Source organism: Pseudomonas sp. LA5, assembly GCF_028640825.1.
Taxonomy (GTDB): domain Bacteria; phylum Pseudomonadota; class Gammaproteobacteria; order Pseudomonadales; family Pseudomonadaceae; genus Chryseomonas; species Chryseomonas aestiva.
Genome location: NZ_JAQYZY010000025.1, coordinates 168,207 through 281,166 on the forward strand (window position 1 = coordinate 168,207; position 112,960 = coordinate 281,166).

Here is a 112,960-nt window from a genome sequence, read left to right on the forward strand (position 1 = left end):
TGCGGCGTTCGCCGGTGGCGGTGCTGAGATCGGCGGTCCAGGCGTCCAGCGGCACTTCCTGGGTCAGCCACCACCCCGTCGGTACCACCACCGCCAGGCCCAGCAACTGCCGCAGGGCGGTACGTCGGCCGCGATCGGCCGGTTGCAGACTGGCCATGGCCAGGCGCGACGGCACCGCGGCGAAGCGTTGCTGCAGCGTCAGGGCCGCCTGCCAGGCGCGCTCGTGCTCGGCATGGGCCTGGCGCCAGGCCTGCAGCTGCTGGTGTTCGCGCTCGCCAGCCGCACCGGATTCCAGCAACGCCAGCCAGCCCGCGGCCTCGCGGATCGCGGTCCGCCGCCGGTCCTGGGCGCCGCTCAGCACAGCTCCGCCAGCAGGCAATGTTCATAGGCCTGCGCCATGTATCTCTTGATGGTGCGCTCGGAGACCTGCAAGCGCTCGGCGATCTCGCGGTAGGTGAGGTCTTCGAGCTGGCTGAGGAGGAAGGCATGGCGCACCGTGGCGGGCAGGCCGTCGAGCAGCTCATCGAGGGCCTGCAGGGTTTCCAGCAGGACCCAGCGTTGCTCGGGCGATGGCGCGCAGGCTTCGGGCAGCTCGGCCAGGGCGTCGAGATAGGCCTGCTCCAGGCTACGCCGGCGCTGGAAATTGATCAGCAGGCGCTTGCCGATGGTCACCAGGTACGCCCGCGGCTCCTGCAGTTCGCCCAGCACCTCGGGGTTGCGCACCAGCCGCAGAAAGGCCTCCTGGCTGAGATCGGCCGCATCCCATTCGCTGCCCAGCCGCCGCCGCAACCAGGCCTGTAGCCAGCCGCTGTGATCGCAATAGAGCCGATGAAGATGACGTGAGGATGCGAGAGCCATATCACTCATAACGGGTGCTGCCTGCTCGATGATGCTTAGATGATATTGATTCTACTTTACATCACGCATCGGCGACCAGCCCGGAGCCGTCTATCCCTGCCCTTTCGCCCGGAAGATGGGTAACTGCCAGCACGGTGTTCAGCCTGCCGGGTTTTCCGCCGGCACCGGCGACAGATCGACACTCCGGCAATAGTCCATGAACAGCCGCGTCGCCTTGGTCGGCTCGTTGTTGCGCAGGTAGGCCATGATGAAGGTCGAGGCCGGCATGTCGTCGTGGATGTTGACCTGGGCCAGACGCTTGCCGTCGTAGGTCAGGTTGGTGGTCGGCCGGGTGACCAGCACGGAAAAGCCCAGCCCCTGCCCCACCATGCAGCGCACCATCTCGATGGAGGGGGAGCTGTAGGCCACCGTGGGGTGGTAGCCCTTCTCCTTGAAGATGTCGATGAAGTAGTTACGGCTGGGCACCACGTCCAGCAGGATCATGGGCTCGCGACTCAGCTCCTTGAGCGTCACCGCCTTCTTGCCCGCCAGGGGGTGGGCAATAGGCAACAGGGCATAGGGCTTGTGCGGCGCATTGAGCTTCTCCTTGGTGATGGAATCACCCAGCTCCAGATCGTAGAGAAACACCAGGTCGAAGCGTCCCCGATGCACGCCGTGCATGAGTTCGTGCTGCTCGCCGTCGTGCAGCTGGATGGTGATTTCCGGATAGAGCCGCTTGAAGCCGGCGACCAGCTTGGGCAGGTAGAGCGGCGCGGCGGACTCGAAGCAACCGATGGCCACGGTCCCCGAGACCATCTCGTTTTCCGCCTTGGCGTTCTGTTCCAGCTCGTGGGACAGCCGCAACAGTTCCTTGGCCTTGTCGTAGAGTCGGCGCCCACTGGCGGTGAGGGAAACGCCCTGGGCGTGATGGCGGATAAACAGCTTCTGCTCGAAACTTTCTTCGAGATTCTTGATGGCGACGGAAATCGACGGCTGGGATATGTGCAGTTGTCGCGCTGCCTCGACGATGCTGTCTTCCTCGACCACCGCGACGAAATAACGAAGTTGCCTGAGCGTAAAGTGGGTCACGGATTACCTATAGGAAAAAACTGTGCAGAGCTCGTTTTTGCATAGCCTCTACCCCCGAAGCGAAAGCTGTGCCAGGCAGGCTGCGCCTGTCTTCAACGCCCATCAAACCTTTGAAAATCCAGTGGATCTCCGCCGCGTCTTATCATCCCAGTGCACCAAAACCCTGCATCGAAGCCTTTAATGGCGGCACTTTGCTCCTTATGAGGGCATAGAGGAAAAGTTCTCCAGCAGCCGTTTTCTCTGTATAGCAAAGTCCTATACAGAGGCCCGTAATTTGTTAATTGACGATAAGTCCGCCGATTGCCAATTCTGTAATTGCAGCGACCGGACAGCCCTCTTCGGAGGTGTCCTTCCAATGAATGGCGACAGGTTTTAACGATGACTTTCGACTGGAACTACATGTTCGGCCTTATCGGCGACACTCAATTCTGGCTGGCAACCTGGACCGTCATCAAACTCAGCACCCTCACCTGGGTCATCAGCATCGCCCTGGGCTTCTTCATCGCCCTGGCCAAGCAGTCCCGGCATCCCGCGCTCAACCTGCCGGCCCGCGCCTACATCTGGTTCTTTCGCAGCGTGCCGCTGCTGGTGCTGCTGATCTTCATGTACAACCTGCCGCAGGCGCTGCCGGGCACCTCGGTGGTGCTGGCCGATCCCTTCTGGGCCGGCCTGATCGGCCTGGTCATCAGCGAGACGGCCTATGTCGCCGAGATCCACCGCGGCGGCCTGCTGTCGATTCCCAAGGGCCAGGGCGAGGCGGCGCGAGCGCTGGGGCTGCGCTTTCTCGGCACCCAGTGGCGCATCGTCATTCCCCAGGCCCTGCGCGTGGCCCTGCCGTCGCTGGCCAACGAATACATCTCCATCGTCAAGCTCAGCTCCCTGGTATCGGTGATCTCCCTCACCGAGATCCTGATGGTCGGCCAGCGTCTCTATTCGCAGAATTTCCTGGTCATGGAGACCATGGTGGCGGTGGCCTTCTACTACGTGCTGATCGTCACCCTCTTCGACTTCCTGCTCAAACGCCTGGAGCGCTTCCTCGACGTTACCCAGCGCAAGGTGGTGCGGACCCCCGATGAGCAGGTGCTGGCCCTGGCCACCCAGGCCTCCACCGCCAGCGCCAGGCCGCAGTGGGACGCCGCCACCCCGGCGCTACAGGCCGCCCGCCTGCACAAGGCCTACAACGACGTCGAGGTGCTGGGCTCGGTCAACCTGCGCATCCAGCCCGGCGAGGTGGTCTCGGTGATCGGCCCGTCCGGCTCGGGCAAGACCACCCTGATCCGCCTGCTCAACGGCCTGGAGCAACTGGACAACGGCGAGATCCGCATCAACGGCCAGCCCTTCATCCACCTGCACAAGGACGGCGCCCAGAAGCCGCGCTTCATCGAGCACAGCGAGCATCGCCTGGACATCGGCATGGTGTTCCAGAGCTTCAATCTCTTCCCCCACCTCACGGTGCTGGACAACCTGCTGCTCGCGCCGCGCTATCACCGCCTGGATACCCCCGCGGCGCTCAGGCAGCAGGCCTATGCCCTGCTGCACAAGGTCGGGATGCTCGATCACACCTGGAAGTATCCGCACCAGCTGTCCGGCGGCCAGCAGCAGCGGGTGGCCATCGCCCGGGCGCTGATGATGCGACCGCAGATCATGCTGTTCGACGAGCCCACCTCGGCGCTCGACCCGGAAAAGGTCAACGAGGTGCTGCAGGTGATCGAGGCCCTGGCCCAGGAGGGCATCACCATGGTGATCGTCACCCACGAGATGAACTTCGCCTTCAAGGTCTCGGACCGCATCGTGTTCATGGAAAAGGGCCGTGTGGTCTGCGACGACGCGCCCCAGGTACTGCGCAACGGCCAGCATCCCCGCGTCGAGGCTTTCCTCAAGGACGTGTCCCTGGCTTGACCCCCACCCTTGGCTTCTGGAGAACCCCTATGATCGAGCAAGCGCAACTGGAGAGTTTCCACAAGAACGGCTACCTGGTGGTCGAGAACCTGCTGACGGCCGCGGAGATCGCCGCCCTGCAGGCCGATTTCGATGATTGGGTCGAAGACAGTCGCAGCCACGCCGAGGCCTGGGGCGAGACCCAGGACGGCCGCGCCCGCTTCGATGTCGAACTGGATCACCGGCCCGACCACCCCTCCCTGCGCCGGGTCAGTTCGCCGACCGAGATCTCCGCGGCCTATCGCCAGGTCGCCTTCACCTCGCGGATGGCCCAGGTCGCGGCTCAGCTCATCGGTGGCAGCGGCACGCGATTCCACCACAGCAAGATCAATTCGAAGCTGCCGCGCACCGCCACCCAGGTGAAGTGGCACCAGGACTTCCTCTTCACGCCCCACAGCAACGATGACGTGGTCACCGCGCTGCTGATGGTGAGCGAGGTGACCCCGGAGAACGGCCCCCTCACCGTCATCCCCGGCAGCCACAGGGGCCCGCTGTGGTCGCACTGGCAGGACGGCCGTTTCACCGGCGCGGTCGACGACAGCGTGGTGGCCGAGCACTGCGGCGAGCCCGTGGCCTGCTTCGGCCCGGCCGGCTCGGTGTGCTTCATGCACACCCGGCTGCTGCACGCCTCCAGCCCCAACCAGACCGAGTTGCCGCGCACCCTGTTCATCAGCGTCTATGCCGCCGAGGATGCCCTGCCCTTTGGCGAGAATCCGCTGCCCAGCGAGCACGCCGGGGTGCTGGTGGCCGGCCAGGAAAGCGGGCTGGTGCGCAGCGTGGCCAACAGCGTGCGGCTGCCGCAGAAACCACGCGGCGCGTCGTTCTTCGTCCAGCAGGCCGGGCTCGACCAGGCTGCCGTTTGATCTTTCCTACCCTCCAAGGAGCACCGCCATGCAAAGAGTCAGCAGCGCCTCGATTCGAATCCTCTCCACCGCCGTACTGGGCGCCGGCCTGGCGCTGGTCTCCAGCCTGGCCTCGGCCGACTTCCTGCAGCCAGGCAAACTCGTCGCCGGTTCCGACCTGACCTTCTTCCCCTACGAATACGTGCAGGACAACAAGCCGGCAGGCTTCGACATCGAATTCGTCGAGGGGCTGGGCAAGCTCATGGGGCGCTCCGTGGAAACGCTGGACACCCGTTTTCCCAACCTCATCACCGGGCTGCAGGGCGGGCGCTTCGACATCACCAACTCCTCGATGTACATCACCGCGGACCGCCTCAAGGTGATCGACATGATCCCCTACCTGAAGAGCGGTGAGTCGATCATCGCGCTCAAGGGCAGCAGCTATCAGCCCAAGAAGCCGGAAGATTTCTGCGGCCACAAGATCGGCTCCATGGGCGCCACCTCCTGGCTGCAGCAACTGCACAAGCTCTCCGACGAGTATTGCGTGAAGAACGGTCTGCAGCCGATCGTCGTGAGCGAATACGGCACCGATCCCCAGACCACCCAGGCGCTGCTGTCCAAGGCCGTGGAGGCGCAGATCACCGACGCCGCCGTGGCCCGCGGCCTGGTGGAAAAGCTCGGCAATCGCGTGGTGATCTCCTCGGACACCCTGATTTACCCAGTGCTCAACGGCTTTGGCGTGAAGAAGGGCAACGATGCGGTCAAGACCGCCCTGGTGGAGGCGCTCAAGCAATACAGCGCCACCCCGGAGTACGCCGCGCTGCTGAAGAAATACAACTTCCAGGCGCCCACCGAGGCGGACATCGCCGCCCTGATGCCCAAGCCCTGAGCTTTACGGAGTCACGACCATGGCACTTTCTCCCGAGGAACGGCTGCGCATCGATCTGGCGGCGACCTTTCGCGTCATCGCCCACCTCGACATGCACGAAGCCGTCGCCAACCACTTCAGCGCCGCCGTCTCCACCGACGGCAAGCAGTTCCTGATCAACCCCAAGTGGAAGCACTTCTCGCGCATCCGCGCCAGTGATCTGCTGCTGCTCGACGCGGACGATCCCCGAGGCGCCGAGCGGCCCGACGTGGACAGCACCGCCTGGTCGATCCACGGGCAGATCCATCGCCGGCTGCCGGAGGCCCGGGTGGTGCTGCACCTGCACCCGGTCTACACCACGGCGGTGGCCTGCCTGGCCAAGCCCGAGGTGCCGCCCATCGACCAGAACACGGCGCGCTACTTCAATCGCCTGGCGGTGGACGAACTCTATGGCGGCATGGCCGATACCGAGGCCGAGGGTGCGCGCCTGGCCGGGTTGCTGGATGGCAAGCAGCGCCTGCTGATGGGCAACCACGGCGTCATGGTGATCGCCCCCACCGTCGGCCAGGCCTTCGACGATATCTGGACCCTGGAGCGTGCCTGCCAGATTCTGGTCACCGCCTGGTCCACCGGCCAGCCGCTCAAGGTGCTCTCCGCCGAGGTCGCCGAGAAGACCGCCCGCGCCTGGGAAGGCATCACCGACTTCTCCGAGCAGCACTTCGCCGAGATGAAAGAACTGATGATCCAGCAGGACCCTTCCGTGCTGGATTGATCGCCGCGGAGCCTGCGCGCTCCGCCTTCCTACTGCTTAGATGACGGCCGCACCCCGCCGCGCGGCCTAAGGGTACCCTCATGTCCACATTACCGACCACGATCGACACCCTGGTGATAGGCGCTGGCCAAGCCGGCGTCGCCATGAGCGAGCACCTGGGACGCCTCGGCATCGAGCACCTGGTGCTGGAAAAGAACCGCATCGCCGAAGCCTGGCGCACCGGTCGCTGGGATTCCCTGGTGGCCAACGGTCCGGCCTGGCACGACCGCTTCCCCGGACTGGAATTCCAGACGGCGCCGGACGGCTTTCCCGGCAAGGACGAGATCGCCGCCTACTTCGAGACCTATGCCCGGCAGATCGGCGCACCCATCCGCACCGGCGTCGCCGTCACCCGGGTGACCCGCCAGGCCGGCCAGGCGGGCTTTCTGGTGGAAACCTCGGCGGGCAGCCTGAACGCCCAGCGCGTGGTGGTGGCCACCGGTCCCTTCCAGAAGCCGGTGATCCCGGCCATCGCACCAACGGACGAGGGCCTCTACCAGATCCATTCCGCCCATTATTTCAATCCACAGCAACTGCCCGAAGGCGCGGTGCTGGTGGTGGGCGCTGGCTCCTCCGGCGTGCAGATCGCCGAGGAATTGCTGCGCGCCGGCAAGCGCGTCTATCTCTCCGTCGGCCCCCATGACCGGCCGCCGCGGGCCTATCGCAGCCGCGACTTCTGCTGGTGGCTGGGCGTGCTCGGCCTGTGGGACACCGAGACCATGCAGCCGGGCCGCGAGCACGTGACCATCGCCGTGAGCGGCGCCCGCGGTGGCCATACCGTGGACTTTCGCCGCCTGGCCCAGGCCGGCATGACCCTGGTGGGCCTTACCGACAGCTTCGTCGACGGGGTGGTGCGCTTCCGTCCGGACCTCAACCAGAACCTCGACGCCGGCGACGCCAACTACCTGGCCCTGCTCGACGCCGCCGACGCCTATGCCGCCCGCCACAGCCTCGACCTGCCCGAAGAGCCCTCAGCCCGCGAACGGGTGGCGGACGCCGACTGCATCCGTGAACCGCTCAAGGAACTGGACCTGAAGGCCGCGGGCGTCAGCTCGGTGATCTGGGCCACCGGCTATGCCACCGACTTCAGCTGGCTGCAGGTGGATACCTTTGGCGACAACGGCAAGCCCAGGCACCAGCGCGGGGTCGGTGCCGAGCCGGGCATATATTTCGTCGGGCTGCCCTGGCTCAGCCGCCGCGGCTCGGCCTTCATCTGGGGCTGCTGGCACGACGCCCGCCACGTGGCCGACCAGATCGCCATCCAGCGCCGCTACCAAGACTACCGTCCCAGCATCCAGTCGGCCGCCCACCCCCAGCAGTCGCGTAGCGCCTGACGCCCTTATCGAGACCCGGAGATCCCGCATGGCCACCCCGACCCACACCCGTATCCGCATGTTCAACACCAAGGACACCTACCCCAACCAGACCCTGGACAACGACCTCTGCCAGGCCGTGCGCGCCGGCAACACCGTCTATGTCCGTGGTCAGGTCGGCACCGATTTCGACGGCAGGCTGGTCGGGCTGGGTGATCCCCGTGCCCAGGCCGAACAGGCGATGAAGAACGTCAAGCAACTGCTGGAGGAAGCCGGCAGCGACCTCAGCCACATCGTCAAGACCACCACCTACCTGATCGATCCGCGCTATCGCGAGCCGGTGTACCAGGAGGTCGGCAAGTGGCTCAAGGGCGTCTTTCCCATCTCCACCGGCCTGGTGGTCGCGGCCCTGGGCCAGCCCCAGTGGCTGATGGAGATCGACGTCATCGCCGTGATCCCCGACTGAGGCCGCCCCATGACCTTTTCCCTCACCGCCCGCTGCGCCGAGACCGGTCAATTCGGCATCGCCATCAGTTCGTCGAGCATCGCCGTGGGCGCCCGCTGTCCCTGGCTGCAACCCGGGATCGGCGCGGTCAGCTCGCAGAACATCACCCTGCCCGCCCTGGGGCCGCGCACCCTGGAGCGACTGGCTGCGGGACAGGCTCCCAGCGCGGCCCTGGCCGAGAGCCTGGCCGGCGACGGCTACGCCGAGTATCGCCAGGTGACCGTCATCGACGCCCAGGGCCGCAGTGCCCATCACAGCGGTGCCCATACCCTGGGCGTGCACCAGGCGCGCAGCGGCCGGGACTGCGTGGGCGCTGGCAACATGCTGGCGAGCCCCGCGGTGGTGGAGGCGCTGGTGGAGAGCTTCGAAGCCAGCCAGGGCGCTCTTGCCGAGCGCCTGCTGCGGGCCATGCAGGCGGCCATGGCCGCCGGTGGCGAGGCCGGACCGGTGCACTCGGCGGCGCTGCTGGTGGTGGGCGACGCCAGCTGGCCCATCGTCAATCTGCGGGTCGACTGGGCCGAGACGGACCCCATCGGCGAGCTGGCGGCGCTGTGGCGCGCCTATGAACCCCAGTTGCAGGACTATCTCGACCGGGCGGTGCGCCCGGATCTCGCCCCCGGCTACGGCGTCCCGGGAGACGACCGATGAGCGCCAGCGGTGAACTGCTGGCGCGGCTGGTGGCCTTCGACACCACCAGCCGCGAAACTAACCTCGCGCTGATCGACTTTGTCGCCGGCTACCTGGAGGGCTTCGGCGTACCCTACGAGCTGATCCACAACGGCGAAGGCACCAAGGCCAACCTGTTCGCCACCCTGGGGCCGGCGGACGTGCCCGGTATCGTGCTCTCGGGACATACCGACGTGGTGCCGGTAGACGGCCAGGCCTGGACCCGTCCCCCCTTTGCCCTCAGCGAAAGCGCCGGCAAGCTCTACGGTCGCGGTACCGCCGACATGAAGGGCTTTCTGGCCTGCCTGCTGGCACTGGTGCCCGGGGCCAGCCGTGCGGCCCTGCGCCGCCCGCTGCACCTGGCGCTGTCCTACGACGAGGAAGTCGGCTGCCTCGGCGTGCGCAGCCTGCTCGACCAGTTGGCCCAGCGTCCGGTCAGGCCGCTGCTGTGCCTGATCGGCGAGCCCACGGAGCTGAAACCCGTGCTAGGCCACAAGGGCAAGGTAGCCATGCGCTGCCAGGTGCATGGCGCGGCCTGTCATTCGGCCTATGCGCCTCAGGGCGTCAACGCCGTCGAATACGCCGCGCGCCTGGTCGTGGAACTCGGCCGGCTCGGTGAGGCGCTCAGGACAGCGGAACGCCAGGACCCCCGCTTCGATCCGCCCTTCTCCACGGTGCAGACCGGCCTCATTGGTGGCGGCCAGGCACTGAACATCGTGCCCCAGGACTGCACCTTCGATTTCGAGATCCGCGCCCTGCCCGCCCAGGACCCCTACCAGGTGATCCATCAGCTGCAGGCCCATGCCGAGGCGACCCTGCTGCCGGCCATGCGCGCCATCAGCGGCCAGAGCGCCATCCGCTTCACCGAGCTGTCGAGCTATCCCGGCCTGGATACCGCCGTCGAAAGCGAGGCGGCCGACTGGATCGCGCAGTTCTGCGGCTCCCGCGACTTCGGCACCGTGGCCTTCGGCACCGAAGGGGGTCTGTTCGCGGCGGCCGGCATTCCCACCGTGGTCTGCGGCCCCGGCAGCATGGCCCAGGGGCACAAGCCCGACGAATTCGTCACCCAGGCGCAACTGGACGGCTGCGATGCCATGTTGGGTCGGGTGTTGGCCTTCGCTTGTCGCTAGCCCGATCATTCCATTTTGCGGAATGCTGAACTGACCAGAAAGCCCATTCCCTCGAAAGCGCCCTGATCCCAAGCTGGTAGCACCTATCGGGCCCCCTCGGCCCGCTGCCTGCCAGGAGTCGGATCATGAAGCTCTATCACACCCCGCTGTCCGGTCATGCCCATCGCGCCGTGCTCTTCGCCTCGCTGCTGGGGATCGAGGTCGAGCTGATCGACATCGATATTCCGGCCGGCGCCAATCGCACGCCGGAATTCCTCGCCCTCAATCCCTTCGGCCAGGTGCCGGTGCTGGAGGACGCTGGCGTGGTCGTCGCCGACTCCAACGCCATCCTCGTCTACCTGGCGAAGAAACTGGGCCGTACCGATTGGCTACCGGAAGACCCCGCTGGCGCGGCCGCGGTGCAGCGCTGGCTGTCGGTGGCTGCAGGCGAACTGGCCTATGGCCCGGCAGCGGCGCGCCTGATCACGGTATTCGGCGCCCGCCTGAATCCGGAAGAAGTCATCGCCCGCGCCCATGTCTTGCTCGAACGCCTGGAGGCGCACCTGACCACGGGCAAGTGGTTGGCTGCCGATCACCCGACCATCGCCGACATTGCCCTCTACAGCTACCTGGCCGGAGCGCCGGAAGGCAATGTGCAGCTGGCGCCCTATACGGCGGTGCGCGCCTTCCTGCAGCGGGTGGAGGCCCTGCCCGGCTTCGTGCCCTTTCCCGAGACCGCGGCCGGCCTCCGGGCCTGATCGCGTCGTCACGCTACTGGAGGCCAAGGCCATGCGCGAGCCCCTACCCATCTGGCACGCCGGGGAAACCTTCATCCAGGAACGGCTGGGCGTTCGTGAACGCCTGGAAGCGCTGGGGCCGCGGGTGATCCGGCCGTTCATGCCCGAGCAGCATCGGCAGTTCTTCGCTCAGCTGCCCTTCGTGGTACTGGGCAGCGTGGATGCCGCGGGCGACGCCTGGGCGACGATCCTGGAAGGCCAGCCGGGCTTTATCGCCTCGCCCACGTCCACCACCCTGGATATCGCCGCCCGCCCTGCCAGCGAGGATCCAGCAGCGCCCGGACTGGGCGCAGACGCGGCCGTGGGCCTCCTGGGCATCGAGTGGCATACCCGCCGCCGCAATCGCATGAACGGCATCCTCAGCCCCACAGCCCAGGGACTGCGCGTGACGGTGGACCAGAGCTTTGGCAACTGCCCGCGCTATATCCAGCTGCGCGACCTGAGCTTCGCTCACGAACCGGGCGCCGCCCCGCCCACGCCCGGGGAGCAGCTCGCCAGCCTGGATGTGGCGGCCCGCGCGCTCATCACCAGTGCCGATACCTTTTTCGTCGCCTCCTACGCCGACCAGCAGGACCAGCGAAGGGTCGATGTCTCGCACCGCGGTGGCAAGCCGGGCTTCGTCCGGGTAGACGCCGAGGGCCTGCTGACCATTCCCGACTTCAACGGCAATCTATTCTTCAACACCCTGGGCAATGTCGTCGCCAATGGCCGCGCCGGATTGCTGTTCGCGGACTTGGAGCGCGGCGATCTGCTGCAGCTGAGCGGTATCGCCGAGGTGCTGTTCGACTCGCCCGAGATCGCCGCCTTCGAGGGCGCCGAACGCCTCTGGACCTTTCGCCCCCAGCGTATCGTCCGTCGCCGTGGTGCCCTGGCGTGGCGCTGGCAGGCGCAGCCCGGCGGCGAGTCGGACAGCAGTCGGCTGACCGGCAGTTGGGCGGAAGCCGAGTTGCGCCTGCGGGCCAGGGCCCAGGACCGGCACTGGCGTCCGCTGCGCATCATCCGGATCGTTCAGGAGAGCGCCACCATCCGCTCCTTCCACCTCGAATCGGTGGACGGTTCAGCCCTGCCCCCCTACCAGGCCGGTCAATTCCTGCCGATCCGGGTGACACCCGAGACAGGGCAACCCTCCCTGGTGCGAACCTATACCCTGACCTCCCTCCCCGCTGACGGCCATTACCGCATCAGCGTCAAGCGCGACGGCCTGGTCTCGCGGCTGCTGCACGACCAGCTGCGCGAAGGCGACCTGATCGAGGCCCGGGCACCCGCCGGCGACTTCACCCTGGCGGTCTCGGCGGAGCGCCCCCTGGTGTTCCTCGCCGCCGGGATCGGTATCACTCCGTTGCTGGCCATGCTGCGCCAGGCGGTCCATCAGGGTCGGCGGCCAGTCACGCTGTTCTATGGCGCGCGGACCCAGGCGGAACGGGCCTTCGACCGGGAGCTGAGCGAGCTGATGGCCAGGGCTCCGGAAACGCTACGGGTGATCAGGGTGCTGAGCGATCCCGCTGCTGCCCTCCCCGGGGTGGACTATGACGTCGCCGGGCGCATCGACATGGCACTGCTGGGCCGCCAGCTGCCCTTCGGTGACTATGACTTCTACCTCTGCGGTCCCGCGGCCTTTACCCAGGGCCTCTATGACGGCTTGCGCGGTTTTGGTATCGAGGATGCCCGTATCCATGCCGAAGCCTTCGGTCCGGCCGGCCTGGTGCGCAGCGGTGCGGCGACGGCGGCGACGGTACGGCCTGCCGCGGCCACCGAGGCCGTCCGGGTGCGCTTCGCGGCGTCCGGCCAGCAAGCGCAGTGGACGCCCGCCTCCGGCAGCCTGCTGGAGCTGGCCGAAGCCCAGGGCCTGGAGCCCGCCTTCAGCTGTCGCGAGGGGCACTGTGGCAGCTGTCGCACGGGACTGCTCCAGGGCGCGGTCACCTATGCCGAGGAACCCGCCGCGGCGGTCGCCGCCGACCAGGTCCTGCTCTGTTGCGCGCGGCCCGCCGCCGGGTCCGCGCCACTGGAACTCGATCTCTAGGCTGGCCTGCCTGGCCGGGTCGACTACCATGGACGTCTTGCCGGGCCGCTCCGGCGCCCCTGAGAAGACCCCGCAGATGGATCGTTGGCAGGCGATGCGCGTATTCGTGAAGGTGGCCGAGACCGAGAGTTTCGCCCGCGCCGCCCGGGATCTGCACCTGAGCGCCCCGGCGGTGACCCGCCTGGTGGCGGGCCTGGAAGCGCTGGTCGGCGCCCGCTTGCTGGTGCGCACCACCCGTTCGGTAAAACCCACCGAGGCCGGCGTTCGCTATCTGCAGGATTGCCGGCGCATCCTCGGCGAGATCGCCGAGGCGGAACTGGCCGCGGCCGGGCACTACGTCAAGCCGGTCGGCACCCTGGCGATCACCGCGCCGCTGCTCCTCGGCCAACTGCACGTATTGCCGCTGGTGCTGGACTACCTCGAGCGTTATCCGGACGTGCGCGCCCGGACCTTCTTCGTCGACAGGCCGGTGAACATCGTCGACGAGGGCATGGACATCGCCCTGCGCATCGGCCAGTTGGCCGACTCCGGCCTCACCGCCATTCAGGTCGGCTGCATGCGGCGGGTGGTCTGCGCCGCGCCCAGCTACCTGGCGACCCGTGGCATCCCGCGGACGCCCGCCGCGCTGCGCGATCACCGCGTCCTGGTGTCCCACAGCGCCTGGTCGTCGCTGGAATGGCGTTTCGCCGGGGGACAACGGGTGGTGGTCGAGCCTTTGCTGCACAGCAACACCAATGCCGCCGCGATCAGCGCGGCCGAGAGCGGTCTGGGCCTCACCCGCGTGCCCCACTATCAGATCGCCCAGGCCCTGGCGGACGGCGTGCTGCAACTGGTACTCGAAGACCACGAGGAAGCGCCGCTGCCGGTCAATCTGATCTATCCCGAGGGCCGCCAGGCACCGGCCAAGGTCCGGGCGTTCATCGACCTGGCGGTAGCGGGATTGCGGAGCAATCCGCTGTTCAACCCGCGTCAGTGACCGAGGATCGCCTTGGTCTCCAGGTATTCCTCCAGGCCGTGGACGCCATATTCGCGCCCGTTGCCGGAGCCCTTGTAGCCGCCGAAGGGTGCCCAGGGGTTCCAGGCCGGATAGTTGAGATGTACCTGCCCGGCATGAAGACGGGCCGCCACCGCGGCGACCTGGTCGGGATCCCGGCCCTGGACGTGGGCACTGAGGCCATAGCGGCTGTCGTTGGCGATGGCGATGGCTTCCTCCACGGAACCGTAGGGAAGCAGGCAGAGCACCGGCCCGAAGATCTCTTCCTGGGCGATGCGCATGCCGGTGGTGACCGCCGAGAAGACCGTGGGCCGCGCATAGAAGCCTACCGGCTGATCCTCCGGGCGCCCCGGTCCGCCGCAGACCAGCCTGGCGCCCTCCGCCAGGCCGCTCTCGATCAGTTCCTGCACCCGGGCGAACTGGGCGCCATTGGCCAGGGGACCATGGGTCGTCGCGGGCGCCAGGGGATCGCCGACCACGAGGCTGGCCACGGTGGCCGCCGCCAGGCGCTCCACCTCCGCCAACTGGGCCTGGGGCACCAGCATCCGCGTCGGCGCGCTGCAGGATTGGCCGCTGTTACGGAAGGCGGCCAGCACGCCCTTGGCCACGGCCGTCTCGAGGTCGGCATCGGGTAGCAGCAGGTTCGGCGACTTGCCACCCAGCTCCTGGGTCACTCGCTTCACGGTGGCGGCGGCGGCCCGGGCCACCTGCACCCCGGCGCGATTGGAGCCGGTGATGGAGATCATGTCGACCTCGGGATGCTCGGCCAGCGCGGCGCCAACGGTGGGGCCGTCACCGTTGATCAGGTTGAACACCCCGGCCGGTATCCCCGCGTCATGGACCGCCTGGGCGAACAGCAAGGCGCTCAATGGCGCCAGTTCGCTGGGCTTGAGCACTACCGTGCAGCCAGCGGCCAGCGCCGGCGCGACCTTGGCGGTGATCTGGTACAGCGGCCAGTTCCAGGGGGTGATGAGGGCGCAGACGCCGATGGCCTCGCGGCGGATGCGCAGCGTACCCTCGCTGTGCTCGAAGGCGTAGTCGAGCGCGACCTCGCGCGCGACGCGCAGATGTTCCAGGGCCAGGGGCACCTGCAGGGCGCGCGCCGCGGCCAGAGGCGCGCCCATCTCCCGGGAGATGACCTGGGCGAAGATTTCGCTGCGCTGCGTCAGCAGGCCATGGAGTCGCTCCAGCAGCCGGGCCCGGGCGGCCGGGGTACGACCGGACCAGTCGCTGAAGGCCGCGCGGGCGGCCTGTACGGCCCGATCCACCTCGGCGGCGCTGCCCAGGGCCACGTCGGCCAGGGGACGTTCATTCGCCGGGTTGATCACCCTGACCCGTTCCGGGCCAGCGGCGGGCACCCAGCGACCGTCGAGATAGAAGTGGCTGGTGGTCCGGGAATCGAGCAGGTCGTGCAGCGTGGCGTCCAGCATGGCGGTGTCTCCTGAAGATTGAACGCGACTCAGCCCAGCGCCTGGGTCACCAAGGCGAAGGATCGGACACTCCCAGACGATCGTGGCGGCGTGCCTCTGGCCATGCGCGGGGCGCGATCCACGCAGGCCAGGCCGGCGGCTACCAGCCAGTCGGCCAGGCCGCAAGCGGCGAGGATGTCGATGCGCACGAATTCACCCTGGGTCGCCTCCAACAGCGGTGCGATCAGGGCCTTGGCCGCCTCGGCATCCGGCGCTACCACAGGGCCTATCACCAGGCCCCGGCCGAAGTGTCTGAGCAGGGCCAGCCCCTGCAATTCACCCGCCCGCTCCAGCCCCAGCACCTGCAACGCCTCGGGCAGCAGCTCATCCAGCAGCCGAGTACGCTGCAGACCGCTGGCGGCGTTGGCCAGGGCGATTGCCTGCGGATAGTCGGCCGGCGCCAGGCGGCGGCAGCGCGACTCGGCGAGCACCGGCGCGGCGGGCGCACTGGCCAGGCAGCCCTGGTGCTGCTGGATATGGTCGAAGGTCGCGAAACCCAGGCTAGCGTACAGCGGGGCGCCCGCCTCGGTGGCATTGAGGATGGGCGTGCGCGGCGCCGTGGCGTCCAGGCACAGCTGCATCAAGCGCCGGCCGATCCCCTTGCCCTGCTGCTCATCGCTGACGATCACCAGGCCGATGGACGAAAAGTCGCCCTGGTGGCAGGCGAAGGCGATGCCCACCAGTTGCCCCTCGTGTTCGGCGACGAACCCGTCGGCGGTGCGCTGGACCAGGGCCCAATCGGCTTCCCGATGCGGCCAGCGCAGCCGTTGCGACAGCGCATGGGCGGCCGGCAGGTCCCGGGCGGTGGCGGGGCGATAGCTGTAGGTCGAGGCGTTCATGAGCTCTCCTGGTGGGATGTCCGGGATCAGCAGGCGCGGGCCAGCGCCTCGATCTCGACGAGATAACCATGGTGCAGGTGCGGCACGGGCACCACCGCCCGCGCCGGGCGATGGTCGCCCAGGTACCCGGCATAGAGGCGGTCGAAGGTGGGCCAATGCTCGACACCCACCACATAGACGGTCACCTTGAGCAGATCCTGCGGCCCACGCCCGGCGGCGGTCAGGATGGCGCAGAGGTTGTCCAGGGCGATGCACGCCTGATCGGCGAAGCTCGCCGCCATGCTGTGACTGCCATCGGGCCGCACCGGCAGTTGCCCGGAGACATACAGCAGCCCCTGGTAGGCCACCGCCTGGCTGTAATGCCCACCAGGTGGCGCGGCGGTGGCGGTCTGGATGAATTCGGGATCAACGGCCATGCAGACGGCTCCAGGCAGTGAGGGCGCCGGTGGCGTCCACGGCGTGATAATGATCGAACTGGCCACCGGTGGCGCAGGCGTGATTGGGCAGGACGCGGAGGCGACTGCCCACGGGGAAGCGCTGCTCCAGATCGGCGGGCGCCCCTCCCGCGAAGCTGATCATGCCGTGCTCCTGATTGGCGCCGGACAGGAGCGCGCCTTCGAGCCAGGTCCCGTCCAGGTCGCAGACCTGGCCGTAACCGAAATCGCGTTGCTGTCGCTGGGTACCGCGGTCGCGACTCAGCGCCATCCAGCCGGCGTCCACCAGTACCCAGCCCTTTTCCGGCTGGTGGCCGATCACCGTGGTGAGGACACTCAGCGCCAGGTCGTCGGCGCGGCAGATGCCGACGTTGAGCATCACCAGGTCCTGGAAGACATAGACCCCGGCACGCACCTCGGTGACGCCGGTCAGGTCCAGGGCCGACAGCGCCGTGGGTGTCGAGCCGATACTCACCTGCGGACAGGCGAAGCCCTGGGCCCGCAGCCGCTCGGCGGCCGCCACGCAGAGGGCGCGCTCCTGCTCGGCCAGCGCCTGCAAGGCCGTGGGCTCGTGCAACTCGTAGCTGGAGCCGGCGTGGGTGAGCACGCCCACGAGAGTCATACCGCCGGCCCGCAGCACCTCGGCGACCTGCAGCAGTTTGGGATCGTCCGGCTGCAGGCCGGCGCGATGACCGTCGCAGTCGATCTCCAGCCAGACGTCGAAGGCTTCGGCATGGCGCTGTCCGGCTTCGACGATGGCGCGCGCCCCCGCCAGGCTGTCGGTGAGAATGCCGAGCCGGCAGCCCCGCCGCCGCAGCGCCCGCACCTGCTCCAGCCGCGCCGGGGCGATGGCCACGGCATAGAGCACGTCGGTGATGCCCAGGGCGAAGCAGGCCTCGGCCTCCTGCAGCGTGGAAACGGTCACGCCCTGGGCGCCCGCGTCCAGTTGCCGGCGCATGACCGCCTCGCTCTTGCTGGTTTTCACATGGGGCCGCAGGCGTACGCCGAGGGCGTCCATGCGTGCTTGCATGAGCTGGATGTTGCGGGTCATCCGCGTCTCGTCGATGAGTGCGGCGGGGGTATCGAGGGTGAGCAGGGACGGGGTCATGGCAGGGACTCGACCAATGGACGATGGCTCGACTGTACCCAGCAAGCCTAAACCTGTGCTTCAATTCAAATGACTCATTCCTTCAGCTCAGATTAATGATCGCCATCGAAGACCTGCGCCTGATGGTGCTGCTGGCCCGTTCCGATTCCTTGAGCGCGGCGGCGCGCGCCCTGAACGTCTCGCCGCCCGCCCTCTCCACTCGGCTGCGCAGGCTGGAGACGCGGCTCGGCGTGGCCCTGGCCAATCGCGATGCTCGGCGGCTGAGCCTCACCCCCGATGGCGAACGCCTGGCCCAGGAATGCGCCGAGCTGCTCGAACGCCTGGACGCCCTGCCCGAGGCGTTCGCCCGCCACGACCAGCCATTGGTGGGTACCCTGCGCCTGGCGGCACCCTTCGGCTATGGTCGCCAGCGCATCGCTCCGCTGCTGGCCCGCTTCGCCAGCCTGCATCCAGGCGTGCGCCTGCAACTGGACCTGCGCGAGACGCCCTGGCCCGATCGACACGACAGCGACGCGGTCATCCATATCGGCGCCATCGAGGACAGCTCCTGGATCGCCAAGCCCCTGGCGCACAACGAGCGCTGGCTGTGCGCCAGTCCCGCCTACCTGGCCGAGCACGGCGTGCCCCGGGAGCCGCAGGACCTGCTGCGGCACCGTTGCATCTGCATCCGCGAGAACGACGAGGACGTGACGCTCTGGCAGCTCCGCCACGCTGAGGAGCGCCGGACACTGCGCATCGAACCTGCGCTGCTGACCAACGACGGCAGCGTGGCCCGACGCTGGGCGGAACAGGGCCAGGGCATCGTGCTGCGCTCCGAATGGGACGTGGCCGACGCCATCGCCCGCGGCGCACTGGTCCGGTTGCTGCCGGACTGGCGTTTCGATCGTGCGCCCATCACCCTGCTGGTCCCCGCGCGCAAGCAGCGCAGCGCCCGGCTCCAGGCGCTGGCGCGCTTTCTCGACCGGGCGGTGAAGGGGCTGGAGGCGGACACCGACGCGCAATAAAGGCAGCGCCCGAGGGCCGCCGCAGAAACTGCGGCGAGGCGGTGAGGAACACCGCGGGCACCGCTCAGGCACCCTGCATTTCGGCATTCGCCACCGTGGCCGCTCCCTAGACTCAGGGACTGACCTGCCACTGGGAGCGCCACCATGCCACTGCACCCCGATCTGCGAGACCCACGCCTGTTCAAGGAATCCGCCTATGTCGACGGTCGCTGGATAGCCGCCGACAACGGCGCCACCTTCGCCGTGGAAAATCCTGCCACCGGCGCCGTCATCGCCCAGGTGGCGGCACTGGAGGCGACGGAAACCGCCCGCGCCATCGCCGCCGCGGAAGCGGCCTGGCCGGCCTGGCGCGAGCGTCCGGCAGCCGAGCGCGCGGTCCTGCTGGAGCGCTGGCACGCGCTGATGCTGGAGCATCAGGAAGACCTGGCCCTGCTGATGACCCTGGAACAGGGCAAGCCCCTGGCCGAGGCGCGCGGCGAGATCGCCTATGGCGCCAGCTTCGTCAAATGGTTCGCCGAGGAAGCCCGGCGCAGCTTTGGCGACATCCTGCCCGCCCCCGCCCGGGATCGCCGGGTGCTGGTGCTGCGGCAACCGGTGGGAGTCGCCGCCGCCATCACCCCCTGGAATTTCCCCAACGCCATGATCACCCGCAAGGCCGCGCCGGCGCTGGCCGCCGGTTGCCCGGTGGTGATCAAGCCCTCGGACCTCACCCCGCTGTCGGCCCTGGCGCTGGCCGAACTGGCCGAGCGCGCCGGCTTTCCGCCCGGCGTATTCAACGTGCTCACCGGGATGCCCGCCGGCATCGGCGGCGAACTGACCGGCAACCCCGCGGTGCGCAAGCTGTCCTTTACCGGCTCCACGCGCATCGGTCAGCTGCTGCTGGCCCAGTGCGCGGCCACGGTGAAGCGCACCAGCATGGAACTGGGCGGCAATGCGCCCTTCATCGTCTTCGACGACGCCGATCTGGACCTGGCCATCGCCGGGGTGCTGCAGAGCAAATTCCGCAACGCCGGCCAGACCTGCGTCTGCGCCAACCGCATCCTGGTGCAGGACGGCATCCACGACCGCTTTGCCGAGCGGCTGGCCGCCGAGGTGGCCAAATTCAAGGTGGGCAACGGCCTGGAGGCCGGCGTGACCTTGGGTCCGCTGATCAATCGCCTGGCGGTGGACAAGGTGGCGCGCCATGTCGACGACGCCCTGACGCAGGGCGCCAAGGCACTGTTCGGCGGACCGCCCAGCGGCCGCGACCAGTTCGTCGCCCCCACGGTCCTGACCGACGCCACGGCGGACATGCTGCTGGCCCGCGAGGAGACCTTCGGCCCGGTGGCACCGCTGTTCCGCTTCCGCGACGAAGCCGAGGCCCTGGCGCTGGCCAATGCCACGCCCTACGGCCTGGGCGCCTACTACTACACCCAGGACCTGCGCCGCGCCTGGCGCGTCGGCGAACAGCTGGAATTCGGCATGGTGGCCCTCAACACCGGCACCCTGTCGATGGAGGTCGCCCCCTTTGGCGGCGTGAAGCAATCCGGCCTGGGCCGCGAGGGCTCGCACCTGGGGCTGGACGAGTACCTGGAGGTCAAGGCCTGGCACCTCGGCGGCCTCGCCTAGGCTTAGCTGAAAACTGCCTGCGCTCGGCCATGCTGCGTTGAAAATCAGCTGGGTCGCCAGTCCGATCGGGATGCTCATTTACCACTCGTAAACTCCGCTTCCTCACTGATTTTCGCCTTGCCTGACCTTCCCTCGGCAACTTTTCAGAAAAGCCTATGAACGCTTTTGGCGGCAGGCAACCGAAAATGCCGCCGCCCCCAAGCAAAACAGCCGATCACGATGCCGGGGCCGGCAACTTCAGCGTTACCGACCCTGCGGCCTGCGTAGGCTGGAACTCTCGCCCCTGCCTGGAGTATCGCTGCATGAATTCCGCTGCCAAAGCCACCGACCGCCTGCTGGGTCTTCGCGAACAAGGCGTGCCCCGCGGCATCATCACCGCCCATCCCGTCGTGGTGGCCCGCGCCCGGGGCAGCGAAGTCTGGGACGTGGACGGGCGTCGCTACCTCGATTTCGTCGGCGGCATCGGCGTGCTCAACGTCGGTCACAACCATCCACGGGTGGTGGAGGCCGTACGCCGCCAGGTCGGAGAGATCTCCCATGCCAGCTTCCAGGTGATGGCCTACGAGCCCTACCTGGAGCTGGCCAGCCGGCTCAATACCCTCATCGGCGACGGCGAAGCCTACAAGACGCTGCTGCTGACCTCCGGCGCCGAAGCCGTGGAGAACGCCATCAAGATCGCCCGCGCCCACACCCGGCGCCCCGGGGTGATCGCCTTTCGCGGCGGCTTCCATGGCCGCACCCTGCTCGGCGTGACCCTCACCGGCTTCGCCCAGCCCTACAAGCAGAACTTCGGCCCCTTCCCCGGCGACATCTACCACGCGCCCTACCCCGATGCCTTCCGCGGGGTGGATAGCCAGCAGGCCCTGGCCGGCTTGCGCGAAGTCTTCGCCACCCAGATCGCGCCCGACCAGGTGGCTGCCCTCCTGATCGAACCGGTGCAGGGCGACGGCGGCTTCCGCCCGGCGCCGGTGGAATTCCTCCAGGCGCTACGCGCCCTCTGCGACCAGCACGGCATCGTGCTGATCGCCGACGAGATCCAGACCGGTTTCGGCCGGACCGGCAGCCTCTTCGCCTTCCAGCAGACCGGCGTCCAGCCCGACCTGGTGACGGTGGCCAAGAGCCTGGCCGGTGGCCTGCCGCTCTCCGGGGTGGTCGGTCGCGCCGCCATCATGGATGCGCCCCTGCCCGGCGGCCTCGGCGGTACCTACGGCGGCAACGCCCTGGCCTGCGCCGCGGCCCTGGCGGTGCTGGACGTGTTCGCGGAAGAGGACCTGGTGGCCCGTGGCGTCGCCCTCGGCGAGCAGCTGCGCAACGGTCTGCTCGAGCTGCAGCGGCGGCATCCACGCATCGGCGAGGTGCGCGGCCGCGGCTTCATGCTGGCGGTGGAAATGGTCGGCGCCGATGGCCAAAGCCCGGACGCCGCCCTCGCCCAGCAGGTCATCGACGGCGCCCGCCAGGCGGGCCTGCTGGTGATCAAGTGCGGTGTCGAACGCAACGTCATCCGCTTCCTGGCACCGCTGGTGACCACCGAGGCACAACTGGCCGAAGCCTTGCACATGTTCGGCCAAGCCCTCGCCCAGGCCGGTGCCTGAGGTCGAACGTAACGCCGCCTGATATCGGCAGAGCGGCGCCAAGGGGAAACCGACCATGAGAATCACGCGTTACCAGGCCATAGGCTTTTCCTGCTACGGCACCCTCGTCGACCGCGAAGGGGGCATCCTCGAAGCCCTGCGCCCCCTTGTGGCGCAGGCGGGCCTCAGCACCCATCCCGACTGGCTGCTCGGCAGCTATCACCGCCTGGCCCGCGAGCTGCGCCAGGCCGCGCCCAACGCCAGCCAGACCAGCCTGCACCTGCGTATCCACCAGCGTCTGGCGCAAGAGTTGCAGCAGGAAGACGATCTGGATGCCAGCGTGGCCTTTGGAAACGCCACGACGTGCTGGCCGGTGTTCGAGGATGCGCCGGGCGCGCTGCAGTACCTGAGCAAGTTCTATCGATTGGTGTTGCTGGCCTCGCCCGATGACGGCGATGCCGCGGCGGTCACGGCACGCTTGCCCGAGGTGTTCGCCGCCGTGATCCCCAACCGCGGCGGCGATCTGCGCCTGGCGCTGGACAACACCCTGGAAGAGCTTGGCCTGGCGCGCGGGGATCTGCTGCCGGTAAGGGGCAGCGAACCGGACGACCCCTGGAACCCCCTGGTGGATTTTCCGCTGTGTACCTTGCGCCGTGATCGCTCGCGGCCCTGGAACCTTTCACGGCAGGCCCTGGATGGCACGCGGTGCGAGTACGCGAGTCTCGCCGACCTGGTGCATGCGCATCAGACCGCCCTGCGTGCCTAGCCTGACGTTCACGACTGCGAGGAACGACGATGGACGCCGCAACAAAACTGGACCGCATCGACATCAACATCCTGGTGCAACTGCAGAAGGATGGCCGGATGACCAATGTCAGTCTCGCCGAAGCCGTGGGCCTCTCGCCCAGCCCCTGCCTGCAGCGCGTCAAGCGCCTGGAGGCGGCCGGCTACATCAGTGGCTACGAAGCCCACGTCAACCTCGCCAAGATCGCCAACTCGGTGACGGTCTTCACCGAGGTCACCCTTTCCGACCACAAGCGCGCCGACTTCGTGAAGTTCGAATCCTTCATCCGCGGGGTCGACGAGATCCTCGAATGTCACCTCATCAGCGGCGGGTACGACTACCTGCTGCGGTTCATGTGCAGCAGCATCGGCCACTACCAGGAGCTGATGGAATCCATCCTCGACCGCAACGTCGGCATCGAGAAGTACTTCAGCTACATCGTCATCAAGTCGCCGGTGGTCAAGAACGCCCTGCCGCTGCGCAGCCTGATCAAGGCCGGCTGACCACCCTCGCCGCGACGCTCCACCAGCATCCCGCTGCCGGAGCGTCCTCTTCTCAGCGCAGGATGCAATACAGCTTGCGCACGCTCTCCCGGCTGTCCCAGGCCATGGGCGTTTCCGCCGGTACCAGCACCGCCTCGCCCGCGTTGACCGTGCAGGGTGCTTCGCCCTCAACCGCCAGGGTCACGGCGCCAGCATAGAGCAGCATCAGCTCGCAGTGGGGATTGCTCACCGCCTTACGCGTATAGGCCGTGCACTCCCACATCCCGATCCGTAGGGCCCCGCCAACGCTTTCGAACAGGTCGCAGCCGGTGGCCGTGGGCTCAGGACTGAGCAGGACGCTGGCCGCCGGTGGTGGCGAGGGTTCGCGCGGAGCCGACGGATCCAGCAGCACGGGTCCCTGCGGCATGGGCCCCTCGCTGGCCCGGCCGGGAAAGGCCATGAACAGGCGCCGCAACTCGCCGCTGTGACGCCAGCGACAAGTCAGACCCCGCGGCAGGATGAAGGCATCGCCGGCCTCCAGCTGCAGGACCTTTCCGTCCCAATCCAGCTGTAGCGCTCCGGCCTCGATGAGGCTGACTTCCACCCAGGGGTAGTCGTCCAGCTGGCAGTCGGCGGAATGAGCAACGGCGCTGCCCATCACATAGCCCAGGCGGCTATCGTGTAGGTGCGGTTCCCGGCCGGCGGCCAGGGGATCAGCGTGCAGCGGTTGCAGCGCGCGCGGCAGCTGGCGGTCATTGGGCGGTTGGCAGTAGTGCAGCAAGGGCATGGCGAATCCTCAGGACCAGAGGCGCGGCGGGCGTGCCGCGGACCGGGCCAGTATCGACCGCCAAGGCGCCTGGGTTATGGCGTTTGCGCCTCGGACCAGCACAGAAGCTACCGTTTTTCCCAGAAGCGGCGCAGTTTCCACCGCACCACCGATCATGACGGCGATGCCGGGGATTTCAGGACAAACTACCGCCCCGTTGCGCCATCCTTGGGCTTTGCCGGAGACCTTTCCCATGACGCTGCTCTACAAGGCCGACCCCGAACGCGGCCAGGCCTGGCGACACCTGTTCCAGGCGCGGGCGCCCGATATCGAATTCCGCCAATGGCCGGAGGTGGGCAACGCCGACGAGGTCCGCTACCTGGCCTGCTGGCAACCACCAGAAGACCTCGCCAGCCGCTTTCCCAACCTGGAGGTGCTGTTCGCCACCTCGGCCGGGGTCGATCAGTTCGACCTGAGCCTGTTGCCTGCCGACCTGCCGGTGGTGCGCATGCTGGACCCCGGCATCGTCGCCGGCATGGTCGAGTACGCCACCCTTATGGTGCTGGCGCTGCATCGCCAGTTGCCGCGCTACCTCGACCAGCAGGCCGCAGGACGCTGGCAGGAGCATGCCCTGGTGACGGCAGAGAACCGACGCGTGGGGGTGCTGGGTCTCGGCCAGATCGGCCAGGCAGTGCTGGAGCGGCTCGCCACCTTTGGTTTCCAGCTTTCGGGCTGGTCGCGCTCGGCCCATGAGCTGCCGGGGGTGCGCTGCCATGCGGGCATCGAGCAGCTGCCGGCGTTCCTGGCCGACTGCGAGATTCTCATCTGCCTGCTGCCCCTGACCCGGGAGACGCGTGGAATTCTCGCTGCCGAACTCTTCGCCGCCCTGCCTCGCGGCGCCAGCCTGATCAACCTGGGGCGTGGTGCCCAGCTGGTGGAAGCCGAGCTGCTGGCGGCCCTGGACAGCGGTCAGCTAAGCCAGGCGGTGCTGGACGTGGTGGAGCCGGAACCGCCGGCAGCCGACCATCCCTTCTGGCAGCATCCACGGATCTGGCTGACGCCCCACGTGGGCGCCATGACGGTGCCGGAAACGGCCTTCACCGTGCTGCTGGACAACATCCGCCGCCACCAGCGCGGTGAGCCGCTGCGGGGGCTGGTCGATCGGCAGCGAGGCTACTAGCCGAGGCTCGGGGTGGCCTCAGCCCAGGGCCACCCGTAACCGTCCCAGCAAGGCATCGCAGGCAGCGAGCTGGCTCAATTCGACATACTCGTCCGGCTTGTGCGCCTGCTCGATGCTGCCGGGGCCGCAAACCACCACCGGGGTGTCCAGGCGACTGGCGAAAAGTCCGCCCTCGGTGCCGAAGGCCACCTTGAGCTGGGTAGTGCCGGGTTCGACCAGGGTTTGCAGGAAGCGTACGGCTTCGACGCTGGGATGGGTGTCCAGGCCCGGATAGGCATTGACCGTCTCGATCTCGATGGCGGCCTTGGCTGAGGTCTGTAGTGCCTCCCTGACCAGGCTGTCCGCCGTTTCCTGCAGCGCGGCGACCAGGCTGGCGGGATCGTCCGCCGGCAGATGGCGAATCTCGAAGTCCAGGGTGCAGAGGTTGGGCACGATGTTCAGCGCCTTGCCGCCGTCGATCCGCCCGACATGCAGGGTGGTATAGGGAATATCGTAGGCCGCGTCGTGCGCGCCCTCTTCCGCCAGCCGCCGCTGGCTGGCGCGCAGGGCGCCGACCAGGTCGCTGGCCAGGTGGATGGCGTTGACGTGCCGCGGCGCCAGGGAGGAATGACCTTCCTGGCCATGGCAGTGGGCGCGCAACGCGGCCTTGCCCTTGTGGCCGAGGGCGACCTGCATGTTCGTGGGTTCGCCGACGATGCAGAGGAAAGGTCGCACGGGTGCCATTTCCAGCACATCCAGCAGTCGCCGTACACCGACGCAGCCGATCTCCTCGTCGTGGGAGAGCGCGAGCTGCAAGGGTCGTTTCAGCGGTTCACCGCGAGCGGCGTCCAGCAGCGCCACCACCGCACAGGCGACGAAGCCCTTCATGTCGCAGGCGCCGCGGCCATGGATCCGACCATCCTTGAGGGTCCCCTCGAATGGCGGCAGCGTCCAGGCCTGGCCGGCCACGGGCACCACGTCCGTATGCCCGGAGAGCAGCACGCCGGGCACGTCGCCTGGGCCGACGCTGGCGAAGAGATTGGCCTTGCGCCCGCTCTCGTCGAGCACCAGGCGGCAGGCGATACCGGCGCCTTCCAGCAGGCCCTGCACATACTGTATCAGCGCCAGGTTGGAGTCGGCGGAGACGGTGGGAAAGCCGATCAGGGTGCGCAGCAGGTCCTGGCTGTTCATCCGGCGAGGCTCTCGCTGCGCGGTTGCGCGAAGCGGCCGATGTCGAAGGCCGCCAGGGGCGTCTCGGTACGCCCGGTGGCGATCAGCTCGGCCATGGTATCGCCCACGCCCGGGCCGAGCTGGAAGCCGGCGCCACAGAAGCCGAAGGCGTAGTAGAGGCCGTCCACCTGACTGCTGGGCCCCATGATCGGCAGGTCATCGACGATATAGCCCTCGACCCCGCTCCAGGTACGGATCACGTTGATCCGCCCCAGCGCCGGCGCCAGGCGGCGCAGCTGGGCCAGTTGGTTGAGCATGCCATGGGGCTCGGCCCGGGCCAGGCGGGTATCCAGGTCCGGTCGGGTGCGGAAGCAGCCGCCAAAGATGACGTTGCCCCGGGGGATCTGGCGGAAATAGATGGTCTCGCTCACCAGCGGCGAAGACACGCCCACGGTCTCGCGGAAGACATAGGGCAAGGGCTCGGTGACCCCCATCTGCGGGCCGTGGGTCTCGATGGGCACCGGCTCGCCGAACTGGCTCGACAACCGGCTGCCCCAGGCACCGGCGGTGATCAGCAGCCGTGGCGCCTGATAGCGCCGGCCATCGGCGGCCTGCACCAGGAAGTCACCGCCCGGCTTTGTGACCTGGGTGATCTCGACCCCTTCCTGGAGATCGACGCCTTCGCGCACCGCGGCGCGGGCGAATGCCGGGGCGGCCAGGCGCGGATTGGCGTGGCCATCGTGGGGCGCATAGGAGCCGGCCACCACCTCGGGGCCCAGATAGGGAAACTTCTCGTGCAGCGCCGCGCCTTCAAGTACCTGAAGTTCCAGGGCGGCGGTCTCCGGCGCCCGTGCATACTCGTGCAGCATGGCGATGCGCGCCGGATCGTAGACCACCCGCAGATGACCGCCTGGAATGAATTCCAGATCGTCACCGATAAGCTCCGGCAGGCGACCCCAGATCCCCCGCGACCGCGTGGCCAGCGCGACCTGACTCAGGTAGCGGCCCTGACGGCGGACATTGCCGAAATTGGTGCCACTGGCGAAGCGCCCGACCTGGTCACGTTCCAGCAGGAGCACCGACAAGCCCCGGCGACGCAGGAAAAACGCGCTGGCGCTGCCCATGATGCCGGCGCCGACGATGATGACATCGGCCCGGTTGGCGGCCTGTTGACTCATGATGAAACCTCCTCTTCGCTGGTCACGATGCCCAGCGGCAATGGCCGGATCGGCGCCTGGCCACGCAGGCGGCCGACGGTTTCCACCGGCACCCCCGATTCGGCGGCGATGATCTCGGCCCCGGCCTGGGCGCAATAGCGACCCTGGCACCGGCCCATGCCGACCCGGCTGAAGGCCTTGGCGCGGTTGGCTTCACGGGCGCCCTTTTCACGCACCACGGCGCGCAGTTCACCGGCGGTGATGCCTTCGCAACGGCAGACCACCGCGGTGTCCGGCAGACTGGCCATCTGCCTGGCCGGCCAGGGAAAGGCCTCGGCCAGGCCCAGGCGAAAGCGCTCCTGCACCGCCAGCGCCTCGCGGCAGCGCTCGGCGAGGCCGCCGGGCGCCGTGCGGCCGAGATCGGTCAGGACCGCGCAGGCGGCCAGTCGCCCGGCCAACTCGGCGCCGTCGGCGCCCCGTACCCGCGCCCCATCCCCGGCGGCATAGACGCCGGGCGTGGAGGTGCGGCCGTCGCCGTCCAGTTGCAGCACCCACTGGCCGGTCGCCTGCTCGAATTCGAAGGCGCAGCGGGCCAGGTCGCCCAGCTGGGTTTCCGGGCGCAGGTGATACCCCAGGCCCACGGCGTCACCTGCTACCTCCTGGCGCAAGCCACGGGCATCGGCGAAGGCCACATCGGCAACCCCCTGCTCGGCATCGCCGAGGATTTCCAGCGGGGTGACGCCGAAATGCAGCGGCACACCCGCGCGCTTGAGCGCGGCCATGAGCTGCACGCCCTTCCAGGCCACCCCCGGGCGGGCCAGCAGCTTGGGCGTCGCCAGGGCACGCAGGCGCAGCGGCGCGGTGTCGAGTACCGCCGCCACCGTGGCGCCGGCCTGCTGGTACTGGGCGGCGACGAGATAGAGCAAGGGCCCGCTGCCCATGAAGATCACCCGGCGGCCGATGGACACCGCCTGGGCCTTGAGGGCGATCTGGGCGCCACCCAGGGTATAGGTGCCGGCCAGATTCCAGCCCGGCACCGGCAGCAGCCGATCGCCGGCACCGGTACAGAGTACCAGGGCGTCGAACTCCAGGGTGCGCTGGCGATTGCCCTGCGCCGTATAGAGAGTGCGCTCGTGCAGGTGCCAGGCCAGGGTATCCGGGCGGTAGTCGAGGCGCCCACGCAGGCTGTCGAAGGTGCGGTGCAAGGCCTCGGCCTTGCCTGCCTCGCTGCCATAGAGGGTGGCGTAGGGCCGCTGGAAACCCTCGGGCTGACGTCGATAGATCTGGCCGCCATCGCGGCGATTCTCGTCGATCACCACCGGGGCGATACCCGCGGAAAGCAGGGTTTCCGCACAGCGCACGCCAGCCGGACCCGCGCCGACGATGACCACCCGCGGCGGGTTCGCGCCCTGTTGAACTAGGCCAGATTCCATACGGCCTCCGGTTGCGTGGTCAGGATCTGCAGGCCTTCGCGTACCTCGGTGCCGCAGGCGCGCAGGCGTTCGCCCTCGGCCGTCCAGACCCAGCAATCCTGGCAGGCGCCCATCAGGCAGAAGCCGGCGCGACGTTCGTCGCCGAATTCGGAGCGGCGCAGCGCCGGGCCGTTGGTGAGCAAGGCGACCATCAGGGTGTCGCCGGCCAGGGCGGTGACCGGCAGGCCATCGACACTGAGGCTGACCTGCGGTCGGCCGGTTTCGCCGAGACGCTGGAAGCGGGTAGTCATGCGCGAACTCCTTGGGTGTGCAGCACGGTACCGCCCTGCAGTCGTTGCAGGGCGTCACCGTCGTGATGACAGAGGATGCGATTGCCACCGGCCAGCATCCGAGGCTGCGGCGGTACCCGGTCGCAGCGCCCGTCAATGCGTACCGGGCAACGTTGCAGGAAGCTGCAGAGTCGGCCACTGGCGGCTGCTGACGGGACCCAGGGCAGCGGCGTACGGATCGGCTGTTCTTCCAGCCAGCCCTGACGCAGCTCGGGCACCGAGGCGGTGAGCAGGTCGGTGTAGGGATGCAGCGGCGGATGCTGCAAGGTGGCCGGCGTGCCCACTTCCACCGGCTGTCCGGCATAGAGCACCAGCACCTCGTCGCACAGGCTGCGCACCGTGGAGATGTCATGGCTGATGAACAGATAGGCCAGCCCCAGTTCGCGGCGCAGTTCGGCGAGCAGGTCGAGGATGGCGGCGCCGACCACGGTATCCAGCGCCGAGGTGACCTCGTCGCAGAGGATCAGCTCGGGTTCGGCCGCCAGTGCCCGGGCCAGGTTGACCCGCTGCTTCTGACCACCGGACAGTTCGCCCGGACGCCGACTGGCGAGGCTGGCCGGCAGCTGCACGCGGTCGAGCAATTCGCGGACCTTGCGCTGGCGGGTCGCCTTGTCAAAGGCGTGATAGGTCTCCAGCGGGCGCATGAGGATGCGTTCCACGCTGTGGGACGGGTTGAGCGCCGTGTCGGCGTTCTGATAGACCAGTTGCACCCGGCGGAACTGCTCACGGGTGCGACCTTCCAGGCCTGGCGGCAACAGTTCGCCGCCCAGGCGCACGCTGCCCTGGGCCGGCGGCAGCAGGCCGGCGATCACCCGCGCCAGGGTCGACTTGCCCGAACCGGATTCGCCGATCACACCCAGGGCTTGGCCCTTGGCGATGCTCAGGTCGATGCCTTCCAGCACCCGGTAGTGCGGCAGGCCATCGGCGCCGAGGGAACCATAGCCCGCCACCAGATCCCTGACCTCCAGGATCGGTGCCGTGGTCTCCACGGTGGGCAGGCCACGTTCCGCCAGGGGTTCCGGCCGGGCCGCGGCCAGCAGGCTGCGGGTATAGGGATGCCGGGCACTCGCCAGCAGCCGCTCGGTGCGGCGATTCTCATAGACTTCGCCACCATTGAGCACCAGGATGCGATCAGCCATCTGGGCCACCACCGCCAGGTCGTGGGAGACGTAGATGGCGGTCACGCCACGCTCGCGCACCACCTGCTTGAACACCCGCAGCACCTCGATCTGGGTGGTGACGTCCAAGGCCGTGGTGGGTTCATCGAGGATCACCAGGGTCGGATCGGTGATCAGCGCCATGGCGGCCATCAACCGCTGCAACTGACCGCCCGAGACCTGGTGCGGATAGCGCTGGCCGATGTGCTCGGGGTCCGGCAGCGCCAGCTCCTTGAACAGTTGTAACGCCCGCGCCTCGGCTTCCCGGCGGTTCAACACGCCATGGATCAGCGCGCTCTCGATGATCTGCTCCATGAGCCGCCGCGCCGGATTGAAGGCCGCCGCCGCGCTCTGGGCAATGTAGGCGACGGTGCGACCGCGCAGGCGCCGCAGGCCAGCGGCGTCCAGCTCCAGCACCTGGGTGTCGCCGACGCGGATCGAGCCACCGGCCAACCGACAGCCCGCCCGGGCATAGCCGAGCAACGACAGGGCGATGGTGGTCTTGCCCGAGCCCGACTCGCCGATCAGCGCCAGCACCTCGCCCTTGGCCAGGCTGAAGCCGACGTCCTTGACGATGGTGGTTTCACTGCCGTCGTCGCCCTGGGCGACCACCCGCAGGTCCTTGACCTCTACCAGCAATTCCATCTCAGCGCCCTCCCCGGCGTCGCGCGCCGAACCGGTCGATGAGCAGGTTGACACCCACGGTCAGGGTGCCGATGGCCAGCGCCGGCATCAGCACCGCCGGGGCCCCGTCGGCCAGACCGCCGATGTTTTCCCGGACCAGGGAGCCCAGGTCGGCATTCGGCGGTTGCACGCCGAGACCGAGAAAGCTCATGCCGCTGAGCAGCAGCACGATATAGACGAATCTAAGCCCCAGATCGGTGAGCAGCGGCAGGCGCATGTTGGGCAGCATCTCCCGCAGGGCGATGTAGAACCGGCCCTCGCCGCGGGTGCGGGCGACCTGGACGTACTCCAGCTCGGTGAGGTTCATCGCCAGGCTGCGGGCGATGCGATAGCAGCCGGGGGCATAGCCCACCACCGCCATGACGATCAGCAGCGGCACCGAGGAGCCGAAGGCCGAGACCATGACCAGCGCCAGCATCTTGCTCGGCAGCGAGATCAGCGCATCGATCAGCCGTGACAGCGGCTCGTCCACCCAGCGGCCGGACAGCGCCGCCAGTAGACCGAGCCCGGTGCCCAGCACGCAGGAGAGCACGGCGGCGACCAGCGCCAGGCCGACGGTGAATCGGGCGCCGTCGAGGATGCGACTGAGGACATCGCGTCCCAGGTAGTCGGTGCCCAGCAGGTGCGCCTGACTGTAACCGGCCAGCACCGCGCTATCGCCCAGGGCGCCCGGGTCATAGGGGGTCAGCCAGGCGCCGAACATGGCGATGAACAGCCAGAAGGCCACCAGCACGCCGCCGCAAATGCCGGTCAGCGACCAGCGGGCCCGCCGCCGGGTACGGGGGGGTGACAACTGGGCGTCGAGGGTCTTGCCATCCACCGGCAGGACGGACGCGGCACGTACGGGAGTCACGGGTCGGGTCATAGCGTTCTCAGCCTCGGATTGGACAGGATGGCGCAGAGATCCGCCAGGGTCATGAGGACCAGGTAGGCGCAGCAGAACAGCATGGCGCAGGCCTGGATCAGCGGCAGGTCGCGACTGGCGACGCCGTCCACCATCAGCTGGGCGATGCCCGGGTAGTTGAAGATGGTCTCGACGATCACCACCCCGCCCATCAGGTAGGAAAGACTCAGGGCAATGGAGTTGGCGATGGGCCCCACGGCATTGGGCAAGGCATGGCGCAGCACGGCGCGGACCGGACCGACGCCCTTGAGCCGCGCCATCTCCACATAGGAACTCTGCAACTGCTCCACCAGGGCTGCGCGGGTCATCCGCGCCATCTGCGCCACGATCACGCAGCACAGGGTGCCCACCGGCAGCGCATAGGCGCGGAGGAAATCCAGGGGGCCGTCGATGTCATGGGCGAAGGTCAGCGCCGAGGTCCACTGCAGGTGCACGGCGAAGACCAGCACCGCCAGGGTCGCCACCAGGAATTCCGGTACCGCGACGATGCCCAGGGTAAAGACGTTGAGGGCCCGGTCCAGGCGGCCGCCGGCATTCATCGCCGAGACGATGCCCAGGCCCAGCGCCAGAGGCACCGACACCAGGGCGGTGACCCCGGCCAGCATCAGCGAGCTGCCGAGCCGATCGCCGATCATGCTGGTGATGGGCATCTGGCTCGCCAGCGACTGGCCGAGATCGCCGTGCAGGAGACCGCTCAGCCAGTGGACGTAGCGCAGCAACGCGGGCTGGTCGAGACCCATCTGGGCACGCAGGGCCGCGACCTGCTCGGGCAGCGCGAACTGGCCCAGCGCCTGCTGGGCGGCATCGCCCGGCAACAGCGCGGAGACGAAGAACACCAGCAACGAGACGATGAGCAGGGTCAGCAACCCGCCCCCGAGGCGTCTGGCGATGAGCGTGAAAACGGAAAGGTCCAAAGCCACCTCCTGCTTGAGCGTGGAGCGGCGAGCCGGGCCCCTGCGGACAGACTCGCCGGCAGGCACCGGGCGTCAGGCCTCCAGCCAGACGTGCTCGGCGAACATGTAGCCCATGAAGCCGCCGATGGGGATGATCCCGTAGCCACCGAGCTTGGGCGAATGGGCATCGATGGAGCTGGTGAAGATCGGCAGGCCGATGCCGCAATGCTGGTGGATCAGCAGCTGCATGTCGGCGTACATCTGCTTGCGCTTGGCGATGTCCGTCTCGCCACGGGAGGTCACCAGCAACTGGTCGAACTGCTCGTTCTTCCAGCCCGACTCGTTGAAGGGCGCATCGGACTTGAAGAATTGCGACAGCAGGATATTGGCCGTGGGCCGGGCGTTGATGTTGCCGAAACCCAGCGGGTCCTTCATCCAGTGGCTGTTCCAGTAGCCATCGGCACTGACCCGATTGACCATCAGGTTGAGCCCCGCCTGGCGCGCCGACTGCTGCAGCACCAGGGCCATCTCGTTGGCGTTGTCGGCGGCGGTTGAGGTCACCAGGGGCAGCTTCGCCCCGGCGATGCCAGCCTTCTGGAACAGGAACTTGGCCTTGTCCGGATCATAGGGCCGCTGGGGCAGGTCCGCGGCATAATAGGGTGTCCCGGGCATGATCGGCTGGTCGTTGCCGATGACGCCGTAGCCAAGGAATACCGACTTGAGAATCTGCTCGCGGTCGAACAGCAGCTTCATGCCCTCCACCACGTTGGGATCGTTGAAGGGACGATTGGGGATTCTCATGATGAGATCGGTGTAGCTACCGGAATTGTTGGCGACGATCTTGAGCTTGCCGCCCTGCTTGAGCCGATCCGCCGAACGGGGATCCACCGACACGGTGAGCTGGACGTCCCCGGCCAGCAGGGCATTGACCCGCGAAGGCTCGTCGCCGATGCCGATCAGCTCGATCTCGTCCAGATAGGGCTTGCCGGACTTCCAGTAGTTTTCGTTGCGCACGCCCACGGTGCGCACGCCCGGCTTGAATTCCTTGACCTTGAAGGGCCCGGTACCGTTGGCGGTGGAGAAATCCTTGGTGCCGTCGGCGATGATCAGGAACGGTGAGATGGCCAGCACCGCGGGCAGCTCGGAGTTCGGCGACACCAGGCGGATGCGCACCTCGTCGGGCGCCACCGCGGTGACTTCGGCGAACTGATCGGCCAGGGCCTTGACCTTGGAACCCACCGCCGGGTCCTTGTGGCGCAGCAGCGAGTAGACGACATCGGCGCTGTCCAAGGTCTTGCCATTGTGGAATTGCACGCCCTGGCGCAGCTTGATCGTCCAGGTCAGGGCATCCTGGGTCTCCACGCTGGTGGCCAGGGCCATCTGGGGTTCCAGATGGCTGTCGAAGACGGTCAGGCCGTTGTAGAAGAAGTACTGGCGGGCATAGTCGCCCGAGAAAGAGCCCTTGGCCGGATCGAGGGTATCGGCGGTGGAGGAACCCGCCGCTGCGGCACGCACCCGACCGCCGCGACGCGGGGTGCCAGTGACCGCATCTTCTGCGGCGAAGGCCTGGCCATCCCGACCGAGCAGACTGCCCACCCCGGTCGCCAGCAATCCGGCGGCGCCCAGCAGGCGCAGCGCATCGCGCCGCGACACCCCCCGATGCAGGGCCTCGAAGGCCCGAACGCTTTCAGCAGCTCCTATCAGGGGACTTCCAGTCTTTTTCTCGGTCATGTCGGCTCGCTCGTTGGGGACTCGGTCGCCAGTCCGCGCACCCCTCCCCGGGCGCACGAAGCTGTCCTCTTGGCCGCCTTGTCGTGCGGCCAGGTTCATTACAGCACCCGCCCCTCGTCGATTACCGTCGAATTGCCCCCGCGGCGAGACAGAAAAGACCGTTTTGACCGAGCCGCTCAGCATTGTTTGCGGTGTGCGTCGCGACGGCGCGTCGGGGCCCGTCATGCCCGCCTTTGGCGCGCTGGTGCGGCGTTTCGCTTGGCTTGACGGAGCGCGGTGCGGACCGCGACGGGAGGCTGGACGATCGCAAAAAGCCCGCAGCGACAGCAGGTTCTGCGCAGCGGTGCCGGTCAGCGCTGCGACAGGCTGCGGAAACGAAAAAACCGCCAAGCCGGGCGCTGCGTGGCAGGGCCTGGACTGGCGGTGGCGGTGGCGGGATCGGGGCTAGTGCAGGCGATCCTGAACGCGGTAGTAGAGTCCTACCAGTGGCAGGAACCAGGGCTTGCCGAAATGCCCGGGAATCGCCGGCCAGTCCAGCACCCGCCAGGGATTGGCCTGGCCGCGACCTTCCAGCACCTCGGCCATCACCCGGCCCATGTGCACCGACATCTGCACGCCATGGCCGCTGTAGCCCATGGCGTAGAACAGGCCGTCCTGCTCGCCGGCGCGGGGCAGGCGATCGGCGGTCATGTCCACCAGGCCGCCCCAGCAATAGTCGATGGGCGTCTGGACCAGGCTGGGAAAGAGTTGACCCAGCGCGGCGCGCAGCACGGCGCCGCTCTTGGCGTCCTGGCGTGGATCGGACAGCGCGAAACGCGCCCGTCCGCCGAAGATCAGCCGGTGATCCGGGGTGGTGCGGAAATAATTGCCGATGATGCGGCTGGTGACATAGGTGCGCCGATTGGGCAGCAGACCGTCCAGCTGCGCCTTGGGCAGGGGCGCGGTGGCGATGATGAAGCTGCCCACCGAGGCGATGCGCCGGCGAAACCACTGGAAGGGGCCGACGCTGGCGTTGCCCGTGGCCACCAGCACCTGGCGGGCGCGCACCTCGCCCCGGGCGCTGATCACGCGAAAGCTGCCATCGGGCAGTCGCTGCAGATCGCTGACCGCCGCGCCCTCGTACACCTGGGCGCCCCTCCGCACGGCCGCCTCCGCCAGCCCGACGCCGAAGCGCCCCATGTGCATCTGGGCACCGTTGTGCTGCAGCAGACCGCCATGGAAATCGTCGGACGCCACCTCAGCCCGCACCTGGGCGGCGTTGAGCAGCTCGACCTGTGGGTCCACCTCCTGGCGGATCAGTTCGCAGGTGCGCGCGAGGTTGTCATAGTGCTGTGGCTTGGCCGCCAGCTTGAGCTTGCCGGCCTTGTGGAAGTCGCAGGCGATGCCCTCTTCGGCGATCACCGCCTCGACGCTGGCCACCGCATCGGCATAGGCCTGGTAGAACGCCCGGGCCTTTTCCGCGCCCAGGCTGGCGTGCAAAGCCGCGTAATCCTGGGCGACCCCGGTGTTGCAGTGTCCGCCGTTGCGTCCGGAGGCTTCGCCGATCACCCGGCCAGCCTCCAGCACCGCCACGCTGGCGCCCCGCTGACGCAACGCCACGGCCGCGGAGAGCCCGGTGAAGCCGCCGCCGATGACGGCGACATCCACCTCGCCCGCCACCGGCCCGGGGGTAGCCCCGGTAAAGCCCGGCGCGGTCGCGAGCCAGTAGGAATCGGACGATGCTGGGCCAAGACTCATGGGCGGGCGCTCCGGCAGCTCAGGGGGTTATTCGAGACCGACCACCGCGGCCAGGCCGCCGATGTCCTTGATCTCGGTGTTGGTATAGAACGGCGTACTCGGCTCATGGCCGCGATTCACGAACACCTTGTTCTTGATGTTCATGTAGTCGGCGGGAATGAGGTCGTAGCGAAAGCTCGACGATACATGCAGCACGTCTTCCGGACCGCAGCCGAGGGTGTCCAGCATGTATTCGAAGGCCTGCAGGCGCGGCTTGTAGGCCTGACCCTGCTCGGCGGTGAAGACCCGGTGGAAGGGCACGCCCAGCTTGTCGACGTTGGACATGATCTGCTCGTCGGCGGCGTTGGAATAGATCACCAGCGGGATCTTGTCGGCGATCTTGGCCAGGCCCGCGGTCACGTCCGGATGCGGCCCCCAGCTCGGCACCGCCTCGTAGTAGGCATTGGCCTCGGCGTCGGTGAAGGAGATGCCCCAGCGCTTGCAGGTGCGCTCCACCGCCGCGTACAGCACCTCCGAATAGGGCTTCCAGGCGCCGAGCACCTCGTCGAAGCGATAGCCGTTGAAGTCCTTGCAGAACTGGTCCATCGCCTCGGCGGGAATGCGGTCGGCGAACATCTCGCGGGCCATGTCGGACATGCGGAAACGGGTCAGGGTGCCGTAGCAGTCGAAGGTGATGTACTTGGGCCGAAAGGCGGTCATGGCAAGGGTCCTTTGACAGGGGTCATGAGTGAGAGGCCGGGACGCCGGTGGCGTCCCTGGCAAGCATTACAGCATCGGCGAGCCTGACAGTTGTCCGCTTTCAGGCACCGCGGGAGACAGAAAAAACCGTTTTAGCGGTAGGGCCCAGCATTGTTTGCGGCGACCTCAGGCTTTGGCTGAAAAGTGCCTGCGCTCGGCCATGCTGCGTTAAAAATCATCTCGGAATGCTCATTTACCCTTAGTAAACTCGAGCGCGAGTCCGATCCGCTTCCTCGCTGATTTTTGCCTTGCCTGACCATCGCTCAGCGACTTTTCAGCCAAGCCTCAGGAGTGTTCCAGGTCGATCAGCACGCTCTTGCTGCGCAGGGTCGCCTCATAGGCGGCGCGGCCCAGGTCCTTGCCGATGCCGGACCTCTTGTAGCCGCCAGTGGGAATGATCCAGTCGTGGCTGCGGCCATAGCGATTGACCCAGACGGTACCGGCTTCCAGCGCCCGGGTCAGCCGCAATGCCCGGCCAAGGTCGGCGGTGTGCACCCCGGCGGCCAGGCCATAGGTGGGGTGGTCGGCCAGGGCCAGGGCCTCGGCTTCGTCGTCGAACACCTGCACGGTCAACACCGGGCCAAAGATCTCTTCGTGCACCGCGGGGTTGGCCGCGTCGACCCCGGTAATCAGCGTCGGCTGATAGTAGGCACCACCCATGCCCTCCTCCAGGGCGCCACCGACCAGGATCTCCGCGCCGGCTGCCCGGCTGCGGGAGACGATGTCCTGGATGCGCTGCCCCTGGCGGTGGGAAATGATCGGCGCCAGGGTAGCCTCCGCCGCCCAGGTCGGCCCCGGGCGCAAGGCGGCGAAGGCCGCGCGGATGCCTTCCAGCATCGGCTCCAGAGCGGCGCGCTGGACCAGCAGTCGCGAACCCGAGACGCACACCTGGCCGGCGTTGCCGGTGATGGCGGCCGCCACGCTGCGGGCGGTACGGGCCAGATCCGGAGCGTCGGCGAACACCAGTTGCGGACTCTTGCCGCCCAGCTCCAGGGTCACCGGCTTGGGCCCGCTCTCGGCGCAGGCGACCATGATGGCGGTGCCGGTCCCGGTGGAGCCGGTAAAGGTGACCTTGCCGATGCGCGGATGGCGACACAGAGCGTCGCCGGTGGTCCGACCATCGCCCTGGACCACGCTGAGGATGCCGGCCGGCAGTCCCGCCAGCACGGCCAGTTCCGCCAGGCGCAGGATGGAAAAGGGCGTCAGCTCCGAAGGCTTGATGACCACCGCATTGCCGGCGGCGAGCGCCGGCGCCATCTTCCAGCCGGCCATGCTCAGGGGGAAATTCCAGGGGGCGATGGCGCCCACCACGCCATAGGGCTCGGTGATCTGCAGGCCCAGGTGGCTGGTGGCGGTGGCCGCCACCTCGCCGCCGTGCTTGTCGGCGAATTCGGCGAAGAAGCGAATGCCCTCGGCGACATAGGGAATGTCCCAGGCCAGCACCTCGCGCAGCGGACGGGTCGAACCCACCGCCTCCAACGGACCGAGGATCTCGCCATCGGCCTCCACCAGATCGGCCCAGCGGCGCATCACCCGCGCGCGTTCGCGCGGCGGCCGACTGGCCCAGTCGCTGGCCTTCCAGGCGCGCCAGGTGCCCTCCACCACCTCGTCCACCAGATCCGACGAGGCGCACGGCAGGCCGCTCTGGAAGCCACCATCGGACGGCCGAAACACCTCCAGTTCGGCGCGGGCATCGCAGGTGCGACCGCCGATGAAGTGGGCACAACGAACCGCTATTGCTCTGGGGTCGAACGAGGCCATGGCGCGCTCCGCTAGGGCTGTGGGCTTGGCCCCAATGCTAGGCCGCCGGGCCGCCATCTTTTGCCGAACTGGAAGGGGCCTTCGGTGCCTCGCAGTGGCGCATCCACCCACCGGCAACCGAATCTGCCGTCGCGGCTTGCTAGGCTGACGCCTGAATCAGCCAGACCCGAACCGGAGCCCTGCCGTGTCCCACGCCACCTTGAGACCCCTGCGCGAAACCGACCTCGCCACCGCCCACCAGCTGTCCCAGGCGCTGCACTGGCCCCATCGCCTGGAAGACTGGCAGTGCCTGTTCCACACTGGCGAAGGCCTGGTGCTGGAAGACGACCAGGGCGTGTTTGGCACCGGCTTCTGCGTGCCCCAGGGCGACTACGCCACCATCGGCCTGGTGATCGTCGCCGACAGCCACCAGGGCCAGGGCCATGGCCGCCGGCTCATGGACGGCCTGCTGCAACTGGCCGGCAACCGCACGCCGCTGCTGGTCGCAACGGTGCGCGGTGCCCCTCTCTACCGCAGCCAGGGCTTCGAATCCTATGAGCGCATCTATCAGCACCAGGTGGCGCGTCTGCCGGCCATGGGGGAACGCCATCCGCTGGAAGGCCAGGTCCGCGCGTTGAATCCGGCAGCGGCGCCGCAGCTGGAGGCCCTCGCCCAGGCGGCTACCGGCCTGGACCGCAGCGCCCTGCTCCGCGAACTGGTGCCCCAGGCCGAGCGTATCGTCGGCTTGGAGCTGGAAGGCCAGCTACACGGCTTCGCCCTGCTACGCCCCTATGGTCGCGGCCTGTCGGTCGGCCCGGTGATCGCTGAATCCACCGACCAGGCCAAGGCCCTGGTGCTCGCCCTGCTGCGCCACGCCGAAGGGCGCTACCTGAGATTCGACGTGACGGCCCGCAGCGGTCTCAATCCCTGGCTGATTGAAATCGGCGTCCCCCAGGTCGATGAAGTCGAGCAGATGGCCAGGGGCGCGGCGCCGCGGTCCCGCGAAGGGGTGGATCAGTTCGCGCTGCTGACCCAGGCGCTAGGTTGAACAGGCAATCGGATATCAACTCGAATTGGGCGTCACGGCTGAGCCGAATAAACCGGCCGATCAGCTCATGTAGTGAGCCGATCGGCCGGTTCACCTAACGCCACTCGCACCCCGCCACGCGGTTGCAGCTGGTGCGGGCGCGGTCGCCCTGGGACGTGGAGAAGCGACTGATGACGTTCCAGCCCAACTGGCGGGTGCGGCCCAGCCAGAGGGTGCCGTCGCTGGTCAGGCCGCTGAAGAACTGCAGCCGTCCCAGCCGCGTACTGGTCTGGGCCCAGGAGCGGCCCGATACCGGATCATAGCCACGCATCAGGGTATCGTTGCCCTGCACCGCCACCCCGTACCAACCGCCCTGCCCGTCCTGACAGCGCAGCACGAAGGCGCTGCGCACGCAGGTGTCGGCCGGTTTGAGACTGGGAATGGCCGCCTGGACGGCGGGCACAGTCAGCAGCAGGGCCGCGGTAAGCAGGCCGGTACGCAGGATCGCAGACGAGGTCATCGCGGCAGTCGGTTGGCAGCGGGACGCCCAGCATGAGGCAAATCCCCGCGGCTCGCCAGCCAGGCAGGCTCTGGCGTCAGCCTTTCGCCGTCCGCCACAGCCGCCCGATATCGCGAGCGGTCCGCTCCAGCAATACCTCGGCCTGAGCCAGGGCTTCTTCCAGACTCAGCGGACCCGGCACCAGGCTGAAGGCGGCGGCGAGACCCTGCTCATAGAGGGCGTCATAGCCCTCGCCCAGCGAACCGGCCACGGCCACCACCGGCACGCCGTGGCGCCGGGCCAGGCGCAATACACCCGCCGGGGTCTTGCCCCTCAGGGTCTGGCCGTCCAGCCGCCCTTCGCCGGTCACTGCCAGATCGGCGTCGATCAGGGCGTCGTCCAGACCGACCAGTTCCGCCACCACCTCGATGCCGGGGCGGAAGGTCGCCTGGAGAAAGGCCAGGGCCGCAAAGCCGACGCCACCGGCGGCGCCGGCACCCGGTTGCTCCCGGACATCACGACCCAGGGTCGCGGCGGTAACGGTGGCGAAATGCGCGAGGGCCGCGTCGAGCTGGCGAACCTGCTCGGGCGAAGCGCCCTTTTGCGGACCGAAGATCTGGCTGGCGCCCTGGGGACCACAGAGCGGATTATCGACGTCGGCGGCAATGACCACCTCCACCTCCGCCAGCCGTGGGTGCAGCGCGGTCACGTCCAGGCTGGCCAACATCGCCAGGGCTGCCCCGCCCGGCCCCAGCGCCTGACCCTGCCTGTCCAAAAGGCGCACACCCAGCGCTTGCAGCAGCCCTGCGCCGCCGTCATTGGTGGCACTGCCGCCGATGGCCAGCACCAGGCGCTCGGCGCCGGCGTCCAGCGCGGCGTGCAGGAGCTCGCCCGTACCGCGGGAGGTGGCGACCAGCACGTCGCGCCGGCTCCTGGGGACCAGCTCCAGACCGCTGGCGCTGGCCATCTCGACGAAGGCGGTGCGCTGCTCGGCCAGCCAGCCCCAGCGGGCGGTCACCGGCTCGCCCAGCGGACCGGTCACCCGCGCCTCGCGCACCTCGCCGCCGGTTGCGGCCAGTACGGCATCCAGGGTGCCCTCGCCGCCATCGCCCAGGGGGCACTCGATGATCTCGGCCGCGGGCAGGGCCTGATGCAGGCCACGGGCCAGGGCGCGGGCGACACCGGCAGCGGACAGGCTTTCCTTGAAGGAGTCAGGGGCGACGACGATTTTCATGGGCGATTCTCCGTTGTTATGCACCGAGTGTTTCCCGGTTCGGCCGGCGCTACAACAGGACAAAAGCCCAACATAGTGAAGTCAGGACTGTGAATTCGCCCAGTCCTGATCCAGCAGCAGCAGCGCGCAGTACAAGTCGGCGGCCTCGGCGAAACGCCGCGGATCCCGTCCGGTCAGCGCCTGGATCCGCTCCAGCCGATGCCGCAGGCCATTGCGATGCAGCCCCAGCGCCTCGGCGCAGGCCTGGGGGCTGGCGTCCTGGGCGAACCAGCTGCGCAGCGTCGCCAGCAGTTGGCCGTCCCGGTCGGCCTGGCGCAAGCGCAGCAACGGCTCCAGCAACCAGGCGCCGTGCGAGCGCTCGGCCTGACCCTGGAGCCAGGTGGGCAAGGCCAGGTCGTCCTGCGCCACCCGGACGAGGTCAGGTCGCAGGCGCCTGGCCACCGTCAGCAGATCCAGGGCCCGCTGAGTCGTCTCGGCCAACCCCGACCAGGGTCGGGCCTCCGGGATCCAGGCACTGCGCTGCAATGACCAGCCCTGCCCCGGCAGCTCCCCCAGCAGCGCCTCAGGCGCTTGCGCGCCGGGTCGATACCAGAGCCACTGCCCCTCTTTGCGCGGCAGGCACCAGCTGTGCGTCAGCCGCTGCTGGGCCCAGTCGCCAAAGCCCGGTGCAGGCACGGCGAATTCGAGCAGCAGCACGTCACGCGGCAGCTCCGGCCGCAAGCCGAGCAGACTGGCATGGCGACCCACTTCGGGCGCCGCACCCGGTGTAAGCAGCTGACGCAGCAGGGGGGCGGTCATGCGGCTGGTTACGGGCGGTTGCCCGGCGGCCTGCTCGATGAGCATTTCCGCGGTAAGGCGCAGGAGCTCGGCGGGCAGGCGCAAGTGCTCGGCGTCAGCCCCGGACACGCCAAGGACCCCGACCAGCTCGCCCGCGCGATACAACGGCAGGTTGATACCTGCCTGGGCGCCAGCCAGCCGTGCGGCGGCGACGGCATCCAGCGCCACCGCACGGCCTTCGGCGATGACCTGGCGCGCGCCGGCATGGCGGGTGAACAGTCGCGCCGGATCGCCCGAGCCGATGATCAGCCCGGACGCATCCATGACATTGACGTTGCCCGGCAGGATGCGCATGGCGCGTTCGACAATTTCCTGCGCCAGGGTCTGGCTCAGCTCCATGGCCACCTCCAAGGTTGGCGCGCGTCCTTGCGACGCGCCGTCACCTTAGAGGCGTCGCCTGCCGCCGGGCAAGCCTCCAGGAGGCCGGAGGCCGTTACGCCGAGGTGCTCAGCACTCCACGCCGCACCTGGTCGCGCTCGATGGATTCGAATAGCGCCTTGAAGTTGCCCTCGCCGAAACCGGTGTCGCCCTTGCGCTGGATGAATTCGAAGAACACCGGTCCCAGCAGGGTCTGGGAGAAGATCTGCAGCAGCAGGCGGCGCTCGCCACCTTCGGAGTTACCGTCGAGGAGGATGCCGCGGGCTTTCAGCTGCTCCACCGGTTCGCCATGGTTGGGCACCCGCCCTTCGAGCATCTCGTAGTAGGTCTCCGGCGGCGCGGTCATGAAACGCGTGCCGTAGGCCTTGAGCCGATCCCAGGTGGCGATCAGATCGTCGGTGAGAAAGGCCACGTGCTGGATGCCCTCGCCGTTGAACTGCATGAGGAATTCCTCGATCTGCCCAGCCCCCTTGGAGGACTCCTCGTTGAGCGGGATGCGCACCAGGCCGTCCGGCGCCGCCATGGCCTTGGAAGTCAGACCGGTGTACTCGCCCTTGATGTCGAAGTAGCGCAGCTCGCGGAAGTTGAACAGCCGCTCGTAGAAGTCGGCCCAGTAGGCCATGCGCCCGCGATAGACGTTGTGGGTCAGGTGGTCGATGACCTTGAGGCCGGCGCCCACCGGCTTGCGCTCGACTCCCTCAAGAAACACGAAATCGATGTCGTAGATCGAGCTGCCCTCCTCGTAGCGATCGATGAGGTACAGCGGCGCACCGCCGATGCCCCTGATCGCCGGCAGCCGCAGTTCCATCGGGCCGGTAGGCATGTCCACCGCCTGGGCGCCCAGCTCCAGCGCCTTGGCGTAGGCGTGGTGGGAGTCGCGGCAACGAAAGGCCATGCCGCAGACCGAAGGTCCGTGCTCGGCGGCGAAATAGGCCGCATGGCCGGTCTTCTCGCGATTGACGATGGCGTTGATGTCGCCCTGGCGGAACAGCACCACGTCCTTGGATCGGTGGTTGGCGACGTGGCTGAAGCCAAGGCTTTCCAGTACGGGTTCGATGACGTTGGGCGTAGGCGAAGCGAATTCGATGAACTCGAAACCCATGAGGCCCATGGGATTTTCAAACAGATCGGCCATGACTGGCTCCTTGACGGGTAACGTGACGGACGTTGTCGGTAACGCGGGCTAGCGCCCCGTCAGGGGCGGCGCGCAGGAAATGCCGCGCACGCTGCGGGCGAGGAAATCGCCCAGGAGAAGCTGACAGCCCAGGCGCCTCACGAGGCCACCTGTGCCGGGGTATCCGGCTGAACCTCGGGGCGCGCCTGCTGGAACGCCGGATGCGCGGCGGCCAGGGCCTCCACCCGCAGGAGGCGCGGATAGGGCGACAGATCCACCTGGAAACGCCGCGCCGCATAGAGCTGGGGCAGCAGATAGACGTCCGCCAGCCCTACGTCGCCGAAACAGAAACCACTGGACCCGATCTGCGCCTCCACCGCCGCCAGGCCCTCGTCGATCCAGTGCGAAATCCAGTCGAGGATGGCCGGTTCTTCCAGGCCCAGACCGCGCAGGCGGTTGAGCACCGAGACGTTGTGCAGCGGATGGACATCGCAGGCGATCAGGGCGGCGACCCCCCGATGCCGGGCGCGCAGCAGCGGCTCGGCCGGCAGTAAGGGCACCGCTGGATAGCGCTCTTCCAGGTATTCGAGGATGGCGGGCGACTGGATCAGCACCTCGCCGCTGTCGAGGCGCAGGCTGGGCAGTCGGCCCTGGGCATTGAGCGTGCGATAGACCGGCTGGCGCTGCTCGCCGGCCAGCAGATTGACCGGCACGGCCTGGTAGTCCAATCCCTTCAGCGCCAGGGCCAGACGGACCCGATAGGCCGAGGTCGAACGGTAATAGGTGAAGAGGTCCATCGACACTACCCCGCGATTGCCTGCCGGCTTCTTATTATGCGTAAGTTCATTACGTTAAAAGGAATCTGCGCCTGCCCGGAGGCCTTGTCAACGGCACTCGGGTCGTTGGCCAATCCGCGCTGCCCTACCCCGCGGCCAGCACCTGGCCGCGACATTCGCCGAAGCCGATCGTGGGCAGTCCAGGCCGCTGACAGCGCGCCCTGAGGATGACCTCGTCACCGTCTTCCAGAAAGGTACGGGTCTCGCCGCCTGGCAGTTGCAGCGGCTGCTTGCCGCCCTGGGTGAGCTCCAGCAGACTGCCGCAACTGCCGGCATCCGGCCCGGACAGGGTGCCCGAACCAAAGAAGTCGCCGGGTTGGAGGGCACAGCCATTGACGGTGTGATGGGTCACCATCTGCGCCACCGTCCAGTACATGTTCAGGGTATTGCTCAGGGCGATCCGCTGGGCGGGCAACCCCTGCTCCAGCATGTGCGGCGTGCGCAGCAGCACTTCCAGTTCGATGTCCAGCGCGCCCTGGGCCTGGTCCCGCTCGTCGTACAGATAGGCCAGGGGCTGGGGATCCCCGGCGGGCCGCGCTGGCTGCGCCTGGCGATAGGGTGCCAGGGCTTCCGCGGTCACTACCCAGGGCGACAGGGTGCTGGCGAAACTCTTCGACAGGAAGGGGCCCAGCGGCTGGTATTCCCAGGCCTGGATGTCCCGCGCCGACCAGTCGTTGAGCAGGCAGAAACCGGCGATGTGCTCCGCCGCGTTGCCGATGGCGATGGACTCGCCCTGGGCATTGCCCGGGCCGATCCAGATCCCCAGCTCCAGCTCGTAGTCCAGCCGGCGGCAAGGCCCGAATACGGGCGCCTCCTGCCCGGGCGGGAGCGTCTGACCCTTGGGTCGCTTGAACGCCTCGCCAGAGACCCCGAGGGTCGAGGCGCGGCCGTGATAGGCGATGGGCACGTGCTTGTAGTTGGGCAGCAGCGGATTGTCCGAGCGGAATAGCCGACCGATCTGGGTGGCATGGTGGATGCCGACATAGAAGTCGGTGTAGTCGCCGACCCGCGCCGGCAGGTGCATCCGGCAGGCGCTCTGGGGTACCAGCAGATACTCGGCCAGCTCCTCGAGTTGCTCGCGCTGCGGATGATCGGCACGCAGCAGCGCCTGCAGGGCCTGGCGCAAGGCGACCCGCGCCGGCCCGCCGGCGGCGAAGAAGGCATTGAGCGTTTCCTGAGCGGCCAGTTCGGCGGCGCGCTGGGCCGCGCCGCGGAACAGACCCGCTTCGAGAGCGAAGCCCAGATCGAGGATGAAGTCACCCACCGCCACGCCCCCGCGGGGCCTCTCCTCGACGCGGCTGAACACGCCCAGGGGCAGGTTGTGCAGGGAAAAATCCGCATGGCCATTGGCCGAGGCGACCCAGCTGTGCAATTCGTCGGTCATGCCGATGCTCCTGCGCCAGGCGCGACAAAGGTCTTGGTGAGGCCCGCCCAGCAGGCATCGTAGTCGGGCTGCAGCAGCGGCGACGCCAGGGCGTGACGGGTCGGCCGCAGGACGCGCCCGGTTTCGAACATGAAGGCCATGGTGTTCTCGATCCGGTGCGGCCGCAGGTCGGCGGCGATGGCATTCTGGGTGGAAACCTGATCCGGGCCGTGGGCGCTCATGCAGCCGTGCAGGGAGGCCCCACCCGGCGCGAAGCCATCGGCCTTGGCGTCGTAGGCGCCCTGGATCAGACCCATGAATTCGTTCATCAGATTGCGGTGGAACCAGGGTGGTCTGAAGGTGTTTTCCGCGACCATCCAGCGGGGCGGAAAGATCACGAAGTCGATGTTGGCCACCCCTTCGCTGGTTCCGGGTGCGGTCAGCACGGTGAAGATCGATGGATCCGGATGATCGAAACTCACGGTGCCCAGGGTATTGAAGCGACGCAGGTCGTATTTGTAGGGCACGTTGTTGCCATGCCAGGCGACCACATCCAGCGGCGAGTGATCCAGCTCGGTCTCCCAGAGTTCGCCGAGGAATTTCTGCACCAGCCGGGTGGGCGCCTCCCGATCCTCGAAGCGGGCCACGGGCGCCTGGAAATCCCGCGGATTGGCCAGGCCGTTGCTGCCGATCGGGCCCAGCTCGGGCAGCCGCAGGGAGCGCCCGTGGTTTTCGCAGACGTAACCCCGTACCGCCTCGCCCTCCACCACCTCTACCCGGAATTTCATGCCGCGTGGAATCACCGCGATCTCCAGCGGCTCGATGCGCAGCAGACCTAGCTCGGTAACCAGGTCCAGCCGCCCCCGCTCCGGCACGATCAGCAATTCTCCGTCGGCGTCGTAGAAGACGCCGGTCATGCTGGCATTGGCGGCATAGCGATAGAGGCTGACGCCCTCGGCCTGGTCACCCGGGTCGGTGGCGACGAGCCGTTCCAGCCCGGCGAGGAAATCGGTGGCGGCGGCCGGCATCGGCAAGGGATTCCAGCGCAGGCGATTGGGTGTGGGCGCGCCCAGCTCCGCGCCGGTCAACTGCAGCGCGCAGCGCTGAAAGCGGCCATGGGCGGCCGAAGGCCTGAGCCGATACAGCCAGGAGCGCCGAGTCTCGTGGCGAGTGACGGTAAAGGCCGTCCCGGAGAGTTGCTCGGCATAGAGGCCGAAGGGCGCGCGTTGCGGCGAGTTCTGCCCGATCGGCAAGGCACCCGGCAGGGCCTCGGCGCTGAAGTGATTGCCAAAGCCGGATTGGTAGGTCACTGGCGTTGTTGCTTGTTCTTGTCTGTCCACCTGGGCCACCCATTATGCGTAATAGGTTTACGCAAAAAGTAAATTGAACCCAGGAGAGCGTCAAGCTATAACGCTGCCTTTACCCACGCGATCGAAGCGATGACGAACACCCCCGAAGCAGCACCCCCACGACGCCAGAAGGTGCAGGCGGCCGAGGTCGGCACCGACATCCTCAAGGCCCTCGCCGAGCTGGCGCCGTCGACGTCCTTGTCGCGCCTGGCCAGCCACCTGGACATGCCCGCCAGCAAGGTGCACCGCTACCTGCAGGCGCTGATCGCCAGCGGATTCGCCGAGCAGGACCCGCGGACCAATCACTACGGACTCGGTCAGGCCGCCCTCTTCGTTGGCCTGGCGGTCCTGGGTCGGCTGGATGTGGTGAAGCTGGCGGCGCCGGTGCTGGCCGATCTGCGCGACGAGGTCGGCGAAACCAGCTTCCTGGCGGTCTGGGGCAACAAGGGGCCGACCGTGGTGCTGGTGGAACAGGCGCTGCGCGCCGTCACCCTGGTGACCCAGGTCGGCTCGGTGCTGCCGCTGCTGGGCTCGTCTACGGGCCTGGTGTTCAATACCTTCCTGCCGGAGGTCGAGACGGCGGCATTGCGCGCGGAAGAATTGCACCGGCCGGACGCGCCCAGCGTGGCGGAGCTGGCGGAAGGTGCACGCCAGCTGCGGGAGACCCATATCCAACCGGTGCATGGCTTGCTGATGGCGGGCGTCAATGCGCTGTCCGCACCGCTGTTTGGAGCCGGTGGCCGGCTGGCCGGGGTGCTGACCCTGGTCGGCGCCGCGCCAGGCTTCCAGGCCGAGGTCGGAGGCGCCGCGGCGAGCCGTCTGCACACCGCCGCCCAGGCCATCAGCAGGCGGCTGGGCGGATAGCGCGGACGAATCCGGGCACAGCATCGCAGTCGGGAGCGCCGATGGTCGCGGCAGCGCTCCACTCGATCCGTTCCAGCCTCCATTCGGCTAAAGGATCACCCGGACTGGCCGTTTGCCATTAAGCTTACTGTTAGCGCGTTTATCATTGGCGCACTGCTTTCTGGTGACCTCTTCATGACTGCTCTTTCCTATCGTGATCGCAACCAGGCTCTCAACGACTCCCTGGGCAAATTCTGGCAAGTCGCCAAACCCGTGGTTCAGGCGGCCATGGCCATTCATGTGGCGCTGCTGGTCATTTTCGTCCTGCTCGACCAGATCCTGATGGCCTGGGCCAACGTGCTCAGCATCGCGGCCTACTTGGGCTGCCTGGCCGCCCTGCGCCAGCGCCGTTATCGCATCGCCAGCCTGACCATGAGTTGCGAGATCGTCGCCCACGCCTGGATCGCCACCTGGCAACTCGGTTGGGACAGCAACTTCCACTACTACGTGCTGTGCATCCTGCCGATCGTCATCTACAACTACCGCACCGCGCCGATCCGTCATCTGGTGCTGGTCACCGGCATCCTGGTGACCCTGGCGGGCGGCTATCTGTTGCACCCACCCGCTACCCTCGCGCCCCTGGCGATGAAGCTGTTCGGCACGATCAATATCATCAGCGCCCTGGGGTTGCTGCTCTACGGCACCGGCGCCTCCTTCCACCACAGCACCAAGATGCAGCTGGACCTGCTGCATTCCGCCAGCCACGACAGCCTCACCAACCTCTACAACCGCCGGCGGATTCTCGACCAGGCCGACCAGCACAGTGGCGTGACCGGCAGCCTCATCCTCTTCGACGTGGATCACTTCAAGCATATCAACGATCGCTTCGGCCACGATTGCGGCGATCTGGTGCTGCAGGGCATCGCCGACGTCATCCGCCGCGAGGTGCGCCATTCGGATCTGGCGGCGCGCTGGGGCGGCGAGGAATTCCTGGTGCTGCTGCCCCAGGCGCGGACCGAAGTGGCCTGGGGCGTGGCGGAACGCATCCGCCAGCGCCTGACCGATGTCACCCAGTCCCTCGAACGTGGTCCCGCGCGGGTCACGGCGACCCTGGCGGTGTGCGAGATTCGCGATTGCGAAGCCTTCGCCAGCGCCTTGGAGCGCGCCGACCAGGCGCTCTACCGTGGCAAGCAGGAAGGTCGCGATCGGGTGATGCTGGCGGCCTGAGATCCCGCCCGTCCTAGACCACGAAGCGCTGCAGGGCGCCGTGCAGATCGGCGGCCAGGGCGGAAAGCTGCTGGCTGCTGGCACTGGTCTGCTGGGCGCCGGCGGCGGTCTGGGTCGCCGCGTCGCGGATCAGCGTCAGGTTGCGATCGACCGCCGCCGTGGTGGCCGTCTGCTCTTCGGTGGCCGCGGCGATGGCGTCGTTGCGCTGGCCGATGGCGGTGATGGCCTGGGTGATGCCTTCCAGCACCTGCCAGGTCGCCTGGGCTTGGTCGCGGGTATGGCTGGCCTGGAGTCGACTCTGATCCAGGGCAGTCACCGTCTTCTCGCTGACCTGCTGCATGCCATCGATCAGGCCTTCGATCTCACGGGTGGAGTCGCCCGTGCGGCGGGCCAGGCCCCGCACCTCGTCGGCCACCACGGCGAAGCCGCGTCCGGCATCCCCGGCACGGGCTGCCTCGATGGCGGCGTTGAGCGCCAGCAGGTTGGTCTGCTCGGCGACGTTGCGGATGACATCGAGCATCTTGCCGATGCCCTTGGATTGCTCGGCCAGCTGGCCAGCCTGGTTGGCCGCCTCGTCCACGTTGCCCACCAGCTGGGTGATGGCGGCCAGCGTCTGGCGGACCTGCGTCTGCCCCTGCTTGGCCTGATCGACGCAGCGCTGCGATTCGGCGGAGGTGGAAGTCGCGTGCTCGCATACCGCCTGGACCGCCTGATTGAGCTGGGTGACGGCATTGGCCGCATGCTGGATATCGGTCGTCTGCTGCTCCAGATTGCGGCAGCTTTCATCCATCACGGCACTCACCTGGGTCGAGGCCGAGGCCAGTTGCTCCGAGGCATTGCCGGTATGGGCCAGCACCTCGCGCAGATTGCCCTGCATACGCTCCAGCGCCAGCAGCAGCATGGCTGCCTCGTCGCGCCCCTGGGGCTGGATGTTCTGCCGCAGATCACCCGCGGCGATGCCGCCGGAGATGTCCAGCGCCTGGCGCAGCGGCTGCACCACGCTACGGGTTAGTCGCCAGGCCAGGAGCAGCAGCAGCAGAATGGCGCCGCCAATGACCGACCAGACGATGGCGCGGGCCTGCAGGAACTGGACGTTCGCCACCTCCTTGGCCTGGGCCGCGCCCTGCTTGTTCAATTCGCGCAGCAGTTGCACCTGCATGTCCATCAGATCGCCCTTGAGGCCCACCACGGTATCCAGTTGCATCCGCGCAGCCGGGATCTGCTGCTGCTCGATCAGGCGCACCTCTTCGCGCAGGCCTTCCACGAAAGGCAGATACGCCTCGTGCAGGGCCTTGATCGAATCCCCTTCGGTCGCATCGGTGACGACCGGCGCATAGTCCCGGAACAGCTGATCGGTCTCGTTGACCAGTTGCTCCAGGGTGACCCGGCTCATGGCCACGGCGCCCGGATCCTCGGCATTGAGCAGCACCACCGAGGCCTGGTTGCGCAACTTGCCGAGGTTGATCGCCAGGGAATCGGCGATGGCGATACTGGGTAACCAGTCCTGCTCCATGCTCAGGGCCTGACGGCGCAGCTGCTGCATCTCCCATAGCGAAAAACTGCCCAATCCGGCGAGCAGCACGGCGGCGAAGGTAAAGGAGAACAGCATCCGCGGGCCGGTCTTGAGAGCTCTCAACCAGGAACGGCGGGAAAGGCGGCGAAGGGGCGCGAGGATCCGAAGCATGGAGGCGTCACTGCAGGAAGACGGTCAAGCACAGCAGCCTAGGCAAGCCAGATGTCGAGCTGATTACAAAATGCCATTGTCCGAAAAAATCAGACGATTGCGGCGAAAGGAAACTGGGGCTAAGGTCCGCCCCTTCTATTCGCCATCCTGTCCGACGCTGTCATGACTACCCCTGTCGCCAAGGCTTCGCCTTTACAGATCCTGCTGCTCGGCATCGCCCAGATCCTCGTCTGGGGTGGCTCCTTTTTCATTCTCGCGGTGCTGGCCGATCCGGTGGTACAGGAGACCGGCTGGTCCCGGCAATGGGTCTATGGCGGTCTTTCGCTCGGCGTCCTGGTCTCCGGCCTGCTCGCACCGGCGTGTGGCCGCCTGATCGCCCGCCAGGGCGGCCGCACGCTGCTGTCGCTGAGCGGTCTGGGGGTGGCCGCCGGGCTGACCCTGATGGCCAGCGCCCAGCATCTGCCGCTGTTCCTGCTCGCCTGGGTGGTGATGGGAATCGGCATGGCCGCGGGTCTGTACGATGCATTGTTCGCGACCCTGGGCACCTGCTACGGCAGCCAGGCCCGCTCGGCGATCAGCGGCATCACCCTGGTCTCCGGCTTCTGCACCGCCATTACCTGGCCCGTCGCCGCCTTCATGGTGAGTCATCTGGGCTGGCGCGGTGCCTGCCTGGTCTATGCGGCCGTCCTGTTGCTGACGATCTGGCCCCTGTATCGACGCGCCCTGCCCGCGCCGGTCCTCGCCACCCAAGCGCCGCGGCCCAACCAGACGGCACCGGCAGTACCGGTTGATCGCGCCCTGTACATCGTACTCACTGTCCTCTTCACCCTGGGCGCGGTGCTGATGACAGCCATCTCCATCCAGCTGATCACCCTGCTGCAGGGGATCGGCTACAGCCTGGCCAGCGCCGTGGCGATGAGCGCCTGCCTGGGGCCAAGTCAGGTCGCCTCACGGATCATCGACCTGCTCAACCGCAACGGCCATCCGCTGTGGACGGCCCTGGCCTCGGTGGTCTGCACGGCCGCCGGCCTGCTGCTGGTCACCCTGGCGCCGGGCCTGGTCTGGGTGACGGTCGTGGGTCTGGTGATCTTCGGCGCAGGCAATGGCCTGAGGGCCATCATTCGTGGCGCCCTGCCGCTGGCGCTCTGGAGTCCGGCGGAATACGCCACCATCCTCGGCCGCATGGCGCGCCCGGCATTGCTCGGCCAGGCCGCCACGCCTCTGCTCTGTGGCTATGTCCTGGAACACCATGGCACCCAGGCGGTGCTGGGTCTGCTCTGCCTGCTGGCGCTGATCAACGTGGCACTGGTCGCCTGGTTGTTCAGGGCGATCCTCAGCCGTCGCGACGCCTAATCGCAGGCAATTTCCAGGGGTACCAGGCGCAACCTGATGCCGGTGCGACGCAGGGTAAGGATATCGCCCTCACGCTGCCCGACCTCGTCGCCCAGGGTGCTGCGCAGCGTTTTTTCGTCGAGCAACTGGGCATAGGTCCGGGGATCTTCCCCCTGGCAGCTTTCGGCGATATGCAATTCGCCCTGCAGCAGCTTGCCCGCAGTGCGCCCGCTGGTGAGATCCACGAGCAGATAATCCTGGTCAGGCTGGTACTTGAAGGTCATGCGAATTCCCCGGCGACTGTAGCCATGGGAACCGCTCGTACCCGGTTGGTTCAGGACGTCGGGTTGCCTTCCTCGTCCAGACGAGTGCGCAGCATGACCAGGGTCTCGCGCAGATCATCCAGGCCCGCATCGCCCAGGGCGCAGACCTGCCGCACCCGGCTGTTGACCCCATTGGCCTGATCGCGCAGCGCGCGACCCGCGGGCGTCAGTTCTATCGACAGGTTGCGCTCGTCTTCGGCACTGCGACGGCGCGTGACCAGCCCGGCGGCCTCGAGGCGCTTGACCACGGGGGTCAGGGCACCGGAATCCTGCCGCAGCCGATTGGACAATTCCTTGAGCGTGAGGCCGTCATGCTCCCAGAGCACCAGCATGATCAGGTACTGCGGGAAGGTCAGGCCCATGCTCTCCAGCAGGGGCTTGTAGAGTTGCGTCATCGCCAGCGAAGCCGAGTACAGGGAAAAGCAGAGTTGCTGGTCGAGGAGCAGTGGATCTTTGGCTGTCATGGGATCTGCCATTACAAAAAGCGTGAAAAGAGTGGAAGGTGCGAGCTATCCCCAGCCAGGTCAAGCACCCGGGTGACGTGGGGTCGGTTGCCGGAAACATCCGGTAACTGGCACTGGATTCCGATACCACAGGATGCCACAGTGAGCGGCTGGACATAAATAATAAGGGTAATACCTGCATGGCCGTTTCCTCTGCCACGCCAGCCGTTCCTGGCGAAAATTCCCCCGCCGCCCTGGTCGGCGCCTCGCCGATGGTCACGGGGATCCTGGCCTCCTGTGCGCTGGCCCACCTCATCAACGACCTGATCCAATCCGTCCTGCCCTCGATCTATCCAATGCTCAAGGACAGTTATGGTCTTACTTTTACCCAGATCGGCCTGATCACCCTGGCTTTCCAGATCACCGCCTCCCTGCTGCAACCCTGGATCGGCTTCCATACCGACCGCCATCCTAAACCCTATCTGCTGCCCGCCGGCATGGTCTGTACCCTGATTGGCGTACTGCTACTCGCCTTTGTCGGCAGTTTTCCCGCGATCCTGGCCGCTTCGGCGCTGATCGGCGTCGGTTCCTCGACCTTTCACCCGGAAACCTCGCGGGTAGCCCGCCTGGCGTCGGGGGGACGCTTCGGCCTGGCGCAATCCACCTTCCAGGTCGGCGGCAACGCCGGCACCGCCATCGGCCCCCTGCTGGCGGCAGCCATCGTCATTCCCTATGGTCAGACTCATGTCGCCTGGTTCGCGCTCTTCGCGCTGTTCGCCATCGGCGTGCAGTACGGACTGTCGCGCTGGTATCGCAACCACCTGCGTAGCGCCAAGGGTCGCAAGGCCACCGCAGTCAGCCACGGCCTGTCGCGCGGCCAGGTGACCTTCGCGCTGATCGTGCTGGCGCTGCTGGTGTTCTCCAAGTACATCTACATGGCCAGCATCACCAGCTACTTCACCTTCTATCTCATCGAGCGTTTCGGCCTCTCGGTGGCCAGCTCCCAGCTGCACCTCTTTCTCTTCCTGGGTGCGGTCGCGGCCGGAACCTTCTTCGGTGGCCCCATCGGCGATCGCATCGGCCGCAAGGCGGTCATCTGGTTCTCGATCCTGGGCGCGGCGCCCTTCACCCTCGCCCTGCCCTATGTCGACCTGTTCTGGACCAGTGTGCTCAGCGTCATCATCGGCTTCATCCTGGCCTCGGCCTTCTCGGCCATCGTGGTCTATGCCCAGGAACTGGTACCAGGCAACGTGGGCATGATCGCCGGGATCTTCTTCGGCCTGATGTTCGGCGTCAGCGCCATCGCCGCCGCGGGGCTGGGCAATCTCGCTGACCATCGCGGCATCGAATACGTCTACCAGCTGTGCTCCTACATGCCGCTGCTGGGTGTCCTGACCATCCTGCTGCCCTCCACTTGCCGCAAGGCGGCCTGAGGTCCGCGCCACGGGAGCATGAGGCTCCCGTGGCGAAGCGCTTCGCCACCCGCTACGCTGGCCGCCCCTGAGCCTTTCGCCGAGTCGCGATGAAGAGTCCGCTGCACTACCTAGTCCGTTACCCCTCCGCCAACCTGCTGTTCATCCAGTTGCTCGGGCTGCTGCTCTACCCCTTCGTGGAGCAGGAAGAACATGGGCGCGCCATCATCGGTGCCTTCGGCATCATCGTCCTCGCCACCGCCCTGCGCATGGTGCGCCGGAGCCCGACCATCCAGTGGCTGGGGTTCATTCTCGCCGGCTGCATCCTGGTGCTCACGGTACTGGTGGAGTGGCAGGGCAATCGCCACCTGGTGGTATCCCTGGCCATCCTCGATGCGATCTTCTACTTCTATGCCGCGGGCAGTCTCATCGCCTACATGATGGAAGACCAGCGAGCGACCACCGATGAACTCTTCGCCGTGGGTGCGACCTTCACCCTGCTGGCCTGGGCCTTCGCCCATGCCTACTCGGCCTGTCAGATCCTGCAGCCCAACAGCTTCACCGCCGCCAACGATCCCCTGGCCGCACGCACCTGGACCGAGCTGCTCTACGTCAGCTTCGCCATCCTCTCCGGCGTCGGCCTGAGCGATATCTACCCGATCAAGCCGATGGCGCGCTCGCTGGTCATGCTCGGCCAGTTCTCCGGTGTCATGTACATCGCCCTGGTAGTGACCCGGCTGGTCACCCTGACGGTGCGCAGCCGCTAGCCGAATCGCGCCAGGCTGAAGCTGCCGAGATCGATGTCGCTGCGCCCGGTGGTCACGCGCTGGGCGAGCGCCTCGCCCAGCGCGGCCGAATGCTTGAAGCCATGTCCCGAACAGGCACTCACTACGGTCACGCCCGGCAGCGCCGGATGCTCGTCGACGATGAAGCCGAAGTCGGACGTCACGGTGTAAGCGCAGACCGCGCTGCGTACCGCCCGGTCTGAAAGACCGTCAACCCACCTTCCCACCTGATCACTGAACAGCCTGCTCGATTCTTCAGGATGAAGGGATCTCTCGATCCCATTAGGGGTGGTATTATTCTGGTATTGTTCCGTGGCGACCTTCACGGCATTTTCCCCAGGCAGAGGAGGAAAGCCGTAGAAGAGATCGCTGTCGCCACTGCCATGGGCGAGGATGAAGCTCGGTGAATCCGCCGGAAACAGTTCGGGCCTGGCGACTTCAAACCAGTGCAGGGTCTGACGGCAGACGCGCAGCAGCCGGTCGAACGGTGCGCCCAGCAATTCAGCGCTCCACATGCCGGCAGCGACGATGACCCGCTTCGCCCGCCAGCGGCCCTCTGCCGAATGCAGCAGTACGCCCTGCTCGTCCGTCTCCAGCCGTTCGATGACGGTATCGGTATGGATCCGGGCACCCCGCTCGCGTGCGCCGTCCAGTTGCGCCTGGATACAGGCTTCCGGATAGAGGTAACCCCCACCTGGTTCGAAATAGCCCAGCGCGTCTTCCGCTACCTGGAATTGCGGAAACCGCTGGCGAATGGCGGCGCCATCCCAGGCCTCATGAAGGATCCCGTACTGGCGCGCCAGCTCCAGGGTGGCCTGGGTGAAATCCGGGCGACCGTGATGAGAGGTTGCCGTCGCGGTGGCCGTCATGATCAGCACGCCGCACTGTTCGAACAGGCTGACACCCTGCTCCGCCTCCAGCTCGCGCCAGAGTTGCTGCGAGCGGATCGCCAAGGGCACGTAGGCTGCGCCCTCGCCCACCGCCTGGCGAGTAATGCGCGTCGCGCCGTGGCTGGAGCCCAGCTCATGGGGCGGTGCATAGCGATCGATGCCTGCGACCTTCACGCCACGCCTGGCCAGTTGGTAAAGCGTGGCCGCGCCCATGGCGCCCAGGCCCAGGACAATGACGTCATGAGTTGCGTTGGTCATCTTATCTCCCTGCCTTCTTCGCCTATTGAGCAGCGAACGCTAGCAAAACGAGCGGCCCAGGACCAAGCGCGGAGTCAGAGATGGGCGGTTTTCGTCTCCATGACATGTTCGTGCAAGAGGAATCGAAGGGTGGCAGCTCGGTTTTTAAAGGGGTGGTATTAAACGGGGTTCAATTCAGGGGCCACATAGCGACAACGACGGTCTTGGCCGATCGCTCCGTACATGGCGCCGCCTCAACCACTGGGTGAAGAGTCCGATCGCAAGTCGTTGGACGCTTCACCCAGTCACCCTCCTCTGCCTCAGGTCATGCCCAACCAATTCGGCAAGGCCAGGGACAGATAAGGCACGTAGGTCACCAGGATGAGGAAGGCGAGCATCACCAGCAGCCAGGGGGAAACGGCCTTGATGGTGGTGGTCAGCGGCATCCCGGTGACTGCTGAAGTGACGAACAGATTGAGTCCTGTCGGCGGTGTGATCAGTCCGATCTCCATGTTGACCACCATGATGATCCCCAGATGAATCGGATCTATCCCGAGCTGCACGGCGATTGGGAAGAGGATAGGTGCGAGAATCAGGATGATCGCCGAAGGCTCCATGAAGGTGCCCGCGATCAGCAACACGATGTTCACCACGATCAGGAACTCCACCGGCGAGAACCCCTGGGCCACGACCCAACCCGTGATCGACTGGGGAATCTGCTCGGTGGTCAGTACATGAGCGAACAGCATGGCGTTGGCGATGATGAACATCAGCACCACGGTCAACTTGCCCGCATCGATCAGCACGCGGTGGCACTCTCTCAGCTTCATGTCCTTGTGCACGAAGACCGCGACGATGGCTGCATAGATCGCCGATACTGCCGCCGCTTCCGTGGGGGTGAACATGCCCGAGTAGATGCCGCCGAGGATGATCACGATGAGCATGAGGCCCCAGATGGCACGGCGACCGGTGCGCAACACCTCCTTGAAGGACGCGCGTGGCAGTGCCGGGATATTCTTGATCCGGGCGATGACGTAGATGGTCACCATCAGCACCAGCCCCAGCAGCAACCCCGGTACCACCCCCGCCATGAACAGCTTGCCCACCGAGGATTCGGTGGCCGTCGCATAGACCACCATGACGATGGAGGGCGGAATCAGGATGCCCAGGGTGCCGGCATTGCAGACGATGCCGGCCGCGAATTCGCGCTTGTAGCCCGAGCGGACCATGCCGGCGATGACGATGGAGCCTACCGCGGCAACGGTGGCTGGCGACGATCCGCAGAGGGCGGCGAACAGCATGCAGGCCAGGATCGCCGCGATGGCCAATCCACCCCTGATATGGCCGACGCAGGCGTTGGCGAACTCGATCAGCCGATGAGCCACCCCACCCGTGGTCATGAAGGCTCCGGCCAGCAGAAAGAACGGAATGGCCATCAGGGTGTAGTGCTCGCTGGTCTCGAACAGCTTGATGGCCAGCGAGCGCACCGAGTCGTTGCTGAACAGCAGGATGGTGAGCGCGCCGGAAAGCCCCAGGGAAATGGCAACCGGAATGCCGATGAACATCAGGACGAAAAGCGCCAGGAACAGAAAGGTGATAGTCATGGCTGGCGCTCCGTGCCCTGGTGTCCATCGACGAGCTTGAGAGCATCCTCGGCTTCACTGTGTCCACCGAACCCGCTCTGCTCGTTGCGCAGGATGCGCAGGAACACCTCGACGAAGCGGATAAGCATGAGACCGAAGCCGATTGGCACGATCATGACGATATGCCACTGACGCAGACCGAAGCGGTCGAGATCCTCGGCACCGATGTTAGCGTTCATAAGCGCCGCTACCCATTGCTGACTGGAATAGGTCATCAGTCCGCAATAGAAAATACAGATACCGACCGCCAGCAAGGCAACCGACCTGCGCAGCGCGGGCGGAAAGGTCTTGACCAGCAGATCGACCCCCAGGTGAGCGCCGAGGCGCACGCCCCAGGCCAGACCGATGAAGATCAGCCAGCCGAATACGGCCTTGGCCAGGGCAACGCTCCAGGTCATTTCCTGGGAGACGAAGAGAATGCCATCGCCGATGGCGAAGAGGGGTTTTTCCAGAAAGGGAAGGAGATCGGCGAAATAATAGAAAACGGCGTAAACGTTGTTGACCACCACGTAGAAGAAGGTGATCAGGGTCATGACCGCCAGCAGGAAGGCGACGAGCGCCTCCTCCAGCCGGCACCAGAGACGAGTCACGGCGGGCATAAGAACCTCCGACAACAGCTGACAGGGGGCGAAGGAAAGAAGCGCTCGTGGCTTTTTTAGCTAGCCCTGTTGGCGTCGACGGCCGCTTTGATCACCTCGCTGCCAATCTCTCCCTCGAACTGCTTCCATACCGGCTGCATGGCCTTGCGCCAGTCTTCGCGTTGCGCGGGAGTCAGCTCGATGATTTCGCTGGTACCGGCCTTGGCGATGGCGCTACGCGCCTCGTCGTTGAGGGCCTGAGCCTGGCGGTTCACCTCGACAGAGACCTCGGCCATCACCTTGCTCAGCTCGCTGCGAACATCCTCCGGCAGCCCCTGCCAGAACTTGGTATTGGTGATCACCATGTAGTCGATCAGGCCGTGATTGGTCTCGGTGAAGTAAGGCTGAACCTCATAGACCTTCTGGCTGTAGTAGTTGGACCAGGTGTTCTCGGTACCGTTGACGACCCCGGTCTGCAAGCCCTGATACACCTCGGCGAAGCTCATCTTGCGCGGCACGGCACGCAGTGCCTTGAATTGCTCATCGAGGACCGCCGAGGCCTGGACGCGGAATTTCAGGCCGCGGGCATCCTTGGGTTCACGCAGCGGCTTGTTCGCTGACAGCACCTTTAGCCCGTTGTGCCAGTAGGCCAGCCCGGTGATGCCCTTGCCTTCCATGCTGGCCAGCAATGCCTTGCCCTGGGGGCCGGCCTGGAAGCGATCGACCGCGGCCATGTTGTCGAACAGGAAGGGCAGATCGAAGACCTGCACCGCCTTGGCGTAGTGCTCGAACTTGGCCAGCGAGGGCGCCAGCATCTGGACATCGCCCAACAAGAGAGCCTCCATCTCCTTGCCATCGCCAAACAACGACGAGTTGGGATAGACCTCGACCTTCACCCGGCCGGGCAGGCGCTCTTCCGCCAGCTTCTTGAACAGCACCGCGCCCTGCCCTTTGGGCGTGTGCTCGGCGACCACATGGGCAAACTTGATGGTGATGGGAGCTTCATCTGCCGCGTAAAGCGAACCGACGAAGGAAAACACGGCGGCACAGAACAGCGTCTTGATAGTCAACGTGGGCATGGCGACACCTCATCTTGTTTTTGTAATCAGGTCGGTTTTATTAAACGCGCCCCCTCCGTGGGGTGGAATTCATCATTGCCCAACAGGGCCTTCAGCTCTGCCTAACACCGGAGCACCTGTTTGCAGACGCCTCAGCAGTCGCTGGGCCCGCCCGATGACGGGTGCATCGATCATTTTCCCGTCGACGACGAAGACCCCCACGTCGCCCTGACTCGCCGCGATCACCTGCCGTGCCCAATCGATTTCCGCTGGCGTCGGCCGCAGGCTGTCGTGCACCACGGCGACCTGGCGGGGATGGATGCACAACAGGCCGCCGAAGCCCTGGTCACGCGCACTGGCGGTGGCTGTCGCCAGACCGGCCAGGTCATCGATGGCTGGAAAGACGCTGTCCAGCGGTGCGGGCAGCCCGGCCAGTCGGCCTTCCAGCAGGAGTAGAAAGCGAGCCTGATCCAGCAGCCGTTCGGCTGCCGCCGTACCGCTTTCCAGACCGAGATCCAGGCCCAGATCCAGACCACCGAGCACCAGGCGCTCCACCCCGGCAGCCCCGGCGACCTCCTTGAGTCGATCCAGCCCCCGGGCGCTCTCGATGATCGGCCAGACGGGCTTGCCCGTCTCGGCATGGACGCGCTCGACCTGGGCGGCGCTTTCCGCCTTGGGCAGGACGACCCCGAGCACCTGCCCCAGGCGTTGGCACAGCGCCAGGTCGTCGCCGTGCGCCGAGTGAGCGGCGGCGTTGATCCGTATCCAGACCCGTAACGCAGGCGCGGCGAGCAACGCCTGTTCGAGGGCGCCGCGTGCTGCGGTCTTGGCGGCTTCAGCGACCGCATCCTCCAGGTCCACGATCACCACATCGGCACCGCTGGCCACGGCCTTGGCGATTCGCTCCGGACGAGTCGCCGGGACGAACAGGGCCGAGCGAGGATCAGCAGCCATCCTGCTGGCGGTAGGGGTCATAGCGCACCTCGCTGGCGCAGCGCCTCCAGCGCGGCGTGGTCATAGCCCAACTCCTGCAATACCGCTTCGGTGTGCTCGCCCAGCGCCGGGACCGGATCCATCCGCGGCTCGAAGGCACTGTTGCTCGCCGGTGGCAACAAGGCGGGCAAGGGACCGGCCGGACTGCCGACCTCACGCCAGCGATCACGCTCGCGTAACTGGGGATGCGCCCAGACGGCCGCCATGTCATTCACCTGGGCATTGGCGATCTGCGCCCGCTCCAAGCGGGCGATGACCTCTTCGGTCTTGAGCTCGGCGAACGCCTCGACGATCAGGTCGCGCAGCACGCCGCGATTCGCCGAACGTTTGAAGTTGGCGGAAAATCGCGGATCGGTAACCAGTTCCGGCTGCAACAGCACCTGCTCACAGAAGAGCTGCCACTCCCGCTCATTCTGCAGGCCCAGCATCACCGTGCCGCCATCGCCTGCGGGAAAGGGTCCGTAGGGGTAGATGGTGGAGTGGGCGGCGCCGGCACGCGCGGGGGCCGGCATGCCGGCGTAGGCGTAATACAGCGGATAGCCCATCCACTCCACAAGGCTCTCCAGCATGCTGACCTCAACGCGACTGCCCTCCCCGGTCCGCTCCCGCAACAGCAGCGCCGACAGGATGCCACTGTAGGCATACATCCCCGCGGCGATATCAGCGATCGAGCAGCCCGCCTTGGCCAGCTGGTCATCGTCTGGTCCACCCGTCACCGAGAGAAAACCCGCCTCGCTCTGAATCAGCAGATCATAGGCCTTCTTGCGCTCGTAGCTACCTCCTGCGCCATAGCCGGACACATCGCAGACGATCAGCCGGGGAAAGCGCTCGTGCAGCGCCTCGAAGCCCAGCCCCAGCCGACTCGCCGCGCCCGGCGCCAGGTTCTGCAACAGGACGTCCGCCCCGGCGAGCAGCTTGTCCAGCACGGCCAGGGCATCATCCTGCTTGAGATCCAGAGCCACGCTCTCCTTGGAACGATTGGTCCAGACGAAGTGGGAGGCGAGTCCGGCGACACGTTCGTCGTAGCCCCGAGCGAAATCGCCACTGCCTGGCCGCTCGATCTTGATCACCCGGGCGCCCAGGTCGGCCAGCTGCCGGGAGCAGAACGGGGCCGCGATCGCGTGTTCGAGACTCACGACCGTGATGCCATCCAGGGGACGAGGTTTTTCGACAGCCATCTTGGTTCACTCCGGGTCAGGTGAAGCAATAGAGATCCACGCACTCGTGCAGCCGCCAGGCCTGGGCGATCAGGGCCTCGGCCTCGGCGGGTGGGCGTTTGCCGGCGAAGGCGACCAGCCGGCGGAACTTGTCTTCCAATTCGGCCCTGTCGAGGGTATTGCCGGGATCACCCTTGGGCTCGTCGATACGTCCCTGCAGAACGGCGCCCTGGCGGGTTGTCACCTCGACCCTTCCCAGCCAACGCTGGGGATAGGCGGCATCGACCTCGGGGTCCAGCCGCATGCCGACGCGCGCGCGGAAGGCCGCGACCGCGGGATCGTTCAGCGCGGAATTCGCAAATTCGCCCAGTTGCGCCTTGCCATGGACGGCGATCAGACCCAGCACCGTGCCCATGGAAAACTTCGCCTGATGCACGGTCCGCGGCACGTCCACGCGCCCGAGCACGTCCAGGGCGCCCTGGTGAACTCGTGCTGTTACCCGGGCAATGTCGTCGGGCGCCAGGCACTCGCGCTGCATCAGGTCCAACAGGGCATCGGCAGCAGGATGGGTATGCCGACAGGACGCATGGAACTTGAAGGAGGTTTCCAGCAAGGCCCAGCGCTGCCCCAGGCGATCGCTCAGGCGGCGGGCGTCGGCGTCACTGGAAAGGCCGGCAGCCATCCCCTGCTCGCCTTCCAGGATGTTGCGCGCACCGGTCAGCCCTTGCGCCGTGAGATAGGCTGCGAGCAGTCCATCCCCCGCTGCCTTGGCGGTATGCAGCTGCTTGGAATCCGCCGCGTCACGCAGGAACTCCCAGAGCCCCGCCGCCTGGGTGCCCGCGTTGCCAAGCACCTGGATGAACTGCTCCCGGTCGAAGCCCAGCAACTTGCCCACCGCCACCGCCGCGGCCAGGGTGCCAGCGGTGGCCGTGGTGTGGAAGATCCGATAGTGCGAGCGCCCGAGAAATTCACCGATGCGGATGCCTGCCTCATAGCCGGCGACCGCGGCGACGATCAGCTCCTGTCCGCTCTTTCCCAGGTCCTGGGCGGCGGCCAGTGCGGCGGAAAAGACCACCGTCGCCGGATGCAGCACCGAGCTGTTGTGCAGATCATCCTGCTCCACCAGATGAGAGGCGGCGCCATTGACCAGCGCGGCAAAGTAGGGCGAGGTGCCGTAGGGCGCGACGAGTACCCGGGCCCGCCCCTCGCGCGGGCCCATGGTCTGCGCATAGGCATGGAACAGCGGTGTGGGATGGCTGCCATCGCTGGCCAGTGCGGAGCCCAGCCAGTCGAGAAACAGCTCTTCGGTCCGAGAGACGACGCTGGCTGGCAGGTCCGCATAGGCCAGCTCGCCAAGATAGGCCGCCAGACGTTCGGTATGGGTCATGGCAGTCACCCTAGAACGAGCGCGGCAATTCGAGCAGGTGCTCGGCCACGTAGGAAAGAATGAGGTTGGTGGAGATGGGCGCCACCTGGTACAGGCGCGTCTCGCGAAACTTGCGCTCGACGTCGTACTCGGTGGCAAAGCCAAAGCCACCGTGCGTCTGCAGACAGGCGTTGGCCGCCTCCCAGCTGGCCTTGGCCGCCAGGTACTTGGCCATGTTGGCCGCCGCGCCGGCGTTTTCGCCGCGGTCGTACAGATCGCAGGCGTGCCAGCGCATCAGATCGGCGGCCTCGATCTCGATATGGGCCTCGGCGATGGGAAACTGCACGCCCTGGTTCTGCCCGATGGGGCGACCGAATACCACCCGGTCGCGGGCATAGTGACTGGCCTTCTCGACGAACCAGCGGCCGTCGCCAATGCATTCCGCGGCGATCAGGGTGCGTTCGGCATTGAGCCCATCGAGGATGTAGCGGAAACCCTTGCCCTCCTCCCCGATGAGGTTGCTGGCGGGAATTTCCAGCTCGTCGAAGAACAGCTCGTTGGTCTCGTGATTGACCATGTTGGGGATGGGCCGAACCGTGAGCCCCTTGCCAATGGCCTCACGCAGATCCACCAGAAAGATCGACATACCTTCGGATTTGCGCTGGACGGCCTCCAGGGGTGTGGTCCGCGCCAGCAGGATCATCAGATCGGAATGCTGCACCCGGGAGATCCACACCTTCTGCCCATTGATCACATAGCGATCGCCCTTGCGCACCGCCGTGGTCTTGATCTTGGTGGTGTCGGTGCCGGTGGTAGGCTCGGTGACGCCCATGGACTGCAGCCGCAGCTCGCCGCTGGCCAGCCGTGGCAGATAGCTGTTCTTCTGCTCTTCGCTGCCATTCCGCAGCAGGGTGAACATGTTGTACATCTGCCCATGGATGGTGCCGGAGTTGCCCCCGCAGCGGTTCACCTCCTCCAGGATGATGGACGCCTCGGCCAGGCCCAGCCCCGAGCCACCATAGGCTTCCGGAATCATCGCGGACAGCCAGCCTGCCTCGGTCATCGCCTGGACGAAGTCCTGGGGAAAACCCTTCTGCTCATCGATTCGGCGCCAGTATTCGGCCGGAAAGCCCGCGCAGAGGCCACGGACGCCATCGCGAATGGCGGCGAATTCTTCTTGTCGTTCGTCCAGCATGGGGGGTTCTCTCTTGTCGTTATAGGGGCACCGCTGTCACTCGAAATGCAACTGAGCCATCTGGGCGACACCGTCGCCATTTCCGGCCCACAGCTCCGCCTCGCCGGGCGCGATGACCTGACCACTGAGCGTGAAGGGAGCGGGTGCGATCAGCGGACGAACGCCGCGATAACTGAATTGCCGTATCCGCGCGGTGGGATGGGCGCGACGAAAGCTGCGCAGCAACAGGGTCGCGATGAGCGGGCCATGGACGACCAGACCGGCATAGCCTTCCTGTTGGGTCGCGTAGGGCCAGTCGTAGTGGATGCGATGACCGTTGAAGGTCACCGCCGAATAGCGAAACAGCAACGTAGGCTCGGGCACCACCGACTCCGCCCAGCCACCGAGAGCGATGGCTTCGCCGCTGCCGGCCTTGGGCGCTCCGGGCTCGCGATAGACCAGGTCCTGCTCTTCGCGCAGTACCAGTTCGTCGCGCTGGAAATAGCGATGCTCGACGGTCACGAACAGCAGGCTGCCGCTGCGGCCCGCCTTCTCCTCGACGCGTAGCAGGGTCGAAAGGCAACGAGCCTGCTCGTCAACGCGCAGTTCGCCGAGAAACTCCAGGCGTCCGCCTGCCCACATGCGATTACGCCCTTCCGCCGGCGGCAGGAAGGTGCCCCGCGCCGCGTGACCATCGGGCCCGAGCTGGGCACCTGCCACGGGATTATCGAAGAAGGCCCAGTGCCAGAGCGGCGGCAGCGCCTCGCCTGCAGCCAACGGCGATTCGTCGAAGGTATGGGCGATACGCGCGACTTGGCGTTGACCCAGGAACTCGTGGGTTTCGAGCGTTCGCCCCACCCAGGCTTCGGCCGGCGTAGTGTTCATGTCTGGCTCCCGTCATTAGGCTCTCAACCAGCTTGAGGGGAGTTGTTTCGTTCTGTGAATTTACATTTGCGTAAGCCGGCATTCGGCTAGGCTGAACGCCGAAAGACGTACCGAGTACAAGAGCATGCATTTCGACCTGCCTGACCTGCGGCTTTTCATCCATATCGCCGAATCGCCCAGCCTGACCCAGGGCGCACGCCGGGCCGCACTCTCTCCGGCAGCTGCCAGCGCCCGGATAAAGGCCCTCGAAAGCCAATTCGGCATCCGCTTGCTATACCGTGACAGCCGCGGCGTAGAGCTCACGCCAGCGGGTCAGCGTCTACTGCAACATGCCCGCCTGGTTATGCGCCAAGTCGACTTTCTCAAAGGTGAATTCACCGAGTACCGCAGCGATGCCAGCGGGCATATCCGTATCTTCGCCAACACCACAGCGGTTACCGAGTTCCTCCCGGGGCTGCTGGCCGGCTATCTCGCCGATCGCCCCGGCGTGACGGTGGATCTGCAGGAGCGCCTCAATCGTGACATTGTCAGGGGGGTCATCGACGGGGCAGCGGATCTGGGCATCACCGCCGGGCTGATCGAGGCCAGCAATCTGCAGATCCTGCCCTACAGCATGGACCGCCTGACGCTGGTAGTACCGACCGATCATGCCTTGGCGAGCGAGCCCCAGGTCACCTTGCGTGAAACCCTGGACTACCAGCACATCTGTCTGCGCGAGGGCACCAGCCTGCTGAATTTCCTGCGGGATCAGGTGGAGCGTCTCGGTGCCACCCTGAATCTGCGTATCCAGCTTTCCAGTTTCGAGGCCGTGTGCCGCATGGTCGAAGCCAAGGTGGGCATCGGCATCCTGCCCGAATCCGCCGCCCAGCATCACGGCAAAAGCATGGCCATCAAGACGGTACGGCTCGAAGAGCCCTGGGCCCTGCGCGAGCGAAATATCCTGGTCAGGGATCTGGAGGCGCTGCCGGAAAGCGTCCGTGCCTTGGTCAGGCTGTTGCAGCAATCAGCCAAAGGCGAAGTAAACCGGGAACACGCCTGACGAGGCGATCCCGGAAGTCATCCTTTCGACTACACCCCTGTCTAGTGAAACCGGAGCGCTCCCAATTTGCGCATCACTTCGTCTGCAGTCCAACGCCGGTATTCGGTTCGATCATGACGACCATGGCGTCTCGATCGTGGCTGGTCCCTTCGCCGTTGAGTGCTGCAGCAGAGGAGTCGAAGGAGACTGATCAGCTCTTTACAGGGGTGGTATTATTTAGTGATAAGAACTATGGCAAATGGCCGTCTGCCAGCCGGCGTACCCGCTGCTTGCGCTTGAGGATGCAGTGGCGCATCCACGGGTCGCCAGGCGAAACGCCAGCCCAAGTCGCGATAGCCGGAAAACAGGAAACCACCACTGCGAACCTGGTAGGCACGGCGCCTGGCTCGATAGACCCGCGGAATGAAATACCAGGGCAAGCCCGGCAGATCGTGGTGAACCAGGTGCAGGGTGTTGTTGAGAAATAGCCAGCGCAGCGCCCCACCGCTTTCGTTGAGTACGCATCTTTGCGCAGGGTCCAGCGCCGGACGATGCTCGTAGAAAGATCGGATCAGCGCCACGGCCAGCGCCGGCCAGGCTACCCCCAGCACATAGACCTCCAGGGGCATGCCAGATAGCCAGTGAATCGCCAGGAGCAAGCCTGCACACAGCGCCAGATGAATCAGCCAGACGCGCAGCACGCCCCGCTCCCCGCGCCACCCGCGGCGTACTTCGAGATCGAGCATGCCGTGAAGCGACAGGATCGGGCCAACCAGGAGCCGACCGATCAGGGTCTTGTCCATCCAGAGCAACGCACGCCCGACCTGCCCTCGCCGCTCCCAGAGTTCGCCATCGACATAACGGCTCTCGGGATCGAGGGTCGGATCGGTGAGGTTCTCGCGCCAATGGTGCGCCAGGTGGCTGTCACGATAGAGCGGAAAGGGAAACCAGAGGCCGAGGGGCGGATAGGCGAGCAAGGCATTCACCCCGGGCCAGCGAGTTGGATGTCCATGAATCAACTCGTGTTGCAGGGACTGATGCAGCACCACCAGGATCGTCAGCGGCGGCAGGATCCAGAAACCCAGTAGCGGCCACGCCCAGACCAGCGTCAGCCAGCCGGCGTAGACACCGACGATCAGCCCCCAGGTTGGCCATTCACTTCGACCGGTGGCGGTATGCAGGAGCAGCTTGATCAGGCGGCGGTGCCGCGCATCGAGATAGACAGTCACCGCAGGGTCCTGATAACGAGAAATCAACGCTGACCCTAAGGAAAAACAAGAGGGAAGCCAAATATCGTTAAGGCATTACCTCATGAAAAGACGTTATTCGACCACCTCGCTGCTTGTAACTTCGCCTGATTGAACGCCTTGTTTAAGCAATCTCTTACGTCTTACCTTACATAGCATAATGCTCAAAAAATCATAAGCTTATAAGCAAAAACCGATCAGGCAGCTCAACTGTTTCGTGAGCAACACCTGCATTTAAAAATCAGTTAAAGACATATCCTTAGCAGCTTTGAAGATTGGCGGCGCTCTTGAACGCCCATCTAGACTTCCGCCAACTTTCACGAACTTCAAAGTTTGCCATGCCGCTGTCTGATAAAACTCTTCTACCTGCTGCGCCTGCGCGAACTGCAAGGGTGAATTTCGTTGCCGAGCTGGCAGCCTGCGACGTGTCCAGCCCCCCTCCGCTGCGTCGGCTGCCGACCCTGAATCGAGCCGAAGCGGCAACGCGCATCCGATACCGTGCGACAGCGCGGGTATCCCTCGTCGGCACCCTCGGCCGTCGACTGGTAGCGGCGATGGTGCTGATCGGCTGCACCCGAGCCGCCCATACCGAGCTGGCTCGTCTTGGGCTCGCGCTTCCCCACTCTCTGCTGACACGACCAGAAGGATTTTCTTTTCCATGAGCATCATTTCCGCAGGCTGGGGCGCCGGCCCTTCCGCGCGTCACGCCGAACTCTCGGCCCGCTTTCAGCCGCTGTTCCAGCGTATTCGCGCGGGCGCCATAGAACGCGAGGTGCAGCGGCGACTGCCGGTCGAAGAATTGGCCTGGCTGAAGGCGGCCGGTTTCACCGCCTTGCGGTTGCCGGTCGAGCATGGCGGTGCGGGCGTCACCCTGCCGGAATTGTTTGCCCTGCTCATCGAACTGGGCGAGGCCGATTCCAATCTGGTGCAGGCGTTGCGCGGTCACATGGGCTTTGTCGAGGGCTTGCTCAACAGCGATGACCAGGCACGCCGCAGCCGCTGGTTCGCCCGTATCGCCGCGGGTGAAACCCTGGGTCCGGCCTCCAGCGAGGTCGGCGATGCCCGGCGGGCCGAATTCAGTACCCGCGTGCGTCGGGAGGGTGACGCCCTGCTGCTTTCGGGCACCAAGTTCTATACCACGGGTTCGCTCTATGCGGACTGGATCGACGTGGGCGCCACCGATGACGCCGGCAATCGCGTCATGGCGACCATCCGCCGCGACGCTCCCGGCGTGGCGGTGGTGGATGACTGGAATGGCTTCGGCCAGACGCTGACCGCCAGCGGCACGGCCACCTTTACCAACGTGCGGGTAGCGCCTGGGGACGTGGTCACGGTAGGCGAGCGCTTCCGCTATTCGCCGGGCTTCTTCCAAGTCTTCCACCTCGCCAACCTGGCGGGCATGGGGCGGGCCATGAGCAGCGAGGTGGCGGCTGCGGTCGCCGCTCGCACCCGCACCTTCACCATTGGTAATGCCGACCGGGTCAGCCAGGATCCACAGGTATTGGCAGTGGTAGGCCAGGTGCGCAGCGCCGCCTACTGCGCCGGGGTGATCGCCCTGAAGAATGCCGAAGCGCTGCAGCGCGTGCATGACCTCAGGCAGGCGGATGACCAGGCGGCCGAGGATCGCGCGGTGGAACTGGCCGAACTGGAGGTCTGCCAGTCGCTCAATGTGGTTACGGACCTGATCATCGATGCCTCCGGACGCCTCTTCGACGCTCTGGGCGCCTCGGCCACGCTGAGACCGCAGGGACTGGATCGCTTCTGGCGCAATGCCCGTACCCTCGCCTCCCATAATCCGCGCATCTACAAGGATCGCATCGTCGGCGACTTCGCGGTCAACGGCACGCCGCCCCCACCGCAGTGGAAGATCGGCGTCGCCTAGGGGCCGAAGCCGCCGGAAATGCCGACGAGAGCCGCCCTGCCCCGCTGTTCGCCGCCCCCGGCGATGCTTTAAGCTCGCCGGCTTTCCTCCTGGAGCGGTGTCATGGAAAGGTCGCGCAGCAATCGTCAGGCCGTATGGAAGGCTATCAAGGATCCGCGCTTCATCCCCGTTGCCGTGGCGGCGGTGTGCATCGTGCTGTTCTTCGTCCTGGGGTTGGTCGACGTCCTGGGCAACTGATCGCCACGCTGAGACGCTGGCCTATCCCTGCCACGGGATGGGCCATCACAGCGCGGGGCGCGGCCCGTGGGGGCTATTACCTGGATGCTTTTCCCGGGCCAGAGGCCTTGCGCCAGGTTGGCGAGCCGGGAAGCCAGGTGAAGGTATGAACTGCAAAAAGCGCGAAAAGCGGCCTGGAACCAGGCCGCGGAGGACAGCAATCAGCCTTTGCGCTGATTGAGGAAGCGGAAGCAGCCGGCCAGCAGATCATCGAAGCGCCACGGCTTGGGCAGATAGTAGATATCCGGTGCGCGTTCAGGCTGGAGTTCTTCGAAATAACCCGAGGAGACGATGATGGGCAGACCCGGCAGCTGCTGCTTGACGCGACGCGCCAGCTCCAGACCGTCGATGGCACCCGGCATGCGGACATCGGTGATCAGCAGATCCGGCGTCGGACGCGCACTCGACAGGTATTCCCAGGCTTGGTCCGCGGTACCGAAGGTGTGCACCTGAAAGCCTTCGCCTTCGAGCACCTCTTCCATCAGCCCGAGCAACATGTTCTCGTCTTCGACAACCACTACCACTGGCTTCATAAATCCGTCTCGATCTCCGCAGGTCCGCCATCTGACTGGACGTATCTCGTTGGGGCGCGAATTCTACTCCTATCCTGCGTCCGCTGCGCACTCTCCTCTAAGCTTAGACGCGAGGTGCGACATCCTGCCCCACTGATCGACAGAAAAGCCTGCCGGGAGCGGAACAGGTTTTTTCCTACAGGGGTGGTATTAATTGGCAGGGTATTTTGCCGCTTCCTCGGGGAACCGTGGCGAAGCCCCTCAGTCGGAAAACAGGTATCTCGAAAGGCTTCCCGCGATTCCTCCGCGTCAGCTTTTCAGGATCCCGGGAAGCCGTCTGCTTGAGGAAATGCGTATGACGGCCATCGACTGGACAGGTTGGCTCAACGCCCCCTGGATCACCACGCTGATCGCGGCGGGGGTCGCCCTGCTGATCAGCAGCATCCTCCTGATAGTGGCGTTTGCGGCCATCCGCCGGCTGGCCAATCCCTTTTTGCTGGCGCGCAACCTGGTGAAGCACGCCGAGAAGCCAGCGCGGCTGGCGGTCCCTCTGGTGGTGTTGCAAGGTGTCTGGAATTCCGCACCCGATGCCCTGCCGCTGTTGCGTGCGGTACAGCATCTCACCGGCCTGCTGAGCATCGCTGCCTTCACCTGGCTGGGTCTCAGGGCGGTCAAGGCCGTCGGAGCCACCATCGCCCTGCGCAATCCCGTGGATGTGGTGGACAACCTGCGGGCACGGCGAATCCAGACGCAGAATCGGGTGCTGGTACGCAGCCTCAGCTTCGTCGTGCTGCTGGTAGGTATCGCCCTGATGCTGATGACTTTTCCCGCGGTTCGCCAGGTGGGCGCGAGCCTGCTCGCCTCCGCTGGTGTCGCCGGCCTGGTCGCGGGTATCGCCGCACGCCCGGTACTGGGCAATCTCATCGCCGGTCTGCAGATCGCCGTGACGCAGCCGATCCGGCTCGACGACGTGGTCATCGTCGAAGGGGAATGGGGCCGGGTGGAAGAGATCACCGGCACCTATGTGGTGGTCCGCATCTGGGACGACCGTCGCCTGGTGGTTCCCCTGCAGTACTTCATCGAGACCCCCTTCCAGAACTGGACGCGCTCCTCCTCCAGCCTGATCGGATCAGTCTTCATATGGGTTGACTATTCCCTGCCCCTGGCGCCGATCCGCACCGAATTGGAACGCGCCTGTGCCGAGGTGCCCCATTTATGGGACGAGCGTGTCTGTGTGCTGCAGGTGACCGATGCGTCCCATGATTCGATCCAGATCCGGGTGCTGGTGAGCTCCGGCGATTCCTCGAAGAACTGGGACCTGCGCTGCTTCGTGCGGGAACGGCTGATCACCTACATCAATCGTGAGTTCCCCCTCTGCCTGCCCAAGCTGCGAACCGAACTGGGACGTCGCGATGTGCTTCCCACACCACAATCCGACGAAAGGCACGAACCGGTCGTACGCCAGCCAGAAGTATGATTTATCGGCTAATTGTCTCGATCAGGCAGCCATTAAGCGGTTCACCTGCAGCTTATTTCTTAGCGCACCAAGAGTGAGCGCCAGCTTTCGGGCATGTATTTGGCAATACGAAGCAGGACCGCAACATTCGAGCAGGAAACTTGTGACGTTGTCCGAGAGTCAGTGCGAGAGCAATCTGGAATTCCGCGAAGCAGTTCTCGCCCAAATCCAGACATCTCAGAAGAGATGACCGGCAAAAAGGCTGTAGCAGCTCGGCTGTAGGCGTTTTTGAACCAGGAGCATCGAGCTTCAGGAAGAAGCAATCAGGTAAACCTCAGTCTCGAACTTGCTGCATTGGGAGCGCACCATGGCAAATGCCGTCGTGGGGAAATTTGGGGCTCTGGAGCCCGTTGAAACTGCCACTCTTTCCACCAGATCCAGCTCTCCTCGCAAGCGCACGGATGAGCCTCAGCTGACGCTGAGCTCCGTCGTCGAAAGCCGCAAACGTATCCTCTTCGTGACCCCGGAAATTTCCGACTTCGTCAAGGCCGGTGGCCTGGGCGAGGTTTCGGGCGCCCTGCCGCGCGCCCTCGCCGCCTCCCATGACGTCCGGGTGCTGATCCCCGGCTACCGTCAGGTGATGGCCGCGATCAAGGACCGTGTGCAGATGGTCGGCCGCATCGCCGCCCGTGCCGCCATGCCCGCCTGTGACATCGGTCGCGTCAATCTGGACGACGGGCTGGTCGTCTATGTATTGATCTGTCCCGAGCTGTACGAGCGCTCGGGCAATCCCTACGGCGACCTGAACGGCGCCGACTGGGCCGACAACCACATCCGTTTCGGTCGTCTGGCCAGCGCCGCGGCCGACTTCGCCCTGGGCGACGCCTCGATTCGCTGGGTGCCGGACCTGCTGCACCTCAACGACTGGCAGACCGGCCTCGCTGCTGGCTACCTGCGTTGGAAGGGTGCCAGCACCCCTTGCCTTACCACCATCCACAACCTGGCCTACCAGGGCCTGTTTCCCGCCTCGGTCATGGCCGACCTGGATATCCCCCCCCATGCCTTCCAGATGGAAGGCCTCGAGTTCTGGGGCAAGGTTTCCTTTCTCAAGGCGGGCCTGGTCTATGCCGACCACATCACCACGGTCAGCCACACCTATGCCCACGAGATCACCACGCCCGAATTCGGCTGCGGCCTGGAAGGGCTGCTGCAGGTCAAGGCGCGGGAAGGCAAGCTGACCGGTCTGCTCAATGGCATCGACGATGGCTGGAGCGCCTGCAGCGATCCGCATCTGTGCCAGCAGTTCCACGAATCCGACTGGGACGGCAAGGCGGTCAACGCGGCTCGCATCCGCGAGGAATTCGGTCTCGAGCCGTCCAATGGCCCGCTGTTCGCCGTGGTCTCGCGGCTGGTCCAGCAGAAAGGCATCGATCTGACCATCCAGGCCGCCGATCACATCGTCGCCCGTGGCGGCCAGCTGATGATAATAGGTTGCGGCGAGCCGCACATCGAGCGTCAGGTGCGGGCCCTGGCCCTGCGCTACCCTGGCCGCGTCAGTGCCCACATCGGCTTCTGCGAGACGGAAGCCCGACGCATGTATGCCGGCAGCGACTTCCTGCTGATGCCCTCGCGCTTCGAGCCTTGCGGCCTGAGCCAGATGTACGCCCAGCGCTTCGCCTCCCTGCCGATCGCCACCCGCACCGGCGGTCTGGCCGACAGTATCGAGGACGGCACCACCGGCTTCCTGTTCGCCCCGCTGTCGCTGGAGAACTACATCAGCGCCATCGACCGCGCCCTGGGTGTGTTCGAACGTCAGGACCTGCTGCTGGCCATGCGGCACCGGGCCATGCAGGGCCCATTCTTCTGGTCCGAATGCGCCAAGCCGTACGCCTCGCTGTACCTCGATCTGCTCCAGGCCACCGCGCATCAGGAGCGTCACGTCGGCGCCTGATGCCCGACGTGGCTACCAAGCGCTTTTCCTTCGCCAAAAGGCCGACGAAAAGCGCTATCCCCGCCCAACTTTGAGCAACTCTCACCGGTCATAACAGCAACTGCGGCCAACTGGGCCGCAGTGTCTTTTCTGCCGTCCGGCTTCGGGAGTTCTCTATCCATGACTGATATTTCGCGCGACGCAGCCGCGGTGACCGGGGGCTATGCCTGGCAAACCCGTGCCGGTGCCACCCTGGTGGGCAAGGACCGCACCTTCTTCCACTTCTGGGCACCCAGCGCCGATGCCGTTTCGGTGGTCCTGGAAGGCGGCATGACCCTTGCCATGGAGGCCGAGCAAGACGGCTGGTTCGCGGTCGAGGCCCAGTGCGGCGCCGGTACCCGTTATCGCTATCAGATCGAGGACCTGCTGGTCCCGGATCCTGCGTCCCGCGCCCAGGCCGGCGACGTGCACGAGCCAAGCATCGTCATCGACCCCACCACCTATCACTGGCAAAGCGTCGAGTGGCAGGGTCGCCCCTGGCACGAAAGCGTCATCTACGAATTGCATGTCGGCACCCTGGGTGGCTTTTCCGGTGTCGAGAAGCTGGTACCCCGCCTGGCCGCGCTGGGCGTCACCGCCATCGAACTGATGCCGCTGTCGGAATTTCCCGGCGATCGCAACTGGGGCTATGACGGCGTCCTGCCCTATGCGGTGGAAGCCTCCTACGGCACCCCGGACGATCTCAAGTCGCTGATCGACACCGCCCACGGCCATGGCGTCATGGTCTACCTGGACGTGGTCTACAACCACTTCGGGCCGGACGGCAACTACCTGCACGCCTACGCCGAGCGCTTCTTTCGCGAAGACATCCATACACCCTGGGGCGCCGCCATCGATTTCCGTCAGGACGCCGTGCGCCGCTACTTCATCGACAACGCCTTGATGTGGCTGATGGAGTACCGCTTCGATGGCCTGAGATTCGATGCGGTCCATGCCATCAACGACAAGGGCTTCCTCGAAGAGATGGCCGAGGAGATCCGCAGCACCGTCGAGCCGGGTCGCCACATCCACCTGATGCTGGAAAACGAAGACAACACCGCCACCCTGCTGGGCGGCAAGCACTACGACGCGCAGTGGGCGGACGACTGGCACAACGTCATCCATCCCATGCTGACCGACGAGAACGAAGGCTACTACCAGGACTTCACCGAGGACGCCACGGCCAAGCTGGTGCGCTGCCTGGGCGAAGGCTTCATTTACCAGGGCGAGCAGACCCGCCACGGCAAGGCCCGCGGTGAACCCAGCAAGGACCTGCCGGCCTCGGCCTTCGTCATCTTCCTGCAGAACCACGACCAGGTCGGCAACCGCGCCTTCGGTGAACGCCTGACCCGTCTGGCACCGGAGCCGGCGCTGAAGGCCGCCACGGCGCTCTTGCTGCTCAGTCCGATGATTCCGCTGCTGTTCATTGGCGAGGAATGGGGCAGCCGTCAGCCCTTCCTGTTCTTCACCAGTCACAACGATGAGCTGGCCGAACTGGTCCGCGATGGTCGCCGTAACGAGTTCAAGGACTTCGATTTCTTCACCAGTGAAGAGCATCGCCAGCAGATCCCCGATCCGAACGCGCCCAAGACCTTCGAGGACTCCAAGCCCAATTTCGGCGAAGCCGATCAGCCCGATCACGCTGCCTGGCTGGGGCTGTACCGCGAGCTGCTGGAGATCCGCCACCGCGAACTCTTCCCGCGTCTGGAAGGGGCGCGTCCCGCAGGCGCCGAAGCCCTGGCCGACCGCGCCGTGCGCGCGCGCTGGAGCCTCGCCGACGGCAGCCGCCTGACCATCGAACTCAATCTGAGCGACAAGGCCGTACAGCTGGACGAGGCGCCTCAGGGCGAGTTGCTGCACAGCAGCGACGCTGCAGCAACGCCTGCCCGTCAGGACGGCACGCTGAGCGCGCATTCGGCACTGGTCTGGCTGGAGAAAAAGGCATGAGTGGCGATCGTCTGGAACAACTGGCCGAGGCCGCCGGCATCGCCATCGAATGGACCGCCTACGACGGCCAGCGCCAACGCGTAAGCCCGGAGGCGCTGCGCAATCTGCTCAAGGCCATCGAATTGCCGGCGGACAGTGACGCCGATATCGACGCCAGCCTGCGCAAGCTGGCCGAGGTGGGTGACAAGCACCACTTGCCGCCGCTCATCACCGCAGTGGTCGATAAACCGGTCGGTGCCCCGGACCAGTTCAAGCGCGGTGTCCGCTACCAGGTACAGCTGGAAGGCGGCGAGCGTCTGGACGGCCAGGTCGACGACCGCGGACAGCTGGCGCCGATCAGCGCCGCCGGTTATCACCAGGCCGAGGTCGATGGCGAAGCCCTGACCCTGGCCGTCGCGCCGGAACGCTGCTTCACCATCGCCGACGCCACCGGCAATGAACAGGCCCGTCTCTGGGGTCTGGCCGTGCAGCTCTACAGCCTCAGACGCGAAGGGGGCAGCGGCGCCGGCGATCTCCAGGGCCTGGTGCACTTCGCCAAGGCCGCCGGCGACAAAGGCGCCGACGCCCTGGCCATCAGCCCCTTGCACGCTATGTTCAGCGCCGATGGCAGCCGCTACAGCCCCTACTCGCCATCGAGTCGGGTGTTCTTCAATGTGCTCTATGCCGCGCCGGAGCTGGTCCTGGGTGCCGAGTCCGTACGCCAGGCCATGCAGCGCGCCGGTCTGCAGGCGGAAGCCGAGCGCCTGGAGCAGCTGGAGCTGATCGATTGGCCGGCGCTGGCCAAGCTGCGCCTGCGCCTGTTGCGCACCCTGCACCTGGATTTCCGCACCGCCGGCGGCGAGCTGCGGGAGCGTTTCGAGGCCTTCCGCCGCGACGGTGGCGAGGCGCTGGAAAACCATTGTCGCTTCGAAGCCCTGCATGCCTCCTTCACCCAGGGCGCTGCCTCGCCGAGCTGGCAGCATTGGCCGCAGCAGTATCGCGACCCCAGGAACCCGGCCGTGGCCGAATTCGCCGAACGCCATGCCCAGGACGTGGAGTTCTACGCCTTCACCCAATGGCTGGCCAGCGAAGGACTGTCCGCGGCCCAGGCACAGTGCCGCGACGCGGGCATGAAGATCGGCCTGATCGCCGATATCGCCGTGGGCGCGGATGGTGGTGGCAGCCAGGCCTGGAGTCGGCAGGAAGAGTTGCTGGCCTCGGTCACCGTGGGTTGCCCACCGGACCTGCTCAACCAGAAAGGCCAGGGCTGGGGCATTTCCGCCTTCTCGCCCACCGGCATGGTCAAGCATGGCTTCCGCGCCTTCATCGAGATGCTCAGGGCTAACTTCGCCCATGCCGGCGGTGTGCGCATCGACCACGTAATGGGCCTGCAACGCCTCTGGCTGGTGCCCGAGGGCGCTTCGCCGGCCGACGGTGCCTATCTCTCCTACCCCATCGACGACCTGCTGCGACTGGTCGCCCTGGAATCCTGGCGTCATCGCTGCGTGGTCATGGGTGAAGACCTGGGGACGGTGCCCGAAGGCTTCCGCGAACGCCTGGCCGAGCGCGCCATCATGGGCATGCAGGTGCTGCTGTTCGAGCGAGATGGCAAGGCCTTCAAGCCCGCTGCGCAATGGTCGGACACAGCCATGGGCATGCCCACCACCCATGACCTGCCGACCCTTACCGGTTGGTGGCAGGGCCGCGATGCCGACTGGCAGGAGGAGCTGGGGCTGCTGCCCGATGGCACCTCGCGCCAGGACCGGCTCGACGAGCGGGCCGAGGATCGCCAATACCTGGCCAAGGTGCTGGAACTGGACGACCCCCGGGAAAGCAATGTCGAACAGGCGGTCGATGCCGCCATCGCCTTCATCGGCCGCACCCCGGCACCGCTGATCATCCTGCCGGTGGAAGACGCCCTGGGCCAGCTGGAGCAGGCCAACCTGCCCGGCACCACCAACGAACACCCCAATTGGCTGCGCCGCTGGGACGACCCGGCCGAGCGCCTGCTGAACGCTGCTACCCCTAAACGACGCCTGAGCGTGCTGAGCACTGCGCGTAATAATCCGGAGAACACTCGATGAGTCGCTTGCGCGCTACCGTACGCCTGCAGTTCCACAAGGACTTCACCTTCGACGATGCCCTGCCCCTGGTGGACTACTACGCCAAGCTGGGTATCAGCCACGTCTACGCCTCGCCCATCACCACCGCTCGCGCCGGCTCCGTGCACGGCTACGACGTGGTGGATCCGACCCGGGTCAACCCGGAGCTGGGCGGCGAAGACGCGCTGCGGCGCCTGGTCGCCCGCCTGCGTGAGCACGGCATGGGGCTGATCGCCGACTTCGTGCCCAACCACACCAATGTGGGCGGTTCGGAAAATGCCTGGTGGCTGGATATTCTCGAATGGGGTCGTCAGAGCCGCTATGCCGGCTTCTACGACATCAACTGGTACGGCCCGGACCCGGATCTGCAGGGCCAGGTGCTGCTGCCCTTCCTCGGTGACGCCTATGGCAACGTGCTGCAGGCCGGCGACCTCAAGCTGGTGTTCGACGCCGAGCAAGGCGCCTTCCGCGTGGAGTACTACGCCCACCACTTCCCCATCAACCCAGGCACCTATGGCCAGATCCTGCGCGAGAGCGACCTGCCCCAACTGAGCCTCTTCGCGGATGCCTTCTCGGCACGTGCCAAGGATCTGGACGAAGCCCGCGGCGCCCAGCGCCAGCTGGCGGATGCCGCCAGGGATCCCGCTGTGGCAGCGGCCATCGAGAAGGCGGTCGCCGCCTTCGATGGCAGCCAGCCGGCCAACCAGGAACGCCTGCATGCCCTGCTGGAGAGTCAGCATTATCGCCTGGCCAGCTGGCGCACCGCATCGGACGACATCAACTGGCGGCGCTTCTTCGACATCACCGAACTCGGCGGCCTGCGCATGGAGCGCCACGAGGTGTTCGAGGAGACCCATTCGCTGATCTTCCGCCTGATCAGCGAAGGCCTGCTCGACGGCCTGCGCCTGGATCACATCGACGGCCTGGCCAATCCCCGTGCCTATTGCCGCAAGCTGCGCCGTCGGGTGGACGACCTTTGCGCCAGCCGCACCGGTGGCGCGCCGGAAGATGGCTTCCCCATCTATATCGAGAAGATCCTGGCGGATGGCGAGCAGTTGCGCGAAGGCTGGGGCATCGATGGCACGACCGGCTACGAGTTCATGAACGAGGTCTCGGCGGTGCAGCATGCGGCCAGCGGCGAAGCACCGCTCCGCCGGTTCTGGGCCGAGCGGACCGGTCGTACCGAGGACTTCCTCGAAGAGGTACGGGAAGCACGGCGTCTGGTTCTCACCGGCGCGCTGTCCAGCGAATTCGAATCCGCCGTGCACACCCTGCACCTGCTCGCCCAACAGGACTGGCGTACCCGCGACACCAGTCAGGGCGCCATCCGCCGGGTGCTGCTGGAGCTGATCGTGCAGTTCAAGGTCTATCGCACCTATGCCGGCGCGGCGGGTTTCGTCGGTGCCGATGCCCAGTGGTTCGATACCGCGCTGGAGGCCGCCCGCCCCCATGTCAGCGAAGCAGAACAGCCGCTACTGGAGCAACTGCGCGCCTGGCTGGGTGGTGATGCCCCGCGGCACAAGCCCGTGGGCAGCGTGGCACGTCGCGAACAGCGCCGGGCGATCACCAAGTTCCAGCAGCTCACTTCGCCCATTGCTGCCAAGGCCGTGGAAGATACCGCCTGCTATCGCTCCGCACCGCTGCTGTCGCGCAATGACGTGGGTTTCGATCCGCAGCATTTCGCCCAGCCGGTCAGTGCCTTCCACCAGGCCAGCGGTTGGCGCGCTGAACACTTCCCGCGCAACATGCTCACCACCGCGACCCACGACCACAAGCGTGGCGAGGACACCCGCGCTCGCCTGGCGGTGGTCTCGGAACGTCCGGATGCCTACATCGCCCAGGCCACCCGCTGGATGCAGCAGGCCGCCCCGCTGCGCGGCCAGTGGAACGACGCCCCGGCGCCGACGCCGGGCGATGAACTCATGCTCTACCAGACCCTGCTCGCCAGCTGGCCACTGCATCTGCAGGCCGATGACCGGCAGGGTCTGGAGGCCTATCTGGAGCGTCTGCTGCAGTGGCAGGAAAAGGCCCTGCGCGAGGAGAAGCTGGAGTCCGACTGGTGGGCTCCGAACGGGGACTACGAAGCGGCCTGCAAGGCCTTTCTGGAAGGTCTGCTCACCGACGATCAGTACCGCGGCCTGCGCAGCGAGATCGTCACTGCGGTACAGGAACTGGCGCCAGCAGGTGGCCTGAACGGCCTGGTGCAGATGCTACTGCGCAATACCGCGCCCGGCGTGCCCGACCTCTACCAGGGTGGTGAATTCTGGGACTTCAGCCTGGTGGAGCCCGACAACCGTCGCGCCGTGGACTACGCCCCGCGGCAGCAGGCGCTGACCAGGCACGCCTCGGTCGATGCTGCTCTGGATGCCTGGCAGAACGGCGAGATCAAGCAGCAGGTACTGGCTGCCGTATTGCAACTGCGCAAGCAGCGGCCGCAACTGTTCACCGAAGGTGACTATCTGCCCCTGAGCGTAGTGGGTGCCCACGCCGATCAGGTGCTGGCCTTTGCCCGTACCTGGGAACAACAGGCAGTGATCGTCATCGTGCCGGTGCATGCCTCCGAACTGCTGGAGAACAACGGAAAACTGCAATTTTCTGCGGAGGCTTGGCAGGACACCCGGATAAAACTTCCCGAAACCTTGTCCATGTACCGTTTTGGGGAAACTTTTGCCCCGGCATCTGTCCATGACCAGAAGAAAGAGCTTTCTGTCGGCGAGGTTCTGGCACGTTTTCCGCTTGGATTGCTCAGCACACAAGACATCACTCAAGGAGCCGCACCGCAATGACCCAAAAAGACGAACGCATCCAGCAGCTCGCCTATCAGATCTGGGAGTCCGAAGGACGGCCGGCTCACGAACATGATCGCCACTGGGAGATGGCGACCCGACTGTACGAAGCCGAACAGGAAGGCGTGGCCAAGAAGACCGCGGCCAAGAAGCCTCGGGCGACCAAGGCTGCAGCCATCGCGGAAAAGCCTGTTACTAGCAAGGCCGGCACCACCGGCAAGACCAAGAGTGGCAGCGAGAAGGCCGCTACCGAAGACGCGGCTGCCGGTGAGTCCGTGACCGAGAAGGTCGAGTCGGCCGCCAAGAAGGTTGCCAGCAAGGTCAAGCAGGCGGTCAAGCCCAGTGCAGGCAAGACCGGTGCGAGCAAGGCCCCGGCCAGCAAGGCAAAGGCTGACGCCAACGTCGAGGCCACCGGCGTAGGTGTGGCACCAGCCACGCCCAAGAAGCCGCGCGCTTCCCGTGCCAAGGCGGCCACGGCCAAGCCTGCCGCCACCGAGTGATGTGATGTTCCGGCCTGGCCGTTCGGCCAGGCCTTCCCCTGCCGCCTCGCTGCGGCGTTCGCGTTACCGCTGTTCTCCTGATTTTTCCAGAAAAAACAACGCTTTGTCGGTTCGCCATCAGGGCCCGGAACTGCGCTGCGTCGGGCCTTTCATATACAGGTAGCCGGATCTGTATCGATTCAGCCACCGGCAGGTATTGAGAGCCGAGTCAGAGCTACTTCCTTCCTAGCTATCCCCGAGAGCGTCGAAATGACATCAACCGATTCCAACAAGCCCTTAACCGAAGCGACCGCGTTCATCAGCAAGTCCAAGTCTCGTGTTCGTGAAGGCCTGCCCTATCCCCTGGGCGCTACCTGGGACGGCTCCGGCGTGAACTTCGCCATCTTTTCCGCCAACGCCACCAAGATAGAACTCTGTCTCTTCGACGACGAAGGCAAGGAAGAAATCGAACGCATTGAGCTGCCGGAATTCACCAACGAGATCTGGCACGGCTACCTGCCCGATGCCCGTCCCGGCACGCTCTACGGTTACCGCGTACACGGCCCCTATGAGCCGCAGAATGGCCATCGCTTCAACCACAACAAGCTGCTGATCGATCCCTACGCCAAGCAGATCGTCGGTGAGCTGGAGTGGAACGATGCCCTGTTCGGCTACACCATCGGCCATGCCGATGGCGACCTGTCTTTCGACGAGCGCGACAGCGCCCCCTTCATGCCGCGCTGCCGGGTGATCGACCCGGCCTTCACCTGGGGCAACACCACCCATCCGCGTGTCCCGCGTGACCGCACCGTGTTCTACGAGACCCATGTCCGCGGCTACACCATGCAGCACCCGGCAGTGCCCGAGAACGCCCGGGGCACCTTCTCCGGCCTGCAGGAAAGCGAAGTCATCGATTACATCAAGTCGCTCGGCGTGACCTCCGTCGAGCTGATGCCGATCCACTACTTCCTCGATGACAACCACCTGCTGGAAAAGGGCCTGAGAAACTTCTGGGGCTACAACACCCTGGCCTTCTTCGCCCCGCACTCGCGCTACATGGCCAGCCAGTCCATCGGCGAATTCAAGGTGATGGTCGCGCGCATGCACAATGCCGGCCTCGAGGTCATCCTCGACGTGGTCTACAACCACACCGCCGAAGGCAACGAGATGGGCCCGACCCTCTCGCTGAAGGGCATCGACAACGCCAATTACTACCGCCTGATGCCCGATGATGCGCGTTACTACATCAACGATACCGGTACCGGCAACACCCTGAACATGAGCCACCCCTGCGTGCTGCAGATGGTCACCGACTCGCTGCGCTACTGGGCGACCGAGATGGGCGTGGACGGCTTCCGCTTCGACCTGGCCACCATCCTGGGCCGCGAGCCGGACGGCTTCGACGAAGGCGGCGGTTTCCTGCATGCCTGCCGTCAGGATCCCATCCTGGCCGAGACCAAGCTCATCGCCGAACCCTGGGACTGCGGCCCCGGCGGCTATCAGGTCGGCAACTTCCCACCCGGCTGGATGGAGTGGAACGATACCTTCCGCGACACCGCGCGTGCCTTCTGGAAGGGTGACGAAGACAAGATCGGCGATTTCGCGAAGATCCTGCTGGGCTCCGGCGACAAGTTCAACCGTCGCGGTCGCAAGCCCTACTCGTCCGTGAACTTCGTGACCGCCCACGATGGCTTCACCCTGGCCGATACCGTGTCGTACAACGACAAGCACAACGAGGCCAATGGCGAAGGCAACAACGACGGCCACTCCCATAACCTGTCGTGGAACTGCGGTGTCGAGGGTGAGACCGACGATCCGGAGATCATCGAACTGCGCTATCGGCAGATGCGCAACCTGCTGGCGACCCTCTTCCTCTCCCAAGGCACGCCCATGCTGCTGGCCGGGGACGAGTTCGCGCGTACCCAGGGCGGCAACAACAACGGCTACTGCCAGGACAGCGAGATCGGCTGGGTCAACTGGGAGATCAGCGAAAAGAGTGCCGAACTGCAGGAGTACGTGCGCAACCTGATCGACCTGCGTCGCCGCTATCCGCTGCTGCGTCGTAGCCGCTTCTTCACCGGTGCCTACAACGAAGAACTGGGCGTCAAGGATGTCACCTGGCTGCAGCCCGGCGGCACCGAGATGGGCGACGAGCAATGGCAGGACGGCAGCAACAAGTGCATGGGCATCCTGCTCGATGGCCGTGCCCAGCCGACCGGCATTCGTCGCAAGGGCGCGGATACCTCGCTGCTGATTCTGGTCAATGCTCATTATGACGTGGTGGATTTCACCCTGCCGGAAGTCCCCATGGGCGAGCATTGGTCCCTGCAGCTGGATACCAATCAGCCTGACCTGGATGCCGGCGACGTCTTCAATTTCGGAGACACCTATCAGGTCACCGGACGCTCGGTATTGCTGTTCGAGCTGACCCAGACCAAGCGGAGGAAGCGCCAGGCATGACGAACGCGCAACAGGGTTTTTCGTTCAAGGTCCTGACCATCAACACGCACAAGGGCTTCACGTCCTTCAACCGCAAGTTCATCTTGCCGGAATTGCGCGAGGCGGTGCGGACGGTGTCAGCGGACATTGTCTTCTTGCAGGAGGTATTGGGTACCCACGAAAAGCACCCGTTGCGCTTCGAGAACTGGCCGGCGGCGCCGCAGTACGAGTTCCTGGCCGATTCGATGTGGACCGACTTCGCCTACGGGCGAAATGCGGTCTACCCGGACGGCCATCACGGTAATGCGGTGCTGTCGAAGTTTCCCATCGTCAGTTACGACAACTTCGACATTTCCATCGCCGGTCCGGAAAAGCGCGGGATGCTGCATTGCGTCCTGCGTATCCCGGATCAGGCCGTGGATCTGCACGTCATCTGCGTGCATCTGGGCCTGCGCGAGAAACATCGCCAGATGCAGATGCAGCTGATCTGCGAACACATCAATTCCCTGCCCAGCGATGCCCCCGTCGTGGTGGCAGGGGACTTCAACGACTGGCGTCAGAAGGCCAATGACATCCTTGGCCAGGGCGCGGGACTCGAAGAGGTGTTCATGAAGACCGCGGGGCGCCTGCCCAAGACCTTCCCGGCCAAGCGACCCCTGCTCTGCCTGGATCGCATCTACACGCGCAACGTCAGCGTCGGGCGCCCACAGGTGCTGGGCAATCAGCCATGGTCGCACCTGTCCGACCATGCGCCCCTGGCTGCGGACTTCCACCTATGAATTTCGAATGGCGGGACGGAAACCGCATCGCCTTGCTGGAAAACGGCGAGGACTTCTTTCCACGGGTCTTCGAGGCGATCCGCGCGGCCGAGCGCGAGGTCATCATCGAGACCTTCATCCTCTTCCACGACAAGGTCGGCAAAGCCTTGCAGAAAGAGCTGGTCGCGGCGGCCAAGCGTGGTGTCCAGGTGGACATCACCGTGGACGCCTACGGCTCGCCCGATCTGCCACGCGACTTCATCGATGAAATGGTGCATGCCGGCGTACGGTTCCGCTATTACGATCCGCGCCCCCTGGTCATGGGCATGAGGACCAATCTCTTCCGCCGCCTGCATCGCAAGATCGTGGTGGTGGACGCCCGCCAGGGGTTCATCGGCGGCATCAACTACTCCGCCGAGCACCTGGGCGACTTCGGACCCGAAGCCAAGCAGGATTACGCCGTCGAGGTCGAAGGCCCCATCGTCGATGACATCCACCGTTTCGCGCGGGACGCCATCAACTCCCCCGAGGAAACCCACCGCTGGTGGGGCAAGCGCTCGCAGAAGCCGGCCGACAACCGCAATCCCGGCAATGCCCAGGCGCTGCTGGTGTTCCGCGACAACGACGAGCATCGCGCCGACATCGAAAAGCACTACCTGGAGATGCTGCGCAATGCCAAGCGCGAGGTGGTGATCGCCAACGCCTACTTCTTCCCCGGCTATCGGCTGCTCAGGGAAATGCGCAATGCGGCGCAGCGGGGCGTCCGCGTGGTGCTGATCGTGCAGGGCGAACCGGACATGGCCATCGTCAAGGTCGGCGCGCAGATGCTCTACAACTACCTGGTCAAGGCCGGGGTGGAGATCTACGAATATTGCCTGCGGCCCTTGCACGGCAAGGTGGCGACCATGGACGAGCACTGGTCCACCGTGGGTTCGAGCAATCTCGACCCCCTGAGTCTCTCGCTGAACCTCGAATGCAACCTGATCTTCCATGACCACGCCTTCAACCGCGAACTGCGCGGTCGCCTGGAAACCCTGATCCAGAATCACTGCGAGCACGTCGACAGCAGCAAGGTACCCAAGCGCACCTACTGGCACCTGGCCAAGACGATGCTGGTCTTTCACTTCCTGCGCCACTTCCCCGCCTGGGTCGGCTGGCTGCCCGGTCATACCCCCAAGATCGAACTGGTGAGTCCGCCGGTGCAGCCCGAGCTCGAAACCCAGGATCGGGTCGATTCCTCGATTTCAAGGTATCCCCAACGATGAGCAGCCACAGCGACGCCCTGGATCATACCGACGACGAGGACGACCAGCAGGCTGCCGACAAGCCGCAGAATGGTCGCTGGGTGCTGGCGAAGAAGATCCTCACCTGGGTCTTCCTGATCGCGGTGGTGGTGCTGCTGGTGATCTATGCCCGCAAGGTGGACTGGGGCGAGGTCTGGAAGGTCTTCACCGGCTACAAGTGGACGACGCTGGCCATGGCCGGCGGCCTAGTGGTGCTGTCCTACATCATGTATGGCTGCTATGACCTGATCGGGCGGGCCTATTGCGGGCACAAGCTGGTCAAGCGCCAGGTGTTCCTCGTCTCCTTCATCTGCTACGCCTTCACCCTGACCCTGAGCACCTGGGTCGGCGGCATCGGCATGAGATACCGCCTCTATTCCCGCCTGGGCCTTTCCAGCGGCACCATCACCCGCATCTTTTCCCTGAGCATCGCCACCAACTGGCTCGGCTATATCCTGCTGGCCGGTGGCATCTTCGTCAGCGGCGTGGTGGACATGCCGCCTAACTGGTTCGTCGGCGATACCACCCTGCGGCTGATCGGCTTCGGCCTGCTGGCCTTCATCGTCTTCTACCTGGGCGTCTGTGCCTTCGCCAAGCAGCGCGAATGGACGGTACGCAAGCAGCGCCTCGCCCTGCCCTCGCTGCGCATGGCCTGCCTGCAGTTGCTGGTCTCCTCGATCAACTGGATGGCCATGGCGGCCATCGTCTACCTGTTCCTCGGCCGCCAGGTGGACTATCTGCATGTGCTAGGCGTGTTGTTGCTCTCCAGCATCGCCATGGTCATCGTGCATATCCCGGCTGGGGTCGGAGTGCTGGAGACGGTGTTCATCGCCCTGCTGGCCAATGACGGCCTCTCTCAGGGCAAGATCATCGCTGCGCTGCTCGGCTACCGGACGCTGTATTTCATCCTGCCGCTGCTGATCGCGGCCGTGCTCTACTTCGCCCTGGAAAGCCGGGCCAAGAAGCTCAAGGTCAGCAATGACCGACGCGAAGAGCGCAAGCAGCAGGAAAAGCACGCGACCTGAGCCAGTCTTACCGGTTGTTGGGCTGGTGCATGGAGATCAGCCGGTAGAACAGGACCCGTCCGCCTTCGGTGGCGGGCCCCTCGCCATCGCGCAAGCGGGCACCCGCCTTGAAATACAGGTGATGGCTGCTCCAGGCGCTGTCCAGTTGCAGACCCAGGTCACCGTTGCGCGACCCGGCGCCATGGGCGCGGACGGTGAGCACGCCACTGCGGGCCAGCTTGATATCATAGCTGAAGCGGCTGTTGAGGGGCAGGCGCTCCAGCAGGATGACCTCCTTGGGGCTGTCACTGGGGCTTTCCCGCAACCGGGCGATCAACTGGCCCTGGGGGGTCTGTCCCTTGCCGGTCGCAGGGCTCTCCACGCGATAGATGAGTTGCAACAGCGCCTGGGGTGCTTCCGGCACGGCGGTCTGGTCCTCGATCTGGCTGATGATGACCTCGGGGCGTGAAGGCACCTGTTGCACCACGGCTTCAGCCTGCAGCAGGGCATCCCCTTCGCGGTATTTCCACGCATAGGCACTGCCGTCCGGGCGCGTCTCACGCAGCTCCGTGGCGGGATAGGTGTTGAAGGGTTGCGGCGTACCGGTCACCGGAACCCAAAACACCAGCGATCCCCCCTCGCCACGCGCGAGATAGGGGCTGCGAAAGCCGCTGCTGTTGAGTTCGGCGGTCTGTACCTGAGCCACGGGCATGGGTACGGGAACCGTCAGATTCCATTCGGCGAGATCGATCATGGTGTTCTCGGTTGCCAGATGCCTGACAAGCATCGCCCAGAACGGGGATGCCTGTCAGCGGAACGCGCCCCTGATGGGGCGCTCCCGGATCAGCCCTGCGGCTTGAACACCAGCAGACCCAGCGGCGGCACTTGCAGGTTCAGCGAGGCCGGCTGGCCATGGGCGCCGATCTCCTCGGCCGTTACCCCGCCGCCGTTGCCCAGGTTGGAACCACCGTAGCGCTCGGCATCGCTGTTGAAGATCTCCTGCCAATGGCCCAGCGACGGCACGCCCACCCGGTAGTCGTGACGCGGTACCGGAGTGAAGTTGGCGACTACCAGCAGCGGTCGCTGCTGGGCGTCCTTGCGCAGCCAGGCGAAGACGCTGTTGCCATTGTCGTCGCCGACCACCCAGTCGAAGCCTTCGGGCAGGTGATCGCGCTCGTGCAGGGCCGGCTCGTGACGATAGAGCTGGTTGAGATCGGCCAGCAGCTGCTGCACGCCCCGGTGGGTACCGTGCTCCAGCAGGAACCAGTCCAGCTCGCGATCATGACTCCACTCGCGCCATTGACCGAATTCGCAGCCCATGAACAGCAGTTTCTTGCCCGGATGGGTCCACATGAAGCTCAGGTAGGTGCGCAGATTGGCGAATTTCTGCCAGACGTCGCCCGGCATCTTCTCGATCATCGAGCCCTTGCCGTGCACCACCTCGTCGTGGGAGATGGGCAGCATGAAACGCTCGGACCAGGCATACACCAGGCCGAAGGTCATCTGGTGGTGATGGTACTGGCGATAGACCGGATCCTCTTCCACATAGTGCAGGGTGTCGTTCATCCAGCCCATGTTCCACTTGAAGTCGAAACCCAGGCCGCCTTCGCTGACCGGTGCGCTGACGCCCGGCCAGGAGGTGGATTCCTCGGCGATCACCAGGGCACCCGGCGCTTCCTCGTGGACCACCTCGTTGAGATGACGCAGGAAGGCGATGGTTTCCAGGTTCTCGCGACCACCATGGATGTTGGGGATCCACTCGCCGTGCTTGCGGGAGTAGTCGCGGTAGAGCATGGAGGCCACGGCATCCACGCGCAGACCATCGATATGGAAGTGCTTGAGCCAGTGCATGGCCGACGCCAGCATGAAGCCGTGCACCTCATGGCGCCCCAGGTTGTAGATGTAGGTGTTCCAATCCTGGTGGAAGCCCTCGTAGGGGTGCTCGTATTCGTACAGCGCGGTGCCATCGAAGCGGGCCAGGCCGTGTTCGTCGGTCGGGAAATGCGCCGGTACCCAGTCGAGAATGACGCCGATGTCGGCCTGGTGGCAGGCGTCAACGAAGGCGGCGAAATCCGCCGGGGTGCCGAAGCGCGAGGTAGGCGCGAACTGGCCCAGGGGCTGGTAGCCCCAGGAGCCGCTGAAGGGATGCTCCATGATCGGCAACAGTTCGATATGGGTGAAGCCCATCTCGCGGATGTAGGGAATCAGGCGCTCGGCCAGTTCGCGCCAGTTGTACTGGCGCCCCTCGTCACCGCCTTCACGGCGCCAGGACCCGGCGTGCAGTTCGTAGACCGAGATGGGCGCTTCCACACCCTGCAGCTCGCGACGGCGAGCCATCCAGTCCTGGTCGTGCCAGGTGAAGGGCTTGTTGTCGGCCACCACCGAGGCGGTGCGCGGTGGCAATTCCGCGGCCAGGGCGATGGGATCGGCCTTGAGCGGCAACACGCCGTGCTGGCCGAGAATCTCGTACTTGTAGGCCGTGCCCACCGGCAGACGCGGCACGAAGAGCTCCCAGACACCGCTGTTGGCGCGCAGGCGCATGGGCAGACGGCGCCCGTCCCAGCTGTTGAAGTCGCCGACCACCGAGACGCGCCGGGCATTGGGCGCCCAGACCGCGAAGCGCACGCCCTCCACGCCGTCGACCTGGCAGCGCTGGGCGCCAAAGGTCTCGCCGAGATTGCGGTGGCGGCCTTCGTTGAACAGGTAGAGATCGGTTTCTCCCAGCAGCAGCCCGAAGGAATAGGGATCCTCTGTCTCCTGCACGCCGCTGGGCCAGCGGATGACCAGCTTGTAGGGCGCGGCGTAGTCGAGCCGCGCGAAGAACAGCCCGGGCACCCGCCCGGGTTGCATCTGGGCCAGCGACCGACCGCTGACGCGATCGACCAGCTCTGCGCCCAGGGCATTGGGCAGGAAGGCGCGGACGATCAGGCCCTCGCCATCGGGATGGGGACCGAGCACGGCGAAGGGATTGCCGTGCTCGCCACGGGCCAGGGACTCGGCCTCGGCAGCCGAGAGCCGGAGGTCGTCCAGCGGAGCGACAGGAACGGTGTTGTGATCGGTCATGCGCGGGCTCCGGACAAAAGGGTCTCGACGATGGCGGCAACGCCCCGTAGCGGGATGTTGATCCAGGTGGGTCGGTTGGCAGCCTCGTAGCCTATCTCATAGACCGCCTTCTCCAGGCTGTAGAGATCCAGCGCCGCCTGCTCGCCCCGCTCGCTCCACTGGTGGCCGATGTCGGCCGCCGCAGCGCGATAGCCTTCGAGGAAGGCCGCGTAGGAAGCGTTGCGATAGGTCTCTGCTGCCTTGGCACGCAATTGCAGGTGCTCTTCCGAGGTATCCGCGCCGGCGTTGCTCGACTGGGTGACCATGGCCGCCGCGTAGTCGAAGGAGCGCAGTACCCCGGCGACGTCCTTGTGCGGACCGTACTTGCCGCGACGTTCTTCCAACGACCGTGCCGGCTCGCCTTCGAAGTCGATGAGGATGGCGTCGTCCTGGGCCACCAGCACCTGACCCAGGTGCAGATCGCCGTGGACGCGGATACGCAGACCGCCCTCGACATCGGCCGCCAGGGCCTCGATGCGCTTGGCCAGGGCTTCGCGCTTGCCGACCAGGCCCTGCAACAGAGACTTGCCAGTGGCGTCGAGCTGATCGCCCATGCCCTGCAGGGTATCCAGGGCGTTGTCCACCTGGAGGCGAACGCGATGCGCCAGCTCCTTGGCCGCTTGGGCGTCCACGGTTTCGGGAGCGAAGGCCGCATCCTCGGTGGGCTGCGCCAGCACGAGATGCATCTCGCCCAGACGCTTGCCCAGCACGCCGGCGAAGGCCGTCAGATCGCCCATGGCGGTGAATTCGTTCTCCACGTCGGAGATGCCGCCGCTGAGCAGGTCACGGGTGACGCGATCCAGACCGTCGAGGCTCCAGGTCCAGGCATCGCCCTGGTTGTGGATGTGCTGCTGGACCAGCATCAGCACGTGCGGCGTGCCGTCCGCCGCGATGCGCTGGGCGACGGCATGGGTCGCGGCGATGTTGGCGAACCCGGCCTGGGCCAGGTAGCGTCCCATCTCCACTTCCGGGTGGATACCCGGCGCCACCTTGCGGATCAGTTTGAGCATCAGGTGGTCGCCGACGATCAGCGAACTGTTGGACTGCTCGACGCCCAGGTGCTTGATCTCGATGTCCGGATCCAGTGCGAAGTCCTCGGCCTGGTCGTAGACCTCGAAACTCAGGTCCCCGGCAGGGGACGCCAGCCTGGCACCCTTGCGGAAGGCATCGAACACGCCATGCACGAAGCTGGTGAGGGCGAAGGCGTCGGTCACCAGACCCACACGCCGCACATGGCGGATGCGGGAAAGCGCCAGCTGGGTCGCCAGCGGACTGCAATGCTGGTCCTCTTCGGCGAGGAAGCCGAGGGGCAAGGCGTAGCGCTCTTCGCCCTTGGCATTGGTCACCACCACCTCGCTGAACATCACCGGCAGCTTGGGCGTGTTGATCTGCACGGCATAGTCCAGCCGCACACCGGTGATGGCCTCGTCCTTGGAACCGAACCAGCGACGCTTGGGCAGATAGACCGGCAGCACCTCTTCGAAGATGCGGCGTGGCTCGCCGTCCAGCAGTTCCTGCAGATTGCGCTTGATGACCACCGTCTGGTAGTCAGGCATCGGTGCCGGCGGCTCGGTGTGCCAGGCGGGCATCTGCTCGTTGCCGGCCAGGTAGAACCAGTAGAAGCCATAGGGCGGCAGGGTCAGCATGTAGGGCAGCTGGCCGATGGGCGGGAAGGCGCTGCCACCGATCATTTCCACCGGTACTTGGCCGGCGAAGCTGGACAGGTCCAGTTCCACCGCCTGGGCAGCGCGGGAGACGTTGGCCACGCAGAGGATGGTCTCGTGCTCGCCCTGGGCATTGGTGAAGTCGCGCAGGTAGGCCAGGATGCGTCTGTTGGTAGGCGACAGCATCTTCAGGGTGCCGCGACCGAAGGCCTTCTGCTGCTTGCGCACGGCCAGCATGCGCCGCGTCCAGTTGAGCAGCGAATGGGGATCGCGCGACTGGGCCTCGACGTTGATCGCCTGGTAGCCGTAGAGCGGGTCCATGATCGAGGGCAGCACCAGGCTGGCCGGGTCGGCCCGGGAGAAGCCGCCGTTGCGGTCGACCGACCACTGCATCGGCGTCCGCACGCCATCACGATCGCCCAGGTGGATGTTGTCACCCATGCCGATTTCGTCGCCGTAATACATCGTCGGGGTACCGGGCATCGACAGCAGCAGGCTGTTGAGCAGCTCGATACGCCGGCGATCGCGTTCCAGCAGGGGCGCCAGGCGGCGACGGATGCCGAGGTTGATGCGCGCACGGCGATCCGAGGCGTAGTAGTTCCAGAGATAGTCCCGCTCGCGGTCGGTCACCATCTCCAGGGTCAGTTCATCATGGTTGCGCAGGAAGATCGACCACTGGCAGTTGGCCGGGATCTCCGGCGTCTGGCGCAGGATATCGGTGATGGGGAAGCGGTCTTCCTGGGCGATGGCCATGTACATGCGCGGCATCAGCGGAAAGTGGAAGGCCATGTGGCATTCGTCGCCATCGCCGAAATACAGCTGGGTGTCTTCCGGCCACTGGTTGGCCTCGGCCAGCAGCATGCGGTCGGGATAGTTGGCGTCGATCTCGGCGCGAATCTCCTTGAGCACCACGTGGGTCTCGGGAAGGTTCTCGTTGTTGGTACCGTCGCGCTCCACCAGATAGGGAATGGCGTCCAGGCGCAGGCCGTCGACACCCAGATCCAGCCAGTACCTCATGATCGAGATGACAGCCTTCATGACCTGGGGATTGTCGAAGTTGAGGTCCGGCTGGTGGGAATAGAAGCGGTGCCAGAAGTACTGGCCGGCGACCGGGTCCCAGGTCCAGTTGGACTTCTCGGTGTCGAGAAAGATGATGCGGGTGCCATCGTACTTCTGGTCGTCGTCGGACCAGACGTAGAAGTTGCGCGCCGCCGAGCCCTTCTTGGCGCGCCGGGCGCGCTGGAACCAGGGGTGCTGGTCGGAGGTGTGGTTGATGACCAGCTCGGTGATCACCCGCAGGCCACGGGCATGGGCCTCGGCGATGAAACGCTTGGCATCGGCCATGGTGCCGTAGTCGGGATGGATCCCGCGGTACTCGGCGATGTCGTAGCCGTCGTCGCGCCGCGGCGAGGGGTAGAACGGCAGCAGCCAGATGGTGTTGACGCCCAGGCTGGCGATGTAGTCCAGCTTGTCGATCAGGCCGGGGAAGTCGCCGATGCCATCGTTGTTGGAGTCGAAGAACGACTTCACGTGCACCTGGTAGATGATCGCATCCTTGTACCAGAGCGGATCGTCGATGAAGGCGGCGGGTTTGCGGGAGCGAGCTTTATTGGGTTTTGCCATGTCGTCAGGTCCTTAACAGGGCGTCTGAAGCGTATGCGTGCACCGGTCGTCGAGGCCGTCCGGCGATGATGACGGAAGCCGCCAGACACTCGGGGAGCTGTCCCCGAGCGGCCTGACGTGCTCCGCCCGAGGTATCGCTAGTGGCCCGCCTGGATGCGCCAGATGCCGAAGGGCATCGACGGCTCCAGCCGTGTCCATTGAGTCTTGCCGTGCCAGGCCCAGCGGTGTCCGGTCATCAGGTCTTCGCCGTAGGTGGTGGCGTGATCGTCGAGGCCCAGCTCCCACAGCGGCAATTCGAAATGGCCCTCCTGGGCATTGAAGGGATCCAGGTTGATCGCCACCAGGATGAAGTTGCCCAGATCGTCGGTGCGCTTGCCGAAGTAGAGGATCTGATCGTTCCAGCAGGTGTAGACCTTCAGCCCCAGATGGGTTTGCAGCGCGGGGTTCTGCCGGCGGATACGGTTGAGCTGGGCGATCTCGCCCATGATGTTGCCCGGCGCATAGAAGTCGCGCGGCCGCAGCTCGTATTTCTCCGAATCCAGGTACTCCTCCTTGCCCGGCGTGAGCGGCGCGCCCTCGCAGAGCTCGAAGCCTGCGTACATGCCCCAGAGGCCGGAGCCCATGGTGGCCAGTGCCGCGCGGATCAGGAAACCGGGGCGGCCACTGGTCTGCAGGAAGGCCGGGTTGATGTCCGGCGTGTTGACGAAGAAATTCGGCCGGTAGCAGTCGCGCAGGGGCGCTTCGTTGAGCTCGGTGAAATACTCGGTCAGCTCGGCCTTGGTGTTACGCCAGGTGAAGTAGGTGTAGCTCTGGCTGTAGCCCACCTTGCCCAGGCGCGCCATCATCGCCGGCTTGGTGAAGGCCTCGGCGAGGAACATGACGTCGGCGTCGCGGCCGCGGATATCGGCGATCAGCCACTCCCAGAAGGGCAGCGGCTTGGTGTGGGGGTTGTCGACGCGGAAGATCTTCACGCCCTGCTCCACCCAGTGCCAGACCACATCACGCAACGCCAGCCACAGATCCGGCACGGCGTCCTGGGCATAGAAGTCGACGTTGACGATGTCCTGGTACTTCTTCGGCGGATTCTCCGCGTAGCGCATGGACCCGTCCGGACGCCAGGAGAACCAGCCCGGATGCTCCTTGAGCCACGGATGGTCGGGCGAGCACTGGATGGCGAAGTCCAGGGCGATCTCCAGGCCGTGGTCGGCGGCCGCCGCAACCAGGGCGCGGAAGTCGTCCAGGGTACCCAGCTCGGGATGCACGGCATCGTGACCGCCGTCCGGGCTGCCGATGGCATAGGGGCTGCCCGGCTGATCGGCGCCGGCACCCAGGGTGTTGTTCTTGCCCTTTCGATGGGCCAGGCCGATCGGGTGGATCGGCGGGAAGTACAGCACATCGAAGCCCATGTCGCGCACGCGCGGCAATTCGCCGATCACGTTGCGGAAGGTGCCATGGCGATGGGGATCATCGGTGATGGAACGGGGAAAGAGTTCGTACCAGCTGGCGAATTCGGCGCGCAGGCGCTCAATGTCCAGCGGATATTCGATGCTGTGGGTCAGGTGGGCATAGGCGTCCACCGGGGTCATGGCCTGGCTCGCCTCGCCCGCCAGCAGCACGGCGACCTTGTCACCTTCGCTACCGGCCTGGTCCAGGCGCTGCAGCAGAGCCTCGAGCGGGCCGCGCTGCTCGCCTTCGGCGCGGGACAGCGCCTGCTCGACGTGGAGACGGCCTTCCTGCAATTCCAAGTTCAGCCCGACGCCCGCGGCGTACTTCTTCTCGATCTCGTAGCGGTAGGTGCCCCAGACATCCCACCAGGCCTGGACCACGAATTCATAGCGGCCCACGGCTGGCGGCGTGAAGCGTCCACGCCAGAGGTCATTGGTCTCGAGCGTCAGCGGGGTCTGTTGCCAGTTCTCTTCGCCCTCCTGACGCCAGAGCACACTGGCAGCCAGCTTGTCGTGGCCATCGGCGAAGATCTTGGCGGTCACTTCGACCACCCGCCCGGCGATGCCCTTGGCGGGAAACTGGCCATTGTCCACGGCCGGCGTGACCGCCTCTATGGCGATGCGCGGGGTCTGGGCAGCGGTAGCGGGATCAAGGGAAAGGGTGGAAAAAGAACCGGGGAGATCGGTGTTCGACATCGAGCCTGACTCCATCTTGGGACGCGTGAAAGGCCGCAACGCGCTAGCGCTGCGACCTTGGTCATGAACCCGCTACTGCTTGGCTTACCGCCAAAGAGGCCCGGCTGGCCGAACCCCTGAAGGGAGTCGGTAACCCGCAGCGACGTCCATGAGGACGCCGCTCCAGACAGCCGCGACTCTACTGCAACCGGAAGCACTCACGCGGGTGTGTCTGAAAGAGTCTGAGCACCGACGGCGCGCAAAAGTTCAGCCAAATCTCAATGACCGGCAGGCGCAGAAAATCAGTAAAAATCCTGAAATATCATCCGCTTAGGTCAAATATATGAATCGATATCTAACCCAACACCGAACGCCCTGGAGTTAGTCGAATAGCAGCGCAGCACACACCGGGATGGCAATCGTACTAGGGCTACTATTCGGGAAATCACCTAAATAAGTACTCGCAACCCTATGATTTCAATGGAAAGGCGTATAGGGCAGATCGCGCTTGTGGGCGCTACGCCGGTAGGTATTGAGAATGATCTCCAGGGTCGCCGGGCTTACTGCCTTGCCTTCCAGGAAATCGTCGATCTCGGCATAGGTGATGCCGAAGGCATCTTCATCGGCCTTGCCAGGCGACAGGGATTCCAGATCGGCGGTCGGCACCTTGTGCACCAATTCGTTCGGTGCGCCTAGCCACTCGGCCACCGCCCTAACCCGCCGCTTGTTGAGCCCGTGCAAAGGAGTCAGGTCACAGGCGCCATCGCCGAACTTGGTATAGAAGCCCATCAGCGCTTCCGCCGCATGATCGGTGCCTATCACCAGGCCCCGACGTGCGCCGGCTACGGCGTACTGGGCGATCATGCGCTGGCGCGCCTTGATGTTGCCCAGGGTAAAGTCTTCATGGAGTTCGTCATCGAAGGCCACCCGGGCTTCGCGCACCGAGGCGAGCATCGCGTCGCTGGCGGGCTTGATATTGACGGTATGGGTCTCGTCGGGCTGGATGAAATGCAGGGCGCGCTGGGCATCCGCCTCATCGCGCTGCACGCCATAGGGCAGCCGCATGGCAATGAATCTCAGGCGGGCATTGCCACTTTCCTCGCGCGCCCGTTCCACCGCCAGTTGGGCGAGTCGACCCGCGGTGGAGGAATCCACGCCGCCACTGATGCCCAGCACATAGCTCTCCTGGCGGCTGCCGAGCAGATAGTCCTTGAGGAACTGGATACGACGCTCCGCTTCCGCGGCCGGATCGAAATATTCGGGTACCTGCAGGGCCTGGATGATGTCGCGCTGAAGGGCTTCGGTCATCGGGCGTTCTCCTCTGATTCGCGTTCGAGACGTTGATGATAGGGCACCACCGCGCCGAGGCTATGACGGGCCGCCGCCAGTTGCACGGCCTCGCGATCGCCGGGGAAGTGCCGGGTTTCGGAATAAAGCACGATGTCATCGCCAACCCGGTAGCCCCAGGCGAAGCAGACGGTTCCCTGGGGAATGCCGTCCGCTCCGCCGGGCCCGGCCAGCCCGGTATTGGCGATGGCCACCTGAGCCGGACTGTCACACAGGGCACCGGCGGCCATCTCCCGCGCCACTTCCTCGCTGGTGAGGTTATGACGCTCGATGGTCTCCGGCCTGACGCCCAGGAGACGCTGCTTGGCTTCGGGGGAATAGACGACGTAACCCGATTCGATGCAGCCGCCGCTGCCGGGTATCTCCGACAGCAGCCCCACGACCTTGCCGGCCGTGCAGGATTCGGCCGTGGTGAGTTGCAGTTCGCGGGTCTTGAGATAGTCCAGCATGGACTCGATGGTGTTCATGAGTGCGTGTCCCCAAAAGCGGTGCTCCTCCCTTGGAAGAGCGGCGAATTGGGGAAGTTCTGGGGCTACCTGCCCGGTATTTTCCAGGTCGGCGGGCGTATCGATGTCGTGGTGGATACCGGCGTCCGCGACCTCCCGCTCTAGCACCGAACCCTCGCGCAGGAGCCGTTTCGCTCCCTCGTCCCCCTCGAGTTCGCCCAGCGCAGCAGCAAAATTCCGACCAAAGAGCACGGGATGACCACGCCTGCCCTGGCAGGTCGGGATGATGATACGTTCGGGATGATGCAGGTCCAGCAACTGCCGGGCCGTCGCGGGCTGTACGAAGGGCATATCGCCCAGGGTTACCAGCCAACCGGACGCACCGGACGTCGCTTGCACCGCGGCGGCCAGGCTGTCGCCCATGCCGGTGGTGGGCAGGCTCAGCACTGCCAGGCCTTCCTGTTGCGCCAGCTCGGCGCGCCAGGGAGCGCTGTCCGAAACCACGGCCAGGCACGGTAGACCCAGGCCTCGCCACAGTCGAAAGGTCGCCTGCAACACCGTCAGCTCGGCCGGTCCGGGCAAGGCGGCCTGCAGCTTGTCGCCACCGCCGGCGGCGCGGAAGCGACTCCCGGCACCCGCCGCGAGGATCAGCACCTGAACCGGGGCCATCCCTAGGCGACCTGCTCCACCGCCACCAGGGCGCGCTTCTTCTGGGTCAGAGCGATGCCGTTCTTGACGGCGACCACCTCCGCCAGCAGCGACAGGGCGATTTCCGGTGGGGTGTGACTGCCGATATGCAGGCCGATGGGGCCATGCAGGCGATTGATCGCTGCGACCGGCAGGTCCAGCTGCAGCAGCCGCTCCCGCCGCCGATCATTGTTGCGCAGTGAGCCCAGGGCGCCGACGTAGAAGGCGTCGGACTGCAGCGCCGTCAGCAGGGCCAGGTCATCCAGGCGCGGATCGTGGGTCAGGGCTACCACCGCGGTGCGTTCGTCCGGGCGGATCGACAGCACGGCATCGTCCGGCATGCCGGAGATGAAACGCGCCTGGCGCGTCTCCCAGCCCTGACGGAATTCCTCGCGGGGATCGCAGACCAGCACCTCGAAATCGAGCATGGCCGCCATGTCGGCGACATAGAGCGACAGCTGACCGGCACCGATCAGCAGCAGGCGCCAGCGCGGTCCATGGACCAGGCGCAGCCGCTGCTCGTCCAGGGTAACCGGCGCATCGTGGGTGGTGCTGGAAATCCGCACCTCGCCGGTCGCCAGGTCCAGCTCACGCAAGGCCAGTTCGTGGCCATCGCAGCATTGCAGCAACTGCTCGACCCAGCGCCAGTCACCGACCTGCTCCTGGACCAGACGCAGGGTGCCGCCACAGGGCAGCCCGAAACGCGCGGCTTCGTCGCCGGAGACGCCGTAGGTAATGATCTCCGGGCGCTTCCCGGTGAACTGGCCGGCGTGCAGTCGGGCGATCAGATCGTCCTCGATGCAGCCACCGGACACGGAGCCACAGACCTGGCCATCGTCGCGCAGGGCCAGCATGGCGCCCGGCGGCCGGGGCGAACTGCCCCAGGTCTGGACCACGGTGAACAGGCTGACGCCCTGCCCCTCCCGTCGCCAGGCCAGGGTCTTGCGCAAAACTTCTTGATCGACACTGTCCACGCCCTGCTCCTCTCTACCCTGCACCTGCGACGGCAAAAACGTCGTTCCGGGGGTAGAACCCAACAGCGGAGCGGGGTTCCCCAGGGCGGAACCCGATGGATCGCCGGCCTATCCATAGGGGACACCCAAGAGGAGAACGCCCATGCCCCGCTCGATCTGGAAAGGCGCCGTCAGCTTCGGCCTGGTGCACATCCCCGTTTCGGTCGTCTCGGCGACCCGGCAATCGGGCATCGACTTTGACTGGCTGGACGAACGCAGTCTCGATCCGGTGGGCTACAAGCGGATCAACAAGACCACCGGCAAGGAGGTGCCCAGCGAACACATCGTCAAGGGCGTCGAACATGGCAAGGGCAAGTACGTGGTGCTCAGCGAGGACGAGATCCACAACGCGCTGCCCGAGGCCACTCGCACCATCGACATCCTCACCTTCGTCGAGGCGCGGGAGATCTCCATCCTGCACTTCGAGAAGCCCTACTACCTGGCGCCGGACAAGAACGGCGAAAAGGTCTATGCCCTGCTCCGCGACACCCTGAGCGCCGCCGGCAAGGTGGGCGTGGCCAACCTGGTAATGCACTCCAAGCAGCACCTGGCGGTGATCATGCCGCTGGGCGATGCCCTGGTGCTCAACACCCTGCGCTGGGCCGACGAGGTCCGCTCCGCGGAAGACGTCGGGCTCGAAGGGCTGGACGCCAAGGTCACCAAGAAGGAAGTGGACATGGCCCAGCGGCTGGTGGACGAGATGACCGAGCAATGGGATCCGGAGCAGTACCACGACACCTTCAAGGACAACGTCATGGCCCTGGTCGAACGCAAGCTCAAGGACGGCAAGCTGGAAGCCGTCGCCGAGGAGCCCGAAACCGAGGACAGCGGTGCCGACGTCATCGACCTCACCGAATTGCTGCGCCGCAGCCTGGGCGGCAAGCAGGACAAGGCCAAGGAGGCGCCCAAGCCCAAGGGTACCGGTCGTTCGACCAGCCGCCGTAGCCCTGCCGCCAGCCGTACCCGCAAGGCCAAGTGAGGACCGCCGCCATGGCCAGCCCGCCCAGCGAATACAACCGCAAGCGCAACTTCGACATCACCGCCGAGCCGCGGGACGAGGACAGTCCGCGCCGGCGCAAGGCCAGGGGCGCCCTGAGTTTCGTCATCCAGAAGCACGATGCCCGTCGCCTGCACTATGACTTCCGTCTGGAGCTGGACGGCACCCTGAAGAGCTGGGCGGTGCCCAAGGGTCCCAGCCTGGATCCCGGTGAAAAACGTCTGGCGGTACAGGTGGAAGATCATCCGCTCGCCTACGGCAGCTTCGAAGGCAGCATTCCCGAAGGCCAGTACGGCGCGGGCGATGTCATCGTCTGGGACCGCGGCGAGTGGCAGGCGGAGGGCGATGCGGCCGAAGCCTATGCCGCTGGCAAGCTCAAGTTCGAACTCCGCGGCGAAAAGCTCCGCGGCCACTGGACCCTGGTACGCACCCGGCTGCAGGGCCATGGCGACAAGCCGCAGTGGTTGCTGATCAAGGAGCGCGACGCTGAAGCCCGCGACAGCGCCGACTACGAGGTGACCGCGGCCGAACCCGACAGCGTGCTGAGCGACAAGACTCTGCCGCGGCTGGCGCAGCCCAAGGCCAAGTCCAAGGGCAAAACCGCTAGCCAACCGAAGGCAGCCAAGGCGCCGGCGCGCCAGGCCAAGGCACGCAAGGCCAAGCTGCCCGAGACCCTGGAGGCGCAACTGGCGACCCTGGTCGACAGTCCGCCGGCCGGCGACTGGCTGTACGAGGTGAAATACGACGGCTATCGGTTGCTCGCCCATATCGAGGACGGTGAGGTGCGCCTCTTCACCCGCAGCGGCAACGACTGGACCGAACGTCTGCCCGAGCAGGCCAGGGCACTGGCGGCCCTTGGCCTGGAAAACGCCTGGCTGGACGGCGAGATCGTGGTCAACGATGCCCAGGGCATCTCCAGCTTTCAGGCGCTGCAGAATGCCTTCGAGACCGGCAGGGCGACCCGCATCGCCTATTACCTGTTCGACCTGCCCTATCTCAATGGCGCGGATCTGCGCGAGGTACCGGTCGAGCAGCGCCGCGAGCTGCTCGGCAAGCTGCTGGAGCAAGGCAACGACAGCGACCTGCTGCGCTTTTCCGCCGCCTTCGAGGTACCGGCCGATCGCATCCTGGCCAGCGCCTGCGAACTGGGCCTCGAAGGGGTGATCGGCAAGCGCCTGGGCAGTGCCTATCGCTCCCGGCGCAACAAGGACTGGATCAAGCTCAAGTGCGCCCATCGCCAGGAATTCGTCATCGTCGGCTACACCCCGCCCAAGGGCGGCCGCCAGCACCTGGGCGCGCTGCTGGTGGCGCTGCACGATGACCAGGGCCGGCTGCACTATGCCGGCAAGGTCGGCACCGGCTTTACCGCCGCCCTGCTCAAGCAGTTGCACGGCAGATTCCAGCCGCTGATCGTCGATCAGCCGCCGGTGGTGGATCCGCCGAGGGGCGCCGCCTACCGCGAGGTGACCTGGTTGCGGCCCGAGCAGCTGTGCGAGATTGCCTACGCCGAGCTGACCCAGGATCGCATCGTCCGTCAGGGCGTCTTCCATGGCCTGCGTGACGACAAGCCCGCCGAGGGCATCGGCCTCGAACAGGCCGCGCCGGCACGGGAAGCCGAAGGTCCCGACGCCCCGCCCCGGCGCAAACCCGGTGCCGGACAGCAGGAGGCTACCGTCGCCGGAGTGCGCATCAGCCACCCCGAGCGCGTCATTGACGAGGCCAGCGGCGCGCGCAAACTCGACGTGGCCGGCTATTACGCCGCCGTTGCCGACTGGATCCTGCCGCACCTGGCCGAGCGGCCCGTGGCCCTGGTCCGTACGCCCGAGGGTATCGCCGGCGAGCAGATTTTCCAGAAGCACGAACAGACCCTGGCGATCCCCCATATCCGCGAACTGGCGCCCGAGCTGGATCCGGGTCATGCACCGCTGATGGTCATCGACAGTCGCGAGGCTCTCATCGGCGCGGCCCAGATGGGTACGGTGGAACTCCATACCTGGAATGCCACCGCCGCCCGCATCGATCGCCCCGACCGCTTCATCCTCGATCTCGACCCCGATCCCGCCCTGCCCTGGTCGCGCATGGTGGAAGCGACGGAGCTGGTGCTGACCCTGCTCGACGAGCTGGACCTCCAGGCGTTCGTCAAGACCAGCGGCGGCCGCGGTCTGCACTTGGTGGTGCCCCTGGATCGGCGCCAGGATTGGGACACCGTCAAGGCCTTCGCCCAGGCGGCCGCCCAGCACCTGGCCAACACCCTGCCCAAGCTCTTCGCTGCCAAGATGGGCGCCCGGAATCGCCAGGGGAAGATCTTCGTCGACTACCTGCGCAATCGCCATGGCGCCACCACGGTGAGCGCCTTTTCCCTGCGCGCCCGTCCCCACCTCGGCGTTTCGGTGCCCGTGGCGCGCGACGAGCTGACCGACCTGCAGGGCAGCGACCAATGGCGCTTCGATTCCCTCCTGCAACGCCTCGAAGGGCTCAAGGACGATCCCTGGGCCGGGTATGCCGGGGTGCGCCAGAGCCTCACGGCCGCGCGGCGCAAACGACTGGGCGTGGCCTAGCGACACGCCTGCCGTCGGCCAGCATAGGGCCCAAGCGAAACCCCTTATCGCTCCCCGTGGTCTGCACTAACGAGCGCTGTCGTGGACAGCGCCGTCGCCAGCCACGGGATGGAGCCGATGTCGATCGATCTGGATAGCCTTCAGGACACCCTGGACGAGTGGGCCTATGACGAGGTCACTCCCGCACTGCTGCAACACCGACTCCAGATTCTCAATCAGCGCGGCCTCGACCGCCTGCCCTTGCCCGGCCAGGGTCAGACCCTGGATCGTTGGCGCGCTTTGGCCCAGGTAGCCCATCATGATCTGGGCTTGGTCAAGCTGTACGAGGGCCATACCGATGCCCTCGGCATCCTGAGCGAACTGGATGGCTACGTACCGCCTGAAAGCCTCTGGGGCGTCTGGGCTGCCGAGCCGCCGGACGCCCGCCTGCTGGTGCGCTACAGCGCCGACGGCATGGTCACCCTGCACGGCCGCAAGTCCTGGTGCTCCGGCGCCGCCCTGGTCAGCCATGCCCTGGTCACCGCCTGGATGGACGACCATCCGATGCTGGTGGCGGTGGAAATGAAGCAACCCGGCGTCGAGGTTACCCAGGACGGCTGGCGCGCCATCGGCATGCAGCACACGGGTAGCGTCGATGTGCTCTTCGATGGCGCCGCCGGCGTGCTGGTCGGGGCTCCCGGCCGCTACCTGCACCGTCCCGGCTTCTGGCATGGCGGCGGCGGCATCGCCGCCTGCTGGTATGGCTCCGCCACCGCCCTGGCCGACACCCTGCGCGCCCATTGCAAGCGTCATCGCGAACCCCATGCCCTCGCGCACCTGGGCCACGTGGACGCCGCCCTGCTCGGCGCTGTCACGGCCTTGCGCCAGGCCGCCCACTGGATTGACCTCAATCCCGAGGCGGACGCCCGCTATCCCGTCTGCCAGTTGCGGGCCCTGGTCGAGCAGTGCGCCGAAATCGTCATCCGCCATACCGGCCGCGCCTTCGGCGCCGCGCCGCTATGTCGTGACGCCTATTGCGCCCGCCACATGGCGGACCTTCCCGTCTACCTGCGCCAGAGTCACGCCGAACGTGATCTGGCGGTACTGGGTGACCTCAATCTGCTGGAGGGTGCCCCTTGGCAACTGTAGGCGATCGTCAGATTCAAGGACTCGGCACCCCGCCCGAGGCGTGGCTGCAGTGGGCAGGCTTTGGCGAGATGCCGGCCATCGAAGCCGCGCAACTGGTTCCGCCGGGACATCGCGCCGTGGTGGTCGCCCCTCACCCGGACGACGAAATCCTCGGTTGCGGCGGCCTGCTCTGCCTGCTGGGCGAACTGGGTCGCCGGTTGGCGCTGGTGGCGGTCACCGATGGCGATGGCAGCCATCCGCAGTCCACCCTCTGGCCCGCCAGCCGCCTGCGCAATACCCGCCCGCTGGAAACCCGCGAAGCCCTGCGCCGGCTGCGCCTGGAACGCGCCACCGTGACGCGCCTGGCGATCCCGGACGGTCAGGTCAGCGAGCAGGAAGACGCCCTGCAACAGCGCCTGCTGGAGTTCATCACTCCCGAGGACGTGGTCTTCGCCACCTGGCGGCTGGATGGCCATCCCGATCACGAGGCGACCGGGCGTGCGGCGGTGGAAGCCTGCCGTTTGCGCGGGGCTCGCTGCATCGAGGTGCCGGTCTGGACCTGGCACTGGGCCGCCCCCGGTGATCCGCGCGTGCCCTGGGACCGGGCGCGGCGCCTGGATCTGGAAGAAGATGTCCTCGCGCTGAAGAAGCGTGCGGTCAGCGCCTTTGGCAGTCAGCTGACCGAGGACGCCAGCACGGGACAGGGGCCGATCCTGCCGCCTGCGGTGGTTGCCCGTCTTACCCGTGCCTGGGAGGTCTATCTGACGTGACTGTCTCCATGAGCTATTTCGACTCGCTCTACGCCAACAGCGAAGACCCCTGGGACTACCGCCATCGCTGGTACGAGGCGCGCAAGCGCGATCTGACCCTGGCCGTGCTGCCGCATCGCCGCTACACGCACGGCTATGAGCCAGGCTGCTCCACCGGTGAACTGTCCCGGCGCCTGGCCGAACGCTGCGAACGGCTGCTGGTCAGCGACGGCAATGCCTCGGCGGTCGCCACTGCCAGCGAACGCCTGGCCGACCAGCCCCACGTCGAGGTACGGCACGCGCTTTTGCCGGACGCCTGGCCCGCGGGCGCCTTCGATCTCATCGTCATCAGCGAGATCGGCTACTACCTCGGTGAGCGCGGCCTGGATGCCCTGCTGGATCGCGCCCACAGCGCCCTGTTGCCCGGCGGGGTGCTGCTCGGCTGCCACTGGCGCCACCCCATCGACGGCTGCGCCCTGACCGGCGACCAGGTCCACGCACGCATGGCCGCCCTGCCCGGCCTGCATCGCCTGAGCCAGCTCGAAGAAGCCGATTTCGTCCTCACCCTCTGGTCTTCCGATCCCACCTCCGTCGCCCGCCGGGAGCAGCTTCTATGATAGGTGCCGTGATACCCGCTCATAACGAAGAGCAACACGTCGAACGCTGTCTGCAATCGGTGCTGCGCGCCGCGCGGCATCCGGCCCTGCTGGGTGAGACCGTCGAGATCGTCATCGTGCTGGACAGCTGCACCGACGGCACCGCCGACATCGTTCGTCGCCTGCCGGTAACCGCACTGGAGGTCTGGGCCTGCAACGTCGGCCTGACCCGGGCGACCGGCGCGGCCCACCTGATCCAGCGGGGCGCGCGCTGGCTGGCCTGCACCGATGCCGACTCCGAGGTGGCGCCGGACTGGTTTGCCGCCCAACTCGCCTACGGCGCCGATGCCGTCTGCGGTGTGGTCGAGGTGGACGACTGGGCCCCGCATTCCCCCGGTCTGAGAGCGCGCTATGAGGCGGCCTATCACGATCGTGAAGGCCATCAGCACATCCACGGCGCCAACTTTGGCATCTCGGCGGCGGCCTACCTGCGCGCCGGGGGCTTTCCCTCCATGACCGTGGACGAGGACGTCACCCTGGTCACCGCGCTCAAGACCCAGGGCGCGCGTATCGCCTGGAGCAACAGCGTGCGGGTGCGCACCAGCTCACGGCTGGACTGCCGGGCTCGCGGCGGCTTCGGTGACTACCTGAGCCTGCTCGGCGCCACCGCCTGACGGTTAGACGCCCAGGGCGAAGGCCCCGGGCGTCGCGCCGAACTGGCGGCGAAAGGCCGCGATGAAGGCCGATGGCGAGTTGTAGCCGCAATCCAGCGCCACCTCGGTCACCGCGGCGCCCTGCTCCAGGCGTTCAAGGGCGCTGATCAGCCGCAACCGCTGGCGCCAGGTCCTGAAGGTCAGCTCGGTATCCCGCAGGAAGGCACGACTTAGGGTCTTTTCCGACGCCCCCAGCACCCCCGACCATTGCGCCAGGGTACGGTCGTCCGACGGATTGGCCGCCAGGGCCTCGCACAGCAGCCGCAGCCGGCCATCCTGGGGCGCCGGCAGCGACAACCCCACCTCGGGCGCCGCCTGCAGCTGATCGAGCATCACCGACACCAGCCTGCCCTCGGCGCCATCCTCGTCATATTCCCGGGCGAAGCCACTGAAGATCTTGATCAGCTCGCGGATCAAGGGGCTGACCGCCACCACGCGACAGCGCTCGCCGACATAGGGCGCTGCCTCGGCGCTCACATAGAGACTGCGCATCTCCGCCTGCGGCGAGGAACGCACCTGGTGCTCCACATCGGCGGCGATCCACACCGCCCGCTGCGGCGGCGCGACGTAGCTGCCCTCAGCGGTGGTCACCGTGAGCACCCCCCGGATGGCATAGGACAGTTGCCCCCAGGGATGTCGGTGCCAGGGTGTCCAGGCCGGTTGCGCCAGGGACTCGACGCGGGCATAGAGCCGCCGGGGCAGGTGGGCGAGCGCGGGAACGGGACGTTCGACCGCAGACTGTCCGTTTGACGACATCATTGGGGCTTTTCGCGTTAGTCGGTTAGGTCAGGAGACGATAGCCTTGAGGCCATCCACAGACAACCCGAGAGAGACCATGGCTCGTCCCCGCCTAATGCCCGACAACTTCACCCTGCTGCTGGTTGCCACGGTAATCCTGGCCAGCGTGCTGCCCTGCCGGGGCCTCGCTGCCCAGGTCGCCAACGTGGTGACCAACATCGCCATCGGCCTGCTGTTCTTCCTGCATGGCGCCAAGCTGTCGCGCCAGGCGCTGGTGGCCGGCATCACCCACTGGCGGCTGCACCTGCTGGTGTTCGCCTTCACCTTCGTCAGCTTTCCGTTGCTTGGCTGGGCGCTGCAGCCGCTGCTGGCGCCCCTGGTGACACCGGAGCTCTATCTTGGCGTGCTGTTCATGTGCGCCCTGCCCGCCACCGTGCAGTCGTCCATCGCCTTCGTCTCCATGGCTCGCGGCAATGTCTCGGCGGCGGTCTGCAGTGCGTCGCTGTCCAGCCTGCTCGGCATCTTCCTCACCCCGCTCCTGGTACGGCTGCTGCTCGACGCCCATGGCGGCTCGGACGGCCAGAGCACCCTCGACGCCATCGTCAAGATCTGCGTCCAGCTGCTGCTGCCCTTTGTTGCCGGCCAGCTGCTGCGCCCGGTGATCGGCCACTGGGTCGATCGCCACAAGGGCAAGCTCAAGTTCGTCGACCAGGGGTCCATCCTGCTGGTGGTCTACACCGCCTTCAGCGCCGCGGTGATCGAAGGCCTGTGGCGCGAGACACCGATCCTGTCGCTGGTGGGCCTGGTGTTCATCTGCGCCACCCTGCTGACCCTGGTGCTGCTGGCCACGCGCTACAGCGCGCGGCTGCTGGGCATGAGCAAGGAAGACGAGATCACCGTGGTCTTCTGCGGCTCCAAGAAGAGCCTGGCCACGGGGGTGCCCATGGCCAAGGTGCTGTTCGCCGGCAGCACCATGGGGCCGGTGCTGCTGCCCATCATGCTGTTCCACCAGATCCAGCTGATGGTCTGCGCGGTACTGGCCCAGCGCTACGCCAAGCGTGAGGCGGTAGTGCCTGTCACACCCGTGGTAGCGCCGCTACCCAAGTGATGCCCGCAGTGGCGAGGCGCCCGATCAGCGCGCCTCGTCCTCGCGAACCGGTTTGCGCATGGTGACCCACTCTTCCGCAGCCGTGGGATGGATGCCCAGGGTGTCGTCGAAGCAAGCCTTGGTCGCCCCGGCCTTGAGGGCAATGGCCAGGCACTGGATCTGCTCGCCGGCATCCGGTCCCACCATGTGGCAGCCCAGTACCTGATCGCTGTCGGCATCCACCACCAGCTTCATCAGGGTGCGCTCCTGGACATCGGTCAGGCTGAGCTTGGTCGGCCGGAAGCTGCTCTGGAAGATCTTCAACCGATGGCCACGTTCGCGGGCCTCTTCCTCGCTCAGGCCGATGCTGGCAAGGTTGGGCAGGCTGAAGACCGCACTGGCGATCAGGTCGTAGTTCAACGGGCGATAGCTGTCCGGATTGAACAGGTGCCGCGCCAGGGTCATGCCCTCGGCCAGGGCCACCGGGGTCAGTTGCACCCGGCCGATGACGTCGCCGATGGCGTAGATCGACGGCTCGGTGGTCTGGAAGGTCTCGCCGACCTCGATGAAGCCCCGCGCATCCAGGGCGACCCCGGTGTTTTCCAGCCCCAGGTCATCCAGCATCGGCCGGCGGCCGGTGGCATAGAACACGCAATCGGCTTCCAGCACCCGATCATCCTTGAGCGTCACCTGCAGGCTGCCATCGGCGGCCTTGTCGATCCGCGCCACGTCGGCATTGAACTGCAGGTCATGGCCACGTTTGAGCATCTCGTCGCGCAGGTGCTCGCGCACGCCCTGGTCGAAGCCGCGCAGGAACAGCTCGCGGCGATACAGCAGCGTGGTGCGGGCGCCCAGGCCCTGGAAGATCGAGGCGAATTCCACGGCGATGTAGCCGCCCCCCACCACCACCACCCGCTTGGGCAGCTCCGGCAGGTAGAAGGCCTCGTTGGAGGTGATGGCGTGCTCACGCCCGGGGAAGTCCGGCACGTCCGGCCAGCCACCCGTGGCGATGAGGATGCGTTCGCAGCGATAGCGCTGGCCTTCAACCTCGACGGTATGGGGATCGAGGATGCGGGCATGGGCTTCCAGCAGGGTAACCCCGCTGTTGACCAGCAAGGCCCGGTAGATGCCGTTCAGCCGGCGGATCTCGTGGTCCTTGCTGGCGACCAGGGTATTCCAGTCGAAGGCCGGGACCTCGGCGTCCCAGCCATAGCCACGGGCCTGGCGGAATTCGTCACGAAAGGAGGCACCGTAGATGAAGTATTTCTTGGGCATGCAGCCCACGTTGACGCAGGTGCCGCCGAGGTAGCGGCTTTCCGCGACTGCCACCCGGGCCCCGAAGTCGGCGGCGAAACGCGCCGCGCGCACGCCGCCCGAACCGGCGCCTATCACGAAGAGGTCGAAATCAAAGGTCGTCATGGAGCTCTCTCTCTGCAGCTGCTGGCGCCAGCATAACGCAAGGCCACCCCGGACAGCGGCGCGGATGGCCAACCGCCAGAAACGACAAGGCCACCCGCAGGTGGCCTGGTCCAGTGCACAGGGCGTCTTACAGTGCCTTGTACAGATGCTCGAAGCAGAAGTTGGTGGCTTCGACGAAGCCTTCCGCGCTGCCGCAGTCGAAACGCTGACCCTTGAATTTGTAGGCCAGTACGCAACCGTCCTGGGCCTGCTTCATCAGGGCGTCGGTGATCTGGATCTCGCCACCCTTGCCCGGCTCGGTCTGCTCGATCAGGTCGAAGATGTCCGGGGTCAGGATGTAGCGGCCGATGATCGCCAGGTTGGAAGGGGCATCTTCCGGCTTGGGCTTCTCGACCATGTTGTTCACGCGGTAGATGTCGTCGCGGATCATCTCGCCGGCGATCACGCCGTACTTGTTGGTCTCGTTGGCCGGGACTTCCTGGATGGCCACGATCGAGCAACGGAACTGGTTGTACAGCTTGACCATCTGCTTGAGGACGCTGTCGCCGTCCAGGTTCAGGCAAAGGTCGTCCGCCAGCACCACGGCGAAGGGCTCGTCACCGATCAGCGGGCGGCCGGTCAGGATGGCGTGGCCCAGGCCTTTCATTTCCACCTGACGGGTGTAGGAGAAGGTGCAGTTGTCGATCAGCTTGCGAATGCCGACCAGGTACTTTTCCTTGTCGGTGTTCTTGATCTGGCTTTCCAGCTCGTAGCTGATGTCGAAATGGTCTTCCAGCGAGCGCTTGCCACGACCGGTGACGATCCCGATCTGATGCAGGCCCGCCTCCAGAGCTTCCTCCACGGCGTACTGCACCAGCGGCTTGTTCACAATGGGCAGCATTTCCTTGGGCATGGCCTTGGTCGCAGGGAGAAAACGAGTGCCATAGCCGGCTGCCGGAAACAGACATTTGGTGATCATGGGAGTCCTTTGATCTGTACGTGAAGGCAAAACGAACGGCGGTCTATCCAGCCGCTTGTCGCATACAATGCCCGAAGCGCGCGACGCTGGAAATAGCCAGGCATGGGCGCTCTGTGGACGTGCGGATACGACTCCAGGATTGCCTTCGGGTTCTGCGCAAAGCCGCAAAGAACTGCTATCGTCCAAAGTTTGGAACCAGCGTCACGACTCCGCGGATAGATCTCGACATGAAGAAATGGATGCTCCCGTTGCTGTGTGTTTCCCTCGCCGGCTGCTCCCTGGGCGGTCACCACGAGGCAGCGGAAACGCGGCCACTGAGCGCGGAACAGACCACCCTGCTGCGCCAGAACGACCTGTTGCAGGCCAAGCTGCTGGTCCTGGGTGGCAGTGAGGAACAGCTCAAGCTCGCGGATGCCCTGCTCCTGCGCAATGGCGGCACCAGCGCCGATGGCGAGGTGGAATTCTATCGGGCGGTAATCGCCATCAAGCAGGGTCCGCAGACCGACGATGTCCTGGAATTGCTGAACGCCTCCGCCGATCATCGCTATCCGCTGGCCTATGCCCTGCTCTATCGCATGTACACCGACCCCTTCCTGGTGCCCGAGGCGGATCCGATCCAGGCGCAGACCTACAAGAGCGCCTATGGCGAGCTGGCGGTCGCCAAGAGTGGCTACCCGTCCTTCGACAAGGCCCTGGAAGTCACCCGCCAGCTGGCGCCCTGAAGCCGCCCCTCTAGCCGGCCGCTTTTGCGGCCGTTCACAGTCTGGCACTGGCGAATGAGCAGCCGTTGACCTTTCCTTCATGTGAATGATGTCAATTGGCCGCACGACGGTAGCATCGAACCTCTACCGTCCGCCGCCCAGAGCCATTCCCATGTCCTCGATTGGCAAGCTGTCACCCGATATCGTTGCCGTCCGCACCGTGACGCAGCGGCTCGTCCTGCTGCTGATCGGGTTCTTCGCGCTGGCCATCCTGCTGACGCGGCTGCCGACCTTCATCAACGCGGCCAGTGGCGAGACCTGGCAGATCCGCGGTGGCCAGATTCCGCTGATGCAGTATCCCGCCATGCCGGAACGCAGCCTGGTCGCCAACCGCCAGCTGATCGTCATGCTCGAGCCGGGAGATCGCATCCTGGTCCTGGACAGCGCGCCCTTTCGTCCCTGGAAGAAAGTCATGCTGATCGGCGAAGACAGCCGCATCGGCTGGATTCGCGTCACTCCGGCCCTGGGCGCGATCCGTCTGGAATGACACCGGCCCCGGACCGCGACGACAGCAGTCGCATGACCCGGGTGTCATGCCAGCGATACCAGCGTTCATGGCCCAGCCGCTGCGCCTGCCGATGTTCCGGATGGGCATCCCAGGCCGCGACCGCCGCCTGGTCGGTCCAGTAGGACAGGGTGATGCCCCGGCCGTCGGCGCCGCGTACCGACTCCATGCCGAGAAAGCCCGGTTGCGCCTGCGCCAACTCCACCATGCGCGCGGCCATCCGCTCATAGTCGGGATCTTCGTCCGTGCGCTGCGAGAGGAAGGCGATCACCACGCAGTCCTCGGGCAGCTCCAGCCGGTTCATACCCGTAGGCTCCGTGTCGCGACCACCGCCTCCAGCCAGGCGCGCACCACCGAGGGGACCCGACCGGCCAGCGCCTCCCGCTCGGGCTGATAGAGGGTGCCGAAATAACAGGGATGGCTTTCCAGTTCGAACGCCGCGGGTAGCCCTTCTTCATCCCAGGCGAGGACGCGCCAGCCGGCAGCGAGCAAGGTCGGCAGATAGGCGGGATTTACCCCGAAGCGACAGCGATAGGTGGCCTCGACCCGTTCGGCGCCGGCCGCCTCCGCCAGGCGCGAACCCGGCAGCAGCCGGAGTTGATTCTGCACCTCGATGCGGGCGCAGCTCAGGGGCGTGAGCACCGCGCGGGTCGCCAACGGATCGTCTTCACCGTGGGCGGCGTCCGTCCAGCCCAGTACTGACTGGACGTACTCCAGGAGCGCGTACTGCAGCCCGCCACAGGTACCCAGAAAGGGAATCCGCTGTTCGCGGGCCGTGCGCAGGGTCGCCAGCACCCCTTCGCGATGGCGATAGGGACTGCCGGGCACGCACCAGAGGCCGTCGCAGTGGGCAAGGGCGCCATCGGCTTCTACAGTCGGCAGCCAGCGGGAACTCAGCGTGACACCCAGCGCCATGGCCGTCAGCGCCAGGGCCTGGGGGATGGCCTGGTGGGCAATGATGGATACATCCTGGTCACCCAGGAGCACGATTTCATACGACATCATGACGGACACCTGCAGGCGTGGAAGGTCCGACTGACTCTAGGCCTTCGGGGCCACGGTTTTAATAGGCGTCGCGGACAGCAGCCCTTGCGTCCATGCCCTGTTGGTCACGGCCGCCTTTCGCCGCGCGCAAGAAAACGCCCGGTACAACGGCTGTACCGGGCGCCGGATACCACGCGATCAGGGCGCCGGATTGGGCTGGTCGACGTGGATGGCTTCGATGGCGGCCAGGGTTTCCCGGTCCAGCACCAGCTCGCTGCTCGCCAGGTTGCTTTCCAGCTGGGCGAGCGAGGTGGCGCCGATGATGTTGCTGGTCACGAAAGGCCGACTGGTGACGAAGGCCAGGGCCATCTGCGCCGGATCCAGACCGCGTTCCCGGGCCAGCTCGACATAGGCCTGGGCGGCGCGCTGCGTCTGCGGATTGCTGTAGCGCTGGAAGCGTTCGAACAGCGTCAGTCGCGCGCCCTCCGGACGTGCGCCCTGCAGGTACTTGCCCGCCAGCACGCCGAAGGCCAGTGGCGAATAGGCCAGCAAGCCTACCTGCTCGCGGATGGCCTGCTCGGCCAGACCCACCTCGAAGCTGCGATTGAGCAGGTTGTAGGGATTCTGGATCGAGACCACCCGCGGCCAGCCACGGGTCTCGCTCAGGTGCAGGAATTGCTGCACGCCCCAGGGCGTTTCGTTGGAAAGCCCGACATGGCGGACCTTGCCTGCCTTCACCAGGCTATCCAGGGCTTCCAGGGTCTCTTCGAGGGGCGTGAAGTCGGCATCGCTGTGCTCGTAGCCCAACTGGCCGAAGTAGTTGGTCCGCCTATCCGGCCAGTGCAGCTGATAGAGATCCAGATAGTCGGTGTTCAGACGCTGCAGGCTGGCGTCCAGCGCCGCGTTGAGATTGGCCCTGGTAAAGGCCAGACCGCCATTGCGGATATAGTCCATGTCGCGTCCCGGACCGGCCGCCTTGCTGGCCAGTATCCAGTCGGCGCGATCGCCATGCTGGCGAAAGTAGTTGCCGATGATGGTCTCGGTACGGGTGTAGGTCTCGGCGCGCGGCGGCACCGGATACATCTCCGCCGTGTCGATGAAGTTGACCCCGGCGGCCTTGGCGGCGCGCAACTGCTCGAAGGCCTCGGCCTCGGTGTTCTGCTCACCCCAGGTCATAGTGCCCAGCGCAATGGCGCTAACCTGGAGGTCGGTACGACCCAGCGATCGAAAGTGCATCTGGAAGCTCTCTGTCGGTGCGGAAGTCGTACAAGTTAACAGGCGGCTGCCTGGTCTGCC

General features: G+C 66.1%; 98 protein-coding genes and 2 pseudogenes (1 of these 100 running past the window's edge). 45 read left to right on the forward strand and 55 right to left on the reverse strand.

Annotation, left to right across the window (positions count from 1 at the left end; genetic code table 11):
* The 3 genes from PVZ72_RS07435 to PVZ72_RS07445 form a co-directional block, all read right to left on the reverse strand.
* On the reverse strand, window positions 1-361 hold the 5' portion of the coding sequence (locus PVZ72_RS07435) for a FecR domain-containing protein (protein WP_273861577.1). It extends 587 nt beyond the left edge of the window; 361 of the gene's 948 nt are visible here — the first part of the coding sequence; it begins with the start codon at window positions 359-361; its stop codon lies beyond the left edge, outside the window.
* Window positions 355-867, reverse strand: coding sequence for a sigma-70 family RNA polymerase sigma factor (locus tag PVZ72_RS07440; RefSeq protein WP_133861742.1), 513 nt, complete (start codon window positions 865-867; stop codon window positions 355-357). Before PVZ72_RS07440 ends, PVZ72_RS07435 begins: the two co-directional genes overlap by 7 nt.
* 129 nt (window positions 868-996) lie before the next feature.
* Window positions 997-1,926 carry a LysR family transcriptional regulator gene (locus PVZ72_RS07445; RefSeq protein WP_187979243.1) on the reverse strand — a complete coding sequence of 310 codons (930 nt, stop codon included), beginning with the start codon at window positions 1,924-1,926 and terminating at the stop codon, window positions 997-999.
* A gap of 378 nt (window positions 1,927-2,304) precedes the next feature.
* Here PVZ72_RS07445 and PVZ72_RS07450 point away from each other — a divergent pair, with 378 nt between their 5' ends.
* From PVZ72_RS07450 to PVZ72_RS07500, 11 genes are all read left to right on the forward strand, one after another.
* Window positions 2,305-3,825, forward strand: coding sequence for an amino acid ABC transporter permease/ATP-binding protein (locus PVZ72_RS07450; RefSeq protein WP_273861578.1), 1,521 nt, complete (start codon window positions 2,305-2,307; stop codon window positions 3,823-3,825).
* A gap of 29 nt (window positions 3,826-3,854) precedes the next feature.
* Window positions 3,855-4,727 carry a phytanoyl-CoA dioxygenase family protein gene (locus PVZ72_RS07455; protein ID WP_273861579.1) on the forward strand — a complete coding sequence of 291 codons (873 nt, stop codon included), beginning with the start codon at window positions 3,855-3,857 and terminating at the stop codon, window positions 4,725-4,727.
* A gap of 28 nt (window positions 4,728-4,755) precedes the next feature.
* On the forward strand, window positions 4,756-5,595 hold the full coding sequence (locus tag PVZ72_RS07460) for an ABC transporter substrate-binding protein (protein ID WP_273861580.1): 840 nt from the start codon (window positions 4,756-4,758) through the stop codon (window positions 5,593-5,595).
* A 19-nt stretch (window positions 5,596-5,614) separates the two neighbouring features.
* Window positions 5,615-6,346: a class II aldolase and adducin N-terminal domain-containing protein gene (locus PVZ72_RS07465; protein ID WP_273861581.1), complete on the forward strand. Its 732-nt coding sequence runs from the start codon at window positions 5,615-5,617 to the stop codon at window positions 6,344-6,346.
* A gap of 80 nt (window positions 6,347-6,426) precedes the next feature.
* On the forward strand, window positions 6,427-7,719 hold the full coding sequence (locus tag PVZ72_RS07470) for a flavin-containing monooxygenase (protein ID WP_187979238.1): 1,293 nt from the start codon (window positions 6,427-6,429) through the stop codon (window positions 7,717-7,719).
* Window positions 7,720-7,747: 28 nt separating this feature from the next.
* A complete protein-coding gene (locus tag PVZ72_RS07475) occupies window positions 7,748-8,164 on the forward strand; it encodes a RidA family protein (RefSeq protein WP_133861749.1) in 417 nt (138 codons plus the stop codon).
* A gap of 9 nt (window positions 8,165-8,173) precedes the next feature.
* Window positions 8,174-8,851 carry a DUF1028 domain-containing protein gene (locus tag PVZ72_RS07480; RefSeq protein ID WP_187979236.1) on the forward strand — a complete coding sequence of 226 codons (678 nt, stop codon included), beginning with the start codon at window positions 8,174-8,176 and terminating at the stop codon, window positions 8,849-8,851.
* Complete coding sequence (gene argE, locus PVZ72_RS07485) at window positions 8,848-9,999, forward strand: acetylornithine deacetylase (protein WP_273861582.1); 1,152 nt, start codon at window positions 8,848-8,850, stop codon at window positions 9,997-9,999. Before PVZ72_RS07480 ends, argE (PVZ72_RS07485) begins: the two co-directional genes overlap by 4 nt.
* A 125-nt stretch (window positions 10,000-10,124) precedes the next feature.
* Window positions 10,125-10,736, forward strand: coding sequence for a glutathione S-transferase family protein (locus PVZ72_RS07490; RefSeq protein ID WP_273861583.1), 612 nt, complete (start codon window positions 10,125-10,127; stop codon window positions 10,734-10,736).
* Between the two features lie 31 nt (window positions 10,737-10,767).
* Window positions 10,768-12,795 carry a 2Fe-2S iron-sulfur cluster-binding protein gene (locus tag PVZ72_RS07495; RefSeq protein WP_273861584.1) on the forward strand — a complete coding sequence of 676 codons (2,028 nt, stop codon included), beginning with the start codon at window positions 10,768-10,770 and terminating at the stop codon, window positions 12,793-12,795.
* A 76-nt stretch (window positions 12,796-12,871) separates the two neighbouring features.
* The gene (locus PVZ72_RS07500; protein WP_273861641.1) at window positions 12,872-13,771 is read left to right on the forward strand and encodes a LysR family transcriptional regulator; all 900 of its coding nucleotides are present in this window, start codon (window positions 12,872-12,874) and stop codon (window positions 13,769-13,771) included.
* On the opposite strand, the gene PVZ72_RS07505 is transcribed toward PVZ72_RS07500, so the two are convergent.
* Genes PVZ72_RS07505 through PVZ72_RS07520 form a run of 4 tightly spaced genes read right to left on the reverse strand, consistent with a single transcriptional unit; the run spans window position 13,765 to window position 17,639 of the window.
* Window positions 13,765-15,219, reverse strand: coding sequence for an aldehyde dehydrogenase family protein (locus PVZ72_RS07505; protein WP_273861585.1), 1,455 nt, complete (start codon window positions 15,217-15,219; stop codon window positions 13,765-13,767). The two genes, PVZ72_RS07500 and PVZ72_RS07505, sit on opposite strands and share 7 nt — an antisense overlap.
* Window positions 15,220-15,248: 29 nt before the next feature.
* Window positions 15,249-16,097 carry a GNAT family N-acetyltransferase gene (locus PVZ72_RS07510; protein ID WP_273861586.1) on the reverse strand — a complete coding sequence of 283 codons (849 nt, stop codon included), beginning with the start codon at window positions 16,095-16,097 and terminating at the stop codon, window positions 15,249-15,251.
* 26 nt (window positions 16,098-16,123) lie between these two features.
* Window positions 16,124-16,513 carry a RidA family protein gene (locus tag PVZ72_RS07515; RefSeq protein WP_187979230.1) on the reverse strand — a complete coding sequence of 130 codons (390 nt, stop codon included), beginning with the start codon at window positions 16,511-16,513 and terminating at the stop codon, window positions 16,124-16,126.
* Complete coding sequence (locus tag PVZ72_RS07520) at window positions 16,503-17,639, reverse strand: DSD1 family PLP-dependent enzyme (RefSeq protein WP_273861587.1); 1,137 nt, start codon at window positions 17,637-17,639, stop codon at window positions 16,503-16,505. The genes PVZ72_RS07515 and PVZ72_RS07520 overlap by 11 nt, the downstream gene beginning before the upstream one ends.
* Before the next feature lie 95 nt (window positions 17,640-17,734).
* Here PVZ72_RS07520 and PVZ72_RS07525 point away from each other — a divergent pair, with 95 nt between their 5' ends.
* The 5 genes from PVZ72_RS07525 (at window position 17,735) to PVZ72_RS07545 (ending at window position 23,109) form a co-directional block, all read left to right on the forward strand.
* The gene (locus PVZ72_RS07525) at window positions 17,735-18,643 is read left to right on the forward strand and encodes a LysR family transcriptional regulator (protein ID WP_273861588.1); all 909 of its coding nucleotides are present in this window, start codon (window positions 17,735-17,737) and stop codon (window positions 18,641-18,643) included.
* A gap of 144 nt (window positions 18,644-18,787) precedes the next feature.
* A complete protein-coding gene (locus PVZ72_RS07530) occupies window positions 18,788-20,251 on the forward strand; it encodes an NAD-dependent succinate-semialdehyde dehydrogenase (RefSeq protein WP_273861589.1) in 1,464 nt (487 codons plus the stop codon).
* Between the two features lie 302 nt (window positions 20,252-20,553).
* Window positions 20,554-21,843: a 4-aminobutyrate--2-oxoglutarate transaminase gene (gene gabT / locus PVZ72_RS07535; protein WP_273861590.1), complete on the forward strand. Its 1,290-nt coding sequence runs from the start codon at window positions 20,554-20,556 to the stop codon at window positions 21,841-21,843.
* Between the two features lie 55 nt (window positions 21,844-21,898).
* Window positions 21,899-22,588, forward strand: coding sequence for a haloacid dehalogenase (locus tag PVZ72_RS07540; RefSeq protein WP_133861762.1), 690 nt, complete (start codon window positions 21,899-21,901; stop codon window positions 22,586-22,588).
* Window positions 22,589-22,617: 29 nt separating this feature from the next.
* Window positions 22,618-23,109 (forward strand): Lrp/AsnC family transcriptional regulator, encoded by a 492-nt coding sequence (locus PVZ72_RS07545; RefSeq protein WP_007161776.1) that lies wholly within the window; start codon window positions 22,618-22,620, stop codon window positions 23,107-23,109.
* Between the two features lie 52 nt (window positions 23,110-23,161).
* Here the strand turns inward: PVZ72_RS07545 and PVZ72_RS07550 are convergent, their stop codons facing one another.
* The gene (locus PVZ72_RS07550; protein WP_273861591.1) at window positions 23,162-23,875 is read right to left on the reverse strand and encodes a cupin domain-containing protein; all 714 of its coding nucleotides are present in this window, start codon (window positions 23,873-23,875) and stop codon (window positions 23,162-23,164) included.
* Between the two features lie 232 nt (window positions 23,876-24,107).
* On the opposite strand from PVZ72_RS07550, the gene PVZ72_RS07555 reads away from it, so the two are divergent.
* A complete protein-coding gene (locus PVZ72_RS07555) occupies window positions 24,108-25,034 on the forward strand; it encodes a 2-hydroxyacid dehydrogenase (RefSeq protein ID WP_273861592.1) in 927 nt (308 codons plus the stop codon).
* A gap of 18 nt (window positions 25,035-25,052) precedes the next feature.
* Here the strand turns inward: PVZ72_RS07555 and argE (PVZ72_RS07560) are convergent, their stop codons facing one another.
* The 11 genes from argE (PVZ72_RS07560) to PVZ72_RS07610 form a co-directional block, all read right to left on the reverse strand.
* A complete protein-coding gene (gene argE, locus PVZ72_RS07560; protein ID WP_273861593.1) occupies window positions 25,053-26,204 on the reverse strand; it encodes an acetylornithine deacetylase in 1,152 nt (383 codons plus the stop codon).
* A complete protein-coding gene (locus PVZ72_RS07565) occupies window positions 26,201-27,361 on the reverse strand; it encodes an NAD(P)/FAD-dependent oxidoreductase (protein ID WP_133861766.1) in 1,161 nt (386 codons plus the stop codon). Before PVZ72_RS07565 ends, argE (PVZ72_RS07560) begins: the two co-directional genes overlap by 4 nt.
* Window positions 27,358-28,773 (reverse strand): FAD/NAD(P)-dependent oxidoreductase, encoded by a 1,416-nt coding sequence (locus tag PVZ72_RS07570; RefSeq protein WP_273861594.1) that lies wholly within the window; start codon window positions 28,771-28,773, stop codon window positions 27,358-27,360. The genes PVZ72_RS07565 and PVZ72_RS07570 overlap by 4 nt, the downstream gene beginning before the upstream one ends.
* Entirely contained in the window at window positions 28,758-29,063 is a 306-nt protein-coding gene (locus tag PVZ72_RS07575) for a (2Fe-2S)-binding protein (protein WP_133861768.1), read from the reverse strand. Before PVZ72_RS07575 ends, PVZ72_RS07570 begins: the two co-directional genes overlap by 16 nt.
* Window positions 29,060-30,904 (reverse strand): ABC transporter ATP-binding protein, encoded by a 1,845-nt coding sequence (locus PVZ72_RS07580; protein ID WP_187979221.1) that lies wholly within the window; start codon window positions 30,902-30,904, stop codon window positions 29,060-29,062. Before PVZ72_RS07580 ends, PVZ72_RS07575 begins: the two co-directional genes overlap by 4 nt.
* Window position 30,905: 1 nt before the next feature.
* The gene (locus tag PVZ72_RS07585) at window positions 30,906-31,808 is read right to left on the reverse strand and encodes an ABC transporter permease (protein ID WP_187979220.1); all 903 of its coding nucleotides are present in this window, start codon (window positions 31,806-31,808) and stop codon (window positions 30,906-30,908) included.
* Window positions 31,805-32,761 carry an ABC transporter permease gene (locus PVZ72_RS07590; RefSeq protein ID WP_263259244.1) on the reverse strand — a complete coding sequence of 319 codons (957 nt, stop codon included), beginning with the start codon at window positions 32,759-32,761 and terminating at the stop codon, window positions 31,805-31,807. The genes PVZ72_RS07585 and PVZ72_RS07590 overlap by 4 nt, the downstream gene beginning before the upstream one ends.
* A gap of 72 nt (window positions 32,762-32,833) precedes the next feature.
* Window positions 32,834-34,471 (reverse strand): ABC transporter substrate-binding protein, encoded by a 1,638-nt coding sequence (locus tag PVZ72_RS07595; RefSeq protein ID WP_133861772.1) that lies wholly within the window; start codon window positions 34,469-34,471, stop codon window positions 32,834-32,836.
* Window positions 34,472-34,915: 444 nt separating this feature from the next.
* The gene (locus PVZ72_RS07600) at window positions 34,916-36,208 is read right to left on the reverse strand and encodes an NAD(P)/FAD-dependent oxidoreductase (protein WP_273861595.1); all 1,293 of its coding nucleotides are present in this window, start codon (window positions 36,206-36,208) and stop codon (window positions 34,916-34,918) included.
* Window positions 36,209-36,235: 27 nt separating this feature from the next.
* Window positions 36,236-36,907, reverse strand: coding sequence for a haloacid dehalogenase type II (locus tag PVZ72_RS07605; RefSeq protein ID WP_133861774.1), 672 nt, complete (start codon window positions 36,905-36,907; stop codon window positions 36,236-36,238).
* A 324-nt stretch (window positions 36,908-37,231) separates the two neighbouring features.
* Window positions 37,232-38,707 (reverse strand): aldehyde dehydrogenase family protein, encoded by a 1,476-nt coding sequence (locus PVZ72_RS07610; RefSeq protein ID WP_187979216.1) that lies wholly within the window; start codon window positions 38,705-38,707, stop codon window positions 37,232-37,234.
* A gap of 184 nt (window positions 38,708-38,891) precedes the next feature.
* Here PVZ72_RS07610 and PVZ72_RS07615 point away from each other — a divergent pair, with 184 nt between their 5' ends.
* Entirely contained in the window at window positions 38,892-39,734 is an 843-nt protein-coding gene (locus PVZ72_RS07615) for a GNAT family N-acetyltransferase (protein WP_187979215.1), read from the forward strand.
* A gap of 94 nt (window positions 39,735-39,828) precedes the next feature.
* On the opposite strand, the gene PVZ72_RS07620 is transcribed toward PVZ72_RS07615, so the two are convergent.
* The 7 genes from PVZ72_RS07620 to hmgA form a co-directional block, all read right to left on the reverse strand.
* Entirely contained in the window at window positions 39,829-40,233 is a 405-nt protein-coding gene (locus PVZ72_RS07620; protein ID WP_187979214.1) for a hypothetical protein, read from the reverse strand.
* Between the two features lie 76 nt (window positions 40,234-40,309).
* A complete protein-coding gene (locus PVZ72_RS07625; protein WP_273861596.1) occupies window positions 40,310-41,446 on the reverse strand; it encodes a glycerate kinase in 1,137 nt (378 codons plus the stop codon).
* 81 nt (window positions 41,447-41,527) lie between these two features.
* Complete coding sequence (locus tag PVZ72_RS07630) at window positions 41,528-42,622, reverse strand: CdaR family transcriptional regulator (protein WP_273861597.1); 1,095 nt, start codon at window positions 42,620-42,622, stop codon at window positions 41,528-41,530.
* A 94-nt stretch (window positions 42,623-42,716) separates the two neighbouring features.
* A complete protein-coding gene (gene hppD, locus PVZ72_RS07635) occupies window positions 42,717-43,796 on the reverse strand; it encodes a 4-hydroxyphenylpyruvate dioxygenase (RefSeq protein WP_273861598.1) in 1,080 nt (359 codons plus the stop codon).
* Between the two features lie 137 nt (window positions 43,797-43,933).
* Entirely contained in the window at window positions 43,934-44,572 is a 639-nt protein-coding gene (maiA, locus tag PVZ72_RS07640) for a maleylacetoacetate isomerase (RefSeq protein WP_273861599.1), read from the reverse strand.
* 124 nt (window positions 44,573-44,696) lie between these two features.
* On the reverse strand, window positions 44,697-45,995 hold the full coding sequence (gene fahA, locus PVZ72_RS07645) for a fumarylacetoacetase (RefSeq protein ID WP_273861600.1): 1,299 nt from the start codon (window positions 45,993-45,995) through the stop codon (window positions 44,697-44,699).
* Window positions 45,992-47,314, reverse strand: coding sequence for a homogentisate 1,2-dioxygenase (gene hmgA, locus PVZ72_RS07650; RefSeq protein WP_273861601.1), 1,323 nt, complete (start codon window positions 47,312-47,314; stop codon window positions 45,992-45,994). The genes fahA and hmgA overlap by 4 nt, the downstream gene beginning before the upstream one ends.
* A gap of 99 nt (window positions 47,315-47,413) precedes the next feature.
* On the opposite strand from hmgA, the gene PVZ72_RS07655 reads away from it, so the two are divergent.
* Together PVZ72_RS07655 and PVZ72_RS07660 are read left to right on the forward strand one after the other, a co-directional pair.
* Window positions 47,414-48,187 (forward strand): IclR family transcriptional regulator, encoded by a 774-nt coding sequence (locus PVZ72_RS07655; RefSeq protein ID WP_273861602.1) that lies wholly within the window; start codon window positions 47,414-47,416, stop codon window positions 48,185-48,187.
* A 174-nt stretch (window positions 48,188-48,361) separates the two neighbouring features.
* Window positions 48,362-49,393 (forward strand): GGDEF domain-containing protein, encoded by a 1,032-nt coding sequence (locus PVZ72_RS07660; protein WP_273861603.1) that lies wholly within the window; start codon window positions 48,362-48,364, stop codon window positions 49,391-49,393.
* Between the two features lie 13 nt (window positions 49,394-49,406).
* On the opposite strand, the gene PVZ72_RS24175 is transcribed toward PVZ72_RS07660, so the two are convergent.
* Window positions 49,407-50,270, reverse strand: coding sequence for a methyl-accepting chemotaxis protein (locus PVZ72_RS24175; protein ID WP_443218240.1), 864 nt, complete (start codon window positions 50,268-50,270; stop codon window positions 49,407-49,409).
* Window positions 50,262-51,077, reverse strand: a pseudogene (locus tag PVZ72_RS24180) (MCP four helix bundle domain-containing protein); the annotation flags it as partial. The gene PVZ72_RS24175 and the pseudogene PVZ72_RS24180, both read right to left, overlap by 9 nt.
* Before the next feature lie 162 nt (window positions 51,078-51,239).
* Between PVZ72_RS24180 and PVZ72_RS07670 the strand changes: the two are divergent.
* On the forward strand, window positions 51,240-52,430 hold the full coding sequence (locus PVZ72_RS07670) for an MFS transporter (RefSeq protein ID WP_273861604.1): 1,191 nt from the start codon (window positions 51,240-51,242) through the stop codon (window positions 52,428-52,430).
* Here the strand turns inward: PVZ72_RS07670 and PVZ72_RS07675 are convergent.
* The gene (locus PVZ72_RS07675) at window positions 52,427-52,693 is read right to left on the reverse strand and encodes a hypothetical protein (RefSeq protein ID WP_187979203.1); all 267 of its coding nucleotides are present in this window, start codon (window positions 52,691-52,693) and stop codon (window positions 52,427-52,429) included. The two genes, PVZ72_RS07670 and PVZ72_RS07675, sit on opposite strands and share 4 nt — an antisense overlap.
* Before the next feature lie 50 nt (window positions 52,694-52,743).
* On the reverse strand, window positions 52,744-53,196 hold the full coding sequence (locus PVZ72_RS07680) for a MarR family winged helix-turn-helix transcriptional regulator (RefSeq protein ID WP_133861789.1): 453 nt from the start codon (window positions 53,194-53,196) through the stop codon (window positions 52,744-52,746).
* 179 nt (window positions 53,197-53,375) lie between these two features.
* On the opposite strand from PVZ72_RS07680, the gene PVZ72_RS07685 reads away from it, so the two are divergent.
* Together PVZ72_RS07685 and PVZ72_RS07690 are read left to right on the forward strand one after the other, a co-directional pair.
* Window positions 53,376-54,608 (forward strand): MFS transporter, encoded by a 1,233-nt coding sequence (locus PVZ72_RS07685; protein WP_443218238.1) that lies wholly within the window; start codon window positions 53,376-53,378, stop codon window positions 54,606-54,608.
* A gap of 89 nt (window positions 54,609-54,697) precedes the next feature.
* Window positions 54,698-55,354 carry an ion channel gene (locus PVZ72_RS07690; RefSeq protein WP_133861899.1) on the forward strand — a complete coding sequence of 219 codons (657 nt, stop codon included), beginning with the start codon at window positions 54,698-54,700 and terminating at the stop codon, window positions 55,352-55,354.
* On the opposite strand, the gene solA is transcribed toward PVZ72_RS07690, so the two are convergent.
* The 9 genes from solA to PVZ72_RS07735 form a co-directional block, all read right to left on the reverse strand.
* Window positions 55,351-56,520, reverse strand: a complete 1,170-nt coding sequence (solA, locus tag PVZ72_RS07695; protein WP_273861605.1) for an N-methyl-L-tryptophan oxidase — start codon at window positions 56,518-56,520, stop codon at window positions 55,351-55,353. The two genes, PVZ72_RS07690 and solA, sit on opposite strands and share 4 nt — an antisense overlap.
* A 299-nt stretch (window positions 56,521-56,819) precedes the next feature.
* A complete protein-coding gene (gene dctM / locus PVZ72_RS07700) occupies window positions 56,820-58,103 on the reverse strand; it encodes a C4-dicarboxylate TRAP transporter large permease protein DctM (protein ID WP_187979201.1) in 1,284 nt (427 codons plus the stop codon).
* Window positions 58,100-58,741 carry a TRAP transporter small permease gene (locus PVZ72_RS07705; RefSeq protein ID WP_273861606.1) on the reverse strand — a complete coding sequence of 214 codons (642 nt, stop codon included), beginning with the start codon at window positions 58,739-58,741 and terminating at the stop codon, window positions 58,100-58,102. Before PVZ72_RS07705 ends, dctM begins: the two co-directional genes overlap by 4 nt.
* Before the next feature lie 56 nt (window positions 58,742-58,797).
* The gene (locus PVZ72_RS07710; protein WP_273861607.1) at window positions 58,798-59,799 is read right to left on the reverse strand and encodes a TRAP transporter substrate-binding protein; all 1,002 of its coding nucleotides are present in this window, start codon (window positions 59,797-59,799) and stop codon (window positions 58,798-58,800) included.
* A gap of 72 nt (window positions 59,800-59,871) precedes the next feature.
* Window positions 59,872-60,753 (reverse strand): HpcH/HpaI aldolase/citrate lyase family protein, encoded by an 882-nt coding sequence (locus PVZ72_RS07715; RefSeq protein WP_273861608.1) that lies wholly within the window; start codon window positions 60,751-60,753, stop codon window positions 59,872-59,874.
* Window positions 60,750-61,949, reverse strand: a complete 1,200-nt coding sequence (locus tag PVZ72_RS07720; RefSeq protein ID WP_187979197.1) for a CaiB/BaiF CoA transferase family protein — start codon at window positions 61,947-61,949, stop codon at window positions 60,750-60,752. Before PVZ72_RS07720 ends, PVZ72_RS07715 begins: the two co-directional genes overlap by 4 nt.
* A gap of 16 nt (window positions 61,950-61,965) precedes the next feature.
* A complete protein-coding gene (locus PVZ72_RS07725) occupies window positions 61,966-63,315 on the reverse strand; it encodes an MmgE/PrpD family protein (protein WP_273861609.1) in 1,350 nt (449 codons plus the stop codon).
* A 10-nt stretch (window positions 63,316-63,325) separates the two neighbouring features.
* A complete protein-coding gene (locus tag PVZ72_RS07730) occupies window positions 63,326-64,489 on the reverse strand; it encodes an acyl-CoA dehydrogenase family protein (protein ID WP_405046425.1) in 1,164 nt (387 codons plus the stop codon).
* 36 nt (window positions 64,490-64,525) lie between these two features.
* The gene (locus tag PVZ72_RS07735; RefSeq protein WP_273861610.1) at window positions 64,526-65,353 is read right to left on the reverse strand and encodes an FAS1-like dehydratase domain-containing protein; all 828 of its coding nucleotides are present in this window, start codon (window positions 65,351-65,353) and stop codon (window positions 64,526-64,528) included.
* A 124-nt stretch (window positions 65,354-65,477) separates the two neighbouring features.
* On the opposite strand from PVZ72_RS07735, the gene PVZ72_RS07740 reads away from it, so the two are divergent.
* Window positions 65,478-66,392, forward strand: a complete 915-nt coding sequence (locus tag PVZ72_RS07740) for a LysR substrate-binding domain-containing protein (RefSeq protein WP_187979194.1) — start codon at window positions 65,478-65,480, stop codon at window positions 66,390-66,392.
* Window positions 66,393-66,604: 212 nt separating this feature from the next.
* On the opposite strand, the gene PVZ72_RS07745 is transcribed toward PVZ72_RS07740, so the two are convergent.
* Window positions 66,605-67,600, reverse strand: coding sequence for a fatty acid desaturase (locus PVZ72_RS07745; protein WP_273861611.1), 996 nt, complete (start codon window positions 67,598-67,600; stop codon window positions 66,605-66,607).
* A gap of 676 nt (window positions 67,601-68,276) precedes the next feature.
* On the opposite strand from PVZ72_RS07745, the gene PVZ72_RS07750 reads away from it, so the two are divergent.
* Together PVZ72_RS07750 and PVZ72_RS07755 are read left to right on the forward strand one after the other, a co-directional pair.
* Window positions 68,277-69,500: an acyl-CoA dehydrogenase family protein gene (locus tag PVZ72_RS07750; RefSeq protein WP_273861612.1), complete on the forward strand. Its 1,224-nt coding sequence runs from the start codon at window positions 68,277-68,279 to the stop codon at window positions 69,498-69,500.
* 102 nt (window positions 69,501-69,602) lie between these two features.
* A complete protein-coding gene (locus PVZ72_RS07755; RefSeq protein WP_256664572.1) occupies window positions 69,603-69,737 on the forward strand; it encodes a hypothetical protein in 135 nt (44 codons plus the stop codon).
* 200 nt (window positions 69,738-69,937) lie between these two features.
* Here the strand turns inward: PVZ72_RS07755 and PVZ72_RS07760 are convergent, their stop codons facing one another.
* Window positions 69,938-70,309, reverse strand: a complete 372-nt coding sequence (locus tag PVZ72_RS07760; protein ID WP_027599241.1) for a response regulator — start codon at window positions 70,307-70,309, stop codon at window positions 69,938-69,940.
* Between the two features lie 334 nt (window positions 70,310-70,643).
* Between PVZ72_RS07760 and PVZ72_RS07765 the strand changes: the two genes are divergently transcribed.
* The 10 genes from PVZ72_RS07765 (at window position 70,644) to PVZ72_RS07810 (ending at window position 86,511) form a co-directional block, all read left to right on the forward strand.
* Window positions 70,644-71,765, forward strand: a complete 1,122-nt coding sequence (locus PVZ72_RS07765) for a mechanosensitive ion channel family protein (RefSeq protein ID WP_273861613.1) — start codon at window positions 70,644-70,646, stop codon at window positions 71,763-71,765.
* 346 nt (window positions 71,766-72,111) lie between these two features.
* Window positions 72,112-73,695, forward strand: coding sequence for a glycogen synthase GlgA (gene glgA / locus PVZ72_RS07770; RefSeq protein ID WP_273861614.1), 1,584 nt, complete (start codon window positions 72,112-72,114; stop codon window positions 73,693-73,695).
* 159 nt (window positions 73,696-73,854) lie between these two features.
* Window positions 73,855-75,660, forward strand: coding sequence for a malto-oligosyltrehalose trehalohydrolase (gene treZ / locus PVZ72_RS07775; RefSeq protein WP_273861615.1), 1,806 nt, complete (start codon window positions 73,855-73,857; stop codon window positions 75,658-75,660).
* Window positions 75,657-77,723: a 4-alpha-glucanotransferase gene (gene malQ / locus PVZ72_RS07780; RefSeq protein WP_273861616.1), complete on the forward strand. Its 2,067-nt coding sequence runs from the start codon at window positions 75,657-75,659 to the stop codon at window positions 77,721-77,723. The genes treZ and malQ overlap by 4 nt, the downstream gene beginning before the upstream one ends.
* A complete protein-coding gene (treY, locus tag PVZ72_RS07785; protein ID WP_273861617.1) occupies window positions 77,720-80,527 on the forward strand; it encodes a malto-oligosyltrehalose synthase in 2,808 nt (935 codons plus the stop codon). The genes malQ and treY overlap by 4 nt, the downstream gene beginning before the upstream one ends.
* Window positions 80,524-81,027, forward strand: a complete 504-nt coding sequence (locus tag PVZ72_RS07790; protein ID WP_273861618.1) for a DUF2934 domain-containing protein — start codon at window positions 80,524-80,526, stop codon at window positions 81,025-81,027. The genes treY and PVZ72_RS07790 overlap by 4 nt, the downstream gene beginning before the upstream one ends.
* Before the next feature lie 249 nt (window positions 81,028-81,276).
* On the forward strand, window positions 81,277-83,466 hold the full coding sequence (gene glgX / locus PVZ72_RS07795) for a glycogen debranching protein GlgX (RefSeq protein ID WP_252977116.1): 2,190 nt from the start codon (window positions 81,277-81,279) through the stop codon (window positions 83,464-83,466).
* A complete protein-coding gene (locus PVZ72_RS07800) occupies window positions 83,463-84,224 on the forward strand; it encodes an endonuclease/exonuclease/phosphatase family protein (protein ID WP_133861799.1) in 762 nt (253 codons plus the stop codon). Before glgX ends, PVZ72_RS07800 begins: the two co-directional genes overlap by 4 nt.
* Window positions 84,221-85,468, forward strand: coding sequence for a cardiolipin synthase ClsB (gene clsB, locus PVZ72_RS07805; protein ID WP_273861619.1), 1,248 nt, complete (start codon window positions 84,221-84,223; stop codon window positions 85,466-85,468). The genes PVZ72_RS07800 and clsB overlap by 4 nt, the downstream gene beginning before the upstream one ends.
* Window positions 85,465-86,511 carry a lysylphosphatidylglycerol synthase transmembrane domain-containing protein gene (locus PVZ72_RS07810; RefSeq protein WP_273861620.1) on the forward strand — a complete coding sequence of 349 codons (1,047 nt, stop codon included), beginning with the start codon at window positions 85,465-85,467 and terminating at the stop codon, window positions 86,509-86,511. The genes clsB and PVZ72_RS07810 overlap by 4 nt, the downstream gene beginning before the upstream one ends.
* Window positions 86,512-86,518: 7 nt before the next feature.
* Here PVZ72_RS07810 and PVZ72_RS07815 read toward each other — a convergent pair whose 3' ends face one another.
* The 8 genes and pseudogenes from PVZ72_RS07815 to PVZ72_RS07850 all read right to left on the reverse strand — a co-directional run bounded on the left by PVZ72_RS07815 (window position 86,519) and on the right by PVZ72_RS07850 (window position 98,453).
* Window positions 86,519-87,244 carry a polysaccharide lyase family 7 protein gene (locus PVZ72_RS07815; protein ID WP_187979187.1) on the reverse strand — a complete coding sequence of 242 codons (726 nt, stop codon included), beginning with the start codon at window positions 87,242-87,244 and terminating at the stop codon, window positions 86,519-86,521.
* An 89-nt stretch (window positions 87,245-87,333) separates the two neighbouring features.
* Window positions 87,334-89,553, reverse strand: a complete 2,220-nt coding sequence (gene glgB, locus PVZ72_RS07820; protein ID WP_273861621.1) for a 1,4-alpha-glucan branching protein GlgB — start codon at window positions 89,551-89,553, stop codon at window positions 87,334-87,336.
* A complete protein-coding gene (treS, locus tag PVZ72_RS07825; protein WP_273861622.1) occupies window positions 89,550-92,879 on the reverse strand; it encodes a maltose alpha-D-glucosyltransferase in 3,330 nt (1,109 codons plus the stop codon). The genes glgB and treS overlap by 4 nt, the downstream gene beginning before the upstream one ends.
* Window positions 92,880-93,016: 137 nt before the next feature.
* A complete protein-coding gene (locus PVZ72_RS07830) occupies window positions 93,017-95,020 on the reverse strand; it encodes an alpha-1,4-glucan--maltose-1-phosphate maltosyltransferase (RefSeq protein ID WP_187979185.1) in 2,004 nt (667 codons plus the stop codon).
* A gap of 456 nt (window positions 95,021-95,476) precedes the next feature.
* Entirely contained in the window at window positions 95,477-96,307 is an 831-nt protein-coding gene (nadE, locus tag PVZ72_RS07835) for an ammonia-dependent NAD(+) synthetase (RefSeq protein ID WP_273861623.1), read from the reverse strand.
* Window positions 96,304-96,813 carry a CinA family protein gene (locus PVZ72_RS07840; RefSeq protein WP_273861643.1) on the reverse strand — a complete coding sequence of 170 codons (510 nt, stop codon included), beginning with the start codon at window positions 96,811-96,813 and terminating at the stop codon, window positions 96,304-96,306. The genes nadE and PVZ72_RS07840 overlap by 4 nt, the downstream gene beginning before the upstream one ends.
* Before the next feature lie 165 nt (window positions 96,814-96,978).
* Window positions 96,979-97,461 (reverse strand): annotated as a pseudogene (locus PVZ72_RS07845) (nucleotidyltransferase family protein); the annotation flags it as partial.
* A 2-nt stretch (window positions 97,462-97,463) separates the two neighbouring features.
* Entirely contained in the window at window positions 97,464-98,453 is a 990-nt protein-coding gene (locus PVZ72_RS07850; protein ID WP_273861624.1) for an XdhC family protein, read from the reverse strand.
* A gap of 142 nt (window positions 98,454-98,595) precedes the next feature.
* Between PVZ72_RS07850 and ku the strand changes: the two genes are divergently transcribed.
* The 6 genes from ku (at window position 98,596) to PVZ72_RS07880 (ending at window position 105,173) form a co-directional block, all read left to right on the forward strand.
* A complete protein-coding gene (gene ku, locus PVZ72_RS07855; RefSeq protein ID WP_273861625.1) occupies window positions 98,596-99,471 on the forward strand; it encodes a non-homologous end joining protein Ku in 876 nt (291 codons plus the stop codon).
* A gap of 11 nt (window positions 99,472-99,482) precedes the next feature.
* Window positions 99,483-102,047: a DNA ligase D gene (gene ligD, locus PVZ72_RS07860; protein WP_273861626.1), complete on the forward strand. Its 2,565-nt coding sequence runs from the start codon at window positions 99,483-99,485 to the stop codon at window positions 102,045-102,047.
* Between the two features lie 117 nt (window positions 102,048-102,164).
* Entirely contained in the window at window positions 102,165-103,175 is a 1,011-nt protein-coding gene (locus tag PVZ72_RS07865) for an acyl-CoA dehydrogenase (RefSeq protein WP_443218241.1), read from the forward strand.
* Complete coding sequence (locus tag PVZ72_RS07870) at window positions 103,163-103,924, forward strand: PIG-L deacetylase family protein (RefSeq protein ID WP_252977114.1); 762 nt, start codon at window positions 103,163-103,165, stop codon at window positions 103,922-103,924. The genes PVZ72_RS07865 and PVZ72_RS07870 overlap by 13 nt, the downstream gene beginning before the upstream one ends.
* A gap of 8 nt (window positions 103,925-103,932) precedes the next feature.
* On the forward strand, window positions 103,933-104,520 hold the full coding sequence (locus tag PVZ72_RS07875) for a class I SAM-dependent methyltransferase (protein WP_405046424.1): 588 nt from the start codon (window positions 103,933-103,935) through the stop codon (window positions 104,518-104,520).
* The gene (locus PVZ72_RS07880; protein WP_133861813.1) at window positions 104,517-105,173 is read left to right on the forward strand and encodes a glycosyltransferase; all 657 of its coding nucleotides are present in this window, start codon (window positions 104,517-104,519) and stop codon (window positions 105,171-105,173) included. The genes PVZ72_RS07875 and PVZ72_RS07880 overlap by 4 nt, the downstream gene beginning before the upstream one ends.
* Before the next feature lie 3 nt (window positions 105,174-105,176).
* Here the strand turns inward: PVZ72_RS07880 and PVZ72_RS07885 are convergent, their stop codons facing one another.
* On the reverse strand, window positions 105,177-105,971 hold the full coding sequence (locus PVZ72_RS07885) for an AraC family transcriptional regulator (RefSeq protein ID WP_273861628.1): 795 nt from the start codon (window positions 105,969-105,971) through the stop codon (window positions 105,177-105,179).
* A gap of 76 nt (window positions 105,972-106,047) precedes the next feature.
* Here PVZ72_RS07885 and PVZ72_RS07890 point away from each other — a divergent pair, with 76 nt between their 5' ends.
* Window positions 106,048-107,058: a bile acid:sodium symporter family protein gene (locus PVZ72_RS07890; protein ID WP_187979178.1), complete on the forward strand. Its 1,011-nt coding sequence runs from the start codon at window positions 106,048-106,050 to the stop codon at window positions 107,056-107,058.
* 24 nt (window positions 107,059-107,082) lie between these two features.
* Here PVZ72_RS07890 and gorA read toward each other — a convergent pair whose 3' ends face one another.
* Together gorA and galU are read right to left on the reverse strand one after the other, a co-directional pair.
* Entirely contained in the window at window positions 107,083-108,456 is a 1,374-nt protein-coding gene (gene gorA, locus PVZ72_RS07895; RefSeq protein WP_133861816.1) for a glutathione-disulfide reductase, read from the reverse strand.
* Window positions 108,457-108,583: 127 nt separating this feature from the next.
* A complete protein-coding gene (gene galU / locus PVZ72_RS07900; protein WP_133861817.1) occupies window positions 108,584-109,414 on the reverse strand; it encodes a UTP--glucose-1-phosphate uridylyltransferase GalU in 831 nt (276 codons plus the stop codon).
* A 239-nt stretch (window positions 109,415-109,653) separates the two neighbouring features.
* Here galU and PVZ72_RS07905 point away from each other — a divergent pair, with 239 nt between their 5' ends.
* Both PVZ72_RS07905 and PVZ72_RS07910 read left to right on the forward strand, forming a co-directional pair.
* The gene (locus tag PVZ72_RS07905) at window positions 109,654-110,136 is read left to right on the forward strand and encodes a hypothetical protein (RefSeq protein WP_256664577.1); all 483 of its coding nucleotides are present in this window, start codon (window positions 109,654-109,656) and stop codon (window positions 110,134-110,136) included.
* A gap of 151 nt (window positions 110,137-110,287) precedes the next feature.
* Complete coding sequence (locus PVZ72_RS07910) at window positions 110,288-110,662, forward strand: hypothetical protein (protein WP_133861819.1); 375 nt, start codon at window positions 110,288-110,290, stop codon at window positions 110,660-110,662.
* On the opposite strand, the gene PVZ72_RS07915 is transcribed toward PVZ72_RS07910, so the two are convergent.
* From PVZ72_RS07915 to PVZ72_RS07925, 3 genes are all read right to left on the reverse strand, one after another.
* Complete coding sequence (locus PVZ72_RS07915; RefSeq protein WP_273861629.1) at window positions 110,628-110,984, reverse strand: antibiotic biosynthesis monooxygenase family protein; 357 nt, start codon at window positions 110,982-110,984, stop codon at window positions 110,628-110,630. The two genes, PVZ72_RS07910 and PVZ72_RS07915, sit on opposite strands and share 35 nt — an antisense overlap.
* Complete coding sequence (locus PVZ72_RS07920) at window positions 110,981-111,685, reverse strand: CTP synthase C-terminal region-related (seleno)protein (RefSeq protein ID WP_273861630.1); 705 nt, start codon at window positions 111,683-111,685, stop codon at window positions 110,981-110,983. The genes PVZ72_RS07915 and PVZ72_RS07920 overlap by 4 nt, the downstream gene beginning before the upstream one ends.
* 177 nt (window positions 111,686-111,862) lie before the next feature.
* Window positions 111,863-112,900, reverse strand: coding sequence for an NADP(H)-dependent aldo-keto reductase (locus PVZ72_RS07925; RefSeq protein WP_273861631.1), 1,038 nt, complete (start codon window positions 112,898-112,900; stop codon window positions 111,863-111,865).
* Window positions 112,901-112,960 lie beyond the last annotated feature (60 nt).

What these genes read in the sequence shown, in the direction of transcription:
- PVZ72_RS07440 (WP_133861742.1), bottom strand. Translation starts at nt 867, where the DNA reads ATGAGTGATATGGCTCTCGCATCCTCACGTCATCTTCATCGGCTCTAT.
- PVZ72_RS07450 (WP_273861578.1), top strand. Translation starts at nt 2,305, where the DNA reads ATGACTTTCGACTGGAACTACATGTTCGGCCTTATCGGCGACACTCAA.
- PVZ72_RS07455 (WP_273861579.1), top strand. Translation starts at nt 3,855, where the DNA reads ATGATCGAGCAAGCGCAACTGGAGAGTTTCCACAAGAACGGCTACCTG.
- PVZ72_RS07460 (WP_273861580.1), top strand. Translation starts at nt 4,756, where the DNA reads ATGCAAAGAGTCAGCAGCGCCTCGATTCGAATCCTCTCCACCGCCGTA.
- PVZ72_RS07465 (WP_273861581.1), top strand. Translation starts at nt 5,615, where the DNA reads ATGGCACTTTCTCCCGAGGAACGGCTGCGCATCGATCTGGCGGCGACC.
- PVZ72_RS07470 (WP_187979238.1), top strand. Translation starts at nt 6,427, where the DNA reads ATGTCCACATTACCGACCACGATCGACACCCTGGTGATAGGCGCTGGC.
- PVZ72_RS07475 (WP_133861749.1), top strand. Translation starts at nt 7,748, where the DNA reads ATGGCCACCCCGACCCACACCCGTATCCGCATGTTCAACACCAAGGAC.
- PVZ72_RS07480 (WP_187979236.1), top strand. Translation starts at nt 8,174, where the DNA reads ATGACCTTTTCCCTCACCGCCCGCTGCGCCGAGACCGGTCAATTCGGC.
- argE (WP_273861582.1), top strand. Translation starts at nt 8,848, where the DNA reads ATGAGCGCCAGCGGTGAACTGCTGGCGCGGCTGGTGGCCTTCGACACC.
- PVZ72_RS07490 (WP_273861583.1), top strand. Translation starts at nt 10,125, where the DNA reads ATGAAGCTCTATCACACCCCGCTGTCCGGTCATGCCCATCGCGCCGTG.
- PVZ72_RS07495 (WP_273861584.1), top strand. Translation starts at nt 10,768, where the DNA reads ATGCGCGAGCCCCTACCCATCTGGCACGCCGGGGAAACCTTCATCCAG.
- PVZ72_RS07500 (WP_273861641.1), top strand. Translation starts at nt 12,872, where the DNA reads ATGGATCGTTGGCAGGCGATGCGCGTATTCGTGAAGGTGGCCGAGACC.
- PVZ72_RS07505 (WP_273861585.1), bottom strand. Translation starts at nt 15,219, where the DNA reads ATGCTGGACGCCACGCTGCACGACCTGCTCGATTCCCGGACCACCAGC.
- PVZ72_RS07510 (WP_273861586.1), bottom strand. Translation starts at nt 16,097, where the DNA reads ATGAACGCCTCGACCTACAGCTATCGCCCCGCCACCGCCCGGGACCTG.
- PVZ72_RS07515 (WP_187979230.1), bottom strand. Translation starts at nt 16,513, where the DNA reads ATGGCCGTTGATCCCGAATTCATCCAGACCGCCACCGCCGCGCCACCT.
- PVZ72_RS07520 (WP_273861587.1), bottom strand. Translation starts at nt 17,639, where the DNA reads ATGACCCCGTCCCTGCTCACCCTCGATACCCCCGCCGCACTCATCGAC.
- PVZ72_RS07525 (WP_273861588.1), top strand. Translation starts at nt 17,735, where the DNA reads ATGATCGCCATCGAAGACCTGCGCCTGATGGTGCTGCTGGCCCGTTCC.
- PVZ72_RS07530 (WP_273861589.1), top strand. Translation starts at nt 18,788, where the DNA reads ATGCCACTGCACCCCGATCTGCGAGACCCACGCCTGTTCAAGGAATCC.
- gabT (WP_273861590.1), top strand. Translation starts at nt 20,554, where the DNA reads ATGAATTCCGCTGCCAAAGCCACCGACCGCCTGCTGGGTCTTCGCGAA.
- PVZ72_RS07540 (WP_133861762.1), top strand. Translation starts at nt 21,899, where the DNA reads ATGAGAATCACGCGTTACCAGGCCATAGGCTTTTCCTGCTACGGCACC.
- PVZ72_RS07545 (WP_007161776.1), top strand. Translation starts at nt 22,618, where the DNA reads ATGGACGCCGCAACAAAACTGGACCGCATCGACATCAACATCCTGGTG.
- PVZ72_RS07550 (WP_273861591.1), bottom strand. Translation starts at nt 23,875, where the DNA reads ATGCCCTTGCTGCACTACTGCCAACCGCCCAATGACCGCCAGCTGCCG.
- PVZ72_RS07555 (WP_273861592.1), top strand. Translation starts at nt 24,108, where the DNA reads ATGACGCTGCTCTACAAGGCCGACCCCGAACGCGGCCAGGCCTGGCGA.
- argE (WP_273861593.1), bottom strand. Translation starts at nt 26,204, where the DNA reads ATGAACAGCCAGGACCTGCTGCGCACCCTGATCGGCTTTCCCACCGTC.
- PVZ72_RS07565 (WP_133861766.1), bottom strand. Translation starts at nt 27,361, where the DNA reads ATGAGTCAACAGGCCGCCAACCGGGCCGATGTCATCATCGTCGGCGCC.
- PVZ72_RS07570 (WP_273861594.1), bottom strand. Translation starts at nt 28,773, where the DNA reads ATGGAATCTGGCCTAGTTCAACAGGGCGCGAACCCGCCGCGGGTGGTC.
- PVZ72_RS07575 (WP_133861768.1), bottom strand. Translation starts at nt 29,063, where the DNA reads ATGACTACCCGCTTCCAGCGTCTCGGCGAAACCGGCCGACCGCAGGTC.
- PVZ72_RS07580 (WP_187979221.1), bottom strand. Translation starts at nt 30,904, where the DNA reads ATGGAATTGCTGGTAGAGGTCAAGGACCTGCGGGTGGTCGCCCAGGGC.
- PVZ72_RS07585 (WP_187979220.1), bottom strand. Translation starts at nt 31,808, where the DNA reads ATGACCCGACCCGTGACTCCCGTACGTGCCGCGTCCGTCCTGCCGGTG.
- PVZ72_RS07595 (WP_133861772.1), bottom strand. Translation starts at nt 34,471, where the DNA reads ATGACCGAGAAAAAGACTGGAAGTCCCCTGATAGGAGCTGCTGAAAGC.
- PVZ72_RS07600 (WP_273861595.1), bottom strand. Translation starts at nt 36,208, where the DNA reads ATGAGTCTTGGCCCAGCATCGTCCGATTCCTACTGGCTCGCGACCGCG.
- PVZ72_RS07605 (WP_133861774.1), bottom strand. Translation starts at nt 36,907, where the DNA reads ATGACCGCCTTTCGGCCCAAGTACATCACCTTCGACTGCTACGGCACC.
- PVZ72_RS07610 (WP_187979216.1), bottom strand. Translation starts at nt 38,707, where the DNA reads ATGGCCTCGTTCGACCCCAGAGCAATAGCGGTTCGTTGTGCCCACTTC.
- PVZ72_RS07620 (WP_187979214.1), bottom strand. Translation starts at nt 40,233, where the DNA reads ATGACCTCGTCTGCGATCCTGCGTACCGGCCTGCTTACCGCGGCCCTG.
- PVZ72_RS07625 (WP_273861596.1), bottom strand. Translation starts at nt 41,446, where the DNA reads ATGAAAATCGTCGTCGCCCCTGACTCCTTCAAGGAAAGCCTGTCCGCT.
- PVZ72_RS07630 (WP_273861597.1), bottom strand. Translation starts at nt 42,622, where the DNA reads ATGGAGCTGAGCCAGACCCTGGCGCAGGAAATTGTCGAACGCGCCATG.
- hppD (WP_273861598.1), bottom strand. Translation starts at nt 43,796, where the DNA reads ATGGCCGATCTGTTTGAAAATCCCATGGGCCTCATGGGTTTCGAGTTC.
- maiA (WP_273861599.1), bottom strand. Translation starts at nt 44,572, where the DNA reads ATGGACCTCTTCACCTATTACCGTTCGACCTCGGCCTATCGGGTCCGT.
- fahA (WP_273861600.1), bottom strand. Translation starts at nt 45,995, where the DNA reads ATGACCGACGAATTGCACAGCTGGGTCGCCTCGGCCAATGGCCATGCG.
- PVZ72_RS07655 (WP_273861602.1), top strand. Translation starts at nt 47,414, where the DNA reads ATGACGAACACCCCCGAAGCAGCACCCCCACGACGCCAGAAGGTGCAG.
- PVZ72_RS07660 (WP_273861603.1), top strand. Translation starts at nt 48,362, where the DNA reads ATGACTGCTCTTTCCTATCGTGATCGCAACCAGGCTCTCAACGACTCC.
- PVZ72_RS24175 (WP_443218240.1), bottom strand. Translation starts at nt 50,270, where the DNA reads ATGCAGGGCAATCTGCGCGAGGTGCTGGCCCATACCGGCAATGCCTCG.
- PVZ72_RS07670 (WP_273861604.1), top strand. Translation starts at nt 51,240, where the DNA reads ATGACTACCCCTGTCGCCAAGGCTTCGCCTTTACAGATCCTGCTGCTC.
- PVZ72_RS07675 (WP_187979203.1), bottom strand. Translation starts at nt 52,693, where the DNA reads ATGACCTTCAAGTACCAGCCTGACCAGGATTATCTGCTCGTGGATCTC.
- PVZ72_RS07680 (WP_133861789.1), bottom strand. Translation starts at nt 53,196, where the DNA reads ATGACAGCCAAAGATCCACTGCTCCTCGACCAGCAACTCTGCTTTTCC.
- PVZ72_RS07685 (WP_443218238.1), top strand. Translation starts at nt 53,376, where the DNA reads ATGGCCGTTTCCTCTGCCACGCCAGCCGTTCCTGGCGAAAATTCCCCC.
- PVZ72_RS07690 (WP_133861899.1), top strand. Translation starts at nt 54,698, where the DNA reads ATGAAGAGTCCGCTGCACTACCTAGTCCGTTACCCCTCCGCCAACCTG.
- solA (WP_273861605.1), bottom strand. Translation starts at nt 56,520, where the DNA reads ATGACCAACGCAACTCATGACGTCATTGTCCTGGGCCTGGGCGCCATG.
- dctM (WP_187979201.1), bottom strand. Translation starts at nt 58,103, where the DNA reads ATGACTATCACCTTTCTGTTCCTGGCGCTTTTCGTCCTGATGTTCATC.
- PVZ72_RS07705 (WP_273861606.1), bottom strand. Translation starts at nt 58,741, where the DNA reads ATGCCCGCCGTGACTCGTCTCTGGTGCCGGCTGGAGGAGGCGCTCGTC.
- PVZ72_RS07710 (WP_273861607.1), bottom strand. Translation starts at nt 59,799, where the DNA reads ATGCCCACGTTGACTATCAAGACGCTGTTCTGTGCCGCCGTGTTTTCC.
- PVZ72_RS07715 (WP_273861608.1), bottom strand. Translation starts at nt 60,753, where the DNA reads ATGACCCCTACCGCCAGCAGGATGGCTGCTGATCCTCGCTCGGCCCTG.
- PVZ72_RS07720 (WP_187979197.1), bottom strand. Translation starts at nt 61,949, where the DNA reads ATGGCTGTCGAAAAACCTCGTCCCCTGGATGGCATCACGGTCGTGAGT.
- PVZ72_RS07725 (WP_273861609.1), bottom strand. Translation starts at nt 63,315, where the DNA reads ATGACCCATACCGAACGTCTGGCGGCCTATCTTGGCGAGCTGGCCTAT.
- PVZ72_RS07730 (WP_405046425.1), bottom strand. Translation starts at nt 64,489, where the DNA reads ATGCTGGACGAACGACAAGAAGAATTCGCCGCCATTCGCGATGGCGTC.
- PVZ72_RS07735 (WP_273861610.1), bottom strand. Translation starts at nt 65,353, where the DNA reads ATGAACACTACGCCGGCCGAAGCCTGGGTGGGGCGAACGCTCGAAACC.
- PVZ72_RS07740 (WP_187979194.1), top strand. Translation starts at nt 65,478, where the DNA reads ATGCATTTCGACCTGCCTGACCTGCGGCTTTTCATCCATATCGCCGAA.
- PVZ72_RS07750 (WP_273861612.1), top strand. Translation starts at nt 68,277, where the DNA reads ATGAGCATCATTTCCGCAGGCTGGGGCGCCGGCCCTTCCGCGCGTCAC.
- PVZ72_RS07755 (WP_256664572.1), top strand. Translation starts at nt 69,603, where the DNA reads ATGGAAAGGTCGCGCAGCAATCGTCAGGCCGTATGGAAGGCTATCAAG.
- PVZ72_RS07760 (WP_027599241.1), bottom strand. Translation starts at nt 70,309, where the DNA reads ATGAAGCCAGTGGTAGTGGTTGTCGAAGACGAGAACATGTTGCTCGGG.
- PVZ72_RS07765 (WP_273861613.1), top strand. Translation starts at nt 70,644, where the DNA reads ATGACGGCCATCGACTGGACAGGTTGGCTCAACGCCCCCTGGATCACC.
- glgA (WP_273861614.1), top strand. Translation starts at nt 72,112, where the DNA reads ATGGCAAATGCCGTCGTGGGGAAATTTGGGGCTCTGGAGCCCGTTGAA.
- treZ (WP_273861615.1), top strand. Translation starts at nt 73,855, where the DNA reads ATGACTGATATTTCGCGCGACGCAGCCGCGGTGACCGGGGGCTATGCC.
- malQ (WP_273861616.1), top strand. Translation starts at nt 75,657, where the DNA reads ATGAGTGGCGATCGTCTGGAACAACTGGCCGAGGCCGCCGGCATCGCC.
- treY (WP_273861617.1), top strand. Translation starts at nt 77,720, where the DNA reads ATGAGTCGCTTGCGCGCTACCGTACGCCTGCAGTTCCACAAGGACTTC.
- PVZ72_RS07790 (WP_273861618.1), top strand. Translation starts at nt 80,524, where the DNA reads ATGACCCAAAAAGACGAACGCATCCAGCAGCTCGCCTATCAGATCTGG.
- glgX (WP_252977116.1), top strand. Translation starts at nt 81,277, where the DNA reads ATGACATCAACCGATTCCAACAAGCCCTTAACCGAAGCGACCGCGTTC.
- PVZ72_RS07800 (WP_133861799.1), top strand. Translation starts at nt 83,463, where the DNA reads ATGACGAACGCGCAACAGGGTTTTTCGTTCAAGGTCCTGACCATCAAC.
- clsB (WP_273861619.1), top strand. Translation starts at nt 84,221, where the DNA reads ATGAATTTCGAATGGCGGGACGGAAACCGCATCGCCTTGCTGGAAAAC.
- PVZ72_RS07810 (WP_273861620.1), top strand. Translation starts at nt 85,465, where the DNA reads ATGAGCAGCCACAGCGACGCCCTGGATCATACCGACGACGAGGACGAC.
- PVZ72_RS07815 (WP_187979187.1), bottom strand. Translation starts at nt 87,244, where the DNA reads ATGATCGATCTCGCCGAATGGAATCTGACGGTTCCCGTACCCATGCCC.
- glgB (WP_273861621.1), bottom strand. Translation starts at nt 89,553, where the DNA reads ATGACCGATCACAACACCGTTCCTGTCGCTCCGCTGGACGACCTCCGG.
- treS (WP_273861622.1), bottom strand. Translation starts at nt 92,879, where the DNA reads ATGGCAAAACCCAATAAAGCTCGCTCCCGCAAACCCGCCGCCTTCATC.
- PVZ72_RS07830 (WP_187979185.1), bottom strand. Translation starts at nt 95,020, where the DNA reads ATGTCGAACACCGATCTCCCCGGTTCTTTTTCCACCCTTTCCCTTGAT.
- nadE (WP_273861623.1), bottom strand. Translation starts at nt 96,307, where the DNA reads ATGACCGAAGCCCTTCAGCGCGACATCATCCAGGCCCTGCAGGTACCC.
- PVZ72_RS07840 (WP_273861643.1), bottom strand. Translation starts at nt 96,813, where the DNA reads ATGAACACCATCGAGTCCATGCTGGACTATCTCAAGACCCGCGAACTG.
- ku (WP_273861625.1), top strand. Translation starts at nt 98,596, where the DNA reads ATGCCCCGCTCGATCTGGAAAGGCGCCGTCAGCTTCGGCCTGGTGCAC.
- ligD (WP_273861626.1), top strand. Translation starts at nt 99,483, where the DNA reads ATGGCCAGCCCGCCCAGCGAATACAACCGCAAGCGCAACTTCGACATC.
- PVZ72_RS07865 (WP_443218241.1), top strand. Translation starts at nt 102,165, where the DNA reads ATGTCGATCGATCTGGATAGCCTTCAGGACACCCTGGACGAGTGGGCC.
- PVZ72_RS07875 (WP_405046424.1), top strand. Translation starts at nt 103,933, where the DNA reads ATGAGCTATTTCGACTCGCTCTACGCCAACAGCGAAGACCCCTGGGAC.
- PVZ72_RS07880 (WP_133861813.1), top strand. Translation starts at nt 104,517, where the DNA reads ATGATAGGTGCCGTGATACCCGCTCATAACGAAGAGCAACACGTCGAA.
- PVZ72_RS07885 (WP_273861628.1), bottom strand. Translation starts at nt 105,971, where the DNA reads ATGATGTCGTCAAACGGACAGTCTGCGGTCGAACGTCCCGTTCCCGCG.
- PVZ72_RS07890 (WP_187979178.1), top strand. Translation starts at nt 106,048, where the DNA reads ATGGCTCGTCCCCGCCTAATGCCCGACAACTTCACCCTGCTGCTGGTT.
- gorA (WP_133861816.1), bottom strand. Translation starts at nt 108,456, where the DNA reads ATGACGACCTTTGATTTCGACCTCTTCGTGATAGGCGCCGGTTCGGGC.
- galU (WP_133861817.1), bottom strand. Translation starts at nt 109,414, where the DNA reads ATGATCACCAAATGTCTGTTTCCGGCAGCCGGCTATGGCACTCGTTTT.
- PVZ72_RS07905 (WP_256664577.1), top strand. Translation starts at nt 109,654, where the DNA reads ATGCTCCCGTTGCTGTGTGTTTCCCTCGCCGGCTGCTCCCTGGGCGGT.
- PVZ72_RS07910 (WP_133861819.1), top strand. Translation starts at nt 110,288, where the DNA reads ATGTCCTCGATTGGCAAGCTGTCACCCGATATCGTTGCCGTCCGCACC.
- PVZ72_RS07915 (WP_273861629.1), bottom strand. Translation starts at nt 110,984, where the DNA reads ATGAACCGGCTGGAGCTGCCCGAGGACTGCGTGGTGATCGCCTTCCTC.
- PVZ72_RS07920 (WP_273861630.1), bottom strand. Translation starts at nt 111,685, where the DNA reads ATGATGTCGTATGAAATCGTGCTCCTGGGTGACCAGGATGTATCCATC.
- PVZ72_RS07925 (WP_273861631.1), bottom strand. Translation starts at nt 112,900, where the DNA reads ATGCACTTTCGATCGCTGGGTCGTACCGACCTCCAGGTTAGCGCCATT.